This is a genomic window from Billgrantia sp. Q4P2 (genome assembly GCF_052806135.1).
The window spans coordinates 1-110001 of record NZ_JBRBAI010000013.1; the positions used below are offsets into that span (position 1 = coordinate 1).

Annotated in this window: 91 protein-coding genes and 1 riboswitch; of the genes, 62 read left to right on the top strand and 29 right to left on the bottom strand. The window is 65.0% G+C overall.

The features are described 5' to 3' along the window. Nucleotides 1-121: 121 nt before the first annotated feature. The gene (locus ACUY1T_RS18785) at nt 122-580 is read right to left on the bottom strand and encodes a YaiI/YqxD family protein (protein WP_446025079.1); all 459 of its coding nucleotides are present in this window, start codon (nt 578-580) and stop codon (nt 122-124) included. 441 nt (nt 581-1021) lie between these two features. On the opposite strand from ACUY1T_RS18785, the gene ACUY1T_RS18790 reads away from it, so the two are divergent. The 15 genes from ACUY1T_RS18790 to uxuA all read left to right on the top strand — a co-directional run bounded on the left by ACUY1T_RS18790 (nt 1022) and on the right by uxuA (nt 20293). Continuing rightward, nucleotides 1022-2746, top strand: coding sequence for a DEAD/DEAH box helicase (locus tag ACUY1T_RS18790; RefSeq protein ID WP_446025080.1), 1725 nt, complete (start codon nt 1022-1024; stop codon nt 2744-2746). A 771-nt stretch (nt 2747-3517) separates the two neighbouring features. Further along, nucleotides 3518-5551: a putative bifunctional diguanylate cyclase/phosphodiesterase gene (locus tag ACUY1T_RS18795; protein ID WP_446025081.1), complete on the top strand. Its 2034-nt coding sequence runs from the start codon at nt 3518-3520 to the stop codon at nt 5549-5551. A gap of 128 nt (nt 5552-5679) precedes the next feature. Continuing rightward, nucleotides 5680-6930: an ABC transporter substrate-binding protein gene (locus tag ACUY1T_RS18800; protein ID WP_446025082.1), complete on the top strand. Its 1251-nt coding sequence runs from the start codon at nt 5680-5682 to the stop codon at nt 6928-6930. A gap of 304 nt (nt 6931-7234) precedes the next feature. Continuing rightward, entirely contained in the window at nt 7235-7975 is a 741-nt protein-coding gene (locus tag ACUY1T_RS18805; protein ID WP_446025083.1) for a GntR family transcriptional regulator, read from the top strand. 59 nt (nt 7976-8034) lie between these two features. Next, complete coding sequence (locus tag ACUY1T_RS18810) at nt 8035-8994, top strand: C4-dicarboxylate TRAP transporter substrate-binding protein (RefSeq protein WP_446025084.1); 960 nt, start codon at nt 8035-8037, stop codon at nt 8992-8994. A gap of 96 nt (nt 8995-9090) precedes the next feature. Then, nucleotides 9091-9582 (top strand): TRAP transporter small permease, encoded by a 492-nt coding sequence (locus ACUY1T_RS18815; RefSeq protein ID WP_446025085.1) that lies wholly within the window; start codon nt 9091-9093, stop codon nt 9580-9582. After that, entirely contained in the window at nt 9579-10868 is a 1290-nt protein-coding gene (locus tag ACUY1T_RS18820) for a TRAP transporter large permease (protein ID WP_446025086.1), read from the top strand. The genes ACUY1T_RS18815 and ACUY1T_RS18820 overlap by 4 nt, the downstream gene beginning before the upstream one ends. Before the next feature lie 25 nt (nt 10869-10893). Further along, nucleotides 10894-12315 carry a glucuronate isomerase gene (gene uxaC / locus ACUY1T_RS18825; RefSeq protein WP_446025087.1) on the top strand — a complete coding sequence of 474 codons (1422 nt, stop codon included), beginning with the start codon at nt 10894-10896 and terminating at the stop codon, nt 12313-12315. A 34-nt stretch (nt 12316-12349) separates the two neighbouring features. Beyond that, the gene (manD, locus tag ACUY1T_RS18830; RefSeq protein ID WP_446025088.1) at nt 12350-13561 is read left to right on the top strand and encodes a D-mannonate dehydratase ManD; all 1212 of its coding nucleotides are present in this window, start codon (nt 12350-12352) and stop codon (nt 13559-13561) included. A gap of 13 nt (nt 13562-13574) precedes the next feature. Further along, the gene (locus ACUY1T_RS18835) at nt 13575-14606 is read left to right on the top strand and encodes a Zn-dependent oxidoreductase (RefSeq protein WP_446025089.1); all 1032 of its coding nucleotides are present in this window, start codon (nt 13575-13577) and stop codon (nt 14604-14606) included. Between the two features lie 84 nt (nt 14607-14690). Further along, nucleotides 14691-15659: a TRAP transporter substrate-binding protein gene (locus ACUY1T_RS18840; protein ID WP_446025090.1), complete on the top strand. Its 969-nt coding sequence runs from the start codon at nt 14691-14693 to the stop codon at nt 15657-15659. 66 nt (nt 15660-15725) lie between these two features. Then, on the top strand, nt 15726-16334 hold the full coding sequence (locus tag ACUY1T_RS18845) for a TRAP transporter small permease (RefSeq protein WP_446025091.1): 609 nt from the start codon (nt 15726-15728) through the stop codon (nt 16332-16334). Beyond that, entirely contained in the window at nt 16325-17608 is a 1284-nt protein-coding gene (locus ACUY1T_RS18850) for a TRAP transporter large permease (protein WP_446025092.1), read from the top strand. Before ACUY1T_RS18845 ends, ACUY1T_RS18850 begins: the two co-directional genes overlap by 10 nt. After that, a complete protein-coding gene (locus ACUY1T_RS18855; protein ID WP_446025093.1) occupies nt 17605-19098 on the top strand; it encodes a mannitol dehydrogenase family protein in 1494 nt (497 codons plus the stop codon). Before ACUY1T_RS18850 ends, ACUY1T_RS18855 begins: the two co-directional genes overlap by 4 nt. A gap of 16 nt (nt 19099-19114) precedes the next feature. Then, complete coding sequence (gene uxuA, locus ACUY1T_RS18860; protein ID WP_446025094.1) at nt 19115-20293, top strand: mannonate dehydratase; 1179 nt, start codon at nt 19115-19117, stop codon at nt 20291-20293. Nucleotides 20294-20361: 68 nt separating this feature from the next. On the opposite strand, the gene ACUY1T_RS18865 is transcribed toward uxuA, so the two are convergent. Further along, the gene (locus tag ACUY1T_RS18865) at nt 20362-21939 is read right to left on the bottom strand and encodes an aldehyde dehydrogenase (NADP(+)) (RefSeq protein WP_446025095.1); all 1578 of its coding nucleotides are present in this window, start codon (nt 21937-21939) and stop codon (nt 20362-20364) included. Nucleotides 21940-21965: 26 nt separating this feature from the next. After that, complete coding sequence (araD1, locus tag ACUY1T_RS18870; RefSeq protein WP_446025096.1) at nt 21966-22952, bottom strand: AraD1 family protein; 987 nt, start codon at nt 22950-22952, stop codon at nt 21966-21968. Nucleotides 22953-23127: 175 nt separating this feature from the next. On the opposite strand from araD1, the gene ACUY1T_RS18875 reads away from it, so the two are divergent. Next, nucleotides 23128-24054, top strand: a complete 927-nt coding sequence (locus ACUY1T_RS18875) for a Gfo/Idh/MocA family protein (protein WP_446025097.1) — start codon at nt 23128-23130, stop codon at nt 24052-24054. Between the two features lie 37 nt (nt 24055-24091). Here ACUY1T_RS18875 and ACUY1T_RS18880 read toward each other — a convergent pair whose 3' ends face one another. Beyond that, nucleotides 24092-25048 (bottom strand): LysR substrate-binding domain-containing protein, encoded by a 957-nt coding sequence (locus ACUY1T_RS18880; RefSeq protein ID WP_446025098.1) that lies wholly within the window; start codon nt 25046-25048, stop codon nt 24092-24094. Nucleotides 25049-25205: 157 nt separating this feature from the next. On the opposite strand from ACUY1T_RS18880, the gene ACUY1T_RS18885 reads away from it, so the two are divergent. From ACUY1T_RS18885 to ACUY1T_RS18905, 5 genes are read left to right on the top strand one after another with little or no spacing between them, the layout of a single operon-like run. Then, entirely contained in the window at nt 25206-26198 is a 993-nt protein-coding gene (locus ACUY1T_RS18885; protein WP_446025099.1) for an arabinose ABC transporter substrate-binding protein, read from the top strand. A 31-nt stretch (nt 26199-26229) separates the two neighbouring features. Beyond that, a complete protein-coding gene (gene araG / locus ACUY1T_RS18890) occupies nt 26230-27723 on the top strand; it encodes an L-arabinose ABC transporter ATP-binding protein AraG (protein ID WP_446025100.1) in 1494 nt (497 codons plus the stop codon). Between the two features lie 46 nt (nt 27724-27769). Further along, complete coding sequence (gene araH, locus ACUY1T_RS18895) at nt 27770-28780, top strand: L-arabinose ABC transporter permease AraH (protein ID WP_446025101.1); 1011 nt, start codon at nt 27770-27772, stop codon at nt 28778-28780. A 24-nt stretch (nt 28781-28804) separates the two neighbouring features. Continuing rightward, nucleotides 28805-30550 carry an IlvD/Edd family dehydratase gene (locus tag ACUY1T_RS18900; protein WP_446025102.1) on the top strand — a complete coding sequence of 582 codons (1746 nt, stop codon included), beginning with the start codon at nt 28805-28807 and terminating at the stop codon, nt 30548-30550. Nucleotides 30551-30588: 38 nt separating this feature from the next. After that, nucleotides 30589-31464 (top strand): SMP-30/gluconolactonase/LRE family protein, encoded by an 876-nt coding sequence (locus ACUY1T_RS18905; RefSeq protein WP_446025103.1) that lies wholly within the window; start codon nt 30589-30591, stop codon nt 31462-31464. Here ACUY1T_RS18905 and ACUY1T_RS18910 read toward each other — a convergent pair. From ACUY1T_RS18910 to ACUY1T_RS18920, 3 genes are all read right to left on the bottom strand, one after another. Further along, complete coding sequence (locus ACUY1T_RS18910) at nt 31454-32233, bottom strand: FadR/GntR family transcriptional regulator (protein ID WP_446025104.1); 780 nt, start codon at nt 32231-32233, stop codon at nt 31454-31456. The two genes, ACUY1T_RS18905 and ACUY1T_RS18910, sit on opposite strands and share 11 nt — an antisense overlap. Before the next feature lie 392 nt (nt 32234-32625). Continuing rightward, the gene (locus ACUY1T_RS18915; protein WP_446025105.1) at nt 32626-33777 is read right to left on the bottom strand and encodes a fumarylacetoacetate hydrolase family protein; all 1152 of its coding nucleotides are present in this window, start codon (nt 33775-33777) and stop codon (nt 32626-32628) included. Nucleotides 33778-34008: 231 nt separating this feature from the next. After that, nucleotides 34009-35208, bottom strand: coding sequence for an ROK family protein (locus ACUY1T_RS18920; RefSeq protein WP_446025106.1), 1200 nt, complete (start codon nt 35206-35208; stop codon nt 34009-34011). A 320-nt stretch (nt 35209-35528) separates the two neighbouring features. Between ACUY1T_RS18920 and ACUY1T_RS18925 the strand changes: the two genes are divergently transcribed. The 9 genes from ACUY1T_RS18925 to ACUY1T_RS18965 all read left to right on the top strand — a co-directional run bounded on the left by ACUY1T_RS18925 (nt 35529) and on the right by ACUY1T_RS18965 (nt 45842). Further along, a complete protein-coding gene (locus ACUY1T_RS18925) occupies nt 35529-36299 on the top strand; it encodes an SDR family NAD(P)-dependent oxidoreductase (RefSeq protein WP_446025107.1) in 771 nt (256 codons plus the stop codon). Next, the gene (locus ACUY1T_RS18930; RefSeq protein ID WP_446025108.1) at nt 36296-37828 is read left to right on the top strand and encodes a sugar ABC transporter ATP-binding protein; all 1533 of its coding nucleotides are present in this window, start codon (nt 36296-36298) and stop codon (nt 37826-37828) included. Before ACUY1T_RS18925 ends, ACUY1T_RS18930 begins: the two co-directional genes overlap by 4 nt. Beyond that, entirely contained in the window at nt 37821-38822 is a 1002-nt protein-coding gene (locus ACUY1T_RS18935; protein WP_446025109.1) for an ABC transporter permease, read from the top strand. The genes ACUY1T_RS18930 and ACUY1T_RS18935 overlap by 8 nt, the downstream gene beginning before the upstream one ends. Before the next feature lie 51 nt (nt 38823-38873). Beyond that, a complete protein-coding gene (locus tag ACUY1T_RS18940) occupies nt 38874-39824 on the top strand; it encodes an ABC transporter substrate-binding protein (protein ID WP_446025110.1) in 951 nt (316 codons plus the stop codon). A 63-nt stretch (nt 39825-39887) separates the two neighbouring features. After that, complete coding sequence (locus ACUY1T_RS18945; protein WP_446025111.1) at nt 39888-40943, top strand: sugar phosphate isomerase/epimerase family protein; 1056 nt, start codon at nt 39888-39890, stop codon at nt 40941-40943. A 13-nt stretch (nt 40944-40956) separates the two neighbouring features. Then, a complete protein-coding gene (locus ACUY1T_RS18950; RefSeq protein ID WP_446025112.1) occupies nt 40957-42120 on the top strand; it encodes a Gfo/Idh/MocA family protein in 1164 nt (387 codons plus the stop codon). Between the two features lie 12 nt (nt 42121-42132). Further along, nucleotides 42133-43026: an aldose 1-epimerase gene (locus tag ACUY1T_RS18955; protein WP_446025113.1), complete on the top strand. Its 894-nt coding sequence runs from the start codon at nt 42133-42135 to the stop codon at nt 43024-43026. Between the two features lie 85 nt (nt 43027-43111). Continuing rightward, on the top strand, nt 43112-44911 hold the full coding sequence (locus ACUY1T_RS18960; protein WP_446025114.1) for an IlvD/Edd family dehydratase: 1800 nt from the start codon (nt 43112-43114) through the stop codon (nt 44909-44911). A gap of 34 nt (nt 44912-44945) precedes the next feature. Then, on the top strand, nt 44946-45842 hold the full coding sequence (locus ACUY1T_RS18965; RefSeq protein WP_446025115.1) for an SMP-30/gluconolactonase/LRE family protein: 897 nt from the start codon (nt 44946-44948) through the stop codon (nt 45840-45842). Here the strand turns inward: ACUY1T_RS18965 and argE are convergent. After that, on the bottom strand, nt 45839-46993 hold the full coding sequence (gene argE / locus ACUY1T_RS18970) for an acetylornithine deacetylase (protein ID WP_446025116.1): 1155 nt from the start codon (nt 46991-46993) through the stop codon (nt 45839-45841). The genes ACUY1T_RS18965 and argE overlap by 4 nt on opposite strands. 220 nt (nt 46994-47213) lie before the next feature. On the opposite strand from argE, the gene katG reads away from it, so the two are divergent. After that, a complete protein-coding gene (katG, locus tag ACUY1T_RS18975) occupies nt 47214-49436 on the top strand; it encodes a catalase/peroxidase HPI (RefSeq protein ID WP_446025117.1) in 2223 nt (740 codons plus the stop codon). 231 nt (nt 49437-49667) lie between these two features. Here the strand turns inward: katG and ACUY1T_RS18980 are convergent, their stop codons facing one another. Further along, a complete protein-coding gene (locus tag ACUY1T_RS18980) occupies nt 49668-50546 on the bottom strand; it encodes an alpha/beta fold hydrolase (RefSeq protein WP_446025118.1) in 879 nt (292 codons plus the stop codon). Between the two features lie 136 nt (nt 50547-50682). Next, a complete protein-coding gene (locus ACUY1T_RS18985; RefSeq protein WP_446025119.1) occupies nt 50683-51051 on the bottom strand; it encodes a YciI family protein in 369 nt (122 codons plus the stop codon). A gap of 398 nt (nt 51052-51449) precedes the next feature. Here ACUY1T_RS18985 and ACUY1T_RS18990 point away from each other — a divergent pair, with 398 nt between their 5' ends. The 3 genes from ACUY1T_RS18990 to ACUY1T_RS19000 are packed head-to-tail and all read left to right on the top strand — an operon-like array spanning nt 51450 to nt 53632. Further along, on the top strand, nt 51450-52046 hold the full coding sequence (locus ACUY1T_RS18990; RefSeq protein WP_446025120.1) for a TetR/AcrR family transcriptional regulator: 597 nt from the start codon (nt 51450-51452) through the stop codon (nt 52044-52046). Between the two features lie 27 nt (nt 52047-52073). Then, nucleotides 52074-53282: an Acg family FMN-binding oxidoreductase gene (locus tag ACUY1T_RS18995; protein ID WP_446025121.1), complete on the top strand. Its 1209-nt coding sequence runs from the start codon at nt 52074-52076 to the stop codon at nt 53280-53282. Further along, nucleotides 53279-53632, top strand: coding sequence for a hypothetical protein (locus tag ACUY1T_RS19000; RefSeq protein WP_446025122.1), 354 nt, complete (start codon nt 53279-53281; stop codon nt 53630-53632). Before ACUY1T_RS18995 ends, ACUY1T_RS19000 begins: the two co-directional genes overlap by 4 nt. Nucleotides 53633-53669: 37 nt before the next feature. On the opposite strand, the gene ACUY1T_RS19005 is transcribed toward ACUY1T_RS19000, so the two are convergent. Together ACUY1T_RS19005 and ACUY1T_RS19010 are read right to left on the bottom strand one after the other, a co-directional pair. Further along, nucleotides 53670-56972 (bottom strand): AAA family ATPase, encoded by a 3303-nt coding sequence (locus ACUY1T_RS19005; protein WP_446025123.1) that lies wholly within the window; start codon nt 56970-56972, stop codon nt 53670-53672. Then, a complete protein-coding gene (locus tag ACUY1T_RS19010; protein WP_446025124.1) occupies nt 56969-58261 on the bottom strand; it encodes an exonuclease SbcCD subunit D in 1293 nt (430 codons plus the stop codon). Before ACUY1T_RS19010 ends, ACUY1T_RS19005 begins: the two co-directional genes overlap by 4 nt. 81 nt (nt 58262-58342) lie before the next feature. On the opposite strand from ACUY1T_RS19010, the gene nfi reads away from it, so the two are divergent. Next, nucleotides 58343-59044, top strand: coding sequence for a deoxyribonuclease V (gene nfi, locus ACUY1T_RS19015; RefSeq protein ID WP_446025125.1), 702 nt, complete (start codon nt 58343-58345; stop codon nt 59042-59044). Nucleotides 59045-59104: 60 nt separating this feature from the next. Next, nucleotides 59105-59668, top strand: a complete 564-nt coding sequence (locus ACUY1T_RS19020) for a DUF1415 domain-containing protein (RefSeq protein WP_446025126.1) — start codon at nt 59105-59107, stop codon at nt 59666-59668. On the opposite strand, the gene ACUY1T_RS19025 is transcribed toward ACUY1T_RS19020, so the two are convergent. Then, entirely contained in the window at nt 59665-60555 is an 891-nt protein-coding gene (locus tag ACUY1T_RS19025) for an aldo/keto reductase (protein WP_446025127.1), read from the bottom strand. The genes ACUY1T_RS19020 and ACUY1T_RS19025 overlap by 4 nt on opposite strands. Nucleotides 60556-60722: 167 nt before the next feature. On the opposite strand from ACUY1T_RS19025, the gene ACUY1T_RS19030 reads away from it, so the two are divergent. Next, nucleotides 60723-61154 (top strand): OsmC family protein, encoded by a 432-nt coding sequence (locus ACUY1T_RS19030; RefSeq protein WP_446025128.1) that lies wholly within the window; start codon nt 60723-60725, stop codon nt 61152-61154. 45 nt (nt 61155-61199) lie between these two features. Here ACUY1T_RS19030 and ACUY1T_RS19035 read toward each other — a convergent pair whose 3' ends face one another. Both ACUY1T_RS19035 and ACUY1T_RS19040 read right to left on the bottom strand, forming a co-directional pair. Next, nucleotides 61200-61877: a gamma-glutamyl-gamma-aminobutyrate hydrolase family protein gene (locus tag ACUY1T_RS19035; RefSeq protein WP_446025129.1), complete on the bottom strand. Its 678-nt coding sequence runs from the start codon at nt 61875-61877 to the stop codon at nt 61200-61202. Further along, on the bottom strand, nt 61874-62893 hold the full coding sequence (locus ACUY1T_RS19040; RefSeq protein ID WP_446025130.1) for an amidoligase family protein: 1020 nt from the start codon (nt 62891-62893) through the stop codon (nt 61874-61876). The genes ACUY1T_RS19035 and ACUY1T_RS19040 overlap by 4 nt, the downstream gene beginning before the upstream one ends. Nucleotides 62894-63020: 127 nt before the next feature. On the opposite strand from ACUY1T_RS19040, the gene ACUY1T_RS19045 reads away from it, so the two are divergent. From ACUY1T_RS19045 to ACUY1T_RS19070, 6 genes are all read left to right on the top strand, one after another. Further along, the gene (locus tag ACUY1T_RS19045) at nt 63021-65375 is read left to right on the top strand and encodes a mechanosensitive ion channel family protein (RefSeq protein ID WP_446025131.1); all 2355 of its coding nucleotides are present in this window, start codon (nt 63021-63023) and stop codon (nt 65373-65375) included. A 284-nt stretch (nt 65376-65659) separates the two neighbouring features. Further along, on the top strand, nt 65660-66439 hold the full coding sequence (locus ACUY1T_RS19050; RefSeq protein WP_446025132.1) for a ThuA domain-containing protein: 780 nt from the start codon (nt 65660-65662) through the stop codon (nt 66437-66439). Then, nucleotides 66436-67485, top strand: a complete 1050-nt coding sequence (locus ACUY1T_RS19055) for a Gfo/Idh/MocA family protein (protein WP_446025133.1) — start codon at nt 66436-66438, stop codon at nt 67483-67485. Before ACUY1T_RS19050 ends, ACUY1T_RS19055 begins: the two co-directional genes overlap by 4 nt. A gap of 202 nt (nt 67486-67687) precedes the next feature. After that, nucleotides 67688-68665 carry a LacI family DNA-binding transcriptional regulator gene (locus ACUY1T_RS19060; protein ID WP_446025134.1) on the top strand — a complete coding sequence of 326 codons (978 nt, stop codon included), beginning with the start codon at nt 67688-67690 and terminating at the stop codon, nt 68663-68665. Between the two features lie 142 nt (nt 68666-68807). Then, nucleotides 68808-70322 (top strand): hypothetical protein, encoded by a 1515-nt coding sequence (locus ACUY1T_RS19065; protein WP_446025135.1) that lies wholly within the window; start codon nt 68808-68810, stop codon nt 70320-70322. 156 nt (nt 70323-70478) lie between these two features. Beyond that, entirely contained in the window at nt 70479-71174 is a 696-nt protein-coding gene (locus ACUY1T_RS19070) for a CBS domain-containing protein (RefSeq protein ID WP_446025136.1), read from the top strand. Nucleotides 71175-71250: 76 nt separating this feature from the next. Here ACUY1T_RS19070 and ACUY1T_RS19075 read toward each other — a convergent pair whose 3' ends face one another. Then, a complete protein-coding gene (locus ACUY1T_RS19075) occupies nt 71251-72375 on the bottom strand; it encodes an aminotransferase class V-fold PLP-dependent enzyme (protein WP_446025137.1) in 1125 nt (374 codons plus the stop codon). Between the two features lie 208 nt (nt 72376-72583). Beyond that, the gene (locus ACUY1T_RS19080) at nt 72584-73186 is read right to left on the bottom strand and encodes a class I SAM-dependent methyltransferase (protein WP_446025138.1); all 603 of its coding nucleotides are present in this window, start codon (nt 73184-73186) and stop codon (nt 72584-72586) included. A 287-nt stretch (nt 73187-73473) separates the two neighbouring features. On the opposite strand from ACUY1T_RS19080, the gene ACUY1T_RS19085 reads away from it, so the two are divergent. The 5 genes from ACUY1T_RS19085 to thiO all read left to right on the top strand — a co-directional run bounded on the left by ACUY1T_RS19085 (nt 73474) and on the right by thiO (nt 79159). Next, the gene (locus ACUY1T_RS19085; protein ID WP_446025139.1) at nt 73474-74595 is read left to right on the top strand and encodes an ABC transporter ATP-binding protein; all 1122 of its coding nucleotides are present in this window, start codon (nt 73474-73476) and stop codon (nt 74593-74595) included. Nucleotides 74596-74666: 71 nt separating this feature from the next. Beyond that, nucleotides 74667-75728 carry an ABC transporter substrate-binding protein gene (locus tag ACUY1T_RS19090; protein ID WP_446025140.1) on the top strand — a complete coding sequence of 354 codons (1062 nt, stop codon included), beginning with the start codon at nt 74667-74669 and terminating at the stop codon, nt 75726-75728. Between the two features lie 96 nt (nt 75729-75824). Next, nucleotides 75825-77090 carry an ABC transporter permease gene (locus tag ACUY1T_RS19095; RefSeq protein ID WP_446025141.1) on the top strand — a complete coding sequence of 422 codons (1266 nt, stop codon included), beginning with the start codon at nt 75825-75827 and terminating at the stop codon, nt 77088-77090. A gap of 3 nt (nt 77091-77093) precedes the next feature. Then, a complete protein-coding gene (locus ACUY1T_RS19100; protein WP_446025142.1) occupies nt 77094-77918 on the top strand; it encodes an ABC transporter permease in 825 nt (274 codons plus the stop codon). Nucleotides 77919-78019: 101 nt separating this feature from the next. Next, nucleotides 78020-79159 carry a glycine oxidase ThiO gene (gene thiO, locus ACUY1T_RS19105; RefSeq protein WP_446025143.1) on the top strand — a complete coding sequence of 380 codons (1140 nt, stop codon included), beginning with the start codon at nt 78020-78022 and terminating at the stop codon, nt 79157-79159. Between the two features lie 14 nt (nt 79160-79173). On the opposite strand, the gene pta is transcribed toward thiO, so the two are convergent. Continuing rightward, nucleotides 79174-81348, bottom strand: a complete 2175-nt coding sequence (gene pta / locus ACUY1T_RS19110) for a phosphate acetyltransferase (RefSeq protein ID WP_446025144.1) — start codon at nt 81346-81348, stop codon at nt 79174-79176. Further along, nucleotides 81345-82526 (bottom strand): acetate/propionate family kinase, encoded by a 1182-nt coding sequence (locus ACUY1T_RS19115; RefSeq protein ID WP_446025145.1) that lies wholly within the window; start codon nt 82524-82526, stop codon nt 81345-81347. Before ACUY1T_RS19115 ends, pta begins: the two co-directional genes overlap by 4 nt. Nucleotides 82527-82686: 160 nt before the next feature. Here ACUY1T_RS19115 and ACUY1T_RS19120 point away from each other — a divergent pair, with 160 nt between their 5' ends. Next, on the top strand, nt 82687-83616 hold the full coding sequence (locus tag ACUY1T_RS19120; RefSeq protein ID WP_446025146.1) for an EamA family transporter: 930 nt from the start codon (nt 82687-82689) through the stop codon (nt 83614-83616). Between the two features lie 109 nt (nt 83617-83725). Then, nucleotides 83726-84229: a porin family protein gene (locus ACUY1T_RS19125; protein WP_446025147.1), complete on the top strand. Its 504-nt coding sequence runs from the start codon at nt 83726-83728 to the stop codon at nt 84227-84229. A gap of 73 nt (nt 84230-84302) precedes the next feature. Here ACUY1T_RS19125 and ACUY1T_RS19130 read toward each other — a convergent pair whose 3' ends face one another. The 7 genes from ACUY1T_RS19130 to ACUY1T_RS19160 all read right to left on the bottom strand — a co-directional run bounded on the left by ACUY1T_RS19130 (nt 84303) and on the right by ACUY1T_RS19160 (nt 93771). Beyond that, entirely contained in the window at nt 84303-85553 is a 1251-nt protein-coding gene (locus ACUY1T_RS19130) for a hypothetical protein (protein WP_446025148.1), read from the bottom strand. Nucleotides 85554-85683: 130 nt separating this feature from the next. Continuing rightward, nucleotides 85684-87573, bottom strand: coding sequence for a phosphomethylpyrimidine synthase ThiC (gene thiC, locus ACUY1T_RS19135; RefSeq protein WP_446025149.1), 1890 nt, complete (start codon nt 87571-87573; stop codon nt 85684-85686). A 41-nt stretch (nt 87574-87614) separates the two neighbouring features. Beyond that, nucleotides 87615-88283, bottom strand: a complete 669-nt coding sequence (gene tenA / locus ACUY1T_RS19140) for a thiaminase II (RefSeq protein WP_446025150.1) — start codon at nt 88281-88283, stop codon at nt 87615-87617. Nucleotides 88284-88368: 85 nt separating this feature from the next. Next, nucleotides 88369-88501: riboswitch (TPP riboswitch) on the bottom strand. A 75-nt stretch (nt 88502-88576) separates the two neighbouring features. Next, nucleotides 88577-91939, bottom strand: coding sequence for a hypothetical protein (locus ACUY1T_RS19145; protein WP_446025151.1), 3363 nt, complete (start codon nt 91937-91939; stop codon nt 88577-88579). Nucleotides 91940-92002: 63 nt separating this feature from the next. After that, complete coding sequence (locus ACUY1T_RS19150; RefSeq protein ID WP_446025152.1) at nt 92003-92932, bottom strand: lysophospholipid acyltransferase family protein; 930 nt, start codon at nt 92930-92932, stop codon at nt 92003-92005. 4 nt (nt 92933-92936) lie between these two features. Then, a complete protein-coding gene (locus tag ACUY1T_RS19155) occupies nt 92937-93311 on the bottom strand; it encodes a DUF4870 family protein (protein WP_446025153.1) in 375 nt (124 codons plus the stop codon). A gap of 70 nt (nt 93312-93381) precedes the next feature. After that, nucleotides 93382-93771: a VOC family protein gene (locus ACUY1T_RS19160; RefSeq protein WP_446025154.1), complete on the bottom strand. Its 390-nt coding sequence runs from the start codon at nt 93769-93771 to the stop codon at nt 93382-93384. Between the two features lie 67 nt (nt 93772-93838). Between ACUY1T_RS19160 and ACUY1T_RS19165 the strand changes: the two genes are divergently transcribed. From ACUY1T_RS19165 to ACUY1T_RS19190, 6 genes are all read left to right on the top strand, one after another. Further along, on the top strand, nt 93839-94474 hold the full coding sequence (locus ACUY1T_RS19165; RefSeq protein ID WP_446025155.1) for a class I SAM-dependent methyltransferase: 636 nt from the start codon (nt 93839-93841) through the stop codon (nt 94472-94474). A gap of 248 nt (nt 94475-94722) precedes the next feature. Continuing rightward, entirely contained in the window at nt 94723-96150 is a 1428-nt protein-coding gene (locus tag ACUY1T_RS19170) for an MFS transporter (protein ID WP_446025156.1), read from the top strand. A gap of 193 nt (nt 96151-96343) precedes the next feature. Further along, nucleotides 96344-98125, top strand: coding sequence for an acyl-CoA dehydrogenase (locus ACUY1T_RS19175; RefSeq protein WP_446025157.1), 1782 nt, complete (start codon nt 96344-96346; stop codon nt 98123-98125). Nucleotides 98126-98209: 84 nt separating this feature from the next. After that, nucleotides 98210-99841, top strand: coding sequence for an acyl-CoA synthetase (locus tag ACUY1T_RS19180; RefSeq protein ID WP_446025158.1), 1632 nt, complete (start codon nt 98210-98212; stop codon nt 99839-99841). Nucleotides 99842-99855: 14 nt separating this feature from the next. Next, the gene (locus tag ACUY1T_RS19185; protein WP_446025159.1) at nt 99856-100704 is read left to right on the top strand and encodes a 3-hydroxybutyryl-CoA dehydrogenase; all 849 of its coding nucleotides are present in this window, start codon (nt 99856-99858) and stop codon (nt 100702-100704) included. 102 nt (nt 100705-100806) lie between these two features. Then, entirely contained in the window at nt 100807-101586 is a 780-nt protein-coding gene (locus tag ACUY1T_RS19190) for an enoyl-CoA hydratase-related protein (protein ID WP_446025160.1), read from the top strand. Between the two features lie 65 nt (nt 101587-101651). Here ACUY1T_RS19190 and ACUY1T_RS19195 read toward each other — a convergent pair whose 3' ends face one another. The 3 genes from ACUY1T_RS19195 to ACUY1T_RS19205 all read right to left on the bottom strand — a co-directional run bounded on the left by ACUY1T_RS19195 (nt 101652) and on the right by ACUY1T_RS19205 (nt 103879). Then, nucleotides 101652-102296, bottom strand: coding sequence for a hypothetical protein (locus tag ACUY1T_RS19195; RefSeq protein ID WP_446025161.1), 645 nt, complete (start codon nt 102294-102296; stop codon nt 101652-101654). Nucleotides 102297-102436: 140 nt separating this feature from the next. Then, nucleotides 102437-103381 (bottom strand): DMT family transporter, encoded by a 945-nt coding sequence (locus ACUY1T_RS19200; protein ID WP_446025162.1) that lies wholly within the window; start codon nt 103379-103381, stop codon nt 102437-102439. Nucleotides 103382-103498: 117 nt separating this feature from the next. Next, nucleotides 103499-103879 carry a Rieske 2Fe-2S domain-containing protein gene (locus ACUY1T_RS19205; protein ID WP_446025163.1) on the bottom strand — a complete coding sequence of 127 codons (381 nt, stop codon included), beginning with the start codon at nt 103877-103879 and terminating at the stop codon, nt 103499-103501. 129 nt (nt 103880-104008) lie between these two features. On the opposite strand from ACUY1T_RS19205, the gene ACUY1T_RS19210 reads away from it, so the two are divergent. The 6 genes from ACUY1T_RS19210 to ACUY1T_RS19235 all read left to right on the top strand — a co-directional run. Beyond that, on the top strand, nt 104009-104848 hold the full coding sequence (locus ACUY1T_RS19210) for an MOSC domain-containing protein (RefSeq protein WP_446025164.1): 840 nt from the start codon (nt 104009-104011) through the stop codon (nt 104846-104848). A gap of 357 nt (nt 104849-105205) precedes the next feature. Next, the gene (locus ACUY1T_RS19215; protein WP_446025165.1) at nt 105206-105559 is read left to right on the top strand and encodes a DUF488 domain-containing protein; all 354 of its coding nucleotides are present in this window, start codon (nt 105206-105208) and stop codon (nt 105557-105559) included. Nucleotides 105560-105655: 96 nt separating this feature from the next. Further along, nucleotides 105656-107158, top strand: coding sequence for a Trk system potassium transporter TrkI (trkI, locus tag ACUY1T_RS19220; RefSeq protein WP_446025166.1), 1503 nt, complete (start codon nt 105656-105658; stop codon nt 107156-107158). Between the two features lie 12 nt (nt 107159-107170). Further along, entirely contained in the window at nt 107171-109165 is a 1995-nt protein-coding gene (locus tag ACUY1T_RS19225) for an ATP-binding protein (protein ID WP_446025167.1), read from the top strand. After that, a complete protein-coding gene (locus ACUY1T_RS19230; RefSeq protein ID WP_446025168.1) occupies nt 109155-109868 on the top strand; it encodes a response regulator in 714 nt (237 codons plus the stop codon). Before ACUY1T_RS19225 ends, ACUY1T_RS19230 begins: the two co-directional genes overlap by 11 nt. Before the next feature lie 22 nt (nt 109869-109890). Then, on the top strand, nt 109891-110001 hold a 111-nt coding region (locus tag ACUY1T_RS19235; RefSeq protein WP_446023544.1), incomplete at its 3' end, for an NAD-binding protein.

A 110001-nucleotide genomic window follows, 5' to 3' on the forward strand; every position in this document is an offset into this window, starting at 1 on the left:
CCGAAGCCCGAAGCCCGAAGCCCGAAGCCCGAAGCCCGAAGCCCGAAGCCCGAAGCCCGAAGCCCGAAGCCCGAAGCCCGAAGCCCGAAGCCCGAAGCCCGAAGCCCGAAGCCCGAAAGCTTCACGGCTTCCTGGCGTTCTTCGCCAACCACCTGTCCAGCGCGTTGGCGAACTCGCGCCTGTCACTGTCGTTGTAGCCCGTGGGGCCGCCGGTGTGCTCGCCGCTCGAGCGCAACGTTTCCATGAAATCCCGCATCTGTACCCGGGCGCGGATATTGTTCTTGTCGAGAATCTCGCCGCGGGTGGTCATCACCGCCGCGCCCTTGTCGATGGCTTCCATGGCCAGCGGCAGATCGGAGCTGATCAGCAGATCACCCGTTTCGATGCGCGCCACGATCTCGTTGTCGGCGGCATCGAAACCATGGCTCACCGACAGCGACTTGACCCACTTCGAGGGCGGCAGGGGAATCGAATGGTTGGCGACGAACCAGGCCGGCGTGGTGGTGCGCTCGGCGGCGCGAACGATGATCTCGCGCGCGACCTTGGGGCAGGCGTCGGCGTCGACCCAGAGCGTGGGCATTCGGGCAGGCTCCTCGCGGAAGAATTCACGATTGTTATGATCGTGGCGTTGAAAGTACTGGTCATGAAACCAGTGTCGATGATAGCATGCGCGCTCCTCGCATGTGTTGACCCCGCCATCATGACGATTCGCTCCGTATGCCCCGCATACGAGAGGCAATCACCGAGACTGACAGCAAACGCTGCAATGTCCGAGATGTGAAGATGGAGCGCTACAGGATGCCGCCAACCGGGCGACATCGGCGCAAAAAGGTCGCCACAGCGGTTCCCGCCTGATGGTGCGAACCGGATGCCAGGTGCGACCGGCGTCCCACGATAACGTGATCCGCTCTGTCCAGGCCGCGTAGGCCAGCGACGACAGGGCCACCGACCTGCCATGTGCTGTGTCGGGGATGCCTCAATGTGATTTGCCGGCGAGTGCCGGCCTACCAAGGTGTGATTGATGACCTCGACTTCTGTCGCCTCGCCGAGCTTCGGCGATCTTGCTCTGCTGCCTGCCGTTCTCGCCGCTGTCGAAACACTGGGTTACGAAACTCCATCTCCGATTCAGACACAGACCATTCCGGCGCTGCTGGAAGGGCGCGACATGCTGGGCCAGGCACAGACCGGTACCGGCAAGACCGCAGCCTTCGCGCTGCCTCTGCTTTCGCGGCTCGAGCTGACTCGCCGTGAGCCCCAGGTGCTGGTGCTGGCGCCGACCCGTGAGCTGGCCCAGCAGGTGGCCGTCTCCTTCAGTAAGTACGGCCAGAACCTGCAGGGTCTGGAAGTGGCCACGCTTTGCGGCGGCCAGGAATATCGCGAACAGCTGGGCGCGCTGAAGCGCGGTGCCCAGGTGGTGGTGGGCACGCCGGGCCGGGTGATCGACCACCTGGATCGCGGCAGCCTCAAGCTCGACGGTCTCTCCGCACTGGTGCTGGACGAAGCCGACGAGATGCTGCGCATGGGCTTCATCGACGACGTCAAGCGCGTCGTCGCCGATACCCCGAAGGAAGCCCAGCGGGTGTTCTTCTCTGCGACGCTGCCGACCGAGATCGAGCGCATCGTCAACCGCTACCTGGTCGATCCGGTCAAGGTCGCCATCGAGTCGCGTACCACCACCGGCGAGAACATCGAGCAGCGCCTGGTGCGCGTCGATGGCGGGGCCAAGCTGGAGGCGCTGTCGCGCATCCTCGAGGTCGAGCCGGTGGACGCCGCGATCGTCTTCGTGCGCACCCGGGCCGCCTGCACCACCCTGATGGAGCAGCTCTCCGCGCGTGGCGTGAACGTGGCCAGCCTCTCGGGCGACCTGGACCAGAGCCTGCGCGAGCGCACCATCCAGCGCCTCAAGCGCGGCAAGGTCGACGTGCTGATCGCCACCGATGTGGCCGCCCGTGGCCTCGACGTGCCGCGCATCACCCACGTCTTCAACTACGACCTGCCCCAGGACGCCGAGGCCTACACCCACCGTATCGGCCGTACCGGCCGGGCCGGGCGTACCGGTATCTCGATCACCTTCGTCGGCTTCCGCGAAGGTCGCAAGGTGGGTTGGATCGAGCAGGCTACCGGCCAGAAGCTCAGCGAGATGGAAGTTCCTGACGAAGCCGCCATTCGCGCCCATCGTGACGAGGTGTTCCATCAGCGCATCATCGGCTCCCTGACCGCCGGTGCCGAGGAGCAGCGCGCGCTGGTCGAGCGCCTGGTGGCGGAAGGTCACGACCCGATCGAGCTGGCCTGTGCCTTTGCCGCCCTGGCCCGCGCCGACGAGGCGCCCATCGGCCGTCTGCAGGCGCCGCGCAAGGAGCGTGTCGAGCGCGGCGGTGAGCGTGCACCGCGTGACGGCAAGCCGCCGCGTCGTGATCGTGACAGCCGTGGCCCGAGTGAGGGCATGACCCGCTATCGCGTCGCCGTCGGTCACAAGGACGGCGTCAAGCCGGGCCAACTGGTCGGCGCGCTGGCCAACGAGGGTGGCATCGAAGGTTCGCGGATCGGACGTATCGACATCCGCAACGCCTTCTCGGTGGTGGAGCTGCCGAGCTCACTGCCGCCGAGCATCCTGGCCAAGATGGCCCGCGCCCGCGTCGCCGGCCGCCCGCTGGAGATCAGCGAGGATGGCGGTGCGCCCGAGCGTGCCCCGCGTCGTCGCCGTGAGGATGGCGAGGCTCCGGTGCGTCGCCGCACCAGCGCCTAAGCGCTCCGTTTGCCGCTAGCGGCGAACGCGGAAGAACAAGCCCAGGCCGGGAAACCGGCCTGGGCTTTTTGGGTATCCAGAACGCTTGGTTGGTTATTGATAGAAGGCCTCTGCTTGCATCCTCTTCGGATTTCCTGGTTGAGGGGTACATTATTCACAATGTGCTTTTCGGTTATCTGCGATAGCTCAAGTCGGGTTTATCGGTGGCGGCAAGCCATATTTTTATTTCTGGCCAACTCCCGATTAAAGCGGATGGTACGACTCTCGAAGACCGCTCTTTTGAAGATCAGCATCCTGCCCGCCAAAGAGGGACAGGTTTACGGCTAAATCCATATGAGGAGAAGCTTAACTGTTTTCACTGAATGGCATGGCATGGTCTTATCTAAGGTCGCTGAAGAGCCTTAAGTCACTTTAGGGAGCTTGGTGCTTGGCCTCAGGCCCTCTTATCCTCAAAGCGCAACCTCTAGCCAAAAACTGACTCATTGATTGCGTTTGTGCTCACATCGTGTTGAAAGCGCTATTGCCTGCGATACAATGAGCCGGGTAGCCGTTTTAAGGTTGCTGGACGTGCTGGTGTTGATTGCTCGGAGAGCCTTCAAGCACCGGGGGAGAACTATCGAAGCCCTGCGGGCTCAGGAAAAATAATCAAACACTTACTCCGAAGAGCAGCGCAGCATGCCTGAGATATCGATACTTTCACCAAGGCTAGGTTCTTCCATCGAAAGATACATCCGGTCTATTGGCCGGTACTATATTGGCGCCACAATAATCATGACGCTGCTCATAGGAGCAACATATTTAACGGTCAAGATGGCACTCGACCGTCATGCCATACAACAGGAAATCAGTTTTCTTACCAGTCGTCAGTTCATCCGCTTTCAGCAACTTGCCAATCAGACACGCGCGGTCATGAGCGCATCCGCCGATCCCAACCTGCCTGAGTATATCGTCCAGCCGATGCTTGACGATGTGCGTAGAGCCATTGCCGATATCAGAGACATAATCAGTCGGCTGGAAACCATGCACAGACGCCTCGACATGAACCTCCTGGAGAGGGTAACCCCCCAGAGCGCCGTGGATGAAGGCCTCTACCTCGAGCTCAATCGACGGCTCGAGGTTTTTCTCTCGCGTGCCGAAAGAGTGGTCAATGCCAGCCACGAAGACCGGCGACGGCGATACACCTTCTGGGGACCGGTCGACTTCGCTGCCTCGGCCGATAGCATACTCATGCGCCACTTCAACGATCTCATCCAACAAGCACACGACCGCAGTGACACCAGCATCGGCAGCGCAATATCGATCAGCACCGTCCTTCTTCTCATGCTCGCCGTAATTTCAATTCTGGCAAGTATTTTCCTCTTCTATCCGCTGCTGATGAAGTTGCGTAGCGAACACCATAGAAAAATGGACTTCGAGAAAAAACTCACTTGTCTTGCCCAAACGGATGCACTCACTGCGCTCAAGAATCGCTCGTTTTTCAATTCAGCAATCAACGAGCTATTCCAGCGCTTCAAAAGGCATGGTGCCGGCTTTTCTATGCTGTTAGTCGACCTGGATCACTTCAAATCGATCAACGATAACTTTGGCCACCCAGCCGGCGATGCCACGCTTCTCCATGTCGCACGCACTTTCCAGAATGTCTTCCGGCCCGACGACATCATTGCCCGTATCGGCGGCGATGAATTCGCCGTTCTGCTGCCCGAAGTCGACGATGAAATCCGTCTCAATGCCATAGCCGATCGCATCGTCAAGGAGATAGCGGCGGACTTCCTGTTCGAGGGCACCACACTGCGCATATCGGCCAGCATCGGCGGTGCCACCGTTCCCACACATGCAACGGATGAAGCCGGTCTCGTCCGTGTCGCCGACCTTGCACTGTATGCCGCCAAGAGCGGACGGAACAATGCAGTCGTTTTCGACGAAGCGACACTCGCCGCACGACTGGAACAGAATGAGATGGCCGCGGCTCTCGCTGGTGCAGCCGAGCGCGACGAGTTCATCGTGTACTATCAGCCAAAGGTTTGCCTTAGGACGGGAGGTCACCTGGGATTCGAGGCGCTCGTCCGATGGAATCACCCCGAGCTCGGCCTGCTCGCACCGGGCGTTTTTCTGCCATTGATGAATGCCCCGCACCTCATCGGCGACATGACCCGCGCCGTCGTATGGGGGGTATGCCGCGATCTCCAGGCATGGAAAGCGACAGGACTCTTGCCCGGCCCCATTGCCGTCAATCTACCAGAGGCACTTCTGATCAACGAGAGCGGGTTTGAAATACTCGCTTCGGCTATCCGCCAATATGACCTCGATTGGCACGACCTGACCATCGAAGTGACCGAGGACGTTTTCCTCAATCGGTATGCCGAGCGCATACATGCATCGATGACGCGTTTCCGTGAACGTGGTGTATCCATCGCTCTCGATGATTTCGGAACCGGTTTTGCCTCACTCTTGCATCTCCGCGACTTCCCCTTCGACGAGTTGAAAATCGATCGCGGTTTCGTAGCCGATATTGGGCTGGACCATCGATCCGAGCAGATCATCCAGGCGATGATCGACCTGTCACGAAATTTAGGCAAGCGCTGCGTGGCCGAAGGAATCGAAACCGAAGCGCAACACGAGTTCCTTCTTAACGTGGGCTGCGGAATCGGTCAGGGATACCTGTTCGCCAAGCCGATGCCGGGTAGCGAAGTCAAAGAGCGCTTATTCAAGCAATCCGGTATCGCCCAATCTCGGCATAGTACTGAAACATTCGATTCCTCGGTGCGTATGGTGGGCGCCGATGCAACGACATCAGCTCCGCGCTGAAGGCATCGACAGCGGAGGTGATAAATGGATAACGAGATCGTTTGATGACTGTTCGCTGCCCTGACGGGATAAACCAGCGGCAGTAATGGGAACTGGGTTTCGGTGAGGAATGAGGAAAAACTGTGCCGATGAAACAGTCAATGAGAGCTAACTTTTTCGCAGTTGTCATGATGGCTGCGTGTTCGCAAACGCCAGCCATTGCCGTCGAGGGCAATACAGTCGACGTCGTACATTTCTGGATATCGAAGAGCGAATCCGCGGCACTCGACATTTACAGGCAAGCCTGGACCGGCGCTGGAAACCGCTGGGTGGATCTTCCGGCGGCAGAGAAGGTGGCGGTACAAAGGATTGTCAGTGAACGCATTGCCAATGGTTACCCGCCGGCCGTGATGCAGTGGAACGCGAACGAGGGCTCCCGTGAATTACCGGACATGGGGGTCGTGCAGGATATCGATACTGTGGCACGGGAGGATCACTGGAGCGATGTGCTCCCCGGTTTCGTGCTCGATCGGATAACCTACCAGGATCAGGTGTATTTCGCGCCATCGAATATTCACGCTGAAAACTGGCTCTGGACCAGCCAGCAGATATTCGATGAGCTGGGGTTGGAAACGCCGGAGACATGGGACGACATATTCATCGCCGCCGACCGGATCGAAGCGGCAGGATATCTGCCCATTGCTATGGGCTCCGGCCCATGGGAAGTTTCGCTGCTCTTCAATGACATCATGTACTACATGATGGGAAACGCGGGATATTCACGGCTCATCGACGCGGATGCGGAAGCCGTGCTCGATCCACGCATGCTGGATGCGCTCGATATGCTTCGGCGACTATCCCGTTATGTCGAACTGCCTGCGGTCCGTGCGGACAAGACCTGGGCGGACGCCACTGCCATGGTCGGGCGCGGCGAGGCCGGCATGCAATTCATGGGCGATTGGGCAAAGGGCGAACTCATCTCACTCGGTTATGCCGCCGACCGGGACTTCGGTTGCAATCTTGCGCCCGGTACTTCAATCGCCTATTTCACGGTAATCGATGCCTTTGCCTTCCCATTGACCGCCCGCGAAGGCGAGACCAAGGCGCAACAGGCATTCGCCCGCATGGTGCTCGACCCCGACAATCAGGTCGCATTCAGCCGCATCAAGGGCTCGCTGCCGATACGCACCGACATCGACCCTGCCGGACTCGATCGTTGCGGCCAGTTGGGGCTACATGTGCTCATGAACGACGAACACCGGGTCAGCGCGCAATCGATGGCCATGCCCTCGCAAATGTCGGAAGGCTGGATAGGAGTCCTGGCTGATTTCTTCAACGACGAATCCATCTCCAGCCAGACCGCTCAGCAGCGGCTGTATCAGGTGATCAATCAGGGGTGAACAGCCCCAGACTCCCCCACGTTCTACTCGGTGACGATCGATCAGCGGTAATGCGATACGAACGAAATGCCTGGCATGACGCCAGGCGTTTTGCCGAGTAGCGAAAACGTTACACGATTTCAGAGCAAAACCGGTCCCGTCCCTCGTTCTTGCCTTGGTAGAGCAGGCCGATGACACGCCTGATAAGCGTCTGCGCCGAAGGTGCTCTACCTGTTTGTCATCTCTGCTTGCCAATTGCCATACTACCATACTAGTCTGGTCAGAGCGGCAACGATTAGTTCAACAAGAATCGGAGACGGTGCCCATGACAACTCCCCTGCAGGCCATGTGGCAGGAAGCGCGTGACGACGGCTCGGTTCGCGAGCGGCTTTACCGTGTGCTGCGCCAGTCGATCATCCGCATGGTGCTGGCACCGGGGCAGGCGCTCTCGGAAAAGGAGCTGGCCGATGCCTTTTCCGTAAGTCGCCAGCCGGTGCGCGAGGCCTTCATTCGGCTGTCGGAGGCGGGATTGGTCGAGGTGCGCCCGCAGCGTGGCACCTACGTGGTGAGGATCTCGCAGCAGGCCGTGCTCGAAGCCCGTTTCGTGCGTGAGGCGATCGAAGTGGCGGTGGCTCGCGAGGCCGCCACCCTGGGCGTCGCCGAACAGACCCTGGATGAGCTGCGTGAACTGCTCGAGCGCCAGCGGCGCTGCATCGAGCCCAACGATTACGACCGTTTCTTCCAGCTCGACGAGGATTTCCATCGTGCACTGTCGCTGGGGGTGGGGCACACCGCGGCCTGGCGTGTCACCGAGGAGGTCAAGGCGCAGCTCGACCGGGTGCGCTACCTGAGCGTTCCCGACAGCACCCCGATCGGCAAGCTGGTCGACCAGCACTCGATGATCGTCGAGACCATTGCCCGTCGAGACCCGGAGGCGGCGGCCAAGGCCATGAGCATTCACCAGCGCGAGATCCTGCATTCGCTGCCGGAGCTCATGCGCCGCTTCCCCGAGATGTTCGACGGTTCCTTCAACCCGGCCGCAGCCGGAAATCCAGCAAGCAATTAGCCAAGCAAGAACGCCAGGTAACTCGACGCAATAACCACAACAGACGTCAGGAGGCTCACATGAGAACCACCGCACTCGCAGCGGCCATTGCGCTGGCCGCCACCGCCAACCTGGCCCATGCGGCCTACCAGTTGAATCTCTCCTCGGCGCTCAGCGCCCAGGATCCCATCGTGCTGGCCATGGAAGAGGCCAGCCAGACGATCGCGGAGCGCTCCGATGGCGAGCTCACCGTTCGCGTCTTCCCCAACAGCCAGCTCGGCTCCGACGAGGACGTGGTCGAGCAGATCCGCAGCGGGGCCAACGTCGCAGTGCTGATCGACGCCGGTCGCTTGTCCGAATATCAGCCGGAGCTGGGTATCCTCAGTGCGCCCTATCTGGTCGAGGACCACTCCGACTACGACCGCATCACCTCGTCGGAACTCTATCAGGGGTGGGTCGATAGCCTGGCCGAGAGCAGCGGCTTGCGTCTGCTCAACTACAACTGGTTCCAGGGCTCGCGCCACATGCTGACGAAGAAGCTGGTGGAGACGCCCGACGACCTGCGTGGGGTACGCGTGCGTACCATCAACTCGCCGGTATGGCTGCGCACCATCGAATCGATGGGCGCCACGCCCACGCCGCTGCCCTGGTCGGAGGTCTACTCCGCGCTGCAACTGGGCGCGATCGACGGCGCCGAGGCGCAGCTCACCGCCGCCGAAGGCCAGAATCTGCACGAAGTGATTACCCATATTGCCCTGACCGGGCATATCCACCTGATGACCGGCCTGGCCACGTCCGAACAGTGGTACCAGTCGCTGCCGGAAGAGCTGCGCACCATTCTCGATGAAGAGCTACGCAACGCCGGTGAGGCGGCCAGCCAGGCTACCGTCGACGCCCAGGATGCCGTGCGTGAACGCATGGAGGCGGAAGGCGTGACCTTTACCGAGGTGGATGTCGAGCTGTTCCGCGAGCGCGTGTCCGGCGTCTACGAAGAACTCGGCTACGACCAGTACCGCGACCAACTGACCGCGGGAGAGTGAACCAGCCAGCCCCTGCTGCACGTACGGCAGGGGCGTGGGCCGCCGAGGCCGGCGTTCGCAAGCGCGCCGGATGCAACTGGTTCGAGGATGACTCTTATGTGGTACTGGTACGACCGACTCGAGGCGTGGCTTGCCGTTGCGCTGCTGGGCGCCACTTCCCTGACCCTGCTGGTGAGTTCGACGGCACGTGCCATCGGCCAGCCCTTCGCCGGCGGCGCCGAACTGGCCCAGTTGCTGTTCATCTGGACCGCCGTACTGGGCGCCGACATCACCTTGCGCCACGGTGGGCAGGTGCGCATCGATGCCCTGGCGGTACGTTTGCCGTTTTCATTGCAGCGGCTGGTTACGGGCTTTTGTCTGGTGCTGATGCTGGGCTTCCTGGCCCTGCTGGTGTGGCATGGCTTCCCGTTGGCCCTGTCCAACTGGCAGCGCCCGATGGGCGTGGCCGGCCTGAGCTACGGCTATATCACCTTGGCACTGCCGGTGGGCGCCGCCCTGATGATCGTCTCGCTGCTGCGTCGCATCGTGGCCAGGGGCATCGTGGCGAGCCTGGCGCCGGATGATGACGTCGCGGAGGGAGCCTCATGACCGCCGCGCTGCTGCTGGGCCTGGGACTGGTGCTGATGGCCATCGGCATGCCCGTGGCCTTTGCCATCGGTATCGCCGGCTTCACCTACTTCTTCCTGCCCGAGACCTTCCTGCCGACCAACATCGGGGCGCAGCGCATCGTCTCGGCAACACAGTCGTTTCCGCTGCTGGCAGTGCCGCTGTTCATCTTCATCGGCCACCTGATGAACGCCAGCGGCATCACCCCCCGGCTGATACGCCTTTCCACGTTGCTGGCTGGCTGGATGAGCGGCGGGCTGGCCCAGGCCAGCATCGTGCTCAGCACGCTGATGGGAGGCGTGTCGGGCTCGGCGGTGGCCGATGCCGCGATGCAGTCGCGAGTGCTGGGGCAGGGCATGATCAAGGGCGGCTACAGCCCCGGGTTCTCCGGTGCGGTACTCTCCATCGGCGGGCTGATCACCGCCACCATCCCGCCCAGCATCGGTTTGATTCTCTACGGCTACCTCGGCGAGGTGTCGATAGGGCGGCTGTTCATTGCCGGTGTGGTGCCCGGCTTTCTGCTGATGGTGGCGCTGATGGTGACCACCTACTTCGTCGCCAGGCGTCGCGGCTACACGCCGATGCGCGAAGGTCTGCCTACTGGCCGCGAAGTCCTCGAGGCCCTGCGTGGCAGTATCTGGGCGTTGCTGTTCCCGGTGTGGCTGCTGGTGGGCATTCGCTATGGCCTGTTCACACCCACCGAGGCGGGCGCCTTCGCGGTGGCCTATGCGTTGCTGGTGGGCTGCGTGATCCATCGCGAGATGGGGCTGCGCGAGATCCTCACGGCGATGCATGCCAGCGTGCGTGACATCGGCATGATCATGCTGATCATCATGTTCTCGGGAATCATCGGCTACGTGGTCTCCTTCGAGCGGGTGCCGCAGACCATCGCCGAGCTGACGCTGGGTGTGTTTTCCAGTCACGCCACGCTGCTGCTGACCCTGGCCGTGCTGCTGGTGCTGCTCGGCATGCTGCTCGAGGCTACCGTCGTGGTGATGCTGCTGACGCCGATCCTGGTGCCGGTGGTCAAGGCCGCCGGGGTCGACCCGGTGCACTTCGGCCTGCTGATGATGACGCTAGTGACCTTCGGCGGCATGACCCCACCGGTGGGCATCTCGATGTACACCGTATGCGGCATCCTGCGCTGCTCCTTCTTCGACTACAGCCGTGAGCTGCTGCCCTTCGCCCTGGCGGTATTCGTGGTGGTGCTGGGCATCATCTTCTTCCCCGATATCGTGCTGTTCCTGCCCAACCTGCTGATGGGTTGAGTGAACCGACAAAATGGAGGGTTCAATGGCCTTCACCGACAAGATCACCTTCATGGGGCCCGACTTCCTGCTCGAGAACGAGCCGGCACGCCGGCTCTACCACGAGCATGCCGCGGCCATGCCGATCTGCGACTACCACTCGCACCTGAGCCCGCAGGAAATCGCCAGCAACGTCCAGTTCGACAACCTCACCGAGCTGTGGCTCAAGGGCGACCATTACAAGTGGCGGGCGATGCGCATCGCCGGCATCGACGAGCGGCGCATCACCGGCGATGTGGGCGAACGCGAGCGCTTCCAGGCCTGGGCCGAAACGGTGCCGGACTGCCTCGGCAACCCGCTCTATCACTGGACCCATCTGGAGCTGCGCCATCCGCTGGGCATCGAGAACACGCTGCTCTCGCCCGCGACGGCGGAGGAGATATGGATGATGTCTCGCGAGCGGCTGGCCACGCCTGAGCTGAGTGCCCAGGGCATTCTCGAGCGCTTCAAGGTGCGTACCGTGTGTACCACCGACGATCCGGTCGATGGGCTGGAACTGCATCGGCGCCATGCCGAAAGCGGGGCGGCACCCGCCATGCTACCGACCTTCCGTGCCGACGCCGTGCTCAAGATCGAGCAGCCCGGCTTCGCCGACTATCTCGGCGAGCTGGAGGCAGCCAGCGGTGTCGCGATCCGAGGCTACGACGATTTGCTCGCGGCGCTGTATCAGCGCCTCGAGCATTTCGCTTCCCATGGCTGCTGCCTTTCCGACCACAGCCTGGAGAAGCCGGTGTTCGTTGCGCCGCCGAGCGTGGCCGAGCTCGACCGGCTGCTTGAGCGCCGCCGCCATGGCAAGACGCTCTCGGACGAGGAGAACGCCGCCTTCACCACCGCGGTGCTGCTGTGGCTGGGGCGTGAGTATGCTCGCCGCGGCTGGGTGATGCAGCTTCACCTCGGCGCGCTGCGCAGCCTGAGCCAGCGCGGCCTGGCCGAGATCGGCGCCAACAGCGGTTTCGATGCGATAGGCGACGTCACCTACGCCGAGCCGCTGGCGGCGATCCTCGATGCGCTCGACCGCGACCGGGCGCTGCCGCGCACCGTGGTCTACAACCTCAACCCGCGCGACAACGAGATGCTGGCGAGCCTGGTCGGTTCGTTTGCCAGCGACGGCATTCCCGGCAAGCTGCAGTTCGGCGCCGCCTGGTGGTTCAACGACCAGCGCGACGGCATCGAACGCCAGCTCGTCACGCAGATGAACTTCGGCTTGCTGCGGCACTTCGTCGGCATGCTCACCGACTCGCGAAGCCTGCTGTCGTTCTCCCGCCACGACTACTTCCGCCGCATCTTCTGCCAGATGCTCGGCGCGCAGATCCAGCGTGGCGAATTGCCGGGCGATCTCGACCGCATCGGCGAGCTGGTGCGGGCGGTGTGCTACGACAACGTGCAGCGCTACCTCTTCGAAAGATAGGGCTCCCCCTCCACCTCACTGCGACGGAAGCTTCATGAAAATCAGCGACGCCTATGTGATCGTCACCTCGCCGGGGCGCAACTTCGTCACCCTCAAGATCGTTACCGAGTCGGGCACCTACGGTATCGGCGACGCCACCCTCAACGGGCGCGAGATGGCGGTGGTGGCCTACCTCGAGGAGCACGTGCTGCCCGCCCTGATCGGGCGCGATGCCAGCCGTATCGAGGATATCTGGCACTACCTCTATCGCGGTGCCTACTGGCGCCGGGGGCCGGTGACCATGGCGGCGGTGTCGGCGGTGGACCTGGCGCTGTGGGATATCAAGGCCAAGGCGGCCGGCATGCCGCTCTACCAGCTGCTCGGCGGCAAGAGCCGCGAGCGGGTGATGACCTACGCCCACTGCACCGGCAGGGACATCGAGGGCTGTTTGGCCGAGGTCGAGAAGCACGTCAAGCTCGGCTACCGGGCGGTGCGGGTGCAGGCCGGGGTGCCCGGCATTCCCACCATCTACGGCGTGGCCAAGCACGAGGGCGAGCGCTACGAGCCGGCGGATGCCGAGCTGCCCGCCGAGCACGTGTGGAGCACCGAGAAGTATCTCAATCACGTGCCCAAGCTGTTCGCCGCGGTGCGCGAGCGCTTCGGCGACGAGCTTCACGTGCTGCACGACGTGCACCACCGCCTGACACCCATCGAGGCGGCGCGCCTGGGCAAGGCGGTGGAGCCTTACCACCTGTTCTGGCTCGAGGACTGCGTGCCGGCCGAGAACCAGGAGAGCTTTCGCCTGATTCGCCAGCACACCACCACGCCGCTGGCGGTGGGGGAGGTGTTCAACTCGATCCACGACTACCGCGAGCTGCTCGAGAACCAGTGGATCGACTACGTGCGCACGCCGCTCTCCCACGGCGGCGGCATCACCCACGTGCGGCGCATCGCCGACCTGGCCGCGCTCTATCACGTGCGCACCGGCTTCCATGGGCCGACGGACCTGTCGCCGGTGTGCCTGGGCGCGGCGATCCACTTCGACACCTGGGTGCCCAACTTCGGTATCCAGGAGCACATGCCCCACACGCCGGAGACCGACGCCGTCTTCCCCCACGACTACCGCTTCGAGGACGGCCATTTCCTCGTCGGCGAAGCGCCGGGGCATGGCGTCGATATCGACGAAGCCTTGGCCAGGCAATACCCCTACAAGCGCGCCAGCCTGCCGGTCAACCGGCTGGAGGACGGCACCCTGTGGCATTGGTGAGGAGAACGTATCGATGAAAGCCTTTCAGGTAAACGCGCCGCTGGACTACGCCGTTGTCGAGGCCGAGGTGCCCCGCGCCGCTGCCGGCGAGGTGCTGGTGAAAGTGGCCTTCGCCGGGATCTGCGGCTCGGACATGCACATCATCCATGGCGACAACGCCTTCGTGCGCTTCCCACGCATCACCGGTCATGAGTTCGCCGGCACGGTCGAGGCGCTCGGCGAGGGGGTCGAGGGCATCGAGGTCGGCGCCCGGGTGTGCATCGATCCGGTGGTCAGCTGCGGTAAGTGCTATCCGTGTCGTATCGGCCGCCCCAACGTGTGCAGCTCGCTGCAGGTGATCGGCGTGCACCGGAATGGCGGCTTCGAGGAGTGGGTCAACGTGCCGGCGGCCAATGTCCATCTGCTGCCCGAGGGGTTGGCGCTGGAAGCCGGTGCCTTGGTGGAGCCCTATTCCATCGCCGCCAACGTGCTGGAGCGGATGCAGCCGCTGCGCGGCGACCGCCTGCTGGTCTATGGCGCCGGCGTGATCGGCCTGACCATCCTGCAGATGGCCCGCGCCCTGGGCATCGAGGACATCACCGTCATCGACCTGATCGACGAGCGCCTGGCCACGGCCCGTGAACTCGGCGCCACGCGTACCTGGCACGGCAAGGACGATGTCGAGGCCGCAGCGAGCGAATTGACCGGCGGCGAGGGCATCCCGCTGATCGCCGATGCCGCCTGCGTACCGGCCTTGCTGCCGCAGATGCTGCGCATCGCCTCACCGGCGGGGCGTATCGGCCTGCTCGGCTTCAACCCCACGCCCAGCGACCTGGTGCAACTGGAGGTGATCAAGAAGGAGCTGACCCTGGTCGGCTCGCGGCTCAACAACCGCAAGTTTCCGGATGTGCTCGAGCGCATGGCATCGGGGCGTCTCGATCCGCTGGCGCTGGTCAGTCACCGCCTGCCTTTCGACGACATGCCCGGGGCCATCGACATGCTCGACCATCATCCCGAAAGGGCTCGCAAGGTGCTGATTGGCATCGGTGCCGACATCCGTGCCTGAGCCAGCTCGATGCGACAGCGGCATCGCCACAGCGATGCACATAACAGCAATAACCGCTTGAACAGCAAAACAAGGAGCTACGTCATGATCAAACGACTCATTACCGGCGCCGTCCTCGGGACGGCCCTGATTGCCAGCCAGACCGCGCTGGCCGCCGACGTCACGCTGAAATTCGGCCACCTGGCCAATGAGCAGAACATCTGGCACCAGGCCGCCGAGCGCTTCAAGGAACTCGTCGAGGAGAATTCGGACGGGCGCATCGAGGTGCAGATCTATCCCAACGAGCAGCTCGGCAACGAGATGGACGTGATCAACAGCATCCAGCTCGGCACCGCCGACATGACCATCACCGGGGAGAGCCTGCAGAACTGGGCGCCGAAGGCGGCGATGATGGCGGTGCCCTATGCGTTCCGCGATGCCGAGCACCTGCGCCAGGCGGTGGAGAGCGAGATCGGCGAGCAGATCGAGGCGCAGATCACCGAGCGCGCCAACCTGGTGCCGCTGGCCTGGTTCGAGCGTGGGCCGCGTGAGCTGACCTCCAACCGGCCGATCCGCCACCCCGACGACCTCGACGGCATTCGCCTGCGTGTGCCCAACGTGCCGCTGTTCGTCGACACCTGGGAGGCACTGGGCGCAAGGCCCACGCCGATGGCTTTCAGCGAGGTCTTCACCGCCCTGCAGCAGAACACCATCCAGGCCCAGGAGAACCCGCTCAGCCTGATCGAGAGCGCCAGCTTCAACGAGGTGCAGGACTACGTGAACCTGACCGGCCACGTGCGTAGCTGGATCTACGTGGTGATTGGCCGCAACCGGCTCGAGAGCATGCCCGAGGAGCTGCAGCAGATCGTGCGCGATGCGGCCCAGGAGATGCAGACCTATCAGGCCGAGTTGTTCGAGGAGGACCAGCAGCGCCTGGAGCAGGCCCTGCAGGAGCGCGGCATGGAGTTCGTCGAGGTCGATACCGAGGCCTTCGCCGAGAAGGCGCGGCCGGCCGTGGAAGCGGCTCTCGACGATGAACAGCGCGCGCTGTTCGACGCCATCCAGAATCTTTGATCCACCCGGGCGGGCCCGTGCCCGCCCATTCCCCATGGGTCCGGCGGACCCTAGCGAGGAACGTCTATGGATATTTCTCCGCAGCGTGGCGAGGGCGAACCCGACGGTCAGGAAGTAATGGCCAGCCTCGACGCCCTGTCCGCGGTGCCCAGGCTCCAGGGGCCGCTGGGCCGTGTCATCGGCTGGGTGGATACCCTGTTCGTACTACTCGCCAACCTGGCCCTGATAGGGATTGCCGCGACCGTACTGCTGCAGATCTCGGGCCGACTGTTCCTGCCGTTCACCCTGTCCTGGACCGAGGAGCTGTCACGCTACCTGTTCATCTACATGGTGGCACTGGCGGCCGGGGTGGCGATCCGCCGCCACCGGCACGTCAACGTCGAACTCTTTCATCACCTGCTGGGATTGCGCGCGCGCGGCGCCTACCAGGCGCTGATCTGTCTGCTGATCGGTGGCTTCGCCCTGATGGCGCTGCCCGCCGCCTGGCAATTCGCCCAGAACGGGGCCTGGCAGACCTCGCCCACCCTGAGGGTGCCCATGCTCTACATCTTCTTCTCCACCGTGCTGCTGTACGCCCTGGTGCTGTTCTACAGCGCCATCGGCCTCGTCGAAGGCCTGGCCGCAGCATGGCGGACGCCCGTCGACAGCGACCGGGAGGACGCGACATGGAAGTGATGGTGCTATTCGGCGTGTTCCTGGTGCTGCTGGTGCTGGGTCTGCCCATCGCCTTTGCGCTGGGCATCTCGTCGCTCGCCTACCTGCTTCTCGAAGGTATCTCGCTGACCATCGTGCCGCAGCGCATGTACTCCGGCATCGATACCTTCGTGCTGCTGTGCATTCCCGGCTTCGTGCTGGCCGGCAACCTGATGAACGTCGGCAACATTACCGAGCACATCGTGCGCTTCTCGAATGCCCTGGTCGGCCATATCCGCGGCGGCCTGGGCCTGGCCAATGTGGGTGGATCGATGATCTTCGGTGGCATCTCCGGCACCGCGGTGGCCGATGCGGCCAGTATTGGCTCGGTGATGATTCCCGGCATGGCACGCTCCGGCTACGACAAGCCGTTCGCCGCCGCCGTTACCGCCGCTTCATCGACCATCGGCCCGATCATCCCGCCCAGCGTGCCGATGATCATCGTCGGCTCGCTGGCAGGCGTCTCGGTGGGGCGCATGTTCCTGGCCGGGGCCGTGCCCGGCCTGCTGCTGGGCATGGCGATGATGATCACCGTCTACCTGTTGGCGGTGAAGCGCGGCTATCCCAAGGAGCGCCGCGCCACCCTGCGCGAGCTGCTGCGCGAAGGGCGCACCGCCTTCTGGGCGCTGCTGATGACCGCGATCATCCTCTACGGCATCATCGGCGGCTTCTTCACGCCCACCGAGGCCTCTATCGTCGCCAGCCTCTATGCGCTGGTGGTGGGCATGTACGTCTACAAGGGGCTGACCTGGCGCAAGCTGCCGGCGATCCTCACCGACACCGTGCTGACCTCGTCGGCGCTGCTGCTGCTGGTGGGCCTGGCCAACCTGTTCGGCTGGATCCTCACCAGCCAGCAGATCCCGCAGACGATCGCCGCACTGATCATGATGATCAGCGACAACCCCATCGTGGTGATCCTGATCCTCAACCTGATCCTGCTCTTCGTCGGCGCCTTCATGGAGACCATCGCGGCGCTGATCATCCTGTTTCCAGCGCTGCTGGGGGTGGCCACCGGGGTCGGCATGGACCCGGTGCACTTCGCGGTGATGGCGGTACTCAACCTGATGATCGGCCTGACCACGCCGCCGGTGGGAGTGTGCCTGTTCGTGGTCTCGGGCATCGGCAAGCTGCAGATGCTTACCGTGGCCCGCGCGATCCTGCCGTTCCTGGCGTGCAATATCGCGGTACTGCTGCTGGTGGCCTACGTACCGGCCATTTCGCTGTGGCTTCCCGACCTGTTGATGGGGGCAAGATGAAGGACGTGACACGCATATCCGCCGTCGCGCCGACCGGGCGCATCGGCATCGTCCACCTGGGGCTCGGTGCCTTCCATCGTGCCCACCAGGCGGTCTATCTGGAGCGCTATCGCCAGCGCAGCGGCGACGGCGCCTGGGGGGTGAGTAGCGCCAACCTGCGCGGCGGCGTGGCGCTGGTGGATGCGCTGCGCGACGCCGGCTACCACTACCATGTCGCCGAATATGCCGACCGCGACCATGTCACGCTACGCGAGATTGGCGTGATCGAGGAGGCGCTTTTCACGGGTCAGGACAAGCGTGCCGACCGCGACGGTGACGGCCAGTGGGGGCGCGATCTCGAGGCGTTGCTCATGCGCATGGCCTCGCCCGACACTCGCCTCGTCACCCTGACGGTGACCGAGAAGGGCTACTTTCTCAATCCCGCCGAGGGCAGCCTGCTGCGCGACGACCCGTTGGTCGCCCACGACATCGATCATCCGCAGGCGCCGCGCACGGCGCCGGGCATCCTGGTCGAGGCCCTGGCCCGACGGCGCAGGGCGGGAGTCCCGCCGTTCACGGTGCTGTGCTGCGACAACATGCCGAACAACGGCAAGCGCACACGAACGGCCGTGGTGCAGCTCGCTGCCTGTCGCGACGGTGAGCTGGCCGCCTGGATCGAGCGCGAGGTGGCCTTTCCCTGCAGCATGGTCGATCGCATCGTGCCGGCCATGACGGAGGTCGATTTCGCGCGCCTGGCCGAACTGGGCGTCGAGGATCCCAACGCGGTGGTGGGGGAGGCCTTCTCGCAGTGGGTGGTGGAGGACGACTTCCCTCTCGGCCGGCCCGCCTGGGAAGGTGAGGGCGTGGAGATGGTCGCCGACGTCGCGCCGTTCGAGACCATGAAGCTGCGCATGCTCAACGGCAGCCATTCGCTGCTCGCCTACCTGGGCGCGCTGGACGCCATCGAGACGGTGTTCGACGCGGTGAGCCGTGACGACCTGGTGGCACTGCTGCATCGCTACATGCTGAGTGAAGCGGCACCGACCCTGGCGATGCCAGCCGGTACCGACCTCGAAGGTTACGCCGAACAGCTGCTCTATCGCTTTGCCAACGACAGCCTGCGTCATCGCCTGCAGCAGATCGCCATGGACGGCTCGCAGAAGTTGCCCCAGCGCTGGCTGCATGGCGCCCTGGCGCGGCTCGAGGCCGGAGGCCAGGTACCCTGCACCGCACTCGGCGTGGCGGCGTGGATCCGCTACACCGGCGGGAGCGATCTGCACGGCAATGTCCATGCCGTCGACGATCCCATGGCGGGCACGTTTGCCCTGCTGCACGAAACCCACGCCGAGGATGTCGAGGCTCTGGTATTGGCCTTTCTCGAGTTCGATGCCGTGGTTCCGCCGGCATTGGCTGAGCACGCCGGCTTCGTTGCGTCGGTGGTGTCGGCCTATCGGCGCCTGACGACCCTTGGCCTCGATGCCGCGCTTGCGCAGCTCGACGTTCCCACCTGATACCGCGAGGACTTTCATGGAACATACCTGGCGTTGGTTCGGCCCCAGCGATCCGATCACCCTCGACGAGATTCGCCAGACCGGTGCCACCGGCATCGTGACGGCGCTTCACGAGATACCCAACGGCACGGCCTGGCCGGTGGAAGCCATTGCCGAGCGCAAGGCGACGATCGAGGCCGCGGGGCTCTCCTGGTCGGTGGTGGAGAGCGTGCCGGTGCACGAGGCGATCAAGCAGGGCACACCTGAGCGCGAGCGCTACATCGCCGCCTACCAGGAGACCCTGCGCAATCTGTCGGCCTGCGGTATCGACATCGTCTGCTACAACTTCATGCCGGTACTCGACTGGACCCGTACCGACCTCGCCTGGCGTTTGCCGGACGGCGGGCTGGCGCTGCGCTTCGACCAGATGGCCTTCGCCGCCTTCGACCTCTACCTGCTCAAGCGCCCCGGCGCCGAGGCCGAGTACACCGATGCCGAACAAGCCGACGCCAGGCGCTACCTCGACGGTCTCGATTCCGACGGGCGCGATTCGTTGATCGACACCATCATCGCCGGCCTGCCGGGGGCCGAGGAGCACTATACCCTGGCACGCTTCCAGGCGGCGCTGGACGCCTATGCCGACATCGACGCCGAGCGCCTGCGCGAGCATCTCGGCCATTTCCTGTGCGCCATCGTGCCGGTAGCCGAGGAAGCCGGTATACGGCTGGCCATTCATCCGGACGACCCGCCGCGTCCGCTGTTCGGCCTGCCGCGGGTGGTGTCCACCCCCGAGGACGCCCAGTGGCTGCTCGATGCGGCAGCCAGCGAAGCCAATGGCTTGACCCTGTGCACCGGCTCCTATGGCGTTCGTGACGATATCGACCTGGCCGCCATGGCGCGCCGTTTCGGCCCACGCATCTACTTCGCCCACCTGCGCTCCACTCGGCGCGAGGCCGCCGACCCGCGCACCTTCCACGAGGCGCATCACCTGGGTGGCGACGTCGACATGGTGGGGGTGATCTCCGCGCTGGTGGAGGAGGAGCGTCGTCGCGAACGCGAGGGCGGCCCGCGCTTGCCGCTGCGGCCGGACCACGGCCACCACATCCTCGACGACCAGCGTCGCGACACGCGTCCCGGCTATCCGCTCTACGGGCGCATGAAGGGGCTGGCCGAGCTGCGCGGCGTGGAGCTGGCGGTGCGGCGGTTGACGAGCTGAAGCCTCGCCCAAGCAAAAAAGGCGGCCCGCAGGCCGCCAAAGGTTCCAGAACATTTATGGGCTTGGCGCTACACCTCGCGCTTGCCGTCGACCAGCCGCGACACACTCCAGGGGTTGCCGTCACGCAGAGGCTCGGGCAGCAGGCCCTCGGGCAGGGCCTGGTAGCACACCGGGCGCAGGAAGCGGAAGATCGCCGCGCTGCCCACCGAGGTGGTACGGCTGTCGGAGGTGGCCGGGTAGGGCCCGCCGTGAACCATGGCGTGACACACCTCGACGCCGGTGGGCCAGCCGTTGGCCAGAATGCGACCCGCCTTGCGCTCGAGGATCGGCAGCAGTTGTTTCGCTGCGTCCAGGTCGCCGTCGTCCATCTGCAGGGTGGCGGTGAGCTGGCCTTCGAGCTGGCCGGCTACGCGCTTCACGTCCTCCAGGTCGGCGCACTCGATCACCAGCGAGGTGGCGCCGAACACCTCTTCCTGCAGCTCGGGATCAGAGAGAAACGCCTCGGCTGCGGTGACGTAGAGCCCCGCCTGGCAGGCATGGGCCGACTCGCCCACCTGGCCGCGGGCCGCTTCCCTGACCTTGCTGTTACTCGCCAGCCGGCCCACGCCCTGCTCGTAGGCGGCGTGGATGCCCGGGGTGAGCATGGTCTGGGCGCCACTCTGCTTCACCGCATCCGCCGCGGCCTCGATGAAGGCGGAAAGCGCGGGACCCTTCACCGCGATCACCAGGCCCGGGTTGGTGCAGAACTGCCCGGCGCCCATGTTGAGCGAGGCGACGAAGCCCTCGGCGAGCTGGGCACCGCGTGCCTTGAGGGCCTCGGGCAGCAGGAGCACCGGGTTGATCGAGCTCATCTCGGCGTAGACCGGGATCGGCTGCGGGCGTGACTGCGCGGTCTTCATCAGCGCCGTGCCGCCACCGCGGGAGCCGGTGAAGCCCACCGCCTGGATGCGCGGGTCACTGACCAGCGCCTGGCCGATCTCGCTGCCCGAGCCGAACAGCAGCGAGAACACCCCTTCGGGCAGGCCGCACTTCTCCACCGCCTGCTGTACCGCACGGCCGACCAGCTCCGAGGTACCGGGGTGGGCGGAGTGGCCCTTGACGATCACCGGGCAGCCGGCGGCCAGCGCCGAGGCGGTATCGCCGCCGGCCACCGAGAAGGCCAGCGGGAAGTTCGAGGCACCGAACACCGCGACGGGGCCGAGCGGAATGTGGCGCTGGCGCAGGTCGGCGCGGGGCAGCGGCTGACGCTCGGGCAGGGCCGGGTCGATACGCAGATCGAGAAATTCGCCGGCGCGCACCACGGAAGCGAACAGACGCAACTGGCCGCAGGTACGGCCGCGCTCGCCCTCGAGGCGCGCCCGGGGCAGGCCGGTCTCGGCCATGGCGCGCTCGATCAATGCGTCGCCGATGGCTTCGATCTCGGAGGCGACCGTCTCGAGAAACGCCGCACGCTGCTCCAGCGTGGTCTCGCGGTAAGTGCCGAACGCTGCCTCGGCCAGTTCACAGGCGCGTTCGACCTCAGCCTTGCTACCGCCGACATAAGTGGGTTCCAACGTCTCGCCGGTGGCGGGATTGACGCCATTGATGGGCGTGGAACTGCCGCTGACGGCCTCGCGGCCGATCAGCATCTTGCCTTCCAGGGTCATAAATAAACTCCTTGTCTGTTGCACCCCTAAAGCGATTTCACGTCGATAGGGACACTGTTCGCCTCAAAGCGTAGTGGATTGCGCAGGGGGCGACCGAACTCGGTCAGGCTGATCTCGAAGCGGTCGCCGTCGCGGGTCTGGACGCCGTCGGCGAAGCTCAGGGTGGCGGTGCCGAAGAAGTGCACGTGCACGTCGCCGGGACGACGAAAGCCCGAATACTTGAAGTGGTGATACTCCAGGTTGGCCAGGCTGTGGGCCATGTTGGCCTCGCCGGTGAGGAACGGTTTCTCCCAGACGGTCTCGCCGCCGCGCACGATGCGGCTGACGCCTTCCAGGTGGTCGGGCAGCTCACCCGCCCACAGTTCCGGGCCAACGCTGCAGGCGCGCAGCTTGGAGTGGGCCAGCCACAGGTAGTTGAAGCGTTCGGTCACATGGTCGGAGAATTCGTTGCCAATGGCGTAGCCGACCCGCCAGGGCCGGCTGTCGTCGCCGATCACATAGAGCCCGGCCAGCTCCGGCTCCTCGCCGGCATCCGCGGCAAAGGCGGGCACCGGGATCTCGGTTTCCGGGGCGACCATGCAGTCGCCGTCGCCCTTGTAGAACCACTCCGGCTGGGCGCCGGTCTCGCCGGGGGCGGGCTTGCCGCCCTCCACGCCGAGCTTGAACATGCGCATGGAATCGGTGAGTTCCGCTTCACTCATCTGTGTTTTCGCATGCATGGCCGAGCGCGTGTCGGCACTGCCCAGGTGGGTGAGGCCGGTGCCGGTCACCAGGCAGTGCGCCGGGTCGGGGTGGGTCAGTGGCGGCAGCAGGCGTTTCTCGTCGATCAGTTGCTGGTAGTCGAGGCGGGTCTCTGTCTGCGCTGCCTCGACGGCGTCGGCCAGCGACTGACCCGTGGCGATGGCGCGTCGGGCAAGCGTGTAGGTGTCGGCATCGAGCAGGCGGACCTCACGGTCACTCTCGACCCGGGCTGCACGGACCTGGCCTTGGTGTTCGCATTGAATCAAGCGCATGCATAGTTCTCCTGGATAAATTCCCCCGACGACCAGACGGCGGCCATGACAGCTGGTGGATGAATTGCACGGGGTGTATGTTCAACATATTGTTTGTCATGTTCAATTTGTACTTTCGTATAAAACTCTCTCAAGCTGTCCGCAGCGACTGGCGCTCGAAAAGGAAGGAAACGTGATGTTTGCCATCAACATAGGATTGGTCGGGGTGGGCAAGATCGTCCGCGACCAGCACCTGCCGGCCCTGGCCGAAAGCCACGATTTCCACTTGGTGGCAACGGCAGACCCTCACACGGGCCATGCGGCGGTGCCCGGATACGCCGCCCTGGGCGAGATGCTAGAGGCGCACCCCGAACTGGAAGCGGTGGCCATCTGTACGCCGACACATCTGCGCTACTCCCAGGCGCGCATCGCGCTGGAGCAGGGCAGGAGCGTGCTGCTGGAGAAGCCGCCCGGGGCGACCCTGAGCGAGGTGGCGGATCTGGTCGAATTGGCCGAGCGGCAGGGCTGCACGCTGTTCGCCGCCTGGCATTCACGCTTCGCCCCGGGCGTGTCGGAGGCTCGCGACTGGTTGAGGGAGCGGCGCATAAAGCGGGTCGAGATCGACTGGCGGGAGGACGTGCGGGTGTGGCACCCCGGGCAGGCGTGGATTTGGGAGCCGGCCGGCATGGGGGTGTTCGACCCCGGGATCAACGCGCTGTCGATCGCCACCGAGATTCTGCCTCGCGCCTTCTTCTTGCGCGATGCGCGGCTGTGGGTGCCGAGCAACTGCCAGGCGCCCATCGCTGCGGCGCTGACCTTCAGCGATACCGAGGGCACGCCGATCGTGGCCGACTTCGATTTTCGCCAGCCGAGCCCGCCGATCTGGAGCATTCACGTCGAGACCGATGCGGGGCGCCTCAGCCTACTGCAGGGCGGCCGCCGGCTGGAGATCGACGGCCAGTGCCTGCTCGACGCCGAGGAGCGCGAGTACCCGGGCCTCTACGCCCGATTCGCCGAACTGATCCGACAGCGTCGCAGCGATGTGGACTTGGCCCCGCTGCGCCATGTGGCGGACGCCTGCCTCGCTGCCTGGAGAGAACCGACGGAGCCCTTTATCGAGTGAGGTAGGGGAGAAGCGCAGCCATTTGCGCGGTGTTTCCCTAGAGGAGTCCTTGCTGGCGCTGATGGGCTACCAGTTCCCGCAACATGCCCATCAGCGTCGCCGCCCCCGGGGAGGGGCGACGGCGGCGCAGGCTTACCAGGCCGAACGGCTGCACGCTGAGCCGTTGACTGAAAGGCAGGATGCGAAAGCGCGTCGGGGCGCACAGCAGCTCGGCCACCTGGCGCGTGGTGGCCGTGATCGTATCCGAGCGGTCGATCAGGGCCAGCGCCACCAGTATGTCGGTGGTGTCGACGACCTGCGCTGGCGGCTCGACACCGTGGTAGAGAAACAGCGCGTCGACCCGCTGGCGCATCAGCGCTCCCTGGGGCTGGAGCGCCCAGGGATAGGCAGCCATGGCCTCCAGCGTCAGCGGTTCTGCCCCCGAGAGCGGGTGTCCTTCGCGACACACGAAGCAGATCTCTTCCTCCCCGATCTCCTCGAACACGAACGGTTCGGACGAGAAGCCGGCCGGTATCCGCGTGATGGCGAAATCGAGTTCGCCTTCCAGCAGCCTCGGCACCAGTCGCTTGCTGACGTCGACCTCGACGCTGACCTTGAGCCTGGGGTGGCTTCGATGCACCCGCTCGATGGCGCTGGCCAGCAGCGTCACCGCAGGCGCCATCACCGTGCCGATGGCCACCTTGCCGGCATTGCCCTCGAACAGGGCATTGAGTTCCTCGCCGGTGTTGTGCAGTTCCGAAAGCATGGCCTGGGCATGCCGGACCATGACCTCCCCGTACCAGTTCGGGTCGAGCCCGCGTGGATGACGGTCGAACAGCTTGACGCCCAGCTGGGCTTCGACGTCGCTCAACAGCTTCGAGGCGGCCGGCTGGCTAATGCCCAGCCGTGCGGCCGCGCGATGCAGGTTGCGATGCTCGTCGAGGGCGCGAAAGAGCTGGAGATGGCGCAACTTTAGTCGTGCTTGCAGGAACCAGTCGTCGTTCAGGGTGCGCATGGCGCCTCTCTGCTTCGTCTGTCGATATGTTTTTGTATATTGATTTTTTGCCTAACGCATATTGGTTGGTTATGTCAGGGCTGTCTACTGTAGCGGCTGTATCCGCGACGACCGCGTCGCTGCGACAACAACAACCCTCCGCAGCAGGAGACGACACATGCCAATCACAACCACACTTTCCCGTTTGACGCTGGGTGGCGCCTTGACGTTGGCAGCGCTGGGCAGCGCCCAGGCGCAGGACGACGTCCGTATCGGCTTCATCGTCAAGAAGCCCGAGCAGGCCTGGTTCATCAACGAGCAGCAGGCCGCGACGCAGGTGGGGGAGGAGCTAGGCTTCCGCGTCGTCCGGCTGGGCGGCGAAGACGGCCAGGAGGTGCTCAGCGCCATCGACAACCTCTACTCACAAGGTGCCCAGGGCTTCGTCATCTGCCCGCCCGACGTTCGCCTGGGCTCGGCGATCATGAATCGTGCCAACCAGTACGGCATGAAGGTGGTCACGGTCGACGACCAGTTCGTGAACGGTAACGGTGAGCCGCTCGAGGGCGTGCCGCACCTGGGCATGTCGGGCTACAAGATCGGCCAGCAGGTCGGCGAGGCGATTGCCGCCGAAATGGAGGCGCGCGGCTGGGACCCGCAGGAGGTCGCGGCCCTGCGCATCACCAACAACGAGCTGCCCACCGCCAAGGAGCGCACCGACGGTGCCACCGACGCACTGGTGGAGTGGGGCTTCCCCGCCGAGAACGTCTTCGACGCGCCCCAGCAGAACACCGATACCAGCAGCGCCTTCTCGGCCGCCTCGCCGGTCATCTCCCAGCGCGGCGAGTTCGAGCATTGGATCATCTACGCCCTCAACGAGGAGAGCGTGCTGGGCGGCGTGCGTGCCACCGAGCAGTACGGCCTTGCCGCCGAGGACGTGATCGGCGTGGGCATCAACGGCTCGGGTGCAGCCTTCGCCGAGTTCTCGCGCAGCAATCCGACCGGTTTCCACGGCACCGTGGCGGTGAGTTCCACCATGCATGGCCAGCAAACCGCCGAGAACCTCTACCGCTGGATCACCGAGGGCGAGGAGCCGCCAGCCAATACCGAGACCACCGGCACCCTGATGACGCGCGACAACTGGCAGGACGTGCGCGCCGAACTCGGGCTGTGAAGGTGACGTATCGCGGTGACGGGAGAGCGACATGACCGAACCCTTTCTTCGATTCGACGGCATCAGCGTGGCCTTCCCCGGCGTGCGGGCGCTCGACAAGGTCAGCTTCGGTGTCCATGCCGGCCAGGTACACGCGCTGATGGGCGAGAACGGCGCCGGCAAGTCGACGCTGCTCAAGGTGCTCAGCGGGGTCAACCGCGTCAGCGAAGGGGCGCTGTGGATCGACGGCGAGCGCCATGTGTTCGCCAACGCCCGCGAGGCACTCGGCCAGGGCATCGCGATCATCTATCAGGAGCTGACACTGGCGCCCAACATGTCGGTGGCCGAGAACCTCCTGCTCGGCCAACTGCCGGCCCATCATGGCTTCATCGACCGGCGGCGGCTGCGCGAGCGAGCGATGCGCATGCTCGAGGAGCTCGGTGAGGGGAACATTCACCCTTCGACCAAGGTGCGCGACCTCTCCATCGGCCAGCAGCAGATGATCGAGATCGGCCGCGCGCTGCTGCGCGACGCCCGCATCATCGCCTTCGACGAGCCGACCAGCAGCCTGTCGGTGCAGGAGACGCGCCAGCTCGAGCGCATCGTCAAGCGCCTGCGCGACGAGGGCCGCGTGGTGCTCTACGTCACCCACCGCATGGAGGAAGTCTTCAAGATGTGCGATGCGGTCACCGTGTTCCGCGACGGCAAGCACATCCGCACCCACGAGAACCTCGATGCGCTGGATAACGACACCCTGGTCAGCGAGATGGTCGGCCGCGACATCGAGGACGTCTACGGCTACCGCGAGCGCGAGCAGGGCGAGGTGATGCTCGAGATCGACGCTATCGAGGGCAGGGGGCTCAAGGCACCGGTGAGCTTCGAGGTGAAGCGCGGCGAGGTATTCGGCCTGTTCGGGCTGGTGGGAGCGGGGCGCAGCGAGTTGATGCGTCTGGTGTGTGGCGCCGAGACCGCCAAGTCGGGCGAGGTGCGCTTCCAGGGTGTGGCACGGCGCTTCGCCAGCCCCGGTGAGGCCATTCGCCGGGGCATCGCCATGTGTCCCGAGGATCGCAAGTCGCAGGGCATCTTTCCCGTCGCCAGCGTGGCCGACAACCTCAACATCAGCTGCCGGCGCTTCTTCAAGCGCTGGGGGGTGCTGCGCGACCCGCGGCGCGAACGTGCCAATGCCGAGGACTACATCGGGCGGCTGAGCATCAAGACGCCGGGGCCGCGCACGCCCATCGGCAAGCTCTCCGGCGGCAACCAGCAGAAGGTGATCCTGGCGCGCTGGCTGGCCGAGAAGATCGATCTGTTCGTGATGGACGAGCCCACCCGCGGCATCGACGTGGGCGCGCGTCGCGACATCTACAACCTGCTCTTCGAGCTGACCGAGCAGGGCAAGAGCGTCGTCGTGATCTCCAGCGACCTGGCCGAGGTGAGCTCCATCTGCGATCGCATCGGCGTGATGCGCGACGGTGCGCTGGTCGACATCGTGCCGCGCCGGGAGGCCACCCAGCAGCGCCTGCTGGGACTGGCGCTGCCTGCTTGAGCTTACCGAAAAGACTTTACCGACAAGTGCAATCAGAGGATTTCACATGACAACCCACAAGCTCGCGGGGGGAGATGGCAGCACGGCTGCGGCGCCCCCGCGCCGGGGGCTGCCCAAGCCCCTGCGCACCCTGCTCGATACGTCCGGGCTGATCGCCATCTTCGTGATCCTGTTCGTCGCCCTGGCCGTGTTCATTCCCGGCTTCCTCACCGGGCGCAACATGGTCGGCCTGCTGCTCTCCATTACCCTGATCGGCACCATCGCCACCACCATGATGATGGTGCTGGCGCTGGGCGAGGTCGATCTGTCGGTGGCCTCCATCGTCGCCTTCGCCGGCGTCGTTGCCGCCGTGGTCACTTCCGCCTCGGGCAGCGTCTTGATCGGCGTACTCGGCGGCGTGCTCGCCGGGGGCGCAGTCGGCGCCTTCAACGGCTTCGTGGTGGCGAAGTTCGGCATCAATTCGTTGATCGCCACGCTCGCCGCCATGGAGTTCGTGCGCGGCCTGGCCTACATCACCTCCGGCGGCGATGCGGTGATGATCACCGTGCCCGAGTTCTTCGACCTGGGCAGCGCCTCCTTCCTCGGACTGACGCTGCCGGTGTGGACCATGATCGCCTGCTTCGTGATTTTCGGCGTGCTGCTCAACATGACCGCGTTTGGGCGCAACGTGCTGGCCACCGGCGGCAACGCCGAGGCGGCGGCGCTGGCCGGGGTCAACGTGCGCCGCCTCAAGATCATCGTCTTCGGGCTGCAGGGCGTGGTGGCCGGCATCGCCGGCGTGCTGCTCACCTCGCGCATGGGGCTGGGCGATCCCAACACCTCGATGGGCCTGGAGCTGGCTGTCATCTCTGCCTGCGTACTGGGCGGCGTGGCGCTCTCCGGCGGCGTGGCCACCATCACCGGCGTGCTGGTGGGCGTGCTGATCATGGGCTGCGTGCAGAACGCCATGGGCCTGCTCAACGTTCCCACCTTCTATCAGTACCTGGTACGCGGCGCGATCCTGCTGCTGGCGGTGATGTTCGACCGCTGGAAGCAGACCCGACGTCAGCGTGCATGATCCTTCGGTTTCAGGAGACCTCGTATGACCGACCGCAAGCGTCCCTTGCGCAGCGCCCAGTGGTTCGGCACCGCCGACAAGAACGGCTTCATGTACCGCAGCTGGATGAAGAACCAGGGCATTCCGGACCACGAGTTCGAGGGTAAGCCGATCATCGGCATCTGCAACACCTGGTCGGAGCTCACGCCCTGCAATGCGCATTTCCGCAAGCTGGCCGAGCACGTCAAGAAGGGCGTGCTGGAAGCGGGCGGCTATCCCGTGGAGTTTCCTGTCTTCTCCAACGGTGAGTCGTTGCTGCGGCCCACGGCGATGTTCACCCGCAACCTGGCGAGCATGGACGTGGAGGAGTCGATCCGCGGCAACCCGCTGGATGCGGTGGTGCTGCTGGTGGGCTGCGACAAGACCACGCCGGCGCTGCTGATGGGGGCGGCGAGCTGCGACATCCCCACCATCGTGGTGACCGGCGGGCCGATGCTCAACGGCAAGCACGAGGGCAAGGACATCGGGTCGGGCACCGTGGTCTGGCAACTGTCGGAGCAGGTCAAGGCCGGCAAGATATCGATCCACGAGTTCATGGCCGCCGAGGCCGGCATGTCGCGCTCGGCGGGCACCTGCAACACCATGGGCACGGCCTCGACCATGGCCTGCATGGCGGAATCCCTGGGCACCTCGCTACCGCACAACGCGGCGATCCCGGCGGTGGATTCGCGGCGCTACGTGCTGGCGCACCTCTCCGGCAATCGCATCGTCGAGATGGTCGAGGAGGATCTGCGCCTGTCGAAGATCCTGACCAAGCAGGCCTTCGAGAATGCCATTCGCACCAATGCCGCGATCGGCGGCTCGACCAACGCCGTGATCCATCTCAAGGCGATTGCCGGGCGCATCGGCGTCGAGCTCGACCTCGACGACTGGAGCCGCATCGGGCGCGGCACGCCGACCATCGTCGACCTGCAGCCCTCGGGGCGCTTCCTGATGGAGGAGTTCTACTATGCTGGCGGCCTGCCTGCGGTGCTGCGCCGGCTGGGCGAGGCCGAGCTCCTGCCGCACAAGGAAGCGCTGACGGTCAACGGCAGGACGCTGTGGGACAACGTCAAGGACGCGCCGCTCTACAACGGCGAGGTGATCCGCCCGCTGGACAACCCCCTGCGCGAAGATGGCGGCATGTGCGTGCTGCACGGCAACCTGGCGCCGCGCGGAGCGGTGCTCAAGCCTTCTGCGGCGAGCCCCGAGTTGATGACTCATCGCGGCCGGGCGGTGGTGTTCGAGGACTTCGACGACTACAAGGCGCGTATCAACGATCCCGCTCTCGAAGTCGATGCCAGCAGCGTGCTGGTGCTGAAGAACTGCGGGCCGCGCGGCTATCACGGTATGGCCGAGGTCGGCAACATGGGTCTGCCGGCGAAGCTGCTCGAACAGGGCGTGACCGACATGGTGCGCATCTCCGATGCGCGCATGAGCGGCACCGCCTACGGCACCGTGGTGCTGCACGTGGCGCCGGAGGCCGCCGCCGGCGGGCCGCTTGCCGCGGTGCGCGATGGCGACTGGATCGAGCTCGACTGCGGTGCCGGCACGCTGCACCTGGACATCGGCGATGCCGAGCTCGAGGCGCGCCTGGCCGAGAGTGATCCCACCGCCCAGTCGCGCCGGATCGCCAGCGACGGCGGCTATCGCCAGCTCTACATCGAGCGGGTGTTGCAGGCCGACGAGGGCTGCGACTTCGATTTCCTGCGAGGGTCGCGTGGCGCCGAAGTGCCGAGGCATTCGCATTGAGCCGGCTGGGAGGCGAGCGACGCATGGTGGACGGTTCGATGATCCAATGCGCTTGGCGGGGCAGGGCACGGCTGGGCGAAGGCCCGCTGTGGTGCCCCGAGCGAGGGCCGGCCGGCCAACTGCTGTTCGTCGATATTCTTGGGCGTACCCTGCATGTGCATGATTATGCCAGCGGCGGGACCTGCGGCTGGGAGCTCGACGAGCCGTGCTGCTGGCTGGCGCCGCGGGCCGACGGTGACGGCTTCATCGCCGGGCTCGCCTCGCGGCTGGTGCACCTGCGTCTCGACGAGAACGGGCCGCGTATCGTCGGCGAATGGGCCACGCCCGAGGAGCCGGTGGGCAATCGCTTCAACGACGCGACGGTGGATACCCGGGGGCGGCTCTGGTTCGGCTCCATGAGCGAGAATGAGAAGGAGAGCGGCGAGCCGGGCCGGGGTGCCCTTTACTGCCTCGACGGCGCGAATCTGCGCCGGGTCGACTCTGGCTACGGCGTCGCCAACGGTCCCGCCGTCAGCCCCGACGGCGGGACGCTCTACCACAGCGACACGGCGGCCGGCATCGTCTATGCCTTCGATCTTGCGACGGGCGGTGAGCTGAGCGGCAAGCGCGAGCACCTGCGCTTCCGCGGTACCCAGGGCTACCCGGATGGCATGACCTGCGACGCCGAGGGTGGCCTGTGGGTCGCCCACTGGGGCGGCGGGCGTGTCAGCCGTTTTTTGCCCGATGGTACATTGGACGAAACCCTGATACTGCCCGCTTCGCGGGTAACCTCCTGCACCTTCGGCGGACCCGGGCTGGAGCAGCTCTACATTACTACTGCGGCCGACGGTCGCGACCAGGAGGCGCTGGCAGGCAGCCTGTTCCGTGTGAAGCCTGGCGTTCGCGGCCTGAACTCGCCGGCCTTCAAGGCGTAGTGGTGGGCTCCACCTCGAGCCAACTGCCCAATGTCCCATCTCCCGGCTCGATGCCCAGTGCGTCGGCCGTGCCCTGCAGCACGTCACGGGCGGCGAGGAATGCCTCGCGTGGCTGGCGGGCGCGAATCGCCTCCATCACCCGGCGGTGGCGTTCGAAGCTGGCCACGGGGTCGGCGGTACTGTCGTTCGAGGTTTCCACCAGCAGGTGAATCGAGGGGCGCAGGATATGCGAGAGCTGCGCCCAGACGATGTTGTGGCTGGCCTTGAAGATGGCGACGTGGAAGGCGACGTCATGCTCGCTGTAGCGCTGCCGCTCCTCTGCGCTCACGGCATGCAGGTAGCGGCTCATGCCCTCCAGCGCCTCCTCGATGGCGACCAGGTCGAGGGCCTTGGCACGCCGTGCGGCCGTCATTGCCACATAGGGCTCGACGTCCAGGCGGAAGGCCAGGATCTCACGCTGGATGCGCGGGTTGGGCGAGGCATAGCGGGTCATCCACTCGGTCACCGAAGGATCGAGAATGTTCCACTCCTCGTAGTCGCGCACCTTGGAGCCGTGGCCCGAGATTCGCGCGATGATGCCGACGTCGACCAACTGGCGCAGGTCGCTCCTCACCGCCGAGCGGTTGATGGCGAACTGCTCGCAGAGATCGATCTCCTTGGGGACGAAGTCGCCGGGTTGGTAGCGCCCGGAAAAGATGGCTTCGGCGAGATACTCCACCACGCTGGGGCGGGCAGGCTTTGCGGGGCGCTTCGGCGGCTTGGCGGTCATGGCAGCTCATGGCGATGATTTGCCTCGCAAAGTGCCATATGTTCAACATATAGGCAATGCTGCCTAGGTCGCAGCGACAGGATGGAAATGCCGCCTTGTCGCTGCGTCGGCTCTTGTCGGACGAGGCCTAGGCTTCGTCTGAAAAGTCGGCGAGCGAAGGCCAGGGCTAGGCCCGTTCCCTACGGGCCAACGCACTTCCCACATCCTTGTGGGTCGCAAGGCAAAAATCAGCGACAAATCGGCAGGGAAGCCGATTTGGGCAGCTCCGCTGCTCGAAGAGCGAGCGACAGGGATGTCGCGAGTCCAAAGACGGAGTTTACGAGGTGTAAATGAGTACTTTGAGCTGATTTTTAACGCCGTATGGCCAAGCGCAGGCACTTTCCGGACGAAGCCTAGCGGCGATGGGCTCGCCACTGGCGTATACCGAAGGTCCAGGGTGGCAGCCTGTCGGAGCGGTCGACGCGATTGACCAAGGCACCCAGTGCCGGGGTGGCGATGGTGACGCTGTCGCCGATATGGTGGGTGAAGCCCTGGCCCTCGCCGTCGCGGTCCTGGATCGGCGAGAACATGGTGCCGAGGAATAGCATGAAGCCGTCCGGGTACTGGTGATGCGCACCGACGGTCTGGCGCACCAGGTCCAGCGGGTCGCGGCTGATCTCGCGCATGTCGCTCTCGCCTTCGAGCAGGAAGCCGTCGTCCTCGCCCTCGATGCGCAGTGTCACGTGGGCCTGGCGTACGCTGTTCAGCGTGAAGCTCTCGTCGAACAGCCGAATGAACGGACCGATGGCGCAGGAGGCATTGTTGTCCTTGGCCTTGCCCAGCAGCAGGGCGCTGCGGCCCTCGACGTCGCGCAGGTTGACGTCGTTGCCCAGCGTGGCGCCCTTGGGTTCGCCCTGGGCATCCACCGCCAGCACGATCTCCGGCTCGGGGTTGTTCCATTTCGAGGCCGGATGCAGGCCCACCCGAGCGCCGAAACCCACCGAGGAGAGCGGCTGCGCCTTGGTGAACACCTCGGCGTCGGGGCCGAGGCCCACCTCCATGTACTGCGACCAGGCGCCGCGGGCCTGCAGCGCCGTCTTGAGCGCCATGGCCTCGTCGGAACCCGGGGCAATGCGCGACAGGTCCTGGCCGATCACCTCGTTGAGTTCGGCACGCAGTTGGCTGGCCTTGGCCGCATCGCCGCCGGCCTGCTCCTCGATCACTCGCTCCAGCAGGCTCACGGCGAAGGTGACGCCGCAGGCCTTGATCGCCTGCACGTCGCAGGGCGCGAGCAGGTAGGGCGCTTGCTGCGGCTCGGCTAGGGAGTTCTGCAGCAGAGTGGCAACAGGGCCCAGCGACTCGCCTTCCACGCTACGCGCGAAGGCGGCGGCATCGTCGCGGTCGAGAAGATCGGCCATGCAGTCGCACTGGGCGGAGATGTCGATCACCTCCCCTCGGCGCACCACTACCAGGACGGGGCCGTCGTCACGCCATACGCGGCCCACCAGCAGGGCCTGCTCCACATCCTGGGGAAGATAAGCGGTGGTCTTGTTAGCGTCGTTCACGTCTCATGCCTCGCGTTTGCCATCGAGTGTTTGCCATCAACCAACCGTGGCACACCCCAGGGGTTGCCGTCACGCAGCGGCTCGGGCAGCAGATCCTGCGGCAGCGCCTGGCAGTACACCGGGCGCCTTTGCAGGACGCCCGGGGGTATCCTGAGTGACGCATCGGATAAGTTCAATCTCTTAACTTAGCTCTCTGGCCCGACACTGGTCGATCAGGCGTGGCTCCAATGTTCAGATCAGGTCGCTCGGCCCATGGATGGTACTGGCCAGCACCTGGGCCGCGGCGCCGCGGGCGGCGACGAAGGTGGAGTCATCGATCACCCGCAGCGGGACCTGCTGGGTCGTTCCCAACAGCCGGTTCTGATTGGCCTTGAAGTAGTCGAGGGCGGGAGAGAGCAACGCTTCGCCCAGCCGGGTCAGCGAGCCGCCCAGCACGATCTCGGAGGGGTTGTGGGTATGGTGAAGATTGAGCAGCAGAATGCCCAACGCCTCGCCGGCCCGGCGCAGCGTGACCTGTACGTCGGGGTCGTTCAGGCGGGGCAGCAGGGTTTCGATGAGGTCCTGCTCTTCGGCGATACCCAGTGCGGCGCGGATCGACCAGCCGCTGACCAGGGTTTCGGCACAGCCGCGGTTGCCGCAATGGCAGTAGAGACCGCCGGGCTGCAGCACGGTGTGGCCGATCTCGCCGGCCAACCCCTGGACGCCGCGGGCCACCAAGGGCAGGTGGCTACCCTCGACCATGCCGCTGCCGATCCCGGTACCCGCACTGACGTACATCAGCGACTCGGGAATGTTGCCGGTGCGGAAATAGAGTTCGCCGAAGGCCGCCGACTTGGCCTCGTTGTCCATCAGCCAGGTGCCTACCAGGTGCGGCAGGTGTGGACGCAGCAGGTCGAGAAAGCGAATGTCGCGCCAGCCCAGATTGGGCGCCAGGCGTAGTACGGACTTGCCCGGCGCGATAGGGCCTGGCAGGGCGACACCCAGCCCCAGGCAGTGGCGTTCCTTCACCGATGCGGTGCGCAGCAGCTCATCCAACTGCTGCGCAAGCAACTCGGCGGTGACCTCCGGCGTGGTCGGCACGAGATGCTCGTGGTGCGATTCGAGCAGCTGGCCGGAGAGAGTGCAGGCGACCAGGCGCAGGCCGTGTACGCCCACCTCGGCCCCGAGCAGCACATGGTTGTCGTCGCTGAGATGCAGGGCGCGCCCCGGGCGGCCGCCACTGCTCTTCTGCAGCTCGCCCTCGCGCAGCCAGCCCTGGTGCAGCAGCGACTGCACGCCGGCTCCGACGGTGGCCTTGGTCAGCTGTGCGTGGGTGGCAATATCGGCCCGGGTGAGCCCGGGAGTACGACGTACCAGTTCGAGGATGGCGCTGCGATTGAGGCGCTTGAGGAAGTGAAGGTCGCCCGCCTTGTGCTGGTAACTGGTGGTCATGTGAATGAGATCCTGCTGACGGCACACTAGGGGCACCGCGGAAAAGTGAAAGCCTGACGCGTTGGGTCGCGCACCGATGATGCCATTCGAGAGGAGGGCGCGTGGGTTTCTCCCGGGCACGGATGCCATCAGTTGGTTTCAAGAGTAAACGAATTGCTAGCCATCATCTACGCCACAGGATGTAGGAATGCGCTCCCTGATAGGGCGTAACTATCCCTTTGACAAGGAATAAACAAAGACTAGACCAACGTCGCATTGCTGCATTTTGCGGTGGTGTCCATCTTCCAATTAGTAAATAGAAAAAACTAAGTGGAGAGGCCATGAGCAACGACTCGGCGCGTTACCCCAGTCTCGAGCAGCGGGTGGTGTTCATTACCGGTGGCGGTAGCGGCATCGGTGCTGCGCTGACCCGGGCTTTCCACCTGCAGGGAGCCCGAGTCGTTTTCGTCGACATTGACGATGCCGCCAGCCAGGCGCTGGTAGAGGTGTTGCAGGCGGAGACAGGGCGGGCGCCGCGCTATCGCCGCTGCGACATTCGCGATATCGAGGCCCTGCAGGGGGTGATCGCCGAGGTCGGTCGTGAGCTGGGACCGATCCACACCCTGGTCAACAACGCCGCCAACGACGATCGCCATACCTGGCAGGAGGTCGACGTCGCCTACTGGGACGAGCGCATGTCACTCAACCTGCGGCCGATGTTCTTCGCCGCCCAGGCGGCGGCCCACCAGATGATCGAGGCCGGCGGCGGCGCGATTATCAACTTCGGCTCGATCAGTGTGCAGATGGCCATTCCCGAACTGTCGACCTACGTCACCGCCAAGGCCGCCGTTCATGGCCTGACACGCAGCCTGGCTCGCGACCTGGGGCGCTACAGTATCCGCGTCAATACCCTGGTACCCGGCTCGATCCTGACCGAGCGTCAGCTGCAGAAGTGGATAGGCCCCGAGGAGGAGGCGTCGATCCAGGCCCATCAATGCCTGAAGCTGCGGCTGAAACCCGAGCATGTGGCTTCTACCGTGCTGTTTCTGGCCGCCGATGACAGTGCCCAACTGACCGGTGCCGCCATCCCGGTCGACGGAGGGTGGGGATGATGGACCCTGAGCGCACGCCAATGCTCGAGGCGCGTGGCATCGATCGTTCCTTTGGCAGCAATCAGGTGTTGTTCGGTATCGGCCTGGCGCTGTACCCCGGCGAGGTGCATGCCCTGCTGGGCGAGAACGGTGCCGGTAAATCGACTCTGGTGAAGATACTCGCCGGCTATCTGTCGCCCAATGCGGGTGAGGTACGAGTCGACGGTCAGTGTCAGCGCTTCAGCGGAAGCGGTGAGGCAGAGGCGGAAGGGATCGTGATGATCCACCAGGAACTGGCGCTGGCCGAGCAGTTGAGCGTGGAGGAGAACATCTTTCTGGGGCGTGAGCTGCGCCGCGGCCCCTTCCTCGACCGCCGGGCCATGCGTGAGCGCTGCCGTGAGGCACTGGCCGAACTCGAGACCCGGGTCGATCCGTGCGCCAGGGTCAAGGATCTCAGCACCTCCGATCAGCAGATGGTGGAAATCGCCAAGGCGATCACGCGCGATGTACGCGTGCTGATCATGGACGAACCCACGGCGACCCTCACCGAGCATGAAGTCGAGGTGCTGTTCGCGCTGATCGAGCGCCTGCGCCAGCGCGGCGTGGCAATCCTCTACATCTCACACAAGCTGCGCGAGATCGAGCAAATCGCGGATCGGGTCACGGTGCTGCGCGACGGTCGGCTGATCGACAGCGGGCCGATGGCCGGGCGCAGCAAGGAAGCGCTGGCGCGGCTGATGGTGGGTCGCGAGATCAGCGACATGTATCCCGAGCGCACCGCACTGGCGAGCGACGCGGAGGTGGTACTGGAGGCGCGCGACATCGTGGTTCCCGGCGCCGTGCATGCAGCGAGCTTTACCCTGCGCCGCGGTGAAGTGCTGGGTTTCGGCGGGGTGGTCGGCGCCGGCCGCACGGCGCTTATCGAAGCGGTGCTGGGGCTGCGTGCCCGCAGCGGCGGCGAAGTGCTGCGCAATGGCCAACCGGTGATGCTGCGCCATCTGCGCGATGCAGTGCGTCATCGCATCGCCTATCTCACCGAAGACCGCAAGGGCAAGGGCCTGGTGCTCAACATGGGGCTGCGCCCTAACTACACTCTGCTCAATCTGCGTGCCTATTGTCGGCCGCTGATCGACCGGCGGCGTGAAGAACAAGCCTTTCAGGCTGCCGTTGCGCGCTTCGACATCCGTCTGCGGACTCAGGCGGCTACCGCTGCCGAACTCTCCGGCGGCAATCAGCAAAAACTGCTGTTGGCCAAGGTCATGTCCATCGACCCCGAGATCATCATCATCAACGAGCCGACCCGCGGCATCGACGTGGGCACCAAGCACCAGATCTACCACTTCGTGCGCGAACTCACCGACGCCGGCCGTGCGGTCATCCTGATTTCCTCGGAGATGACCGAACTCATCGGCCTCTCGCATCGGGTGGCGGTGATGTGCGCTGGGGTGCTGACGGGGGTGCTCGATGGCGAGCAGATCAACGAACAAGAAATCATGCAGTACGCATCCGGGATCAAGGGGGTAGGAGTCGATGAACAGCGTCGTGCCTGACAGCAAATCGCTTGTACGGAGCCGAGTCACCTTCGACCTCAAGACCTGGGGCCCCTTCATCGCTCTGCTGGCCCTGGCGGTGCTGGGGGTGTTGATCAACCCCGCCTTCCTGGGGCTGGATAACCTCTCCAACATGCTCACCCGCAGCGCCTTTATCGGCATCATTGCCATCGGCGCCACCTTCGTGATTACTGCCGGTGGGCTGGACCTGTCGGTGGGCTCGATGGCGGCCTTCATCGCCGGGGTGATGATTATTCTCATGAACAGCCTGGTCGAGCAGTTCGGGCCCGGCCTGACCACCGTGTCGTTGGGCATCGGTGCCGCGTTGCTGCTGGGTCTGTGCGCCGGTTTCATCAACGGCATGGTGACCACCAAGGGCAAGATCGAGGCCTTCATCGTCACTCTCGGCACCATGGGCATCTATCGCTCGCTGGTGACCTACCTTGCCGATGGCGGAACCCTGTCGCTGGACTGGGGGGTGCGCGACCTCTACCGGCCGGTCTACTACGGTCATCTGATGGGTATCCCGATTCCGGTGCTGGTGTTCCTGCTGGTGGCGGTGACCGGCTACATTCTGCTCAACCATACCCGCTTCGGCCGCTACTGCTTTGCCATCGGCTCCAACGAGAAGGTGGCCGAGTACAGCGCCATCCATGTCGATCGCATCAAGACCATGACCTACATGCTGCAGGGCGTATGCGTGGCGTTGGCGACCATCATCTATGTGCCGCGGCTGGGCTCTGCCTCGGGCGCTACCGGGGTGCTCTGGGAACTCGAGGCGATCGCTGCGGTGATCATCGGCGGCACCGTGCTCAAGGGGGGGCACGGCCGCATCTGGGGCACGGTCGTGGGGGCGATCATGCTGACCATGATCGGCAATATTCTCAATTTGACCGATGCCATCTCCAACTATCTCAACGGTACGGTGCAGGGGGGCATCATCATCGTCGCGGTGTACCTGCAGCGCGCATCGTGGAGGAAGTCGGCGCCATGAGGCGCTCTTGTAGCAGCACATAACAAGCACAAACCGCTAAGGAGCATCAGCATGCCAACCAAGAGGACCCTAGCAGCCTTCGCTGCCGCTGCAGTGTTGGGACTGCCCACTTTCGCCGTCGCTCAGGAGTTCACGATCGGCGTCTCCATCCCTGCCGCCACCCATGGCTGGACCGGTGGGGTCAACTTCCATGCTCAGCAGGCCAAGGAGCGCCTCGAGTCACTCTATCCCGAGATTTCCATCACCATCACCACGGCGAGCGATCCGGGCGGACAGGCCAACGATCTCGAGGATCTGGTCTCGCAGCGCAACATCGATGCGCTGGTGGTGCTGCCTTTCGAATCCGGCCCGCTGACCGACCCGGTACGGCGGGTCAAGGACGCTGGCGTATTCGTCACCGTCGTTGATCGCGGTCTCGAGCAGGAGGGCATCGAGGATCTCTACGTGGCCGGCAACAACCACGAGCTGGGGCGTGTCTCCGGTGAATACATTCGCGAGCAGCTCGACGGGCAGGGCGACATCGTAGTGCTGCGCGGAATCCCCACGGTGATCGACGATGAGCGTGTGCAGGGCTTCCAGGAGGCCATCGAGGGCTCCGAGATCAACATTCTCGATATGCAGCACGCCAACTGGAATCGCGATGATGGCTTCGAGGTGATGCAGGATTTCCTGGCACGTTTCAACAACATCGATGCGGTGTGGGCGCAGGACGACGATATCGCCCTCGGTGTGATCGAAGCGGTGCGCCAGGCCGGTCGCGAGGACGAGCTGTTCATCGTGGGTGGTGCGGGCATGAAGGACATCATCGCCCGGGTCATGGAAGGGGATCGGCTGGTCCCGGTCGATGTACTCTATCCACCGGCGATGATTGCCACCGCCATGGATCTCACCGTGCAGCACTTCGTCTCCAACGGCCCGGTGGTCGGCGCATACATTCTCGGCTCTCCGCTGATCACCCAGGAGAACGCTGAACAGTACTACTTCCCCGATTCACCGTTCTGATCGCTTCGGGCGGGCGCTCGACGCTCGCTCGATCTTTTTCCGACAATCATCGGAGAGCCGCTTATGCAAACCATCAAAGGGCCGGCGATCTTTCTTGCCCAATTCGCCGGAGACGACGCCCCCTTCGACAGCCTCGACAGCATCGCGGCCTGGGCAGCGGGACTGGGCTACGAAGGCGTGCAGATTCCCAGTTGGGATGCGCGCCTGATCGACCTGAAGCGTGCCGCCGAGAGCCAGACTTATTGCGACGAGATCAAGGGCACGCTGGCAGAGCACGGCCTGGCACTGACCGAACTCTCCACCCACCTTCAGGGCCAACTGGTTGCCGTACATCCGGCCTACGATGAGATGTTCGATGGCTTTGCCGTGCCAGAGGTCAGGGGCAACCCCCGGGCGCGCCAGGCCTGGGCGGTGGAGCAGCTGCATCTTGCCGCACGCGCCTCACGCAACCTGGGGTTGACCGACCACGGTACCTTTTCCGGCGCCCTGGCCTGGCCCTATGTCTACCCGTGGCCACAGCGCCCGGCTGGCCTGATCGATACCGCCTTCGACGAGCTGGCCAGGCGCTGGCGGCCCATCCTCGATGCGTTCGACGAGGCCGGGGTGAACCTCTGCTACGAGATTCATCCCGGTGAGGATCTGCATGACGGCATCACCTTCGAGATGTTCCTGGAGCGGGTGGGCCATCATCCGCGCTGCCACATTCTTTACGACCCCAGCCACCTGGTCCTGCAGCAGCTCGATTACCGCGGGTTCCTGGATGTCTATCGTGAACACATCCAGATGTTTCATGTAAAGGATGCCGAGTTCATTCCCAGCCCCATGCAGGGGGTCTACTCCGGCTACCAGAGCTGGGTCGAACGCGCGGGCCGCTTCCGTTCGCTGGGCGACGGTCAGGTGGACTTCAAGCATCTCTTTTCGTGGATGGCGGCTAACGACTACCACGGCTGGGCGGTGCTCGAGTGGGAGTGTTGCCTCAAGCATCCCGAGGCTGGCGCACGTGAAGGCGCGGCCTTCATTCGTGACCATATCATCGAAGTCACCGAGCGGGCCTTCGACGACTTTGCCGATGGCGGTGCCGACGAGGCGACCAACCGCCGCCTGCTGGGCCTCGACTGAAGGAAGAAACGACATGAGCCAACTTCACGAGACGTCCCGCCGGCTGCGCCTGGGCATGGTCGGCGGCGGCCAGGGGGCCTTCATCGGCGGCGTGCATCGCATCGCCGCCAGGCTCGACGACCACTATGAACTGGTAGCGGGCGCTTTTGCCTCCGATCCCGAGCGCAGCCGTGCGGCGGCTGCCGAGCTGCATGTGGCCGAAGAGCGCGCCTATCCCGACTACCGCACCATGGCCGAAGCCGAGCGCCTACGCCAGGACGGTATCGACGTGGTTGCCATCGTCACCCCCAATCACCTGCACTTCGACGTGGCGCGCACCTTTCTCGAAGCCGGCATCCATGTGATCTGCGACAAGCCGATGACCACCACCCTGGAGGATGCCCAGACGCTGGCCGCTCTGGTCGAGCGTAGCGGGCTGTTCTTTGGCCTGACCCACAACTACTCCGGCTACCCATTGGTGCGTCAGGCCCGCGACATGGTCGCCGCCGGTGAGCTGGGCGAACTCAGGGTGGTGCAGGTCGAATACCCCCAGGATTGGCTGTCCACCCGCCTGGAGGAGAGCGGCGTGAAACAGGCCGAGTGGCGCACCGACCCGCAGCGCAGCGGGCCGGCCGGCTGCCTGGGCGACATCGGCACCCATGCCTATCACCTGGCGCGCTTCGTCACCGGGCTCGAGCTCGAGTCGCTGGCGGCGGACCTGCACACCTTCGTCGAGGGGCGCGCGCTGGACGACAACGTGCACATGATGCTGCGCTTCAGGGGCGGTGCGCGGGGCATGCTGTGGTCGAGCCAGGTGGTGCCGGGCAACGAGAACGGCCTGCGGCTGCGGGTCTATGGCAGCCGTGGCGGCCTCGAGTGGTGCCAGGAGGAGCCCAATCGGCTGCTGCATTCCCCCCTGGGCGAGCCTTCGCGCATCCTGACGCGCAACGGCCCTGGCCTGGGCGAGGCGGCGCTGGCCGCGGCGCGCATACCGCCAGGGCATCCGGAGGGGTACCTCGAGGCCTTCGCCCAGCTCTACGGTGATTTTGCCGAGCGGATCCGTGCCCGCCAGGCCGGCCGTTCGGCAGACGCCCTGGCCCTGGGCACGCCGGGGGTTGGCGATGGTGTCGATGGCCTGCAGTTCATCACCCGGGCACTGGAATCTTCGCAGTCGGGTGGTACCTGGGTGACTTTCTGAGGGGGTGTGGCAATGAGCGTGCGGCTGAGCAATGACCGGCTCTCCCTGGAGGTCCTGCCTGAGCTGGGCGGCAGCGTGGTGCGCTTCGACGCCCTGATGCCGCACGGCCCCGAGCCGCTTTTCCGCCCCGGCCGGACGTCGTCCCGCGATCCCAACAGCATGGGGCTGTACCCTCTGGTACCCTGGTCGAACCGCATCGTCAACGGCGGTTTTCGCTGGCGAGGCCGCCATTATGCGTTGGCACCCAATCTGCCGGGCGAGCCGTTGCCGATTCACGGTGACGGTTGGCAGCAGTCCTGGGAGGTCATGCGCGCTTCGAAGAGCGAGCTTGTGCTCATGCTGCGCTCAGTGTGGCAGCCACCGTTCGACTACCGGGCGGAGCTGCGCTATCGCCTCCAGGGGAGCCACCTGGCGATCGAGCTGGAGGTGACCCACCTGGGTGAGAGCCCGGTGCCCTACGGGATCGGGCTGCATCCATGGCTTGTTCGCACTGCCGATATCACCATCGAAGCGCCCGCTCAGGGCGTCTGGGAGGTGAACCAAGCCCAACTCCCGACCCGCTGGCGGCCGCTTGAGGCCGGCGAGGAGTGGTCGTTCAGCGTCGCCAGCTCTTTACCGGCCGGGAGCGTGGACAATCTCTTTACGGGTTGGCAGGGATCGGCACGCATCGCCTGGCCGGCTCGCGGGTTGGGCCTTGACCTGGAGTGCATGCCAACCGTCGAGCGCTACCTGGTTTACTCACCTGGCGAGGAGGCGGATTTCTTCTGCTTCGAGCCGGTTTCCCATGACGTGAACGCCCATCACTTCGCCGATCCGCTGGCCCACGGGCTGGTCGAGCTGACGCCGGGACAGACGCTGACCCAGCACTGGCGCTTCTCATGTTTCAATACCTCGGCTAGGGGCTGACGACTCTCCGTGGGAAGTCTGGAGGGTTTCCCATAGCCGGTTCGGATGCGGAAACTATGAGGGAACCTTTACTCAGGGGAAGATCATGACCCAACGCAAGATCACGCCCGATCAGTTGCGCTCGCGCTGGTGGTTCGACAACCCCGACCACCCGGGCACCACGGCGCTGTGCATCGAGCGCTACATGAACTACGGCATCACCCTGGAGGAGCTCGCCAGCGGCAAGCCGATCATCGGCATCTGCCAGTCGGGCTCCGACCTGACGCCGTGCAACCGCCACCACATCGAGCTGGTGAAGCGGGTCAAGGACGGCATTCGTGCCGCCGGCGGGGTGCCGTTCGAGTTCCCCTTGCACCCGATCCACGAGAACGCGCGGCGGCCCACCGCCGCGCTCGACCGCAACCTGGCCTACCTGGGCCTGGTCGAGGTGCTGCACGGTTACCCGCTCGACGGTGTGGTGCTTACCACCGGTTGCGACAAGACCACCCCGGCGAGCCTGATGGCCGCCGCCACGGTCAACATTCCCGCCATCGTGCTCTCGGGCGGGCCGATGCTCAATGGCTGGCGCGGGCCGGACCGGGTCGGCTCCGGCACCATCATCTGGGAGCTGCGCAAGCGGCTGGCGGCGGGCGACATCGACTACGCCGAGTTCCTCGCCCGGGCCACCGATTCGGCGCCCTCGGTGGGGCACTGCAACACCATGGGCACCGCTTCGACCATGAACTCCATGGCCGAGGCGCTGGGCATGAGCCTGCCCGGCTCGGCGATGATCCCGGCGCCCTACAAGGAGCGTTCGATGGTGGCCTACGACACCGGCGCGCGAATCGTCGACATGGTGTGGGAGGACCTGCGGCCCAGCGACATCCTCACCCGCGAGGCGTTCGAGAACGCCATCGTGGTGTGTTCGGCGCTGGGCGGCTCCTCCAACGCGCCGATCCACATCAATGCCATCGCCCGCCACTCGGGCATCGAGCTGAGCAACGACGACTGGCAGGCGCTGGGGCACGCCGTCCCGCTGCTGGCCAACGTGATGCCTGCCGGGGCCTATCTCTCCGAGGAGTTTTACCGCGCCGGCGGCGTGCCGGCGGTGGTCTGCGAGCTGCTCGGCGCCGGCAAGCTCCACGGTGAAGTACTCACCGTCAACGGCCGCACGCTGGCCGACAACGTGGCGGGCTGCGAGACCCGCGACCCCGAGGTGATCCGCCGCTACGACAATCCGCTGGTCGAGCAGGCCGGCTTCCTCAACCTCAAGGGCAACCTGTTCGACTCGGCGCTGATGAAGACCAGCGTAATCTCCGCCGACTTCCGCGCGCGCTTTCTCTCCAACCCGGACGATCCCAACGCCTTCGAGGGCAAGGTGGTGGTGTTCGACGGCTCGGAAGACTACCACGCGCGCATCGACGACCCGGCGCTCGAGATCGACGAACACACCATCCTGGTGATGCGCGGGGCCGGCCCGGTGGGCCACCCCGGTGGTGCCGAGGTGGTCAACATGCAGCCGCCCGAGGCGCTGATCAAGCGCGGCATCGAGTCGCTGCCGTGCCTGGGCGACGGCCGCCAGTCGGGCACCTCCGGTTCACCGTCGATCCTCAATGCCTCGCCCGAGGCGGCCACCGGCGGTGGGTTGGCACTGCTCGAGGACGGCGACCGCCTGCGCGTCGACCTGAATCGCGGCGAGGTGCGCCTGCTGGTTGACGACGCCGAGATACAGGTGCGCCGTGAGCGTCTGCAGAGCCAGGGCGGCTATCGCTATCCTGCCCACCAGACGCCGTGGCAGGAGATCCAGCGGACCCTGGTGGAGCCGCTCGACCGTGGCATGACGCTGGCAGGCGCCGCCAAGTACCGCGACGTGGCACGCCGGAGCCCACCGCGGGACAATCATTGAGGCCAAGGAACGCCGGAAGATGAAAGGAGCAAGCATGCAAGAGAGCGGCATCGAAGTGGCGGTCGCGCTCGACATGAGCCTGGGCGAGAGCCCGGTGTGGTCGGTGGAGCGGCAGACGCTGTATTGGACCGATATCAACAATGGCCATGTCTACGCCTGGCGCCCGCAGCAGGGTGGGGCGCCGACACGCATCGAGCTGGACGAGAAGGTGGGCTGCGTGGCACTCGACGAAGCGGGGCTGGTGGTCGCTACCGCCTCGGGCATCCTGCGCCTGCCCGCGAGCGGCGAGCCCGAGTGGCTGGCGGCCAATCCTGAGTGGAAGAAAGAGCGGCAGGCGGGGCAGGGCAACCGCTTCAACGACGGCCGCTGCGACGCCGCCGGGCGGCTGTGGGCAGGCACCATCGATGCCGACGAATCGAACCCCAGCGCGGCGCTCTACTGCCTCGACCGGGGCGAGCTGACCCGGCGGCTGACGGGCATCGGCATCTCCAACGGCCTGGCCTTCAGCCCCGACCGGCGCTGGCTCTACCATACCGACTCGCTGACCCGATGCATCCTGCGCTACCCCTTCGACGTCGACAGCGGCACGCTGGGGGAGGGGGAGACCTGGGTCGACCTGGAAACGCTGGGCTTGCCCGGCGTACCTGACGGCGCGGCGGTGGACAGCGAAGGGTGCTACTGGAGCGCACTCTACGACGGCGGCCGCGTGGTGCGCTTCTCGCCCGAGGGCGAGCTGGTGGCGGAGCACCCGGTGCCGTGCCCGCACCCGACCATGGTGGCCTTCGGCGGGGCCGACCTGCGCACGCTCTACATCACTACCGCTACCCAGCACCTCGACGCCGGGGGCAAGGCGCGCTGGCCCCTGGCCGGTAGCTTGCTGCAGATGAAAACCGGCGTGACGGGGCTCGCCGAGCCCGGCTTTCGCGGTTAACGGCTGGCCAGTCGCCGCCCCAACGCCTGCATGAAGCGAGTGCCTTCCGCGAGCTGCTCGATCTCGATGTACTCGTCGGGCTGATGCGCCTGGCGAATGCTGCCGGGGCCGCAGATCACGGTGGGCAGCCCCACGCGCTGGAACTGCCCGGCCTCGGTGGCGTAGGCCACCGCGCCGCTGGGCTGCTCGCCGAGTAGCTCGCGGCACAGGCCGAGCACCTCGGCATTGTTGTCGTCGGCGAGCGCCGGCACGGTGACGTTGAGCGCCTCGGTGACGATGCTCGTCTCGGGCGCGCGGCGCTGCATCTCGGCCTCGAGTTCCGCGGCGTAGGCGTTCACCCGGGCGATCAGATCCTCGAAGCGGTCGCTGGGCAGGTGGCGGATCTCCCACTCGAAGGTGCACTCGCGGGCCATGATGTTGATGGCGGTGCCGCCGGCGATCTTGCCCACGTGCAGGCTGGAGTGGGCGACGTTGAAGGCCTCGTCGACGCGCCCTTCGGCGCGCAGTTCGGCCATCACGTCCTCGATCCTGGTCACTAGCCGCGCCGCCACGTGGATCGCCGAGACGCCCTGGTCGACCTGGCTCGAATGCGAGGCGCGGCCGGTCACGGTGGTACGCAGGTTGGTGGCGCCCTTATGCGCCACCACCGGCTGCATCATCGTCGGCTCGCCGACGATCACTGCCGCGGGGCGGGGATGGTCGGCCATCAGCCGCTCGATCATGCGCGGCGCGCCGATGCAGCCGACCTCCTCGTCGTAGGAAAGGGCCAGGTAGATCGGCTTGTCCAGGCCAGCCGCCAGCCATTCGGGCAGTTCGGCCAGGGCGCAGGCGATGAAACCCTTCATGTCGCAGGTGCCGCGGCCGTAGAGCCGGCCGTCGCCCTTGTCGACCAGCGTGAAGGGATCGGTCGACCACGGCTGGCCATCGACCGGCACCACGTCGGTGTGGCCCGAAAGCACCACGCCGCCTTCCACGTCCGGCCCGATGCGGGCCAGTAGGTTGGCCTTCTTGCCGTCGTCGCTTTCCACCCGCCAGTGCTTTACGCCGTGTTCGTCGAGGTAGCCCTCGACGAAGGCGATCAGGTCCAGGTTGGAATCGCGCGAAACGGTGGCAAAGCCCACCAGGCGCTCGAGCATCTCGGCGGCGGTCATGTTGCACTCCTGATTGTCATTATCTCTAGCCTAACACGCCTGCGTCGGCCTCAGGCTTGGCATGGGCGAAAGTCCGGCTCAATCGAATTTGGTGATGTCATTGTAATTAACTATTGCCGCGGTGTGGAAAATCAAGTCTCTCTCTTTCGGTTTCGCTGATATACCTATTTTCACGCGACAGCCACATTGCACGACAACACGTCACCGAAGGGAGAGCGTCATGGATCAGAACGTCGACAGCAGCGCAGGCAAATGCCCCGTCATGCATGGGTCACGCACCAAGCGCGGAGATACCGGAAACTCCAATCAGGACTGGTGGCCCAACCAGCTCAATCTGAACATGCTTCACCAGCATGCGCCGAAGTCCAACCCGTTGGGCGAGGCGTTCGACTACGCCGAGGCGTTCAAGTCCCTCGATCTTCCCGCCGTCAAGCAAGACCTCGAAGCGCTGATGACCGACTCCCAGGAGTGGTGGCCGGCGGATTATGGCCATTACGGACCGCTGTTCATCCGCATGGCCTGGCACAGCGCCGGCAGCTACCGGGTGGGCGACGGCCGTGGTGGCGCCGGTACCGGCACCCAGCGCTTCGCGCCGCTCAACAGCTGGCCCGACAACGGCAACCTGGACAAGGCGCGGCGCCTGCTGTGGCCGATCAAGCAGAAGTACGGCAACAAGCTCTCCTGGGCCGACCTGTACATCCTGGCGGGCAACGTCGCCTTGGAATCCATGGGCTTCAAGACCTTTGGCTTCGCTGGCGGGCGTGAGGACGTCTACCAGCCGGAAGAGGACATCTACTGGGGCGCCGAGGACAAGTGGCTGGCCGACAGCGGCCATGCCAAGAGCCGCTATTCCGGTGAACGCGAGCTGGAGAACCCGCTGGCCGCGGTGCAGATGGGCCTTATCTACGTCAACCCGGAAGGTCCGGACGGCAATCCCGATCCGCTGGCCTCGGCCAGGGACATTCGCGAAACCTTCGGCCGCATGGCAATGAACGACTACGAGACGGTGGCCCTGACCGCCGGCGGCCACACCTTCGGCAAGGCACACGGCGCCGGTGACCCGGTCAACGTTGGCCCCGAGCCGGAGGCTGCGCCCATGGAGGAGATGGGCTTTGGCTGGAAGAGCCGCCACAAGAGCGGCAAGGGCCGCGACACCATCACCAGTGGCCTCGAGGGCGCCTGGACCCCGACGCCGACCCAGTGGGACATGAGCTACTTCGACGTGTTGTTCGGCAATGAGTGGGAGCTCACCACCAGTCCGGCGGGAGCCAAGCAGTGGGTGCCGAAGAATCTCGCCGAGAAGCACATGGCACCGGATGCCGAAGACGCAACCAAGCGCGTCGGCATCATGATGTCCACTGGCGATATGGCCATGCGCGAGGACCCGGAATACCGCAGGATCTCCGAGCACTTCCACAACAATCCCGAAGAGTTCGCCGACGCCTTTGCCCGCGCCTGGTTCAAGCTGACCCACCGCGACATGGGGCCCAAGGCGCGCTATCTCGGCCCGGAAGTGCCGGCCGAAGAGCTGATCTGGCAGGATCCGGTGCCTGCCGTGGATCACGAGCTGGTCGACGCCCAGGACATCGCCAACCTCAAGAGCAAGATCCTCGGTTCAGGCCTCACCGTGGCCGAGCTGGTCTATACCGCCTGGTCGTCGGCGTCCACTTACCGTGGTTCCGACATGCGCGGTGGGGCAAACGGCGCCCGCATTCGCCTGGCACCCCAGAAGGAGTGGGAAGCCAACCAGCCCGAGCAGTTGGCCAAGGTGCTCAAGACGCTGGAGATCATCCAGGACGACTTCAACGCGATGCAGTCCAGCAAGCGGGTTTCGCTGGCCGACCTGATCGTGCTGGGCGGTGCCGCCGCCATCGAGAAGGCCGCCCGGGATGCCGGCCACGCCATTGAGGTGCCCTTTACACCAGGGCGCACCGATGCCAGCGAAGCTCAGACCGATGCTGACTCCTTCGAGTGGCTGCGCCCCGAGGCTGATGGCTTCCGTAACTACCGCCGCGCCCGCTTCACCGTCTCCGACGAGGAAATGCTGATCGACAAGGCCCAGCTGCTGGGACTCAGCGCGCCGGAGATGACCGTGCTGGTCGGCGGCCTGCGTGTGCTCGAGGCCAACTACGGCAACTCACGTCACGGCGTGTTCACCCATCGTCCCGGCACCCTGACCAACGACTTCTTCGTCAATCTGGTCGACATGGGTACGGTGTGGCAGCCGGCCTCGGCGGATGCCGACGTGTTCGAGGGTCGCGACCGCAAGAGCGGTGAAGTGAAGTGGACCGGCACCCGGGTCGACCTGGTGTTCGGCTCCAACTCCCAGCTGCGCGCCATCGCTGAGGTCTACGCCCAGGACGATGCCAAGGATAAGTTCGTTCAGGACTTCGTCGCCTCCTGGAACAAGGTGATGAACGCGGATCGCTTCGACCTGGCGTGATCCAGTCGAGAAGCAAGACGTGACAGCAGCGCCCCGGCAACGGGGCGCTTTTTTCGTATCGTAGTTGCTTGGCTGACTATCTTCGGTTCCTAAAATAAGCCGCCTGCTTATTTTAGTTTCGGCCGCAAAGTAAGATAAGGCGTGGATGCGCGTGGCTCTTTCCGGCTTGCGCGTATGGGTCAATGCCAGTCCACATCTCGCCAGCGAGAGAGCTGCTGCCACCCTCGGCTGTCATGGTGCCGTGCCGATTATCCGCTCCAGCTCCCGGTTGAACTCCGCAGGCTTGGCCATGTGCAGGAAATGGTCGGTGCCTTCCATGATCACGGCGTCGAACTCGGGCAGCAACTGCCGGTTGGCTTCGATATCGGTCGGCCACAGGTCGGCATTGACGGCGACTACCGGCACGGTCAGTTCTTGGAAGTGCTGCGCCGCTTCCCCATCGATGTGGCGTGTTCCCATGTCCTCGAAAGCACTGAGGGCAACTTCCGGTACAGCGGCTGCCATGTCCCGTATGACCCAATCGCGTAGCGTGGCATCGGTCTCTTCGACGAACATCGTAGCCGTGAAATGGTGCGCGGCATCGGTAAAATTTTCCTGCATTGGTGCCAGCATTTGCTCGAGATCGGACTGGGTCATTTGCGGTGCGACATGGTGGAAGGTATCGACGCCCACGATGCCGATGACGCGCTCCGGCATCAGGCGTGCCGCTTCCACGGCGACCGACCCACCCATGGAGTGCCCGATGAGGATGGCCTGTTCCACGTCCAGGTCCTCCAGCACCGCCTTCACGTCCTCGCCGAAGGCCGGCATGGTGAAGTCTTCGCGCTCCAGGCCGGAATGTCCGTGACCGGCGAGATCGATCGTTACCACCCGATGCTGCTGCGAGAAGTGCGGCACCTGTCCGCGCCAGTAGCGCCCGTCGCAGCTCCAGCCGTGGATGAACACGAGCGTGGGCTCGCCGTTGCCCTGCACCTCATAGGCAATCGGCACACCGTCTGCCGACTCGGTCATGCGCGGCCAGTTCACTTCGGCTGCCAATGCCTGACCCGCCAGCCCCAACAGCAGTGTCAGGCCCAGGTAACGCATGCCGTGCAACGCAAAAGCCTGCATGATGCCTCCCTTCAAAGACTCCTTGAATCATGCAGCATAGCCGAGGCAGATCGCCTATCGACGTCTTTCGGGCTGCTAGACACTCACCAACCACGCCCGGCTGGTGCCGTCGCCCAGCGGCTGGAGGGTAACCCGCTCAGTAGCGGCTTTCGGGTCTCAATTCCTCCTCGACGGGCCTCACCTCGATGGTGCCAAGTCGCGCTGACGGCCAGCCGGCAGCAATCTCCAGGGCTTCCTCTTCTGACGCGACCTCGATCAGGAAGAAGCCGCCTAGCTGCTCCTTGGTCTCGGCAAAGGGCCCATCGGTCATGATGAGTTCGTCATCACGAATTCTCAGAGTGTGAGCCTTGGTGGCGCTCTGCAAGGCGTTGGTCTGGACCAGCTTGCCTCGTCTCTGCAGGTCGGCCACATAATCCAGGGTTTCCTGTAGTAGCTCATGCCACTGGGCTTCCGTCATTTCGCTGAATATTCGCTCTTCCTCATAGGCGAGACAGAGGTACTTCATGGGGGACCCTCGCGTTTGGAATGCTTCCTGTAGACTCCTGTAGAAGATGGCGCACGGGATGGGCCGGCGCAATGGGCCGTATAAGGGCGACGAGACGTCAAAGGCTGACCAACCTTGCCCGACTCGTGCCGTTGCCCAGCGGTTCCGCCTGGATCTGGACTGGAATGCGCTCGTGCATCTCCTGTACGTGAGGGTACGCTGGAGGCTTCTCGACTCGACGACCTAACAGCGGCGTTCCATTACTAGCGCATCATCGATTATGACCCCCATGACGCGGAGGCAGTGTCTTCGAGACAATTTACTTGACGTGTCACTGAGTGGTGACATATAAAGTCACTGAATGGTGACTTGTGTCATGGCTCTACACGGAATAAAGGCAGATTGAAACAGGAGACACGATGGGGCGGGACAAAGAGCAGACCAGACAGCGGCTGATCGAGGCGGTCGGCATGGCGCTTTCCGAGGAGGGCTTCCAGGGGCTTGGGGTCAACGCCGTGGCGCGTATCGCGGGCGTCGACAAGGTATTGATTTATCGCTACTTCGGTGGCCTGCCCGAGCTGATGGAAGCGTATGGCAAGAGCCAGGCGTTCTGGCCCAGTCGCGAGGAGGTGTTGGGCCAGGAGGAAGAAGTCATCCGTGCGCTACCGAAGGAGGAGCGTATCGAGGCGGTACTTCTGGGATTGCTCGATGCACTTCGACAGAGACCGCAAACCATCGAGATATTGGCCTGGGAAACCGTCCAGCAAAGCCCACTGACGGCCATGCTGGCCGAACGGCGGGAAGCATGGAGCCGCGAGATTCTGAAGGATCTTTTCGCTGACGCCGAACCTGAGGACCGGTCGTTGCTGGCGCTGGCAAGCCTGCTGGTGGCCGGTTTCCAGTATCTCCTGATCCGGGCGCGGCGTGGAAAAGTGTATGGCGGTATCGCACTGGACACCGAAGTGGGGTGGGCCGAGGTGGGCGATGCCATTCGCAGGGCATGCCGTGCCGGATGAAGCCGGCCGGCAGGAGAGTGAGTGACGATGAACAGAAGGCAATTTCTGGGTGGGGCGGGAGCCATCACCCTGGTGTTGGCCGGAGGCGGTATCTGGCGTTCGACCGAGCAGGGCGTATTCCGACGCGCGAGGGGGGATGCCTACACGCCATGGTATGACTGGCGAGAGTCCGAAGGGACGCCTCTGGCGCTGGTCAAGGCCGGCATACTGGCCGCCAACCCTCATAACACCCAGCCTTGGGCGTTTCGCGTGACCGAGGACCGCATCGCTTTGTATGCGGACCGAAGCCGACACTTGGGCAGCTTTGATCCTTTCCGCCGTGAAATGTACTTGGGGCTGGGCTGTGTGCTGGAAAACATGATGCAAGCTGCTGGGCCGAACGGCTACGCGGCATCGCTCACCGTGGTTCCCGGTGAGCTGCAGCTAGCGCAGCCAAGCGACGGCATGGCGCTGGTGGCCGAGCTGAAGCTCGAGGCGGCGAAGATCACTCGGAATCCTCTCTTCGAGTTCATCGAGCGACGACACACACAGCGCGGGCCGTACCGCGACATCCGGCTCGAAGCAGCACAGCGCAGCGGCCTGCTGGCGCAAGCAGAAGATGAGCGGGTCGGCATTCACCTGTTTGAGGAACGAGAGGAGAGGGAGCGTTTCGGGTCTGTGGTGGTCCGGGCCACCCGCGCCATCATCGACGATCATGTCATGGTGGCCGACAGCGAGCGTTGGTTTCGCCACTCCCGGAGAGACATCGAAAAGTATCGCGATGGGCCGACGTTGGATGCTGCCGGGCTTTCCCCAGTGATGACGGCGCTGGCCAAGATACTGCCGCGTCCCGATGCCGAGACGAATCATCGCTATTGGCTCGATGCTACAGAGAAGGTGCAGGTACCCACGGCACCGGCCTTGGGCCTGATCCTCGTCGACGAACTTTACGACATCGAGCAGACACTGGCAGCGGGGCGTACCTGGCAGCGCATGCATCTTTGGGCCACGACGCAGGGGTTAGCCATGCAACCGCTGAACCAGCCGGTCGAACGGGTCGATCGGGAAGCCGAACTGGGCGGGGACCCTGCGGCCCGCAGGGACCTGGAAGCGCTGTTGCCGGGTGAGCGATGCCGTCCTACCTTCGCGTTTCGTGTGGGTGTTGCCGAATCCGCAGCCTGGCCAAGCCCTCGGCGCAACGTGGCCGATACCCTGCTGGAAGGGGGCGTTATCTCAAGCGGAGGGGGGAAAGCATGAAAACGATCACGCTCAAGGCAATGGCACTGTTCGGGGCATTGATGCTGCTCGTTCTTCTGACAGGAGTCATTGCCGACGTACGCAGCTTCGACGAGACGCGGGGCGGTTACGAACCCCCTTATATCGATTTCACTGGTGAGCCCATCGACTGGCGACGGCTCGACCGGGGGCCGCAAGGGTTCGTCAAGCGCGGTCATGTCATCGACGTGCTGGTGCATTGCAGTAACGGCATGATCAGCCTTTCCGTCTTCGGCTTCGAGTGGTCGTGGCGCCAAGTTTCGCCTCGTGCCCTGGCGGTGCATCAACCCCGCGAAGCGTGTCGCCAGGCAGGCTATACGACACGCTTCTAATCCGCACCGCTCTTGTCTCGTGGTCAGCTGGGTGAGCCTAGGCACTCACCAACCTTGCCCGACTCGTGCCGTTGCCCAGCGGTTCCACCTGGATCTGGACTGGAATGCGCTCGTGCATCTCCTGTACGTGGGAGATCACGCCGACGCGGCGGCCCAGCGCCTGCAGGCCGTCGAGTGCTTCCATGGCCAGTGCCAGCGACTGCGGGTCGAGGCTGCCGAAGCCTTCGTCGATGAACAGCGACTCGATGGTGAGTTCGCCCGAGGCCATGGAAGCGAGCCCGAGAGCCAGCGCCAGCGAGACGAGGAAGGTCTCGCCGCCGGAGAGCGAGTGCACCGAGCGGCGCTCGTCGCCCATGTCGTGGTCCACCACCAGCAGGCCGAGTTCGCTGCCGCCGCGGGCCAGCCGGTAGCGACGGCTGAGGCCGGTGAGGTGGGCGTTGGCGTGTTCCAGCAGTTGCTCCAAGTTGTAGGCCTGGGCGATGCGTCTAAAGACCTTGCCGTCGGCGGAGCCGATCAACTCGCTGATGCGCCCCCAGCGCACATGCTCGGTGCGGGCCGCCTCCAGTTCGGCCTGCCCCTCCTGCTGGCGCGTGCGGCGGCGGTCGTCGTCGCGCAGGGCGTGAACGGCCTCGTCGCGTGTCTGCTGAGCTGTCTCCAGCTTTGGCTCCAGAGCCTGCCGTTCGGCGACGAGGGCCTCCCGACGACTGACGATCTCCGCTTCGACCTCTTCGCCCAGTAACGCATCGTCTCTGTCATCATTGGCCAGCGCTTGCCCGCGGCGGTGTGCGAGCAAGGTTTGGCGCCGTTCGACGAGGCTCGCCTCGGTGCGTTGGCGGGCCTTGTCGGCATCGGCCAGTTCGCGTTCCTCACGCTCGGCTTCCGCCTCGGGCTGCGCCAGCAGTCGGGCCAGCGTGGCGTCATCCAATTGCGGATGGGCCTGGCGCCAGTCGGCCAGTTCCCGCTCCAGCGCGGCGCCTTCCTGGATGAGCTGCTCGATGCGCTCGGCCTCGTGACTTGCCTGTTGGGTGAGCCGCGCCTGTTCGCTCTCGGCAGCGTGGCAGCGCTCGATGGCCCGGTCGCGCTGTTGGCGGGCTGATTCCTGGTGTGCTTCCAATGCCTGCTGCCAGGCGTCGACGGAGGCATGCTCGCCGAGCAGTGCCTGGAGGGCAGCGGTCAGGTCGCTGCGCTGCTGGCGTAAGGGAGGCAGCCGTTCGGCCTGCTTGTTGAGCTCTTCTGCGAGCGTGGTCCGCCTGGCCTCGAGCTGGGCGAGCCCGAGTTCACCCTGGCGCAAGGCTTCCTCCAGCGGGGCCAACTCGGCCTCGGCGCGGGTCAGTGCCTGGAGCGTGCGTTCGCCCTGCTCGCGTTCGACGTCGCTCTCCCGGCGCTGGTACGCCAGCCAGGCGTCGCGCTCGGCGGTATCGATGACATTGAGTTCGGCGTGCAGCGGATGTTCGGCCAGGGCTTGCTGCGCCTGGGTCAGGCGCTTATCGACTTGCTGGAGTTCCTGGCGGCAGCGTGCCATCGCCGCCATGATGGCGCGGTACTCGCCCTCGAGTTCGTCGCGCTTCCGTTGGGCCTGCTCCCAGGCCTGCCTGGCCTCGGCCAGCTGTTGCTGCTCCTGCGCCTGTTGGGCGGCCAACTGGGCCGCTTCGGGCGTGACAGGGGGGTGTTGGCGAAAGGGATGCTCGAGCCCGCCACACACCGGGCAGGGCTCGCCTTGCTGGAGTGTCTCACGGAGGTGTATCACGCTCTCGCTGCGGGCGGCGCGGCTGCGTTCGATGAAGTCGTGCAGGCTGCGGTAGTGGCGTTCCTGCTCGTCGAGCCGCTCCCGGGCAGCCTTGCCCTGGGCAATCAACTGCGTCTGGCGCGCCTCATCGTCACCCAGTTGCTTGGCCAATTGCTGTTTGGCCTGTTCGGCGCGCTGGACCTCCTGCCACCGGCTTTCCAGCTCACCCAGGGCCAGGCTACGGCGTGCGGCCAGGCCATGGGCCTGCTGGGCCGCCTGGCGCGCAGCGTCGAGCCGTTCGTGGCTGCCCATTAGTTGGCGCAGGGTGGCTTGCCACTCGTCGCGCTTCCGTTTGTGCTCGAGCTGCCTGGCTTCGGCTTCCTTGCGCTGCTGGGCCAGTCGCTCGGCCTGCTGGGCGCAGTCGCGGTGCTGCGCCTCGAGTTCGGCCAGCTGCTTTTCCAGGGTGGCAAGCGCCTGGGCATGGTCCCGGGCCTGGCGCAGGGCGGGTTCGGCCTGCCCGCGGGCCTGGGTGGCGGCGTCCAACTGCTGCGCGGCCTGGCCCCGGGCCTGCTCGGCGGCCTGCTGGGTAGCCTTGGCCTGCTCGAGCGCCTTGAGGGTCTGGCGGTGGGCCTCCTCCAGCGCGGCGATCTCCTTGGGCAGCGCGGCCTGGCGCAACAGCCGGTGGCGCTGGGGAGCAAGCAGGCGGCGGCACTCACGGTCGGCTCGCGCGTTGGCTAACGCGTGCCAGTGTGTTTCGGCATCTTGCTGCTGCCGCATGCCCTCGAGGTAGGCCTGGTGCAGCCGCTCGTCGGTGGCGTGCCACTGCTGGCGTGCCTCCAGGCTTTGGCTTTGCTGGAGAAGACCGGCCAGTGCCTGCTCGGCGTGGCTGGCGGCCTGCTCCAGCTCGGCGCGGGCCTCGGGCTCGGCAGGGAGGTCGTCGGCGAGCCGGACCTGGAGCGCATCGACGCGCCTTTTCGCCTCGCTGGCGCGGCGATAGGCGGCCATGGAGATCTGCGAGTACTCGGCGGTGCCGGTCAGGCGCTCCAGCAGGTCGCTGCGTTCGTTGTCGTCGGCCTTGAGGAAGGCGGCGAACTCGCTCTGGGCCAGCAGCACGGCGCGGGTGAACTGGTCGAAGGTGAGGCCCAGGCGCTCCGGCAGCAGGCGATCGAATTCGCGCTTCTGGGCGGTGAGCAGGCGCTCGTCGTCCAGGTCGGTGAGCGACTGCTCCACGGCCTGCAAGCGTCCGCTGGCCTTCTCGCGGGCGCGGCGTACGGCCCAGCGCGCGCGGTAGCGGCGCCCGTCACGGCCGAGGAAATCGACTTCGGCGTAGCCGCTGGCGGTGCCCCGTCGCAGTAGGGTGCGCGGGTCGGCGGTGCTCACCGTCTCGCCCTCGACGTCGGGCAGCGGGGCATCGCGGCCGGGGGCCTGGCGCAGCCGTGGCGTGCTGCCGTAGAGCGCCAGGCACAGGGCGTCGAGCAGGGTGCTCTTGCCGGCGCCGGTGGGCCCGGTGATGGCGAACAGGCCGGCATCGCCGAGCGGCGGCGCGCTGAAGTCGAGTTCCAGCGGGCCGGGCAGGGAGGCCAGGTTGGCCAGGCGCAGGGCGAGGATCTTCATGGGCGGGTCTCCCCGGCAGCTTCCTCACCGTCAGCGTCGAGCACGTCCTGCAGCAGCCGGTCGAAGTCGGCCAGCACGTCGGCGTCGGGGGCTTCGCCCCAGCGGCCCTCCCAGGTGCGCTCGAACAGCTTGCGTGGCCCCAGCTGTTCCAGGTCGACCCGCTCCGCCGAGTTCTCACCCTCGAGTTGGGGCAGGCGACGCTCCAGGCGCAGCAGGCGCAGCGCCTTGTCCTCCAGTACCGCTTCCACCTGGGCGCGCAGGTCGGGTACCGGGGCGGTGAGCGAAATGCGTACTTCCAGCCAGGGCCAGCGCTCGCGCGGAAGGGCAGGGTCGTGGGCCAGCGCCTCGAGTTTGGCGAGCACCGTATCGAACTCACCAGGGCCGATGCGATGCATGGCCACCGGGCGCGGCACGGGAATCGCCTCCACGGCGGAGAGAGTTTCTCCTTCCAGCACCGCTTCCACGACCTGGTGGGGGTAGGCCACTTCGCTGAAATCCAGCGGCAGCGGGCTGCCGCTATAGCGAATGCGTGCCTCGCCGACCTGTTGGGCGCGGTGCAGGTGGCCCAGCGCCACGTAGGCGATGTCGGCAGGGAAGAGCCCGGCGGAGATCGACTCCTCGCCGCCTATCACGATGGGTCGCTCGCTGGCCTCGGAAACGGCAGCACCGTGCAGATGGGCGTGGCTCATGGCCACCAGCGCCTGGTCGGGCTGTCGCCTGCGGCGGGCGGCGTCGATCAGCTGTTCATGTACGTGGGAGATGCCGGCCACATAGTCATTGCGGGGAGCGGCGTTGCCTGGTTCGCCTTCGTCGTCATTGGCGCGAGCCGGGCCGTGGCCGGTCACTTCGGCGGGGCGCAGGAAGGGCAGCGCCAGACACCAGGCGCGGGTCTCGCCGGAAGCGTCGCTGAGCGGCACCAGCAGGCGTTCGGCATCCAGGCTGCCGTCGTCGAGCCAGCTCACCTGGCCCAGCGCATGGGTGCGCAGGCGGCGCATCAGCGGGGCAGGCAGCTCGATGCGGTTGCCGCTGTCGTGGTTGCCGGCAATCAGCACGATATCCAGCATCGGCAATCGCTCGTGGGCGGTGACGATGAAGTCGTAGAGCAGTTCCTGGGCGCGCAGCGAGGGATTGACCACGTCGAAGACGTCGCCGGCGACAAGCAACGCATCGGCCTCGCGGGCGACGAGGGTGTCGAGCAGCCAGTCGAGGAAGGCGCGATGCTCGGCATGGCGCTCCTGGCCGTGGAAGGTCTGGCCCAGGTGCCAGTCGGCGGTGTGGATGAGCTTCATCGTGTCCCTTGCGGCGGTGGTGTCCGTCTACCCTGAGGCGATAGTCTACGCGAGACCCAAGGACGAAACAGGAGGCCAGGAATGCCCGACGCCAACTTGCACGACTGGAATCTGAGCCCCGAGGAGGCCATTGCGCTGCAAAAACGCATGGCCGGGCACATCGAGCGCCAAGACCGGCTGGCGCCGGTGCGCCATATCGCCGGCGTCGATATCGGCTTCGAGCAGGGTGGCGAGATCACCCGGGCGGCAGCGGTGGTGCTGGCCTGGCCCGGTGACCCGTTCGTCGGGTTGGAGATCGTGGAGCAGGTGGTGCACCGCGAACCGACCCGCATGCCCTATATTCCCGGGTTGCTCTCCTTCCGTGAGATTCCCGCGGCGCTGGCGGCCTTCAGCCAGCTCACAACGCGCCCCGAGCTGGTGATGGTCGATGGCCAGGGCATCGCCCATCCGCGGCGCCTGGGGGTGGCCTCGCACCTGGGGCTGTGGCTCGACCTACCGACCATCGGTGTGGCCAAGTCGCGCTTGTGCGGGGTGCACGACGAGGTGCCGGAGGCGCGCGGCGAGTGGACGCCGCTGCGCCATCGCGGCGAGACGATCGGGGCAGTGTTACGTACCCGGGTCGGCGTCAAGCCGGTGTTCGTTTCGCTTGGCCACCGTATTTCACTCGAAACGTCGCTCGACTGGGTGGTGAAGTGCCTGGGACGTACCAAACTTCCCGAGCCCACACGGCTGGCTGATCGCCTGGCCTCCCGGCGCGGGCCGATGCCGAGGCCGGCGGACTGAGCCCCGCCATGCGCCATGGCTCGGGTATACTGCCTGGCCCCTTTGCCGACGAGGCCCATCATGACCGAGACACTGACGCCCGCCTGCGCTGCCACCCGTGCCTGGGTCGAGGACTTCGTCGTTGCCCACAACGTCTGCCCCTTCGCCCGCCGTGAGCTGGTCAGTGACACCATCCGATTCGTCGAGGTGGCGGCAAGTGAGTGGGAACCCGCGCTCGCAGCGCTGGTCGAGGAATGCCGCCGGCTCGATGAAACGCCCGAGATCGAGACGACTCTGGTAGTGGTGCGCCCGGGCCTGGAGGAGTTCGACGACTACCTCGATTTCCTCGCCGTGGCCGAGGCGCTGCTGGTCGAGCAGGGCTACGAGGGGATTTATCAATTGGCCAGCTTTCACCCCGACTACTGCTTCGAAGGCGCCGCAGCGGAGGACCCCGCCAACTTCACCAACCGCTCGCCCTGGCCGATGCTGCACCTGCTGCGCGAGGCGGGGCTGGAACACGCCCTGGTGAATTATCCCGACCCCGAGGCGATTCCCGAGCGCAATATCGAACGGATGCGCCAGCTCGGCGCCGAGACCCTGGCCGACGAGCTGGCGAACCTGCGCGCTTCCGTCGACAAACGCTAGACGATATCGAGCGGTACTTTCTTTCTCGGTGCAGGAAACGCCTCGTCGAGCCGGGCCAAGGCATCGTCGTCGAGTTCGACCGCGAGCGCGCCGGCATTCTGCTCGACGTGCTCCAGTCGTACCGCCTTGGGAATGGCGATGGTGTCGCAACGGCCATTGACGGGGCGAATCGCCCAGGCCAGCAGCAGCTGGGCGGGCGTGATGCCGAGCCCGCCGGCTACCTCGCGCACCACGGGATGGCCGAACAGGTCTTGGCGCAGCTGGCCGGCCTGGGCCAGTGGGCAGTAGGCCATCAGCGGCATGCCGAGGCGCTGCATCAGTGGGCGCAGGGAGTGCTCGATGCCCCGTGAGCCCAGGTGGTAGAGGACCTGGTTCACGGCACAGGCGTCGCCACCGGACAGGGTCGTCAACGCCTCGAGTTCGTTCACGTCGAAGTTGGAGACACCGAAGCGGCGGATCTTGCCCTGCTCGCGTAACCTCTCGAAGGCCTCCAGGGTTTCCTCCAGCGGGATGTCGCCCGGCCAGTGGAGAAGGTAGAGGTCGAGATGATCGGTGCCGAGCCGCTTGAGGCTGCGCTCGCAGGCGGCAAGGGCGCTGTCGCGCCCGGCGTTCCACGGGTAGACCTTGGATACCAGGAAGGCCTGGTCGCGGCGACCGGTCAGTGCTTCACCGACCACCTCCTCGGCGCCGCCATCGGCATACATCTCGGCGGTGTCGATCAGCCTCAGGCCCAGTTCCAGACCGCGCTGCAGGGCCCGTACTTCGTCGCGTCGGGGAGCCAGGTTCTCGCCCATGTACCAGGTGCCCTGGCCGATGGCCGGCAGTGTGATGGCAGCTTCGTGTGCCGTCGCGGGGAACGTGACCCGGGGAGTGCTAGGGTATGACATGGCGATGAGACGCTCTTGGCAGGAAGGTATTGGAAAGCATTTCCATATAATTTCTTGAAGAGATGGCAAAGACAAGCCTGTACGCTATGGTGAGGGATGGTGGAGGCAAGCTCCGCCATTTGCCATTCCCTATTGACCAGTTCTCATATCGCAAGGAGTCGACCCACATGAGCATCAAGAAAACCGGTAGCGCTGTCTGGGAGGGTAGCCTGAAAGAAGGCAAGGGTCAGGTCTCGACCGAGAGCGGCGTCCTGAAAGAGGCGCCCTACAGCTTCGGCAAGCGCTTCGAAGGCGAGTCTGGCTCCAACCCTGAGGAACTCATTGGCGCGGCGCACGCCAGCTGCTACTCCATGGCGCTGTCGATGATCATGGGCGAGGCCGGGCTGACCCCCGAGCGGATTTCTACCGAGGCGGCCGTCACCCTCGAGCAGGATGCCGGTGGCTTCAGCATCACCAAGATTCATCTCACCACCCGGGTGCGTAGCCCCGGCGCCGACGATGCCGCCTTCCAGGAGGCTGCCGGCAAGGCCAAGGAGGGCTGCCCGGTCTCCAAGCTGTTAAAGGCCGAGATCACGCTGGATGCCTCGCTGGAGAGCTGAGCGGGTCTATGCGATTCAACTGGCGGCCACCTTCGGGTGGCCGCGCTAGTTTGTCGACATGGTACGCCGTGCCGCATCGACCAGCGCTCGGATCAGCCGCTGCTGGGGGCGGTTGAAGACCAGCCACTCGGGGTGCCATTGCACGCCGATCAGGAACTCGTGGTCGCGCGATTCGATGCCCTGGACCAGGCCGTCGCGATCGCGGGCGACGATCGCGATGCCACGCCCCGCCTCTTGTACGGCCTGGTGATGCAGGCTGTTGATGCGACACCAGCTCACCTTGAGGATACGGTGCAACTGGGTATCGGCCACGATATCGACCGTCTTGCGCGGCAGCACGGTACGCCGTCGCTTGAGGCCCTCGTGAGTCGTATAAATGTCGGGGTCGAGCGTGCCGCCCAGGTGGACATTGAGCATCTGGGCGCCGCGACAGATGCCCAATACTGGTTTGCCCTGGGGGATGAAGCGTTCCATCAGCTCGAGTTCGAGTTCGTCGCGCTGGGGGTCCAGACGCACGTCGAACTGCACCTCGCCACCGTAGAGGTGGGCCTGGATGTCGTCGCCACCGCCGATGATCAGCCCGTCGAGCGCTGGGGGCAGGGGACGGGAAGGGGAGAGGCGAAGCGGCCGGCCACCGTGTCGCCACACGGCGAACCAATCGAACCACCAGGCGATACGGCTCTTGTAATCCGACGTGGTGATGCCGATGAGCGGGCGCGTCATGAGGGAGAACGGACCTCCTTGATCCAGTTCCGCAGCCTACCGACCATGCGAGTCACGAGCGACTGCGTGTGAAGACTGACGTAGCGGCTGGCTCGTCCGTTGAGTTCCTTGCGGTCGGCGGCGAGGCGTTCCACCGCCACCCAGCGGTTCCACTCCACCACCGCGCCCCAGCCGCGCTGTGACAGCTGGGCGTTGGGCAAGCGGTAGTGGAACGTGGGACGTGGCTTGACCAGGTTGTGGCGAAACAGCTCGTCCGGGTAATCGGGGCACAGGTGGGCAAACAGCGGGTAGAGGTCAAGTTCCCGGTTGCGCGTGGGGTTGAAGCTGATGTAGTCGGCGATCAGCGTATGCAGGTCCGGGGCATAATCCGGGTCGAGCACCTTGAGAGCATAGTGCTTGGGGAAGGGGTTGGCGTGCGGCAACACCTCACGCGTAATGTCGATGTCGATTTCCTTGCGCAGCCAGGCCGCCATGAGCAGGAAGGCTCGGAAGTGCCGAAGAATGAATTCGGGCTCCAGGCTGGCGACTTCGGGATTGAGATGCAGGCCGAAGCCATACAGCAGGCTGGCATCGGTGCCCTTGGCGCCATGCGCATGAAGGGCACCGAACAGCAGGTCGAGTTCGTCCAGCTCGTTCCACGGTACCGGCGGACAGACGATCTCTGTCGGTACCAGGCCCGTGACCACGTCGCCGATGAGTTCACGGGTCTTGTTGTGAAAATCCAGGCGCATCTGGTGGCGCTGACGTTCCCATTCGGTGTCGTGTCGCGGCAACGCTTCCAGTAGCCTGGTATCGGGGTGGGCGTACTGGGTATCGAGTTCGATGACGAAATCACCCCAGCGTGTGGCCTCGACTCGCAACCGATGGGGGCTGATCAACTTCAGTTCGCCACCGAACAAGTCGCGTACCAGTTCGCCGGTCTGGTGGGGAGGGAGACCGGCAAATTCGATCTCGACGCCAACCCGTCGGGTCCTACCCTGGACATTCAGAGGCTCGGGTGGTGATTGCGGCAGCATGAAGGCATCCTGTGCGACTCGAGAGTCTGAACGCCAGCCTAGCACAGTGCGGCGGTAAGTCGGCAGGGAGCGATCCCTGGTCAGCCGTTGTCCCAGGCGCATGGCAAACGGAACAAGGGAGTGAACGATGCCAGGAGCTTTTTTCCCACGCGATGAAACTGGGCACGGGAGAGTGGCGATTCGCATTGGGCTGATGCTGCTCATGCTGGTGCCGCTGATGTGGGCTGGCACGTCGCACGCCCAGCTGTCGCTCGGTGGGCTGGGCCAGGAGGAGGCGTCTCAGGAGGAGACCCACGACGCCGAGTCGTTCCAGCAGTCACTCAACGAAGTGATCACCACGCTGGAGGACGACGAGCGCCGTGGCGCCCTGCTCGACGAGCTGCGCGATATCCGTCAGGCCCATGGCGAAAGCGCTCCCGCCGATGACTCCATCCAGCGCCAGGGGTTGCTTGGCGCCCTGGCCGAGACGCTCAGCGAGCTTGGCGACCAGGCCGAGGCCGGCGAGTCGCCGATCGACGACTGGCAGCGTCAGCTGGAGCACGGCTGGGCGGAGTTCAGCGACCTGGTGGTGGATACCGGTACCAGTGAGATCGTACGCTTTGCCATCCAGAGCGCCGTGCTGCTGGGCATCTGGGCCGGGCTGCTGATCCTCCTGATTGCCTTGGGCAGGCTGCTGTTCATGCGCCGGCAATTGCCCCTCGATTTGCCGCGCGAACCGCGCGGCTGGCTGCTGGCGCTGCATTTCCTGCGGCGCATGCTGCCCTGGGCGCTCGCTTTCGTCACGATCATGGGGCTGGTCCAGATATTGCCGCCGAGCCCCGGCCGTTCTCTGGCGTTGATCATTGCCTACCTGGCGCTTTGCGGCCGGACCCTATCGGTCGTCGTGGAATGCGTGGTGTCGGTGTTCACCCGCGGGCATCGTTTCCCCGCGGTATTGATGCTGCAGCAGCAGGGGCTGCGCATGCTGTTCGTGATCGGTGCACTGATTGCGCTTGGCGATGCGCTCAATGCCGCACGGCTCTCCCTGATCGTGGGGGAAGAGCTGGCGGCGCTGGGCTCGGTGCTGGCCAACGTGCTGGCGGCATTGCTCAGCATCCGCTTCATCTTGAAGTTCAAGCGTCCGATCAAGCATCTGATCCGTAATCGCTCCTGGCGCGTGCGCCGCGAAGGCGGCACCGGCATCGAACTGGCGCGTATCGTCGGTGAACTCTGGCATGTGCCGGCGCTACTGATCGTCGTGGTCTCGCTGCTGGCGATCTTCGTTACCGTGGGCGATGTGGGGGCCGCGCTGGCACGTTCGATCATCTCCGCGGCACTGCTGGTGTTGACGCTGGTGGTTACCGGCCTGATCCAGCGCCACAGCGAGCGGCGCAACAAGCGCCGCCGAATCAGCGAGTATCGTCGCCGCCTCGAACGCTTCGGCTATGCGCTCTCTCACGTGGTGGCCTGGATCGTCTTCGCCGAGCTGTCGCTGCAGGTATGGGGCGGCTCGCTGTTCGGCCTGGGGCGTGAGGGCGTGGCCGGCGTGCGTATCGGCCAGGCACTGCTGGCACTGGGCTTCACGGTGCTGCTGGCCTGGCTGGCGTGGATCTTTGCCGATACCGCCATCCAGCGTGCGCTGATCTCTTCCGCCCGCTCGCGGGGCCGGCGGGTCAACCAGGCGCGGGCCCAGACCATCACGCCGATGATCCGCAACGTGATCTTCGCCACCATCGTGATCATCGCCGCCATCGTCGGTCTGGCCAACCTGGGGGTCAACGTCACGCCGCTGCTGGCCGGTGCCGGCGTCATCGGTCTGGCCGTGGGCTTCGGCGCCCAGACCCTGGTGCAGGACCTGATCACCGGCATCTTCATCATCGTCGAGGACTCGCTGGCGGTAGACGACTTCGTCCAGATCAACGGCCATATGGGTACCGTCGAAGGGCTGACCCTGCGCACGGTGCGCTTGCGCGATCTGGACGGCATCCTGCACATCATCACCTTCAGCGCCATTCAGTCGATTCACAACATGTCGCGGCACTTCGGGATTGCGCTGATGCGTATCCGCATTCCGCATACCATGAAGATCGACGATGCCATCACGTTGATGCAGGAGACCGCCCAGGAGCTGCGCCAGGATCCGATGATGCGCCACCACATCTGGTCGCCGCTGGAAATGCAGGGCATCGATCGTTTCGACGAGGGTGCCGCCGTGCTGCGCATGCGTTTTCGCACCGCACCGGTCATGCAGTGGGATGTGGCCCGTGCCTTCAACCTGCTGCTCAAGCAGCGCATGGAACAGCAGGGCATCGACCTCGGCATGCCGCGCCTGAGTGTGAGTATGGAGGGCCAACCGGGCGATGCCATGAAAGACGAGGCGCCCGGTACCGATGGCGGAGCCACGACACTGCGCGATGCCAAGGGGCGTGCGCCTGGCGAAGCCGGTATCGCCGATCCCGAAGGGGCGACCAACCCTCAGCGTGCTTCGCCGGACTCGTCGTGAGCAGGCCGTGCCTTCTTCCGGCCATGGCGGCCTGGAGCGTAGGCCGTTTGATGCTCTTGCAGGCAATCTCATAGCGGCCTGCCTCCTGTAGCCCGCCGCTCCTCGGCGCCTCCCGCAATCCATCTCTTGCAAAAATAATGTCGCCTGACACCTGTTCGGGTTAGACCATGGTCTCGGTGAGTAAACGTTTACCCTATCAAAGTAAACGTTTACATTGCTGCCGTTACGCTGCGATTCGCGATACCGACAATGCCTGCCACGTCAGGCTCACCAGGAGGAGCAAGATGACCATCAAGGCCACGGTCTGGGGCGAGAACGTCCACGAGCGTACCAATGCGGTGGTAGCGCGGCTCTACCCCGACGGCATGCACACCTGCATCGCCGCCGGACTCAACGAGGATTTCGAGATCGAGGCGCGCTCGGTTACCCTGCAGGATCCGGAGCATGGCCTCACCGAGGAGGTGCTGGAGGATACCGATGTGCTGCTGTGGTGGGGGCATGCGGCCCACGGCGAGGTGAGCGACGCCATCGTCGACCGGGTCCAGGCCCGGGTGCTGCAGGGCATGGGGCTGTTGGTGCTGCATTCGGCCCACTACTCGAAGATCTTCAAGCGGCTGATGGGCACCACCTGCTCGCTGAAGTGGCGCGAGGCGGGCGAGCGCGAGCGGCTTTGGGTAGTCAATCCGGGCCATCCCATCGTGCAGGGCGTAGGTGACTACATCGAGCTGCCCCATACCGAAATGTACGGCGAGCCCTTTGCCGTACCCAACCCGGACGAGGTGATCTTCATCAGCGCCTTCGAAGGGGGCGAGGTGTTCCGCTCGGGGCTCACTTACAGGCGTGGCAACGGCAAGATCTTCTACTTCCGCCCTGGGCACGAGACCTACCCGATCTATCACGACGCCAAGGTGCGTCGGGTGCTCAAAAACGCCGTGAAGTGGGCGCGCCTAGAGGGCTCGCGATGGATCGACGCTTGCCCCAACGTACCGCCCGAGCAGGCTCCCGACCCGGTGGTAGTAAAAGGCGAGGGGCTGCACAAGCCCGGTGAGGAGGGATTCAAATGATTCGTCTGGGGATCATCGGAGCCGGCAGCATGGCCGGCGAGCATGCCACGCAGTTCCAAGCCCTTGAGGGGGTCGAGCTAGTGGCCGTATGCGACGTGGATGGCGGCCGGGCGCAGGCCTTCGCCGCACGCCATGCCATTCCCGCTGCCTATACCGATCTCGAGACAATGCTGGCCCGGGAGGAGATCGATGCGGTGAGCAACGTCACCCCGGACGCCGCTCATAAGGCAACTTCGTTGGCGGCCATCGCCGCCGGCAAGCACATTCTCTGCGAGAAGCCCCTGGCCACCAGCGCCGCCGATGCCGAGGCGATGGCGGCGGCGGCTCGCGAGGCAGGGGTGATCAACATGGTCAACTTGAGCTATCGCAATGCGCCAGCCATCCACCAAGCCCGGGAATTGATCGCCTCGGGCGCCCTGGGGCGGATTCGCCACGTGGATGCCAGCTATCGCCAGAGCTGGCTGGTCAGCCACGCCTGGGGGCGCTGGGACCAGGATAGCCAGTGGCTGTGGCGGCTCTCCGAAAGGCATGGCAGCAAGGGGGTTCTGGGCGATGTGGGGATTCATATCCTCGACTTTGCCAGCTTCCCAGTGGGCGACATCACGGCGGTGAACTGCCGGCTCAAGTGCTACGACAAGGCTCCGGACAGCCGCATCGGCGACTATGTGCTCGACGCCAACGATACCGCCCTGATGCGCGTCGAGTTCGCCTGCGGGGCGCTGGGTAGTCTCCATGCCACGCGCTGGGCCACCGGTCATCACAACTCCCTGAGCCTGGGCGTACACGGCGACCGTGGCGCCCTTCGGGTCGACCTGGACGCGGCCAAGGATCGGCTGCACGTGTGCTTGGGTGAGGATGTCCATCCGGCCTGCTGGCGCGAGGTAGTCGCCCCCGAAACCCCCAGCCTCTACCGTCGCTTCATCGACGGCATCGCCAAGGGTCATAACGATCAGCCCGACTTCGCCCGCGGAGCGGCTCTGCAGCGGGTGCTGGATGCCTGCTTCGTCTCCGACGCCGAGGATCGCAGCTTGGCCCTGGCTGGCTGAGCCACCCGCTACTGCAAGAGAGGAGGAAACCGGCCGCGCCATCGCTCAGAACCTGGATGGAGGCTTGGCTGAACCGGCTCGGTCGGCGCGGCTGGCGAGGCGCACCTGCCTCGCGCCGCTGGCGGATTTTTGACACAATCATCGGCCTTCAAGGGCAGGCGACGGCACATTGCGGTCGCTGCACCAAGCACAGGGCGGGCAGATGAGCAGAGATTCGTCGCGGTCGACGACCATCCGGGAAATTGCGCGGCAGGCGGGGGTTTCCATCGCTTCGGTGAGCCGAGCCCTCAACGGCAAGCCGGGACTGAGCGAGGAGTCGCGCGAGCGTATCCTGGCGATCAGCCGGGAAATGGCGTACCGGCCCAGCGCCGCCGCCCGCCAGTTGATCAGCGGCAAGGCGGCGGTGGTGGGCATCTCGCTGGGGCGCCAGGATGTCGAGCTGCATCCTTATTACATCCTGCTTTATCAGCATCTCACCCTGGCCCTCCATGAACAGGGCATGGTGCCGATCTTCTTTTCTCACGACCAGACGACGTCGTTGCCCGAACGGGCCGGCGCCGCCATCCTGCTAGGCGAGTTTCCCGGCGATCAGCGGGCCGAACGGCTGGCCGAGTCGGGCGTGCCCTACGTACGCATCGGCGAGCCCGGCGAGGGATTCTCGGTGGCGCCAGACGATCGCCACGGCTTTGTCCAGGTGACTCGCTACCTCATCGAGAGCGGACGGCGGCGGATCGCCTTCGTCGGCGGCGAGCTGGAGCAGCCCTGCTATCCCCCGCGTCTGGCGGGCTATTGCCAGGCACTGTCCGAGGCTGGCCTGACAGAGCAGCTCTTCAGCCTGCCTCATGACGTCACCTCGGCTTCGCTGACCGCCTATCGATTCTTCGCCCCCAAGCTGGCGAGCTGGGACGCCCCCCCCTTCGACGCCCTGGTGTGTGCCACCGACGAGATCGCCCTGGGCTGCCTGGCGGCCCTGAAGGACCATGGCCTCGCCGTGCCCGAACAGGTGGCCGTGACCGGCTTCGACGACCTGCCGTTGCTGGCGGCCCGCCTGACCACCCTGCGCCAGGACATCGCCGCCATCGCCACCATGAGCGTGATGCTGCTGGGCGATGCGCTGGCCGGCAAGCCGCCGCGCCACGTCTCCATGCCGGTGGAGCTGATCCGGCGCGAGACGGGCTAGCGCCATCTGAACGAGGGGTGGCTTGCCGCCTTGGGTGAGTGCCTCGTGCCGCTGGTTCGAGATGGAAAGCGGGCCGGCATTCCTCGTACTATGAAAAACATCCGGCCTGACAAGGGCCTCTGGTACAAGGAGCTGCGCCGACGTGATCACCGTCGAACGCAAGGATAGCTTCCATCTCAAGGTTTCCCGCGTGCTGCAGGAGGAAACCTCGCATCGGTTGGATCTCTTCTTGTTCGTACCGGGGGAGCTTGGCCTCAACGAGCATGTCATCTCCGAGGACGCCTTCTACTACAGTGCGATCCATGTCAAACGGACCTACTACAGCGACAAGCACCACCTGCCGCTGGTGCTCAGCCGCCTGGCCAGCCGTGGCCGACTCAGCACCGAGCAGTATCGCCTGAGCCTGAGTCTTTATGCCTACCAGTACGTGGTGGCACTCGAGCGGGCGACCCAGACGCTGCTGGATACCGCAAGACGCGTGCAGCAGGCCGAGAGCCATGCCGAAACGAACGAGCGAGTCGAGACGCAAGGCGGCGAGCCGAATAATGAAGCTGGCGCCGACAGCGCGGCACAGGAGCGTATCGTGGCGGCCGGCCTGCAGGAACGCCTCGAGGAGCTGTGTGAGCTGGCCCAGGGAATCCTGCGTCGCCTGCGTCGCAACCAGCCAAGCGAGGAAAGCCTGCACAAGTACTACGCCAATATCGACAACTATCTGTCGTGGTTCACCGAGCAGCGCCTGTTGGCGCTGGTGGCCTACCTGCCGCGAGGCCGCGACTACCGCACCATCCGCGAGCGGCTGCTGGAGATCTGCCTGGCCGAAAGCGAGCATCGCGAGCAGGCTGAGTACAACGCCAGCCGCGTGGTTCGCGACCCAACGCGCATGTCCAACAAGATGCGCCTGCTGCGGCGGCTGATCGAATACCCGGTCACCCTCAAGCAGCAGACCCAGGAGCTGGGCGGCGCGGAACAGAAGGCGGTCAAGGGGCTTGCCACCGGCGTGGTGATGATCTTCGTCTCGCTGGGGCTGCTCCAGGCCCGCGATACCGTGGGTAACGTCACCGCGCTATTCGTGCTGGCCATGGCGGTGTTGTATGCCATGCGCGAGGTGTTCAAGGACGATTTGCGCAACACCCTGTGGCGCTGGCTGCGCAAGGGGCGGCCCAAGTGGCGGCGTCAGTATTTCGATGCCACCAGCAACAAGCCGGTGGGTAGGCAACTCGAGTGGTTCGACTACAAGCGCTTCGGCAAGCTCGACGAGCAGATCAAGCGGGTGCGCCAGCGCAACGTGGCCCAGCGCGAGGAGGTGGTGTTGCACTATCGCTCCAGTTCGCGCATGTCGCCCACGCGCTTTCTCAGCGGCTACGAGAAGACCCGCGAGACCCTCTCGCTAGATCTGTCTCAGCTGACCCGGCTCATGGACAAGGGCAGCCATCGTGTCTATCGGCTGAAGGAGGGACAGGTTTCGCGGGAGTCGGTCGAGAAGCGGCATCTGCTCAATCTGGTGGTTCGCGAGGAGGTCGCCAATGCCGAGCCGATCCTGCAGCGCTGGAAGATCGTCATGAGCCGGTCCCGGATCGTCGATGTGGTCAAGGTGCACCAGGAGGGCGGAAAGCTCGAGGAACGGGAGGAAGGGCAGGCAGAACCGCCCGTCGTATAACGTGATGTGGCTTCGATGTTGTTTCAGGTCAAGTCGCCCACAGGTTCGATTTGCTAGTGTCAAGGGAAGCGGAGAATTGTGACGCCCGCCAAGTCGAACTAGATTTCAAGTAAGTCGGCCGGAACCCTTGACCGTTCTCTTTTCGGAGATGCCGCTATGCAAGCTGTCGATGTCATGACGCCCAAAGTGATTACCGTATCGCCCGACGCCGACGTTCGGGAGATCGCACGCCTCTTGCTCGAGAACAACATCAGTGCCGTGCCCGTAGTGGATGACAGCGGGAAAGTACTGGGCATCGTCAGCGAGGGCGACCTGATGCGCCGGATCGAGAACGGTACCGAGCAGCGCAAGTCCTGGTGGCTGAAATCGATCTTCTCCGGTGCCAACAACGCCAGCGAGTACGTCAAGACCCATGCCCGCAAGGCCCACGAGATCATGACGCGCAATCCCATCACCATCACCGAGGATGAGCCGCTGCACCACGTAGCCAAGCTGCTGGAGAAGCGCCACATCAAGCGGGTACCGGTCGTGCGTGACGGCAAGCTGGTGGGCATCGTCAGCCGTGCCAACCTGCTGCGGGGCTTCTCGGCCACTACGCCCGATATAGCGACGCCGGTAACCGCCGACGACCGCGAGATCCGTGATGCCATCCTCAAGGAGGTGGATGAGAACACCGGGGTCTGGGTCGACCGCATCAACGTCATCGTGACCGAGGGCGCGGTGCAGGTCTGGGGGCTGGTCGAGAGCCAGGAGGAAAAGATGGCCGTTCAGGTCGCCGCCGAGAATACGCCCGGGGTCAAATCCGTGGAGAACAACCTCGGCATGGTGCCGCGCGGCGTCGGCCATTTCTGAGATGCGGTGCCCGAGAACGGTGGCGGGGTGGCTCCATGGCCGCCCCGCCTGTGTCTGGTGCCGATAGGCGGGGGATTCAACCGATCTGCTTGAGTCCCGCTTCCAGGTTGGCCAGGCTGCGCTCGAGATCGTGCAGCTTGTCGAGGCCGAACAGGCCGATTCGGAAGGCCTGGTAGTCGTCGCCTTCGTCGCACATCAGCGGCACGCCGCCGGCAACCTGAATACCGGCGGCGGCGAATTTGCCTACGATGGCAGGGTCGCTGGTGTAGCAGACCACCACTCCGGGCGCCTCGAAACCGGGCGCCGCCACGCTGCGGTAGCCGTAGCGGGCCAACAGCTCACGCACGCCATGCCCTAGCGCCCACTGCTCCTCGCATACGCGCTCGAAGCCGTACTCGGCGGTCTCGTTCATGATGTCGCGCAGCCTGGCCAGGCCATCGGTGGGCAGGGTGGCGTAATAGGCATGGCCGCCGTTCTCGTAGGTCTCCATGATCCACAGCCACTTGCGCAGGTCGCAGGCGAAGCTGGTGCTGACGGTCTCTTCGATACGCTCGCGTGCCCGCTCGGAGAGCATCACCATGCCGCAGCAGGGCAGGCCGCTCCAGCCCTTTTGCGGGGCGCTGACCAGCACGTCGACGCCGATCTCTGCCATGTCCACCCATAGCGTGCCCGAGGCGATGCAATCGAGCACGAACAGGCCACCGACTTCGCGCACCGCTGCCGCCATCCGTTTCAGGTAGTCGTCGGGCAGCAGCAGGCCGGCCGAGGTCTCGACATGGGGAGCGAACACTACGGCCGGACGCTCCTCGAGGATGGTGCGCTCGACCTCTTCGATGGGTGCAGGGGCGAAGGGGGAGTGCTTGTCCTGTGGCTCCAGGCGGCACGCCTTGAGCACTGAGGTCGAAGTGGCGATGGCCCCCATCTCGAGAATTTGCGACCAGCGATAGCTGAACTGGCCGTTGCGCACCACCAGGCAGTGCTGGTTGGTGGCAAATTGGCGGGCCACGGCCTCCATGCCGAAGGTGCCGCTGCCGGGCACGATCGCGGTGCTATGGGCGCGGTAGACCCTCTTGAGAGTGGCCGAAACGTCGCGCATTACCCCTTGGAAGCGCTGGGACATGTGATTGAGCGAGCGGTCGGTATAGACCACCGAGTACTCGAGCAGGCCCTCGGGGTCGACGTCGGGCAGCAGGCCGGGCATTGGATTCTCCCTTGCGATGCGTAACGAATGAATCTTGGACCGATGAGGATAGGCCGATTCGCGGTAACGAACCAGCGCGGAGGCCACGTTCCGATGGGCAGCGGTCCTCGCGACCGCATGAGCAGGCTGCCGATGGGAGGTGGACAAGAGCGCCGCGCACCGCAGGCCTGCTGCGCCTGCGGTAACATCCAGCCTACTGATGGCCAGCCTACTTATGGCAGAAGTAGACCCTGGCCGGTGGAATGTTGATCGGTTCGAAGGCGCTCTCCACCCGGGTGAAGGTCTGGCGCAGGTCGGAGGAGACCTTGGGCGAGAACTGGTAGATCAGCATCGCGCCTTCTGGCCCCAGCGCCTCGTGGCTGCCCTTGAGAATTCGCTCGCGGATCTCGGCAGGCATGGTGCTGAATGGAAGGCCTGCCACCACGTAATCGGCAGCGGCAAAGCCCAGTCGTTCCAGTTCGGCCTCGATCGTCTCGGCCGAGCCCGCTATCACCTTCAAGCGCGGGTCGGACATCGAGCGATTGAGGAATTCGACGAAATCGTCGTTCGTCTCTATGACGATCAGCGTTGCCTCAGGGTGCAGGCGGCTGAGGATCTCTCGGGTGATGGTGCCCACTCCAGGCCCGTATTCGACGATGACCCGGGCCCTCTCCCAATCGACCGGTTCCAGCAGGCGGCGTACCAGGAAGGACGAACTGGGAATGATCGAGCCCAGCATGCGGGGGTGTTTGAAGAAGTTGCGAGCAAACAGCGACAGTTGAGCCCGTCGCTCGGGGCCTGCCACGACCGAGGGTCGCTCTTGAACCGCCATGGGCATTCCTCCTTCAGTTTTCGCTGAACATGCCTCCACTCTAGGCTAGCCAGCTCCAGCGTGAAAGACTGGGGTGCGCCGTGGCGGTGCGCGGTTTTACTCGGCCAGGGGCTGCCGGCCCGGGGCGGATGGCCTGCAGGTGCTTGCGTTGAATTACTGCTAAAGAAGGGTGTGGAATATACTTGACGTCAGGCGGGGCGATGTTTAGCTTGGAAATATTGAAATTTTGGGCGAACGTCGTAAATTATTGACGCCGCCCGCACCCTTCTCCGTGCTCGGGTGAAACGATGCCTCATAACAAGATCAGTGAATCGAATGCCCACCAGTCACCGGCGTTGATTACCTTCGAAGGAGTACAAAAGACTTACGACGGCGAGATTTTGGTCGTCAAGGACCTCAACCTGACGATTCGCCAGGGCGAGTTCGTGACCCTGCTCGGCCCGTCCGGCTCCGGCAAGACCACCTGCCTGATGATGCTCGCCGGCTTCGAAGTGCCCACCAGCGGCGACATCCTGCTGCGTGACCAGCGGCTCAACAGCGTGCCGCCTCATAAGCGCAACTTCGGCATGGTGTTTCAGAACTATGCCCTGTTTCCCCACATGACGGTAGAGGAAAACATCCGCTACCCACTCAAGACGCGCAAGACGCCGGCCGCCGAAGCCGACCGCAAGGTCGCCCGTATCCTCGACATGATCCAGCTGCGTGACTTCGCCAAGCGGCGTCCCACACAGCTCTCCGGCGGGCAGCAGCAGCGCGTGGCGCTGGCACGCTCCTTGGTCTTCGAACCGCAGCTGGTGCTGATGGACGAACCGCTGGGGGCGCTGGACAAGCAGCTGCGCGAGCAGATGCAGCTGGAGATCAAGCACCTGCACGAGCAGCTCGGGCTCACCGTGGTCTTCGTCACCCACGACCAGAGTGAGGCGCTGACCATGTCGGATCGGGTGGCGGTGTTCAACGACGGCGTCATCCAGCAGATCGATTCGCCGAGCAACCTCTACGAGCATCCTGCCAATGCCTTCGTCGCCCAGTTCATCGGTGAGAACAATACGCTGCCAGGCCGCATCGAGTCGGTGGCCGGGAATCACTGCCGGGCTCGCTTCGGCGACGGATTCATCACGGGAGCGTTGATCGGCCCCAGCCTGGCCGTGGGGGACGCCACCCGGCTGTCGATCCGCCCCGAGCGGGTCAAGCTCAACGGCTCCGCCCAGGGGCTGCCCAATCGCCTCCAGGCTCGCGTCTGTGAATTCATCTACCTGGGGGATCATCTGCGGGTGCGCTGCGAGCTGGCAGGCAATAATGAGTTCATGGCGCGCGTTCCCGTGGACGACTTCGAAAGCAGCCTGCGACCAGGCGACCTCGTGGAGCTTGGCTGGCGGGACGAGGACGTGCGCGCCCTCAATGCCTCCTGAATACGCAGGAAGACGTGTCACATCGACCGCAACACATCAATAACAAGGCCATTCTGGCCGGGAGATAGAAAATGACTCATAGCCGCTTTTCGCTGTCCCGTCTTGGCCGTGGCGTTGCCATCGGCAGCCTGGCCACCTTCGGCCTGGCGGTTTCCGCCGGCGCCCAGGCGTTGACCGTGATCTCCTTCGGTGGCGCTTCCGGCGACGCCATGCAGAAGGCCTATTACGGCCCGTTCGTCGAACAGACGGGGACTAACCTGACGCCGGGCGATTACAACGGCGAGCTGTCGCGCATTCGCGCCATGGTGGAAACCGGCAACGTCAGCTGGGATCTGGTGGAGATGGAGTCCCCCGAGTTGGTGCGCGGCTGCTTCGAGGGGCTGTTCGAGCCCATCGACTGGCAACGCCTGGGCCTGGGCGGTGAGCTGATCGATGCGGCCTTCGACGAGTGTGGTGTGGGCACCTTCGTCTGGTCCACGGTACTGGCCTACGACGCCGATGCACTGGACGCCGCCCCCACTTCCTGGGCCGACTTCTGGGACGTGGAGCAATTCCCCGGTACCCGTGGGCTACGTCGCGGTGCCAAGTACACCCTGGAGTTTGCGCTGATGGCCGACGGTGTCGCTGCCGACGAGGTGTACGATGTGCTGCGGACACCGGAAGGCGTCGATCGCGCCTTCACCAAGCTCGACGAACTCAAGGACCACATTCAATGGTGGGAAGCCGGCGCCCAGCCGCCCCAGTGGCTGGTGGCGGGCGACGTGGTCATGACTTCGGCCTATAACGGACGCATTGCCGCCGCCCAGGAGGAGGGCAGCAACCTCGACATCGTCTGGAACGAGAGCATCTACGATCTCGACTACTGGGCCATCGTTGCCGGCAGCGAGCATGTCGACGAAGCCTACGACTTCATCGAGTTCGCCAGCCAGCCCGAGAACCAGGCGGTCTACTCCAGCGAAATTCCCTATGGTCCGGTGCATCCGGCTGCCATCGAGCAGTTGGACGAAGCCCAGGCACGGCGCATGCCGACCCATGCGGAGAACATGGCCGGGGCGCTGGCCATCGATACCGGCTTCTGGGTCGACCATGGCGAAGAGCTGGAGCAGCGTTTCAGCTCCTGGGCGGCACGCTGATAGACGATATGGCAGCGGCCTGCGGGCCGCTGCCAAGGGCGTTTACGTCGGGCCTGCGGTGGCGGGGTCCGTCATGCTGGATCCATGGGGAAGGTGATGTCCGCGAATCTGACGGCAAGCGTATCGACGGCAAGGCCTGCCGGTAGTCTCAAGGCGCAGTTGCGCCGAGCCGAGCGGCTGCGCAAGCTCAAGGCCATCGGCCTGGTGGCTCCCCTGGCGCTGTTCCTGATCGTCGTGTTCGTCGTTCCCATCGGCAGCATGCTGTGGCGTAGCGTCGACAATACCGAGCTGGACTCGGTGATGCCGCTCACTGCGGAAGGACTCAGGCGCTGGGACGGTACCGGGCTGCCGGAAGATGCCACCCTGGCGGCGTTCGCCGCCGAGCTGCGCGACTCACGCCAGGGCGGCGGGCTGGGGCGCATCGGGCGGCGCCTCAACTATGAGGACACCCGCTATCGCAGCCTGCTGATGTCGACCCTGCGGGAGCTGCCAGGGGCCGAGGAGGTCGGCGCCGATACCGGCTGGTCCAGCGTGCTGACCGAGATCGACCCCGCCTGGGGCGAAACCGACACCTGGCTAGGTATCCAGCGCACCGCACCTACTACGACCGATCGTTACCTGCTGGCATCGCTGGACCTGGAACGCGGTACCGATGGTGGACTCCAGCGTATCGACGCCCAGGAGCGCATCTTCCTGGCAGTGTTCCAGCGCACGATGGTCATTGCCGGCGGGGTAACCCTGATTTGCCTGGCGCTGGGTTTCCCGCTGGCCTACCTGCTGGCCACGCTGCCGGCCAAGACCAGTAATCTGCTGATGATTCTGGTGCTGCTGCCGTTCTGGACCTCGCTGCTGGTGCGCACCGCTTCCTGGATCATCCTGCTGCAGTCCAACGGGCTGGTTAACCAGAGCCTGATCTTCACCGGGCTGATCGACTCCCCGCTGCAGCTGGTGTTCAATCGGATCGGGGTGTTCTTCGCCATGGTGCACATCCTGCTGCCCTTCATGGTGCTGCCGTTGTACAGCGTGATGAAGGGCATCTCGCCGAGCTATCAGCGCGCCGCGGTATCGCTCGGCGCCCATCCCTTCGCCGCCTTCTGGCAGGTCTACGCGCCGCAGACCGTTTCCGGGGTGGCGGCAGGGACCATCCTGGTCTTCATCATGGCGCTGGGTTACTACATCACCCCGGCACTGGTGGGCGGTCCTGCCGACCAGATGGTCAGCTACTACGTGGCCTACTACACCAATACCACCAACAACTGGGGCATGGCGGCAGCGCTGGGTAGCCTCCTGCTGGTGATCACGCTACTGCTCTATCTGGTTTATCACCGCCTGGTGAACCGCAAGCAGCTGATCAGGAGTTGAGTCATGGCGTTACCTCCCTATGCCTCGCCGGTGGAGAAAGTGTGGTTCTGGGTGTTTCGCATCTTCTGCGGCCTGGTACTGCTGTTCCTGATTGCACCGGTACTGGTCATCGTGCCGCTGTCGTTCAGCAGTGGCTCCTTCCTGACCTACCCGCTGCCGGGCTTCTCGCTGCGCTGGTATGAAGCCATCTTCACCTCGTCGGCGTGGATGGCGGCGCTGAAGAACAGCCTGATCGTGGCGCCGCTGGCCACGTTGCTGGCAATGACCTTTGGCACCCTGGCGGCGGTGGGCCTCAACCGCGCCGAGTTTCCCGGCAAGGGATTGATCGTGGCACTGCTCATCTCACCGATGGTGGTGCCGCTGGTGATCGTCGCGGTGGGCATGTACTTCTTCTTCGCCCAGGTGGGCCTGCTCAATTCCTATACCGGGCTGGTGCTGGCCCATACGGTGCTGGGCGTGCCCTTCGTCGTGATCACCGTCAATGCCACCCTGCAGGGCTTCGACTTCAACCAGATGCGCGCCGGAGCGAGCCTGGGCGCGAACCCGATGCGTGTGTTCTTCACCGTGGTACTACCGCAGATCGTGCCTGGCGTGGTGTCGGGCGGGCTGTTCGCCTTCGCCACCTCGTTCGATGAGGTGGTGGTGGCGCTGTTCATCGCCAGCCCCACCGAGCGTACGCTGCCGATCCAGATGTTCTCGGGCATTCGCGAGAACATCAGCCCCGCGATTGCCGCCATGGCCACCATCCTGATCCTGATCTCGACGCTGCTTTTGGTTACCATGGAGCTGTTGCGTCGGCGCAGCGAGAGATTGAAGGGCAACGCCTGATCGTTCTCCCTGCGATATTGGTGTAGCTGCGCCCCGTCCTGGCGGGGCGCAGGCGTGTTTGACGCCTTGACGTCCGCCACTGCGGGCATGAGGAGCACTGAGTGAACGACTTCCTGATCGTCGGTGGCGGGGTCATCGGCATGCTGAGTGCCTGCCAACTGGCCGAAGCCGGCCATGGCGTTACCCTGGTGGAGCGTGGCCACTGCGGCCGGGAGGCGTCCTGGGCCGGCGGTGGCATCGTTTCACCGCTTTACCCCTGGCGCTACAGCGAGCCGGTATCGCGGCTTGCCTACGGCGCCACGCATCGCTATGCCGAACTCGCCGAAAGGCTGCTCGACACCACCGGTATCGACATCGAGTACCGCCAGCGTGGGCTGCTCTACCTGCGCGTGGACGATGCCGAGCAGGCCTTCGACTGGGCGCAGCGCCAGGGCTGGCCGCTGGAGCGTGTCGACGCTGCCACCCTCTATGCCAAGGAGCCTTGGCTGTGTGGAGAGCTGGATGAGGGGCTGTGGATGCCGACCCTGGGCAGCGTGCGCAACCCGCGATTGTGCCGGGCGCTACGTGCCAGGCTGGATGCGTTGTCCAACGTGACCCTGATGGAGCATGCCGCGGTCGAGCGGCTCGTGGTCGAACGGGGACGCGCCCGTGGCGTGGAGACCGCGCAAGGGCGCATCGATGCCGGCCGGGTGATCCTCTGCGGCGGGGCCTGGAGCGGGGCGCTGCTCGCCGAGCACGATGTGGCGCTGCCGGTGCGGCCGGTGAAAGGGCAGATGATGTTATTCGTCACGCCACCGATGCCTGGCGGTCGCCAGCTGCTCGAGCGGGTAGTGCTGGCCGATGGCCGCTACCTGATCCCACGGGCCGACGGGCGCGTGTTGGTCGGCTCCACGCTGGAGCAGACCGACTTCGACAAGTGCACCACCGAGGAGGCACGCGAGTCGCTTTGGCACAGCGCCGTGGCCATGCTGCCGGCCCTGGCGGAGTGCGAGATCGAGCACCACTGGGCTGGGCTGCGGCCGTATGCCCCGGATGGCATACCCTTCATCGGCGCGGTGCCCGGCATCGAGGGGCTCTACGTCAACGCCGGGCACTACCGCAACGGCCTGGTACTGGCGCCGGCAGCAACCCGGCTGCTGGTCGACCTGCTGCTGGAACGCGAAACGGCCATCGATCCCGCCCCCTATCGACCCGAGCGTTTGGCCAGGGCGGATCGGATTGGGCAGGCAGTCTGGCACTGACCATCCCTGTCAGCCTACCCGCGCTGGGCGGCCTGGATGGCCGTCAACGCAATGGTATAGACGATGTCGTCGACCAGGGCGCCGCGGGATAGGTCGTTGACCGGCTTGTTGAGGCCCTGCAGCATCGGTCCCACGCTGACTACCCGGGCGCTGCGCTGCACCGCCTTGTAGGTGGTATTGCCGGTGTTGAGATCAGGGAAGACGAAGACCGTGGCACGGCCCGCCACCGGCGAGTCGGGCGCCTTCTGCCGACCGACGCTCTCGATGGCGGCGGCGTCGTACTGCAGCGGGCCGTCGATCAGCAGGTCCGGGGCCAGCTCGCGGGCCAGCCGCGTGGCCTGGCGTACCTTGTCGACGTCGGCGCCGCTGCCGGACTCACCGGTGGAGTAGCTGATCATTGCTACCCTGGGTTCGATGCCGAAGGCCTGGGCGGAGCGTGCGCTCTGGATGGCAATCTCGGCCAGCGCCTCGGCGTCGGGGTCGGGATTCACGGCGCAGTCGCCGTAGACTACCACCTGCTCGGGCAGCAGCATGAAGAAGATCGACGATACCTGGCGGTAGCCGGGAGCGGTCTTGATCAGCTGGAAAGCGGGGCGCACGGTGTTGGCGGTGGTGTGAACGGCGCCGGAGACCAGGCCGTCGACCTCGTCGAGCTGCAGCATCATGGTGCCCAGCACCACGTTGTCCTGCAACTGATCCTCCGCCGTCAGCTCGTTCACCTTGCCGCGCCGACGCTCGATCATGGGCGCCACGTAGCGGCTGCGAATATGCTCGGGGTCGACGATCTCGAGCCCCTCCGGCAGCTCGATACCGCGGTTGCGGGCGACTTCCTCCACCTCCTCGCGGCGGGCCAGCAGCACGCAGTTGGCGATGCCGCGACGCTGGCAGATGGCGGCGGCCTCCACCGTACGCGGCTCGCTGCCCTCCGGCAGCACGATGCGTCGGTTGGCGCGCTGGGCCAGCTTGACCAGCTGGTGGCGAAACGCCGAGGGCGACAGACGGCGGGTGAAGCCACGGCTGAGGTGATCCTTGAGCCACTGCAGGTCCAGGTGGCCGGCGACGAAGCGGGTTACCTGCTCGGCGCGCTCCAGGTCGTCCATGGGGATGTCGTTGCCCATCCTGCCCAGGTTCTTGGCCGTGGTGAAGCTGTCGGTATCCACTGCCAGCACCGGCATGCCGGTCTTCAGGGCCGGCCGGCACATCTCGATCATGTTGTCGTTGGGCATGTAGCCGTTGGTCAGCAGCACACCGGCCATGGGCACGCCGTTCATGGTGGCCAGTGCCGAGGCCAGCACGATGTCGTCGCGATCGCCCGAAGTGACGATAAGGCTGCCGGGGCGAAAGACGTGCAGCGCGTTGGCGGCGCTGCGGGCGCACAGGCTGGTGGAAAGCACGCGGCGGTTGGCGGCGTCGCCCTCGTTGAGGAAGCGCGCGTCGAGCGCTCGCGCCACGTCGATCACCCGTGGCGCGATCAAGGACGGGTTGTAGGGCACCACGCCGATCAGGTGGAAGCGGTCGGTGGCAAGCGCGGGGGAGTGGCGTCGCAACTCGGCGAGGAACTGGTCGTCGAGAACCACGCTGGAGGTGCCGGGGGCCAGTGCTGGCTCTGCGGTGCCGGAAAGATTGTGCATACGCATCAGGATGCAGCCCAGGGTACGCGCAGAGTCCGCGCCACCGAAGGCGCGGGCGTGCATGTCCAACTGCTCGGCCAGCGCTGCAGGGGCGGCGGCATCGCCGCTGCCGACCAGGATGATGCGCGCATTGAGCGCATGGGCCAGCTGAGCATTGAGCTGGGTGGCGTAGGTGCCGTGGGCAGTGGGCACCACGCCCTCCACCACGACCAGGTCAGGCATCGAGCCGTCATCGCTGCCCACCGCATGGTCATAGAGTTCGATGACCTGCTCCATCAGCACGTCGAGGCGATCCTGGCGTAGCAGGCGTTCCATATCGGATTGGGAAATGGGCGCCGGTGGGCGCAGCCCGAGCGTGCTGCTGACCAACGCCGTGGAACGGTCGGGGCCGGGGCCGTTCAGCTCATCCTGGCGGAATGGCTTGAGAAATCCGCTCTTGAGGCCAATGGTATCGAATGCCTGCATCAGGCCGAGGCTGGCCGAGGTCAGGCCGACCCCGACGCCGGTGGGTACCATCAGCAGAACCTGAGTCTGGGGTCGTGTGTCGCGGGGTGTCATGCGGCGGTCTCTTCTTTCACGCGTTGACGGGTCTCATTGGCGATCTGGCCCTCTTCATCGGTGGGAATGACCCATAGTTGGCGTCCGCCGGCATCGATGCGGCCCTCGCGTCCACGAATGGTCTCGCTGTTGACGGCGCGGTTGAGCTGCAGGCCGAAGTGCGGCAACAGGGCGATCACCCGCTCGCGTACTTCGGCGGAGTTTTCGCCGATGCCCCCGGTGAAGACCAGGCCGTCGAGGCGGGGCAGGGCGCAGGAGAGTGCCGCCAGCGACTTGGCGATGCGATAGCAGAACACCTCGATGGCCAGCGTCGCCCCGGGATGTCCCTGCGACTCGGCCGCTTCCAGCTCGCGCATGTCGTTGGTCAACCCCGATAGCCCCAGCAGGCCGCTATTGCGGTTGAGCACTTCGTCGATGCGCTTGAGCGACCAGCCCAACTGGCGTGCCAGATGCGCGTGCAGGCCCGGGTCGACGTCGCCGCTGCGCGTGCCCATCGCGACCCCTTCCAGCGGCGTCAGCCCCATGCTGGTATCCAGGCTTTGGCCCTTCCACACGGCACAGGTGGAGCAACCATTACCGAGATGGGCGGTGAGCCAGCCGCCGCCTTCGAGCCCGCTCAACGCGTCGGCGCGCTGGCTGACGTAAGCGTGGCTGGTGCCATGGAAGCCGTAGCGGCGAATGGCGTGGTCGCGGTAGAGCGCCTCCGGCAGTGCATAGCGGTAGGCTCGCGGCGGCAGGGTCTGATGGAAGGCGGTATCGAACACCGCCACCTGGGGCAGGTCGGGGAACAGGCGCCGGGTGGCGGCCACCCCCTCCAGATTGGCGGGGTTGTGAAGCGGTGCCAGGGCCGTGGTCTGCTCGATGGCGGCAACCACGTCGTCGTCGATCAGGGCGGCTCGCGTGAAGCGTTCGCCACCGTGGACGATGCGATGGCCTACCGCTAGCGGGAGGCGCCCTTCCAGGCGGTGGAGAATGGCCTCCAGCGCCAAGGCATGGTCGGCGCCGGGCAACGGTTGCTCGAAAGGCTCGCCGTGGCTGTCGCTGTCCTTGAGCCGGGCGTCGCTTCCGCCCAGGCGTTCGGCCAGCCCCGCCAGTCGCGGCCGGGCGGGGTCCTCGGGCACCAGGGCATACTTGATCGATGAGGAGCCGCAGTTGATCACCAGTACCGACGTATCCATCTCATCTCCAGGTGGAAGCTGTAGGGCCAGCATAGACGTAATACTTTAGTCTATCAGTCGGGCGTTTCTTCTGACCTGTTCCAGGTCAAGCGAACACTTTATTAGCCGTCTATCGAAAATGCTGGCATGCTGACGGCTCTTCATGCCGCTGGAAACTGCCATGTCGACCAACACTGCGGCGCTTGGTAGCGCATCGCTATTGCCGCGCCACTTTGCCGTATTGCTGCTTGCCTCCGTTGCCACGCTGTTCGCCGGTAACCATGTCGCGGCCCGACTGGCCTTCGACGAGGGTACCGGACTGCTGCTTGCCGTGCTGGTGCGCTCCGCCGTCGCGCTCAGCGTGCTGGCAGTGCTGTTTCTCCTGCAGCGCAAGCGCTTCAGCTTTCCGGCCGGCGCGGGCCGCTGGCAGCTGCTGGCGGGACTGATGGTCGCGATCCAGAGTCTTTGCCTCTATTCGGCAGTGGCGCGCATCCCGGTGGTGGTCGCGCTGCTGTTGATGAATACCTTTCCCATCCAACTGGCGCTGCTGACCTGGGTACTGGGTGGCCCACGACCGACGCTGCGCGCCGCACTGATCATGGCCGTGATCCTGGTCGGGCTGGTGGTGGTACTGGACGTTCCCGCCTGGCTGGCTACCCCCGAGGCTCTTGGTCCGGACTGGCTGCCCGGCGTGGCCTTCGGATTGGGGGCGGCAGCGGCGTTTTCCTGTGCATTGTGGATCACCGAGCACCACCTGAGCGGTGTGGGCAGTACCCTGCGCAGCTTATTGACCATGCTCACGGTGCTCGTCGTGATGGTCGCTGCCGGTGCGCTGCAACTGGTGCCGGGTGGCATGGCGCTGCCGGCGAGCCCGACGGGATGGGGGGCGCTGGCGGCGTTGGCGCTGCTCTACAGCGTTGCCTTCTCGGTACTGTTCATCAGCGTGCCGCGGCTGGAGATGGCGCGCAATGCGCCGGTCATGAACGTCGAGCCGGTGGCCTCGCTGCTGCTTGGGTACCTGGTGCTGGGGCAGATGCTCTCGGGAATGCAACTGATCGGTGGGGCGATCGTACTGGGTGGCATCGTCGTGCTCAGCCTGTCGCCACGCTGAACCTGTCCCGCCGAACTTGCCGCACGTAGATTCGTCTTGCAGACATTCGAACTCTGTACCAGACTTGGAGTCGGTGAATGGAAACACTGTTTCTTAATGGAGGTGCGATATGAAACTGCTAGCCGTTTCTACTGCTGCGCTGATGGCCACCGTTTTCGCTGCCTCGGCCCAGGCCCAGCAGTACCAGATGCCGATGTACCCCCAGGCCTATGTCGGCGCCGACGCCATGTTCTGGGAGCTCGACCCCGATCGAGGCTCCTCGGCCGACTCCGTGGGCCTGCGTCTCAACGGGGGGATGAAGTTCAACGACTATCTCGCCGCCGAGGCCCACCTGGGCACAGGAGGCTCTGATGGCGCAACCGAGCTCGATTACCTGGTGGGCGCCTACGCCAAGGGGATGCTGCCGGTCTCGCAGGAGTTCCGCCTGTATGGCCTGGCGGGCTTCACTGAGGTGGATTTCGACATCGACAGTGAAAACGGTTTCTCCTACGGTGGTGGTGCCGAATTCGACGTGGCGCCCAACCTGGCGATTGGTGCCGACTACATGCGCTACCTGGACAAGTCGGACTATACCTTCGATGCGGCAAGCGTCGGGGTTCGCTACCGCTTCTGAGGCGAACCTGTCGCATGCATCTCACCGCGCCCCCATGGCAGTCGCCATGGGGGCGCTTTCGTTGCTGGACCAATCAGCCTCCTGGCCACTTGCCATGCTCCTTCCAGCTCGCCAGCAGGGCGGGGAGGTGCTTGAGATCCCCGTTCGCGACGACCTGGACCTGCAAGCCTTGCAAGCGCTGCAACTCGGTGAGCCGTTGACGGGACTTGTCGAATTCACCGCAGGCCAGCAGTACCCGAGTGGCGGTGAGTCCCGCGGAATGATTGAGCATGCCGTGTAGCCGCTTCAGGCCTTGTTCGAGACTGGCCTCGGCCCCTGGACGCGCGATCAGGCATTCGAGGAACAGCAGTTGGTTGCGTTCCACCGCCAGGCAGTCCGATACCACGGGCTCACCGTTGTGCTGGCCGCTGAGGTCGAGGATGTGAGCCTCGCTGCAGACTCGCGATAGCCCGGCCTCCATGGCGCTGAGCCAGACGTACTCCGTCAGCCAGCCACCACCCAGATAGTGAGCGTTTTCCAGAGAGGGGATGACGAGTTCCCGAGGGGTGCCGCTTTCCCAATCAAGCAGGCCGGCCTCGCTCAGGGCACTCAATGCATCGGTGGTAGGAAATCGAGGTGTGACGTGCAGCTGCTGGCGCTCGACGCCGGGTCGTAGCCGGGGTGGCGCGTGTGGATCAGGGGCGGCCAGCACTCCTCCTTCGCCGTGCACCATGTCGTGCAATTCACCGAGCAGGATGGCTAGACGGTCGGCATGATGGGCGAGATAGCGGGTCAGGAACTTGCGCTGTGCGCAAGCCAGGCGCCAGTCGCCCTTGTCGGAGAGAGCCCGGACTCGCTTGCGACCATTGGCCTGCAGGAAGCGATCGACGTCCAGCACCGGTTCGATGGCCATGACCTCGGGAGTGGGATCCGGACCATCGCACGCCAAACGGTAGAGAGCCCCGGCCTGAATATCCACGTACAGCCAATCGGCGGAGCAGCGCCGCATGGCCTGCTGGAACAGCAGGGCGGTAAACGTACTGCAGCCGCCTGCATCCAGGGTAACCGCGAGGGAGGGCGTATCGAACTGCTGGCGATACAACGTCTCGGCCAACTCGGCGGCATACTGCGCGCAGCGCTGGGGTTCGTCGGCAGGAAGACGGGGGTGTGTCTCGATCTCGGTGCCCGGGGGCAGCTCGTGGCGCAGCAGGATTGCCAGACGCTCGGCCGCCTGTGGCGATGACTGGCATGGAATCAACACGATCCGCTGGGGGCGAAGCTGCAAAATCGGTATCAGGCTTACCTCGGGGCGCTCGGTTACCAGCGCGACGTGCAGGTGTGGCATGGGCTTGCTCCCTCCGCACTTGGTCCTTACCGTTCTCTACAGGCTACATCCGAGCGTTCCTTGGTGTCGCCTGCGGCGACAAAAAAACACGCCGACCCTCGGGGCCGGCGTGTCGCTGCAGCGTCGTGGCTCAGACTTCCTTGTAGAGCTCCGCACCCGCCTGGCGGAATTTCTCCGCCTGCTCCTCCATGCCCTTCATGACGGCTTCCTGATCGCCGTCCAGCCCATGTTCGGCGGCATAGTCGCGCACCTCCTGGCTGATCTTCATGGAGCAGAACTTGGGGCCGCACATGGAGCAGAAGTGAGCCACCTTGGCCGAGTCCTTGGGCAGCGTCTCGTCGTGGTACTCCCGCGCGGTATCCGGGTCCAGGCCGAGGTTGAACTGGTCCTCCCAGCGGAACTCGAAGCGCGCCTTGGAGAGGGCGTTGTCGCGGCGCTGGGCGGCCGGGTGCCCCTTGGCGAGGTCGGCGGCGTGGGCGGCGATCTTGTAGGTGATGATGCCGGTCTTGACGTCGTCCTTGTTGGGCAGGCCCAGGTGCTCCTTGGGCGTCACGTAGCAGAGCATGGCGCAGCCGAACCAGCCGATCATGGCGGCGCCGATGCCGGAGGTGATGTGGTCGTAGCCCGGGGCGATGTCGGTGACCAGCGGGCCGAGGGTGTAGAAGGGCGCTTCGTCGCAGTACTCGAGCTGCTTGTCCATGTTCTCCTTCACGAGATGCATGGGCACGTGGCCGGGACCCTCGATCATCACCTGCACGTCGTGCTTCCAGGCGATATGGGTCAGCTCGCCCAGGGTCTTGAGCTCGGCCATTTGCGCCTCGTCGTTGGCGTCGGCCACCGAGCCGGGGCGCAGGCCGTCACCCAGGGAGAACGCCACGTCGTACTGCTTGCAGATCTCGCAGATCTCCTCGAAGTGGGTGTAGAGGAAGCTCTCCTGGTGGTGATAGAGGCACCACTTGGCCATGATCGAGCCGCCGCGGGAGACGATGCCGGTGACGCGCTTGGCGGTCAGCGGCACGTAGCGCAGCAGCACGCCGGCGTGGATGGTGAAGTAGTCCACGCCCTGCTCGGCCTGCTCGATCAGGGTGTCGCGGAACACCTCCCAGGTGAGGTTCTCGGCCACGCCGTTGACCTTCTCCAGGGCCTGGTAGATCGGTACCGTGCCGATCGGTACCGGCGAGTTGCGAATGATCCATTCGCGGGTCTCATGAATGTTCTGACCGGTGGAGAGATCCATGATGGTATCCGCGCCCCAGCGGATGCCCCAGGTCATCTTATCGACTTCTTCCTCGATGGAGGAGGTCACCGCCGAGTTGCCCAGGTTGCCGTTGATCTTCACCAGGAAGTTGCGGCCGATGATCATCGGCTCCGACTCGGGGTGGTTGATGTTGCAGGGAATGATCGCGCGGCCGGCGGCCACCTCGGCACGCACGAACTCCGGCGTGATCTCCTCGGGCAGCCGCGCGCCGAAGCCCTGGCCTGGGTGCTGGTGGCCCAGGATGCGTTCGACCTCTTCAGTCCCAAGCGCCTGGCGCCGCTGGTTCTCGCGAATGGCGATGAATTCCATTTCCGGCGTGATGATGCCCTGGCGGGCGTAGTGCAGCTGGGTGACGTTCTTCCCCGCCTTGGCACGGCGTGGCGTACGCGTCAGGTCGAAGCGCAGCTGGGCCAGCGTCGGGTCGTTGGCGCGACGCTGGCCGTATTCGCTGGTGGGGCCGGCAAGAAATTCGGTGTCGTCGCGCTCCTCGATCCAGGCACGGCGCAGTTCGGACAGGCCGCGACGCAGGTCGATCCCGGCCTGCGGGTCGGTATAGGGGCCGGAGGTGTCGTAGACCAGCAGCGGTGGGTTCTCCTCATCGGCACCGGAGGTCCGGGTCGGCGACAGCGAGATCTCGCGGAAGGGCACGCGGATGTCGGGACGCGAGCCTTCGACATAGACCTTGCGCGAGCCCGGCAGCGGCTGGATGGCGGCCTCGTCGACCTTGGCGGTTTCAGCGAGAAAATGGGCGGTCTTGCTCATGGGTGGGGATCCTTGGTGCGTTTGTTGTCGTTGCGGGTAGGTCAGAGGCTGCGGTCCAGCCCCATCTGCCAGAAATCGATTTCGAGCCGGGTGGCGTCACGGAACACCTCGGCCAGTTCGGCAAAGCGTGTCGGGGTGACATCGGCCAGGCGCGCGTCGAGCCATTCGAGTTCGGCACGCATGGCGGCCTGGAACTCCTCGCCCTCGTACATGGCGATCCAGGCGTCATAGGGGTTGGCCTCGCCGCGCAGTGTGAAGGACTGCTCGTTCAACCAGTTGGCGATCTCGCCGTAGCCCACCAGGCAGGGGGCCAGCGCCACGTGGAGGTCGAGCAGGTCGCCGCGGTTGCCGGTGTCGAGCACGTAGCGCGTATAGGCCATCGTCGCCCGCGCCTCCGGCAGTCGGGCGAGCTCCTCCTCGTCGATGCCCCATTCGCGGCAGTAGCCCACGTGCAGGCCGAGCTCCACGTCGACGATCGCCTTGAGCCCTTCATGGGCCTGGCGCAGGTCGGCCAGAGTGCGGCTCTTGTAGGCGGCCAGCGCGTAGGCACGGGCGAAGTGAATCAGGAACAGGTAGTCCTGCTGCAGGTAGTGGCGAAAGGCGCCTTCGTCCAGAGTGCCGGTACCCAGGCCGCGGACGAAGTCGTGCTCGATGTAGGCGCGCCAGTCGTCGTGGCAGGTGTCAGTCAGATCGGTGAAGCGATAGCCCATCTTGCCTCCGGTATCGAATCGGATCCGGAGCGTGGGCGGGAGGAAGGAAGGGGTGGCTGGGATAAGGCGGCGAATGCTTGCCGCGAAGGGGCCACCGCTTGATCCCTACGCCGGTACGAGCCGGATCAGGTTCTACGGGCCCCGCCGTGACGACTGCTGATTCAAGCAATGTCGTATGGCGATCTCAGCCGGTTCCACCGGCACCCCGTCAAGCGTCAGGGCCAGTCTAGCAGGTCAGCGGTCTCTTTCCAGTCATACCTCTTTGCCCAGACACACTTGTGCCTGGTGATGGCTCATTCCACCTGGATGTCCAACTGATCGAACCAGGCCCAGCTCTCGGGCAGGGCCAGCTCGCTTGCCGGTTGGCCACTGGCGTACCACTCTCGGGCGTTGCGCAGCTGCCAGCGGCGGCGATCGCCATCCATCTCGATGCCCAGGCGCAGCGGCCCATAGCGGGCGAAGGCGCGCCCCGTCAGGTGCGAATCGCGCATGGCCAGATTGGCCAGCAGCTCCAGGCGGTCCCCCGCCTGTACGGTGAGGTTTTCCAGCCGCATGGTGCCGTCATGCATCATTACCCGCGCCTCACCGTGCACTTCGCCCAGGGTGAGCCGCTCGCGCAGCCAGCGGCGCTCGCGGGCGGCATCGACGAGCAGGTTGACCAGCAGGCCGCTGTCGCGCATGGCCAGTTCCAACCGGGCGTCGAGTTCGAGCGGCGTCTCCCAGCGGATGCGCCCCTCGCGCAGTGCGAGCCGTGCCCACCAGCCATCGCTGAGGCTGCCGCTTTCATTCTCCAGGCGCACGTCGGTCAGGCTGAGCTGCGAGCCGGAGACGTCGAAGCCGAGGGTTTCCAGGTCGCCATCGGTGAGCAGGGCTTCCAGGTGCAGGGTGCCTTCGAGGGTCTGCTCATGGAAGGCGAGGTGGGCATTCGGTGCATGCAACTCCAACTGACCGCTGGCGTGCATATCCTCGAGCTGCAGGTGAGTGGCCATCCGCGCCTGCCCGGAGAGCAGCGAGATGCCCCCGCCCTGCGGCAGGTAGCCGTTCAAGGCGGCGAGATTCGGTACCGCTACATGGGGCATGTCGATACGCGTATTCAGCTCGCGCAGCCCTTCGGGCAGGTCGAAGTGGCGGGCCCGGCTGCGTATCTCCAGCATCTGACCCTCGATCAGTGCCCCGTCTTCCGCCTGGCGGCGCAGGCCGAAGCGGGGCAAGGTGAGGCGCAGCTCCGCGCCGGGATCGGTGACTTCCACCCTGAGAGATCCGTCGCCGAAGGCCTCGTAGTGCAGGAAGCGTGCGGCGAGCCTGTCGGAGTGCACGCGAAGCTGGCTGCCGGACGTGGCTTCGCCGCCGGCGAAGTGAAAATCGGCGCTCAGCCGCCCTCCGCCCTGTATCGCCAGGCCGTGCTCATCGGGCAGAAAGGCATTGAGAAAGCCGAGCCGGTCGAGCAGGCCGTCCAGCCGCAGCGTGCCGGAAAGGGGGAGGCGCGGCGTCTCGCTACCGGGCCAGTCAAAGCCGCCCTGAAACCTTGCCTGGCGGGCGATCAGCAGGGTGCGTAGGGATTCGCCATCGTTCGCCGAGGCGGTCACTGCCACCCGGCTGCCGGAAAGGTCGAGGCGCTGGCGGGCGGGATGAAGATCGCGCAGCTCGAGGGTCAGGTCCAGCTCGCCGTGAAACGCTTCATCCAGCAGGCGCCCATCGATGGCATCTCCCGTGAGGGTGATGCGACCCCGGCCACGCTCCTCTTCGAGCGCAAGGTACCCGTCACTGCTGGCCTGGCCACTCTGGAGCCGCAACGGTGCCGCTTCCGGCAGGTAGGCGTTCAACACGTTCACGTTGGGAATGCGGGCGCCATGCCACTCCACTTGGGCCGTTGGTGTAGGCGTACCATTCGGCCGAGCCTGCGCTGTGGCGGTGAGCGAGAGGTTATCGGCCTGAAACAGCCGGCGGCCATCGGCCAGGCGAGTGAGGTCCACAGCATCGAAGACGAGTTCGACACTCGCCTCGGGGTAGGGTTCGTCGTGGCTTAGGGCAAGGTGTGCCCGACCATTGCCGCGGGCGTGAAAGCCGAGAAAGCGGGCGCCTAGCGCTTCCGAATGCACCTCCACCTGGCTGCCCTCGAGCGGCTGACCATCGCGAATGTTCAGTTCCCCGGCGAGCCGACCGCCGCCTTCCAGAGCGAGGCCGCGTCCGTCGAACAGCTCGGCGAGGAAGGGGTCGAGCATGCCGAGATTGGCGATACGGCCGTGCAGTACCAGCTCGGTTGACCACGGCGCCCCGCCACCGAACAGGGTGTCGTCGTCCAGCTCGCGCCAGGCCAGCGGCGAGTGGAAGCGGGCCGTGGACAGTTCCAGGGAGGTGGTGAGCGGTCGTGTCTCGCCCGGGGCGGCGGCTTCGAGGTCGAAGCGAGTGCCGGAAATGTCCATCGTGCCGTGTATCACGTCGAGTTCGGCAATGGGCAGGTGCAAGCCAAGCCGCCCGGTCAGCGGCTGCTCACCAAGGCGCAAGGCGATGCTTTCGCCGCTCAGATCGAAACCGCCGGAGAGGCGCCCGGCGTCATAGACAAGCCCACCTTGCAGCCGGGCCGAGCCGCTTTCCAGCGTCAGCGGCACGGGGGGCGGCAGGTAGCGGTCGAAGGCGGCAATGTCGTAAGCCTCGGCGTTCTGCCAGCGCAGCTCGGCCCGCTGTAGTTCGTCCGGCGGGGTGTGCAGGTGCAGGGCGGCAGTGGTTAGCGCGAGCCGGAAGTCCTTGCCGACGAGCAGCGGCCGAGGCGAGGCATCGGGCATGGCCTCGAACATCTCGATGTCGTCGAGTTCCAGGGCCAAACGGGCATTCTGGGCGACGTCTACCTCCACCGCACCGGCGCCGTTGATTTGGTAGAGCGCCCCTTCCTCCAGCCAATGGCGCTCGTCGAGCCGTACGCTGAGGTGAGGGGAGTCCAGGCGCAGGCGGCTGCCCGGCTGCACCTCGCCGCCTTCGAGGAGAATCTCGCCCTGCAAATCGCCATGGCCGCCGATCTCGAGCCAGTTCAGTGCGGCGAGGTAGGGATTGAAGACGTCATAGGCGTCGCTGCGCCCGGCCAGGGCGAGGGTACCGGAGACGAAGCGCATCGCTTCCGCGCCGGGGTGCTCGGCCAGGGTCAGTGGCGCGAAGCTCAGGTCGGCGTCCAGCCCCACGCCTTCCACCAGCGACGTGTCGCCGTGCAACACCGTGCCACGATCCAACTGTAGCGACGCGCTTTCGATACCCAGTTCGCCTGCGTGCCAGTGAAAGCCGGCCAGGTGCAGGCTGCCGCCGCCTTGCAGGCGGTACTCATCGAGGCTGACCTGCCGGATGTCCTCTGCCTTCAAGTCGCGAATCCGTACCTCACGGTCGAGCAGCGGCACGAGGGCAAAGCTTAGCGTGGCGCGCTCTGCCACCAGCGTGTAGCGGCGTTCGGCGGCAGTGCCGGCAAGGCGCGGTTGCGTAAGCTGGAGGTGGCCGGGGAAGAGCGTCCAGGCGCGCTCCCACTCCAGCGTGAATCGCGGCGTACGGTCGAGCTGGCTGCGTGCCCAATTGCTGGCGAGCAGGGAGTTGGCAGTAACGAGATAGAGCGCATAGAGCAGCACCAGGGACAGCGCGAGCCATGCCAGTACCTTGAGCGGTGCGGGCCGGGTCATGAACGGCGTTTCCGTCCTTGGGGCATGCAATCTCCTTATGGCAAGCGACGGCGGCAGTACCGCTCAGTAGAGCCGGAAATCCCCGTGGTTCGGCACGCCCTGCTGTTCCTCGATCACCTTGCGGTAGCGCTTGTACTCCCACTGGTACTGGGCCGGATCCAGGGCGATGGCATCCTCCACGCAGGCGTTCACACCGGTAGCCGATTGCGCTTCGTCAGGAGAGTAGACCCGCTCGTCGGCGGCCAGGAAGTGGATGGCGAAGCCGCGGCCGGGAAGACGTCGCGCCACGCCGGTGACGACCCGGGCGTCGGTGCGCGCCACCAGCTTGGGCAGCAGGGTCGCGGTATAGGCCAGGCGATGGTAGAAGGGGGCGAATACGCCACTGCCCCAGTCGGGCTCCTGGTCGGGCAGGATGCCCACCGCCTCGCTGCGCTTGAGCGCCTTGAGCAGGGCCGCGACGCCGCGTGGGTTGGTCGGCACCAGGCTCGCGCCCATGCGCTCGCGGCCCTGGCGGATCACCGGATCGAGTTCGGCGATCTTGGGCGGCTCGTACATGGCGGTGAAGGGAAAGTGGCTGGAGAGCCAGAAGTTGAGCACTTCCCAGTTGCCGAAGTGCGGGGCCAGCACGATGACGCCGCGCCCCTCGGCACGAGCTTCGTCGAGCAACTCACGGCCGTGGATCTCGAGAATCGAATCTTCGACCCGCTGCGGCTCGGCCATCCAGGCGAAGCCCAGCTCTAGCATGGTGGCGGTGGAGTGGGTCAGGCTCTGCCGGGCCAGTCGACGGCGCTCGCTCGTACCCTGCTCGGGATAGACCTCGGTCAGGTTGATCTCGGTAACCTCGCGCTCGCGTCGGCTGAAGCGATGCACCAGGGGGCCGGCGATACGGGCCAGCCGCCAGAGCATGGCGGGACGGCGACCGGCCAGGGTGCGCCACAGCGTGGCGATGGCACGGCCCTGCAGGGTGGCGGTGGATGATGGCGTCTCGCTCATGGGCTCAGATCAGCCAGGCGTCCACGTTGTCGGGAGCACGGTGCTCCTGCAGGTGCTTGATGCCCTTCACGCAGCGAAACACCAGCCAGACGATCACCACCAGCCAGGTCACGAAGCCGATCAGTACCAGCATCAACAGGCCGGAAATGGCGAAGTAGAGCACCGCGAGCCAGAACGTGCGGATCTGATAACGGTAGTGCTCATCGAACCAGTGCGGCCCCTGGCCACGATAGACATAGGCAATCACCACGCCGACCAGCATGGTCAGGCCACCGGTGACGATGCCCGCCAGGAGCAGGGCATAGACGACGATGGGCAGGGTAATGTCGGGCTTGCCGCCCGGCTCGATGACGTGATGGCTGTCGGGGCTCTCGTTCATGATGCATCCAGTGGCTCATGGTTTACGTCAATGATACCGGCCGTGGGCGACATTGCCAGGGAGGCAACTATTAGAGTGCTTCCTTTAGCGGTCGGCTGATTTCCAGCAGGTTGCCATCGGGATCGCGCAGGTAGAGGGACTCGATGAGACTGTTGGCGCCCTGACGGGTAACCGGGCCGAGCTCCACCTCCACATCGAGTGCCTCCAGATGCCGCTGGACTTCATCCAGCGGTAGCAGGCTGCGCAGGCACAGGTCGAGGCTGCCCGGTGTAGGGGTAGCGGCGCGCGGCTCGATGTCGGTGGCCGTCCAGTGCAGGCGCAGGGCAAGGTCGCCGAGCATCAGGTCGACCCGCTCGCGATCCCGATAGCGCACCTCGAGCCCGAGTACACGAGAGTAGAAGTCCACGGCGCGGGAAATGTCGGTCACGGTGATGACCAGGTGGTCCAGACCTGACAGCATTGCCGGCCTCCTCGTTATGATGTGTTTTCAGTAAGCTCTGGTTCGCCAGGCCCAAAAGGATACGACGATGACGACCTGCCCGCTATGTGCATCCCCGCATTCGCGACATTTTCATCGCGACGCGCAACGTGACTACTACCGTTGCGAGAACTGCCGGTTGGCGTTCGTCCCGCCGGAGCAGCGTCTTGCCCCAGAGCAGGAGAAGGCGGTCTATGACCAGCACCAGAATCGCCCCGATGACCCCGGCTACCGGCGCTTCCTGGCGCGGCTGTTCGAGCCGCTGAAGAGCCGGCTGGCACCCGGCGCCCGCGGACTCGACTTCGGTGCCGGCCCCGGCCCGACGCTGTCGGTGATGTTCGAGGAGGCCGGCCACCCCATGGCGATCTACGATCCGTTCTACGCGCCGGACCCCGCCGTGCTCGAACGCCGCTACGACTTCATCACCGCCACCGAGGTGGTGGAGCACCTCTTCGCGCCTGGGGACGAGTTCGAGCGTCTCGTGTCCCTGCTGCCTGGGGACGGCTGGCTTGGGCTGATGACCAAGCGCCTGACCAGTGAAGAGGCCTTCACTCGCTGGCACTATATCCTCGATCCGACCCACGTGTGCTTCTTCAGCGAGGCGAGTTTCGAATGGCTGGCCGGGCGATTCGGCATGCACGTCGAGTTTCCCGCTGCCGATGTGGCGCTGTTGCAGAAACGCTGAGGCTGCCAGAGGTGAAGCGTGTCAGTGTCTATTGCTATTTTTCATAGTGATGGTAGTGCTTCGTTCTGACTTATGGCGGGTGCCGGGAATAAGCGTTTGACACTATCGCCATGGGGCGTATGATTCGCGCGCCCTGGGCGAGCGTTTGCCCGTTCAAGTGCCGTGCTGGGCCCACGGGGGCAGCGTTCCACGGCGTTTTCTGCCATCTTGTTCTTCTTTTGTTCAAACTGCTGTCGAGAGGCGCGCTCATGTCGCGGCAACTGCTGGCCATGGCCCTGGCACCCCTGCTGGGGCTCTTCATCCTGGGTATCGGCAATGGCTTCCTGGCGACCCTGATCACCCTGCGCTTGGACGCGGCCGGCGAGTCGCCGGTGGTGATCGGCTGGGTCTCCTCGGCCTATTTCATCGGCCTGGCGCTGGGGGCGATGTTCAACGACCGGCTGCTGCTGCGTATCGGTCACATCCGCGCCTATGGCAGCTTTGCCTCGCTGGTGGCGGTCACGGTACTGCTGCAGGCGCTGTTCTTCGACCCCTGGGCCTGGTTCGGGCTGCGTCTGATCGGCGGCTGGGCCACCGTGGGGGTCTACCTGGTCATCGAGAGCTGGCTGCTCACGTCGGGCGACCAGAAGGTGCGCGGGCGGCTGCTGGCGCTCTACATGATCTCGCTGTATGCCGCCGGGGTACTCGGTCAGCTGCTGCTCGGCGTTACCGATGCCATGGGCGAGACCGCGCCGTTCATGGTGATCGGCATGCTGGCGTCGCTGTCGGTGCTGCCGATGGCGATGATCCCCCGGGTCTCGCCGCTGATCGAGTATGCCGAGCCACTTTCGCCGATGCGGCTGATCACCATGACACCCACCGGGGTAATGGGCAGTTTCGGCTCGGGCCTGGCGGTGGCTGCCGTCTATACCCTGCTGCCGCTGTACCTGCAGCGCATCGGTCTCACGGTGGGGCAGGTGGGGCAGATGATGGCAGTGGTCGTGCTCGGTGCCATGCTGTTGCAGTACCCCTTGGGGCGCTGGTCCGACCGCCACGACCGCCAGATCGTGCTGATCATGATCGGTGCCTTCTGCGCCTTGATCTCGGCTGCCATGCTGTTGCTGCCGCTGACGATCTGGGTGCTGGCGGCGCTGCTGTTCCTGCTGGGCGGTGGGGTCTTTGCACTCTATCCGGTGGCGGTGAGCCATGCCGCCGACCGCGCGCCGGCCGGTGCGCTGGTGCGCATGAGCCAGGGCCTGCTGCTGATCAACGCCATTGGCTCGACGGTGAGTCCGCCGCTGATCTCTCCGGTAATGGGCTGGGTAGGAGATGCCGGTCTGTTCTGGGCCTTCGGAGCCTTGGGCCTGTTCCTGGTGGGTTTCTTTACCTGGCGGCGCAGCGTGCGCCCGGCGCCGGTGCCGGTGGCTCCCTTTGCGCCTTCGACGCCGATGTCGTCGGCGGGCGCCGAGCTCACCGTTACCGAGGAGCTGGTACAAGGGGCTATCGGGCACGAGCACATGGAGGATCTCTCCAACGTGGTGCCCGAGGTGGAAGTGGCCGAGCCCGTGGTCGGCCCGCCGCCACCGGACGAGCCGCATATCGTTTTCTACCATGGTGAAGACGACTGGCCGCAGGAGGAGGAGGAGGAGGAGCGAGAGCGTGTGGAGGAATCGTCCGTCGACGATAGCCGCCGCTGATGCCTGTCTTCTAGCGGAAGGCCTGTTCCTTGGCTGATGGATCAGCAAAGCGCCCGATGTTTCTCGCATCGGGCGCTTTGCGTTGTGCATAAGCAGCGTGAAGGGATGGCTAGGCAGGTGCGACCTAGGGATAATGGTTAACGAAAAATAGTGAATATACTATCGCTGTTATCATTTTCCCTGAGGTAGTGCCATGTTCCCCTACGCCGCCCCCGTTCGTGACTTCCGCTTCGTGCTCGAGGAATTGCTCGAGTATCGTTCGCTCGATTTGCCAGTCTTCGAGGAAGCCAGCCCCGACCTGGTCGAGGCGGTGTTGGAGGAAGCCGCCAAGCTGGCGGGTGAGGTGTGGGCGCCGCTCAATGCCAGCGGCGACCGTCAGGGCTGCGTGCGCCGGGAGGACGGCGGGGTGACCTTGCCGGATGGCTTCGCCGAAGCCTACCAGGCTTACGTGGAAGGCGGCTGGAACGGCATCGGCGTGTCCCAGGCGCTGGGCGGGCAGGGCCTGCCCGAGGTGGTGGCGAGCAGCGTGCAGGAGATGCTACACGGCGCCAACATGGCGCTGGGGCTGTGCCCGATGCTCACCGCCGGGGCCATCGAGGCGCTGGCCCACCACGGCAGCGACGCGCTCAAGCAGACCTACCTGCCCAAGCTGGTCGAGGGCAGCTGGACCGGCACCATGAACCTCACCGAGCCCCAGGCCGGCTCCGATCTCTCCAAGGTGCGTACTCGGGCCGTTCCCGAGGAGGATCATTACCGCCTGTTCGGCCAGAAGATCTTCATCACCTGGGGCGAGCACGATGCCAGCGAGAACATCATTCACCTGGTGCTGGCGCGCAAGCCCGACGCCCCCGAGGGCAACAAGGGCATCTCGCTGTTCCTGGTGCCGAAGTATCTGGTCAACGAGGACGGCAGCCTGGGCGAGCGCAACGACGTCACCTGCGCCTCCATCGAGCACAAGCTGGGCATTCACGGTTCCCCCACCTGCACCCTGAGCTTCGGCGAGGGCGACGGCGCCATCGGTTATCTGGTGGGCGAAGAGGGGCGCGGCCTCAACCACATGTTCACCATGATGAACGAGGCACGCCACAAGGTCGGCGTTCAAGGCATCGGTGTGGCCGAGCGTGCCAGCCAGCACGCCTTCGCCTACGCCCTGGACCGCGTGCAGGGCAAGGCGCGGGGCACTGAAGCCACCATCAGCGAGCATCTCGACGTGCGTCGCATGCTGCTCTCGATGCGTGCCCGCACCGATGCCCTGCGGGCGCTGGCACTCTACTGTGCCGCCCAGCTCGACGTGGCCCGCCATGCGGCCGATGGCGCCGAGCGCGAAGCCGCCCAGGCGCGGGTCGACGTGCTGATTCCGGTGGTCAAGGCGTTCTCCACCGACCAGGCCGTAGACATCGCTTCCATGGGCGTGCAGGTGCACGGCGGCATGGGCTATATCGAAGAGACCGGAGCGGCCCAACTGCTGCGCGACGCCCGTATCGCGCCTATCTACGAGGGCACCAACGGCATCCAGGCCCTCGACCTGGCGGGGCGCAAGCTCTCCCGCGACGGTGGGGCGGCGCTGGCCGGGCTGATCGATGAGGTCGAAGCCACGGCCAGCGAACTGCGCGAGAGCGTCGAACTTGCCGCCCTTGGCGAGAGCCTGGCCGCCGGTACCGCCGACTTGCGGGCTGCCATGGCCATCGTGTTGGAACAGGGCCGTGATCCCGAGCGGGGTATGGATGCCATCCAGGCCTATGCCACGCCCTTCCTCAGCCTGGCCGGCCATGTACTGTGCGCCTGGCAGATGGGGCGGGCGGCGCTCAAGGCCAGCGCGGCGCGAGCCGGCGGCAGTGACGAGCCGTTCTACCGGGCCAAGCTGGCCGCCGCCGACTATGCCCTACGCCAGTGGCTACCCATCGGCCGCGCCAACCGCAGCGTGATCGAAGCCGGCATGAAGAGTCTGGCCGATTTCGACGTCTCGGCTACCTGAGCGTTGGCAGCGGCCGGCCGACTCACCGGCCGCTGCATGCGGGAATTGCACCACACAATAACGACATTCCACTCGGAGCCCACCATGAACGACAGCATCTTCGAACAGGACCTGCCCAAGACGCCGGCCAACCATGTGGCACTATCCCCGCTGACCTTCATCGAGCGTAGCGCCTCCATCTACCCCGACTACCCGGCGGTGATCCATGGCGACATTCGCCGCAGCTGGAGCGAGACCTGGGCGCGTTGTCGCCGGCTCGCCTCGGCGCTGGAAAAGCGGGGCATCAAGCACGGCGAGACGGTGGCCGTCATGTTGCCCAACGTTCCGGCCATGTTCGAGGCCCACTTCGGCGTGCCACTGGCAGGCTGCGTGCTCAATACGCTGAACATCCGCCTCGATGCCGAGGCCATCGCCTACATGCTCGAGCACGGCGAGGCCCAGGCGATCCTGGTCGATCCGGAGTTCGTCGGGGTGATCGAGGAGGCCATCTCCCAGCTGGCCATCAAGCCGCTGGTAATCGACGTGAACGATGCCCTGTTCGAGGGCGAGGCGCGTCATATCGGCGAGCTGGAGTACGAGGCGCTGCTGGCCGAGGGCGACCCCGACTACGCCTACCGCCTGCCCGAGGACGAGTGGCAGGCGATCTCGCTCAACTACACCTCCGGCACCACCGGCAAGCCCAAGGGCGTGGTCTACCATCACCGCGGCGCCTACCTCAATGCGGTGAGCAACATCCTCGAGTGGGCCATGCCGCACCACCCGGTCTATCTCTGGACCCTGCCGATGTTCCACTGCAACGGCTGGTGCTTCCCCTGGACCATCGCCGCCAATGCCGGTACCAGCGTGTGCCTGCGCAGGGTCGACCCGAAGAAGATCATGGACCTGATCGTCGACGAGAAGGTGACCCACTTCAGCGGTGCGCCGATCGTGCTCAACGGCCTGGTCAATCTGCCAGCCGAAGACAAGCGTGAATTCGACCATCCGGTGAAGGTCACCACCGCCGGCGCCGCGCCGCCCGCCTCGGTGATCGCCGGGGTCGAGAAGCTGGGCATCGAAGTCACTCACGTCTATGGCCTCACCGAGGTATATGGGCCGGTGACCGTATGTGCCTGGCGCGAGGCCTGGGACGAGCTGCCGTTGGAGCAGCGGGCGAAGATCAAGGCACGCCAGGGCGTGCGCTACCACATGCTGGAAGCCCTCTGCGTGGCCGACCCCAACACCCTGGAACCGGTACCCAAGGACGGCGAGACCATCGGCGAGATCCTGATGCGCGGCAACAATGTGATGAAAGGCTACCTGAAGAACGAGGCCGCCACCGAACAGGCGCTGGAGGGCGGCTGGTACCACACCGGCGACCTCGCCGTGTGGCACCCGGACGGCTACATCGAGATCAAGGACCGCTCCAAGGACATCATCATCTCCGGTGGCGAGAACATCTCCACCATCGAGGTCGAGGACGCCATCTACTCTCACCCCGCGGTGGAAGAGGCCGCAGTGGTGGCCAAGCCCGACGAGAAGTGGGGCGAGACGCCCTGTGCCTTCGTCAAGCTCAAGGTGGGCTTTGGGGAGGTCACCGAGGCCGACATCATCGAGCACTGCCGCAACCACCTGGCGCGCTTCAAGGTGCCGAAGACGGTGATCTTCACCGAGCTGCCCAAGACCTCCACCGGCAAGATCCAGAAATTCGTCCTGCGCGAAGAAGCGCGCAAGCACTGAACGGGAGAGACACGATGAGCCAACAAACAATCGGCGTGGTCGGCGCCGGCACCATGGGGCAGGGCATCGCCCAGGTACTGGTCACCAGCGGTTTCCCCGTGCAGCTCTACGACGTAGCCGACGAGCAGCTCGGCCGTGCCCAGTCCGCCATCGACAAGGGGCTGGGTAAACTGGTGGCCAAGGAGAAACTCTCCGAGGCCGACAAGGCGTCGGCCATGGAGCGGCTTGCAGTGACCACGGCACTGGACGCCCTGCGTGGCTGTACCGTGATCATCGAGGCGGCGCCGGAACAGCCGGCGCTGAAGGAAAAGCTGTTCCGCGACCTGAGCCGCTTGAGCCATGACGCCATCCTGGCGTCCAACACCTCGTCGCTGTCGCTGACCCGGCTTGCTGCCGTGTGCGAGCGCCCCGAGCGCGTGGTGGGCATGCATTTCTTCAACCCGGTGCCGGTGTTGAAGCTGGTCGAGGTGATCCGCGCCGAGCAGACCAGTGACGCCACCGTGGCACGCATCGAGACGCTGGCCAAGGAGCTGGGCAAGACCCCGGTAGCCATTGCCGACTCGCCCGGGTTCGCCGTCAACCGCCTGCTGGTGCCGATGATCAACGAGGCCGCCTTTCTGCTGCAGGAAGGCGCCGCCAGCGCTGAGGACATCGACCAGTCGATGCAGCTCGGCGCTGCCCATCCCATGGGGCCGCTGGCGCTGGCCGACCTGATCGGCCTGGACGTTTGCCTGGCAATCATGGAAGTGCTGCAGGAAGGCTTCGGCGACCCGAAGTATCGCCCCTGCCCGCTGCTCAGGCGCATGGTGGCGGCTGGCTACCTGGGCAGGAAGTCGGGGCGCGGCTTCCACGTCTACCAGTAAGCGACGCTTCAATACGGCGCTCGACAAAAGAAAGGATTGCCGACCAACCAAGCGTTCGCTAGGGTTGGTCGGTATCGTCCCGACAACAAGCAAGGAGCCCACATGAGCGAGAAGCTGATCGACGTAGTGGACAACGCCGGCGTCGTGCGCCTGACCATCAATCGCCCCAAGGCGTTGAACGCCCTCAACAGTGCCGTGCTCACCGAGCTGGAAGCCGTGCTCAGCGAGCTCGAACAGCGCAGCGACCTGCGCGCCGTGCTGATCACCGGAGCGGGAGAGAAATCCTTCGTCGCCGGTGCCGACATCACCGAGATGCGCGAGAAAACGCCGGAGGAGGCGCGCGCCTTCGCCAGCCAGGCCCTGCGTACCATCAAGCGGTTGGAAACGCTCCCGGTGCCGGTGGTCGCCCTGGTGAACGGGTTTTGTCTTGGCGGCGGCTGCGAACTGGCGCTGGCCTGCGACTGGGCCGTAGCCAGTGACAATGCCATCTTCGGCCAGCCCGAGGTACTGCTGGGCGTGATCCCCGGCTTCGGCGGCACCCAGCGCCTGCCGCGTCGAGTAGGTCCGGCCATGGCGCTCGACCTGGTCACCACCGGGCGCAAGATCGATGCCCAGGAGGCGCTGCGCATCGGCCTGGTCAACCGCGTGATGCCCCAGGCCGAGCTCGAGGCCTATGCCGACGAACTGACCAAGCAACTCTCCGGCAATGGCCCACAGGCGGTGCGCGGTGCCAAGCAGGCGGTCCACGATGGTATGGACCAGGACCTGGACAGCGCTCTGGCCCTGGAAACGGCCTTGTTCGCCTGTTGTTTCGCCGGTGAGGAGCAGAGCGAAGGCATGAGTGCCTTCGTCGAAAAGCGCAAGCCGAATTTTTCGCGGTAACTGCACCATGGGAAAGGCCTGGGCAGATTGCCCAGGCCTCGGAATTGCCGCTGAGGCTGTGACGGCTAAGAACCCTCCTCTTCGAGTGCGAAGAGCGTGCAGCTCACCCACGGGTTGAAGGGTTCGAGGTGAATCGTGCCGTTGTCTCGGAACCAGACGTGTTGGTCGTAGTGCGGTTCGAAACCATGCGCCTCGTCGGCTTCCGTCTCGGGATCATCAGCCATGTAATTCCAAGTGCGACCGGCGAAAGTCGGCGGCTCGGTATTACCAGCCTTCTCCCAAGCCTTGTAGAACACCAGGTTCTCGACTCCCACCAACACCATGGAGCCATCCGCCTGGGGTTCGTAAAGCAATACGGAAGGGGTGTGGAAGTCGGTATGGATACCGTTGCCATCGACTCTAGGTTCGCTAGACGTCAGGCCCAGCAGATCGGGACGTAGATAATGGATACCCATGCTGCCCAACTCGGCTGGCATCCCTTCCATCTCGGCACTGACGCAGTGGCCTGAGGGATCAGGCACGTAGCCTTCCGCCAGCGCCACCTCGATATCCTCGAAACGCTGGGTGGCGGCTCGAATCGATTCGACCAGGGCCGTCAATTCTTCGCCCTGTACCTCGTCCTGCGAATTCGCCAGGGTCAGACCCGTCGGCACCAAGCTGCCCAGCAACAGTCCCACTACTGTCAATCCACTTCGTCTTATAGTTTTCATGTTGTGCATCCCCTCAGATAGTTGGGCTGCCGGGTCTAGGTGTCATGTCAAGGATTGGCATGGCCCAAGGGGATCGTCGTGAAGCTGGAACGCCGACCTGCGTTGCCCGGCATTCTCTTGAGAATAGCAAGCAGCATGTTTCAACCCCGCTCGATTTTCTCACCTGAGTCAGGATGGGGGGCGCCATGCTGTGGACTACTGGTGCAGGCCATGCTTCGCCGCCGCCAACGGACCATGCCGGTGGCAATGGCGGTTCCCGCCAGGGTGATGGCCATGCCTGCCAGCACTTGCAGGCTGAGCCGCTCGCCGAGAAGCAGATAGCCCCACAGCAGGGCGCTGACCGGCACCAGGAAGGTCACCGTGGAGGTGGCGGTGGCGCCGGCACTCGAGATCAGGCCGAAGTAGAGCAGAAAGGCGAGGGTGGTGCTGAAGGCGGCGAGCCCCAGGCCATTGGCCCAGGCCAGGCCGCTAATCGGCTCGGTGGGCCACAGCCACAAACCGGGAATCAGCAGTATCAGCGCCGACATGGCGGTGCTGCCGGCGGCCAGCACGCGCACCGGCAGGTGCGAGAGGTAAGTCTTGGAGTAGTTGGTCGCCACGCCGTAGCAGAAGGTGGCGCCAACGGCGGCGAGAATGAACCAACCATCGCCGCCCAGGGCGAAGTCCAGCCGGTTGGCCGAGAGCACGTAAACGCCGAAGAAGGCCAACGCCAGGCCCAGGTACTGCTGGCGCTGTACCGGTGTGGTAAAGAACAGCGCGCCGAGCAGGGCGGTGAAGATGGGCGTGGTGGCGTTGATCAGCGAGGTGAAACCCGCCTCGAGGCGCACCGTGGCCAGCGCCAGCAGGCTGAAAGGCAGCACATGGTTGACCAGCCCCAGCAGCAGCAGGCCGCCCTTGTTTTCCCACACCAGCTTGAGATAGCGCAGGCTGAACAGCAGGGGCAAGAGCAGCAGTGAGCCGATGCCCATGCGCACCAGGATCAGTGGCACCGGGCCGAATTCCGGCACTGCCACGCGCATGAAGATGAACGACATGCCCCATAGCGTCGAGAGCAGGATCAGGCGTAGGGAATCGGCCGGTGACATGGGCGTCCTTGAGCAGCAGCAATGGCAGAAAATGAGAGTAGTCTATGCTGCCAGTCAATGGAAAGGCCTCCATACATCAATAATTATGATGCCAATCATCAAACGAGAAAGGGCCTTTCAATCCGCTGTACCGATGATGACCCAGCCCTCCTCGTCGACGCTCACCGGCACCGGGTCGAGCGCGCAGCCAAGGCCCAGGCCGCCGAGCCCTTCCCCGCTTCGCGTCGAGAAGGTCGCGTCATGGTTACTGCAGCGAAGCTGTTCGCCATCACGACTGAGGATCCGCGAACCGCGCTGGTCGAGGGGAAGATACTGGTGAGGGCAGGCGTTGACGTAGCCGAGCAGTGTATCGTCGAGGAGAATCAACAGCAGCGGGAAGCTGCCTTTCTCCCCCGTCAGGGTCAGGCTGTGGGTATCGCCGGGCGTGAGTTCCTCGAGCCTGACGAGGCGCGTTCCAAGCGCGGGTGCGCTACGATACTGCTGCCATGCCTGAGCCATGCCGAAAAGTCCTCCTGCTGAAAGCGGGCTGCCATTGTCGCCAATGATGGCTCGCCTGTCAGCGCTGGGTAGCGCTCGGGCTTTGCAGAACCAGTCTGGACAACGGGGCGCAATACAAAGGAGCAGAGCGTGAGAGTTACGGAACTCAATCTCTACCCGGTCAAGTCGCTACGCGGAATTTCCCTCGAGCAAGCGACCCTGGGTGTGCGTGGCCTGGCCTACGACCGCAACTGGATGGTGGTCGACCAGGTAGGCCGCTTCGTTACCCAGCGGCAGATGCCGGGCATGGCGCGGGTAACGGTTCGGCTCGAGGACGACTGGCTGGTGCTGGAACATCCCGAGGCGCAGCCGCTGGCCATCGAGCTGGCGCGGCGCGACCAGCCGCGGCTGACCGCCTACGTATGGGACGATGCCTGCCAGGCACTGGACGAGGGAGAAGAGGCTGCCAACTGGCTGACGCAGGTGCTGGGCGACTTGCGCGGCAGTAGGCTGCGCCTGGTGCGCTTCGACGACGGTCACCGGCGTCCCGTGGAGTCCCGCTACCTTCAGGGCGAAGAGGCCCATACCGCCTTCGCCGACGGCTACCCCTTCCTGATCGCCTCCACGGCTTCTCTCGATGCCCTCAATGGCACTCTTCAAGAGAAGGGGCTGGTGCCCCTGCCCATGAACCGCTTTCGGCCCAATATCGTTCTCGAAGGGGCTTCCGCCTTCGCCGAAGATGGCTGGAGCGAGGTGTTGGCGCAGGATGGTCATTACCGCTTCGGGCTGCGCAAGCCGTGCCAGCGCTGCAAGATCACCACCATCGATCAGTCCAGCGGGACCATCGATGTGCCCGGCGAGCCGCTACAGACCCTGATCCAGATGAAGACCCAGCCGCTGCGGCCCGGGGCGTACTTCGGCCAGAACGCTACGCTTCTCAGTGGAGAAGGGGTGACAATCGCGGTAGGCGATACGCTTCATGCGGGCTGAAGACGCTTGAGGTCTACTTCGTAAATGGGCCGAGGGCCGAGAACAAGCGGAACAAAAAAGAAGCCCGCTGAGAAGCGGGCGTTAAGCAAGGGACTCACGACTGCTGTGCAAGAACCGGCGTGAGTAGATTCAAGATAGCGCTATTCCAGCATTGAAAATGTCATCCATTCTCCCTCTGTCTTGTAAGAGATTGACGACAACGAACGTAAGCCGCAGCGTAGCGGTCGCTTTGAAAGGTCACTATCAACCAGGCCTGACGACCACGCACCCGCTGAAATGCTATCGCGGCTAGCTGTCACGACTTGCTGCGCTACGCTTCCAAGTATCGTTTTCGATGGCAACAGGGAGAGTGCCGAGATGAGTATTGCCCTCAAACGCGCTTACGACCCGCCTTCGCCTCAGGATGGCTATCGCGTTCTCGTCGATCGTCTTTGGCCCCGGGGTGTATCCAAGGGTGACGCCAAGGTCGATGCCTGGCCCAAGGAGGTTGCTCCGAGCGACGGGCTGCGCAAGGCGTTCCATGATGGCAGGCTCGGCTGGGGCGAGTTCCGCCGTCGCTACCTGGCGGAACTCAAGACCCAGCGTGATGTTCTGCGTGAGCTGGCGGAGCGCGCACAGAAGGGCAGCGTGACGCTGATATTCAGCGCCAAGGATGAGCAACGCAATAACGCCGTGGTGCTCAGGCAGTATCTGGAGATGTTGCAGCGTTAGACGAATCGTACCGAGGCCGGGTAATTTTTACGGCTTTTTTAGGTTGGGCTGTGCTTTCATGCCTGCACGATGGGTAGCGGGGCAAGGGCACCTCCTATGCGTATCGCCAGGCAAGGTACGAATGAACTTGGCTTGCGTCTCAGATACTACTGGCGCAGCTGGACTCCGGTTCTCAAGGTAATATCCGTCCTGTGGACGGTGCTAGCTGTCTTCATGGCCATTCCCTGGATCGTCCTGGTCATCGAGCATGACCCCGATGCACGTGCCTTCGGTCTGTCGATGCTCATCGTCCTGGCGGCCGTCGGGCTGGTGTGGCTGTCCACGCTGCGCACCCCGATCGAGCTCAAGCCCTGGCAAATGTTCGTGCTGACCACCTTGAGTTGGGTCAGCGTCAGTGGCTTTGCCAGCCTGCCGCTGGTACTGGGTGCGCCGCAGCTCACGTTCACCAATGCCGTGTTCGAGTCCGTTTCGGCCATCACTACCACCGGATCCACCGTGCTCGTGGGCATCGAGACTCTCTCGGATGGGTTGAAGCTGTGGCGGGGCATCATGCAGTGGCTGGGGGGTATCGGCATCATCGTCATGGGCATCGCCATCCTGCCCTTCCTCAAGGTAGGGGGCATGCGCCTGTTCCATACCGAGTCGTCCGACTGGTCGGACAAGGTCATGCCGCGCACGGGAGGCATCGCCAAGGCGACCCTGGGCATCTACTGTGGCTTCACGCTGGTCGCCATGCTGGCCTATTGGGCGGGGGGGATGGCACCGCTGGATGCCGTCGTGCATGCCATGACTTCCCTGGCCACTGGGGGCTTCGCCAATTCCGACGCTTCGTTCGGCGCCTACGCCGAGCAGCCCCACCTGCTGTGGATGGGATCCCTGTTCATGCTGGCGGGAGCGTTGCCCTTCGTGCTCTACATTCGCGTGCTGCGGGGGGCGCAAATGGCGTTATGGCGCGACCAGCAGGTACAGGGGCTATTGCTCCTGCTGGCGGTGGTCATCCTAGGGCTCTCTTTGTGGCGGATCTGGCTCGGCACGCCGCCGTTCGAGGCGCTGACTAATGTCACCTTCAATGTCATTTCGGTGGTGACCACCACCGGCTATGCCTCCGATGACTACAGTGCCTGGGGGCCGCTGGCCTACGTGGCATTCTTCTACCTGACCTTCGTCGGGGGCTGCAGCGGTTCCACCAGTGGCGGCATGAAGATCTTCCGTTTTCAGGTGGCGACTATCCTGCTGCGTAACCAGTTGCGTTTCCTGATTCATTCCCATGGAGTCTTCGCTTCGCGCTACAACGGCCAGCCGCTCACCGACGATGTCACCCGTGGCGTGGTGGCGTTCTCGTTCTTTTTTTTCCTCACCGTTGCCGGCCTGGCGCTGGGGCTGGCATTGATGGGGCTGGACATGACCACGGCGCTCTCGGGAGCGGCTACCGCAGTGGCCAACGTGGGTCCTGGGCTTGGCGATACCATCGGGCCGGCCGGCAACTTCGCACCGCTGCCGGATGCCGCCAAATGGCTGCTGTGCGTCGGCATGCTGCTGGGAAGGCTCGAGATCCTCACGGTGTTGGTGCTGCTGACGCCGATGTTCTGGCGCAAGTAGGCAGGGTGAACGATGACGGATCAGCCAGCACGACAGGATGAGACACGGCTCGACTCGATGAATCCGTCACGGGTGCAACTGCTGGTGGCCTTGGGCGGGCGCAGCGGAGAGGACACCGCTCTGGTGCGGGCGGCGCATCGCCATGCACAACGTGAAGGCGTGCACTGGCGAGCCGTGCATGTGGACAATGGCCGTGCCGGTCCCAAGCAGCGGTTGGCGCTGGACCAGGTCCTGGCGCTGGTAAATCGGCTGGGCGGTGAGGTGCGCGTCCTGCAGGGGGCGGGGCGAGCAAGGGAACTGCATGAATATGCCACGGAGCAGGGAATCGCTACTCTGATGGTAGGACGCACACGCCCTTCGGGCTGGCGCTTCTGGCGTCGTCCACTGGCGGAGCGGCTGCTGCACCACGGCGGGGCCTATGACCTGGTGGTGGTCGCTGAGGCTCGGCAGCGGCCTCGCTTTCGCCCCGCCCGGCAGCGTTATTCGCCGGGATGGCGCGAAGGCGGGGTCGCAGCGGGCAGTGTTCTTGTCGCTGTAGCCGTGGCCTGGGCGCTCGATTCTTGGCTGGAGCTGGCCAATCTGTCGCTGGTCTTTCTTGCTGCGGTGCTGGCCAGTGCCACCCTGGCGGGCACCCGGGCCGCGATGGTTACAGCCGCGCTGGGATTTCTCGCCTTCAATTTCTTCTTCACCCGGCCACGCTTTTCCCTGGCGATGGTCGAGCGCGAGCAACTGTTGACTGTCATCTTCTTCCTGCTGGTGGCGGTGGTGGTCGGCCAGCTCGCAGGCAGTGGCCGGCAGCGCCTGATGGCGCTACGCAGCAGTCGCGAGCAAACCCACCGGCTGCTCACTTTTTCCCGTGCCCTGTCAGTTGCCACCGACCGGGAGCAAGTGCGAGACATCGGCGTCACTACCCTGGAGCGCTGGCTGGGCGTGCCGGTGGTATTCCTCGACGAGGACGGAGAAGAAGGCGGGTTGGCAGTGCGCAGTGCAGTGCCGGCGAATGCCCGACTTGGTGCGATCGAGGAAGCCGCTGCGGCATGGAGCTGGCAGCAGCGCAAGCCGAGCGGTGCCGGAACGGCAACCCAGACCTCGCTGCGCTGGCGCTTCATTCCCTTGGTGGAGCAGGAGCGTCTGCTGGGTATCGTCGGGCTGGAACTCGCCGTGCGCGACCGTCCGCTTGGCCCCGACCAGGAGACGCTGGTCATCACCCTGACGCGTCAGCTCGGCATGGCGCTGGAGCGCACGCGGCTGGTGGCCGAGCTTGGCGCCTCGCGACTTTCGGAAGAGAACGAGCGGCTGCGCTCGGCGCTGCTGTCGTCGGTATCACACGATTTGCGCACGCCACTCGCCTCGATCATCGGTTCGGCCAGTTCGTTGAGAGAACTCGAGCCGCAGCTCAGCCGTGCCGACCGACGCGAGCTGCTCGACGGTATCCTGGTCGAGAGTGAGCGTCTCAACCGCTATATCCAGAACCTGCTCGACATGACCCGGCTGGGTCATGGCAGTCTCAAGCTCGAGCGCGACTGGGTCTCGTTCGACGATCTGGTTACCGCAGCGTTGCGGCGGCTGGGCGCCTCGCTGGAAGCGGTGCGAGTCGAGCGCGAGGGAGCCGATGGACTGCCGCTGCTCTACGTTCATCCGGCTTTGATCGAACAGGCGTTGGTCAACGTCATCGACAATGCCGTGCGTTTTTCACCGACGAATGGCCGAGTGGGGATTCACGCTCGGCTCGACGAGGCTCGTGAATGGCTGGAGATCCGCATCGTGGACGAAGGCCCAGGCATCCCCCCGGAGCAGCGCGAGGCGGTGTTCGACATGTTCTTCACCGGGGGGGAGGGCGATCGTGGGCGTCACGGCAGCGGGCTGGGGCTGGCCATCTGCCGTGGCATGCTGGGTGCCCACGGCGGCAGCGTCGGAGCTTTGCCCGGTCCCGCCGGGCAGGGCACGACCATCGTCATGCGCCTGCCGCTGACAATCTCCGAGGAGCCTGGCAATGATGACGACTGAGCGCCCCCGAATACTCGTCATCGACGACGAGCCGCAGATTCGGCGTTTTCTACGCATCAGCCTGGTGTCGCAGGATTTCGTCGTGAGTGAGGCGGCCACGGGCAGGGAAGGGCTGGCTCTCGTCGCTTCCCAGGCCCCGGATCTGGTGCTGCTGGATCTCGGACTGCCGGACATGGACGGTCAGCGCGTGCTCGACGAACTGCGCCAGATGAGCCAGGTACCGGTGATCGTAGTCTCGGTGCGCGAGCAGGAGGCGGAGAAAGTTCGCGCGCTGGACTCGGGCGCCAACGACTACGTCACCAAGCCGTTCGGCATACAGGAACTGCTGGCACGGATTCGCGCACTGCTGCGACAGAAGGGTTCGGCGGAAGCCGGCTCGAGTGCGCTACATCTGCGGCGGGTGGGCCTCGAGATCGATCTCACGGCACGAAGCGTGATGCTGAGAGGCAGCGCCGTACATCTCACGCCCAAGGAGTACGCGGTGCTCGATCAGCTGGCACGCGATGCTGGCCGGGTGGTGACCCAGACTCAACTGCTGCGCCACGTGTGGGGCCCCTCCCATACTCACGACACCCATTACCTGCGCATCGTCATCAGTAAGCTGCGCCAAAAGCTGGGCGACGATCCCCACTCCCCCCAGTTGCTGCAGACCGAGGCCGGCATTGGTTACCGCTTGCTGGTCGACCCGGTCGAGAAGGAGTGATTATGTCGCAAGGAGCCAAAGCATGAAGATCATCATCCTGGGCGCCGGCCAGGTCGGCGGTACGCTGGCCGAGCACCTCGCGCGCGAGGAGAATGACATCACGGTGGTGGACACCGACGGCGAACGGCTGCGC

Coding starts and splice junctions, on each gene's coding strand:
- ACUY1T_RS18785 (WP_446025079.1), bottom strand. CDS start 580: ATGCCCACGCTCTGGGTCGACGCCGACGCCTGCCCCAAGGTCGCGCGC.
- ACUY1T_RS18790 (WP_446025080.1), top strand. CDS start 1,022: ATGACCTCGACTTCTGTCGCCTCGCCGAGCTTCGGCGATCTTGCTCTG.
- ACUY1T_RS18795 (WP_446025081.1), top strand. CDS start 3,518: ATGACGCTGCTCATAGGAGCAACATATTTAACGGTCAAGATGGCACTC.
- ACUY1T_RS18800 (WP_446025082.1), top strand. CDS start 5,680: ATGAAACAGTCAATGAGAGCTAACTTTTTCGCAGTTGTCATGATGGCT.
- ACUY1T_RS18805 (WP_446025083.1), top strand. CDS start 7,235: ATGACAACTCCCCTGCAGGCCATGTGGCAGGAAGCGCGTGACGACGGC.
- ACUY1T_RS18810 (WP_446025084.1), top strand. CDS start 8,035: ATGAGAACCACCGCACTCGCAGCGGCCATTGCGCTGGCCGCCACCGCC.
- ACUY1T_RS18815 (WP_446025085.1), top strand. CDS start 9,091: ATGTGGTACTGGTACGACCGACTCGAGGCGTGGCTTGCCGTTGCGCTG.
- ACUY1T_RS18820 (WP_446025086.1), top strand. CDS start 9,579: ATGACCGCCGCGCTGCTGCTGGGCCTGGGACTGGTGCTGATGGCCATC.
- uxaC (WP_446025087.1), top strand. CDS start 10,894: ATGGCCTTCACCGACAAGATCACCTTCATGGGGCCCGACTTCCTGCTC.
- manD (WP_446025088.1), top strand. CDS start 12,350: ATGAAAATCAGCGACGCCTATGTGATCGTCACCTCGCCGGGGCGCAAC.
- ACUY1T_RS18835 (WP_446025089.1), top strand. CDS start 13,575: ATGAAAGCCTTTCAGGTAAACGCGCCGCTGGACTACGCCGTTGTCGAG.
- ACUY1T_RS18840 (WP_446025090.1), top strand. CDS start 14,691: ATGATCAAACGACTCATTACCGGCGCCGTCCTCGGGACGGCCCTGATT.
- ACUY1T_RS18845 (WP_446025091.1), top strand. CDS start 15,726: ATGGATATTTCTCCGCAGCGTGGCGAGGGCGAACCCGACGGTCAGGAA.
- ACUY1T_RS18850 (WP_446025092.1), top strand. CDS start 16,325: ATGGAAGTGATGGTGCTATTCGGCGTGTTCCTGGTGCTGCTGGTGCTG.
- ACUY1T_RS18855 (WP_446025093.1), top strand. CDS start 17,605: ATGAAGGACGTGACACGCATATCCGCCGTCGCGCCGACCGGGCGCATC.
- uxuA (WP_446025094.1), top strand. CDS start 19,115: ATGGAACATACCTGGCGTTGGTTCGGCCCCAGCGATCCGATCACCCTC.
- ACUY1T_RS18865 (WP_446025095.1), bottom strand. CDS start 21,939: ATGACCCTGGAAGGCAAGATGCTGATCGGCCGCGAGGCCGTCAGCGGC.
- araD1 (WP_446025096.1), bottom strand. CDS start 22,952: ATGCGCTTGATTCAATGCGAACACCAAGGCCAGGTCCGTGCAGCCCGG.
- ACUY1T_RS18875 (WP_446025097.1), top strand. CDS start 23,128: ATGTTTGCCATCAACATAGGATTGGTCGGGGTGGGCAAGATCGTCCGC.
- ACUY1T_RS18880 (WP_446025098.1), bottom strand. CDS start 25,048: ATGCGCACCCTGAACGACGACTGGTTCCTGCAAGCACGACTAAAGTTG.
- ACUY1T_RS18885 (WP_446025099.1), top strand. CDS start 25,206: ATGCCAATCACAACCACACTTTCCCGTTTGACGCTGGGTGGCGCCTTG.
- araG (WP_446025100.1), top strand. CDS start 26,230: ATGACCGAACCCTTTCTTCGATTCGACGGCATCAGCGTGGCCTTCCCC.
- araH (WP_446025101.1), top strand. CDS start 27,770: ATGACAACCCACAAGCTCGCGGGGGGAGATGGCAGCACGGCTGCGGCG.
- ACUY1T_RS18900 (WP_446025102.1), top strand. CDS start 28,805: ATGACCGACCGCAAGCGTCCCTTGCGCAGCGCCCAGTGGTTCGGCACC.
- ACUY1T_RS18905 (WP_446025103.1), top strand. CDS start 30,589: ATGATCCAATGCGCTTGGCGGGGCAGGGCACGGCTGGGCGAAGGCCCG.
- ACUY1T_RS18910 (WP_446025104.1), bottom strand. CDS start 32,233: ATGACCGCCAAGCCGCCGAAGCGCCCCGCAAAGCCTGCCCGCCCCAGC.
- ACUY1T_RS18920 (WP_446025106.1), bottom strand. CDS start 35,208: ATGACCACCAGTTACCAGCACAAGGCGGGCGACCTTCACTTCCTCAAG.
- ACUY1T_RS18925 (WP_446025107.1), top strand. CDS start 35,529: ATGAGCAACGACTCGGCGCGTTACCCCAGTCTCGAGCAGCGGGTGGTG.
- ACUY1T_RS18930 (WP_446025108.1), top strand. CDS start 36,296: ATGATGGACCCTGAGCGCACGCCAATGCTCGAGGCGCGTGGCATCGAT.
- ACUY1T_RS18940 (WP_446025110.1), top strand. CDS start 38,874: ATGCCAACCAAGAGGACCCTAGCAGCCTTCGCTGCCGCTGCAGTGTTG.
- ACUY1T_RS18945 (WP_446025111.1), top strand. CDS start 39,888: ATGCAAACCATCAAAGGGCCGGCGATCTTTCTTGCCCAATTCGCCGGA.
- ACUY1T_RS18950 (WP_446025112.1), top strand. CDS start 40,957: ATGAGCCAACTTCACGAGACGTCCCGCCGGCTGCGCCTGGGCATGGTC.
- ACUY1T_RS18955 (WP_446025113.1), top strand. CDS start 42,133: ATGAGCGTGCGGCTGAGCAATGACCGGCTCTCCCTGGAGGTCCTGCCT.
- ACUY1T_RS18960 (WP_446025114.1), top strand. CDS start 43,112: ATGACCCAACGCAAGATCACGCCCGATCAGTTGCGCTCGCGCTGGTGG.
- ACUY1T_RS18965 (WP_446025115.1), top strand. CDS start 44,946: ATGCAAGAGAGCGGCATCGAAGTGGCGGTCGCGCTCGACATGAGCCTG.
- argE (WP_446025116.1), bottom strand. CDS start 46,993: ATGACCGCCGCCGAGATGCTCGAGCGCCTGGTGGGCTTTGCCACCGTT.
- katG (WP_446025117.1), top strand. CDS start 47,214: ATGGATCAGAACGTCGACAGCAGCGCAGGCAAATGCCCCGTCATGCAT.
- ACUY1T_RS18980 (WP_446025118.1), bottom strand. CDS start 50,546: ATGCAGGCTTTTGCGTTGCACGGCATGCGTTACCTGGGCCTGACACTG.
- ACUY1T_RS18985 (WP_446025119.1), bottom strand. CDS start 51,051: ATGAAGTACCTCTGTCTCGCCTATGAGGAAGAGCGAATATTCAGCGAA.
- ACUY1T_RS18990 (WP_446025120.1), top strand. CDS start 51,450: ATGGGGCGGGACAAAGAGCAGACCAGACAGCGGCTGATCGAGGCGGTC.
- ACUY1T_RS18995 (WP_446025121.1), top strand. CDS start 52,074: ATGAACAGAAGGCAATTTCTGGGTGGGGCGGGAGCCATCACCCTGGTG.
- ACUY1T_RS19000 (WP_446025122.1), top strand. CDS start 53,279: ATGAAAACGATCACGCTCAAGGCAATGGCACTGTTCGGGGCATTGATG.
- ACUY1T_RS19005 (WP_446025123.1), bottom strand. CDS start 56,972: ATGAAGATCCTCGCCCTGCGCCTGGCCAACCTGGCCTCCCTGCCCGGC.
- ACUY1T_RS19010 (WP_446025124.1), bottom strand. CDS start 58,261: ATGAAGCTCATCCACACCGCCGACTGGCACCTGGGCCAGACCTTCCAC.
- nfi (WP_446025125.1), top strand. CDS start 58,343: ATGCCCGACGCCAACTTGCACGACTGGAATCTGAGCCCCGAGGAGGCC.
- ACUY1T_RS19020 (WP_446025126.1), top strand. CDS start 59,105: ATGACCGAGACACTGACGCCCGCCTGCGCTGCCACCCGTGCCTGGGTC.
- ACUY1T_RS19025 (WP_446025127.1), bottom strand. CDS start 60,555: ATGTCATACCCTAGCACTCCCCGGGTCACGTTCCCCGCGACGGCACAC.
- ACUY1T_RS19030 (WP_446025128.1), top strand. CDS start 60,723: ATGAGCATCAAGAAAACCGGTAGCGCTGTCTGGGAGGGTAGCCTGAAA.
- ACUY1T_RS19035 (WP_446025129.1), bottom strand. CDS start 61,877: ATGACGCGCCCGCTCATCGGCATCACCACGTCGGATTACAAGAGCCGT.
- ACUY1T_RS19040 (WP_446025130.1), bottom strand. CDS start 62,893: ATGCTGCCGCAATCACCACCCGAGCCTCTGAATGTCCAGGGTAGGACC.
- ACUY1T_RS19045 (WP_446025131.1), top strand. CDS start 63,021: ATGCCAGGAGCTTTTTTCCCACGCGATGAAACTGGGCACGGGAGAGTG.
- ACUY1T_RS19050 (WP_446025132.1), top strand. CDS start 65,660: ATGACCATCAAGGCCACGGTCTGGGGCGAGAACGTCCACGAGCGTACC.
- ACUY1T_RS19055 (WP_446025133.1), top strand. CDS start 66,436: ATGATTCGTCTGGGGATCATCGGAGCCGGCAGCATGGCCGGCGAGCAT.
- ACUY1T_RS19060 (WP_446025134.1), top strand. CDS start 67,688: ATGAGCAGAGATTCGTCGCGGTCGACGACCATCCGGGAAATTGCGCGG.
- ACUY1T_RS19070 (WP_446025136.1), top strand. CDS start 70,479: ATGCAAGCTGTCGATGTCATGACGCCCAAAGTGATTACCGTATCGCCC.
- ACUY1T_RS19075 (WP_446025137.1), bottom strand. CDS start 72,375: ATGCCCGGCCTGCTGCCCGACGTCGACCCCGAGGGCCTGCTCGAGTAC.
- ACUY1T_RS19080 (WP_446025138.1), bottom strand. CDS start 73,186: ATGGCGGTTCAAGAGCGACCCTCGGTCGTGGCAGGCCCCGAGCGACGG.
- ACUY1T_RS19085 (WP_446025139.1), top strand. CDS start 73,474: ATGCCTCATAACAAGATCAGTGAATCGAATGCCCACCAGTCACCGGCG.
- ACUY1T_RS19090 (WP_446025140.1), top strand. CDS start 74,667: ATGACTCATAGCCGCTTTTCGCTGTCCCGTCTTGGCCGTGGCGTTGCC.
- ACUY1T_RS19095 (WP_446025141.1), top strand. CDS start 75,825: ATGTCCGCGAATCTGACGGCAAGCGTATCGACGGCAAGGCCTGCCGGT.
- ACUY1T_RS19100 (WP_446025142.1), top strand. CDS start 77,094: ATGGCGTTACCTCCCTATGCCTCGCCGGTGGAGAAAGTGTGGTTCTGG.
- pta (WP_446025144.1), bottom strand. CDS start 81,348: ATGACACCCCGCGACACACGACCCCAGACTCAGGTTCTGCTGATGGTA.
- ACUY1T_RS19115 (WP_446025145.1), bottom strand. CDS start 82,526: ATGGATACGTCGGTACTGGTGATCAACTGCGGCTCCTCATCGATCAAG.
- ACUY1T_RS19120 (WP_446025146.1), top strand. CDS start 82,687: ATGTCGACCAACACTGCGGCGCTTGGTAGCGCATCGCTATTGCCGCGC.
- ACUY1T_RS19125 (WP_446025147.1), top strand. CDS start 83,726: ATGAAACTGCTAGCCGTTTCTACTGCTGCGCTGATGGCCACCGTTTTC.
- ACUY1T_RS19130 (WP_446025148.1), bottom strand. CDS start 85,553: ATGCCACACCTGCACGTCGCGCTGGTAACCGAGCGCCCCGAGGTAAGC.
- thiC (WP_446025149.1), bottom strand. CDS start 87,573: ATGAGCAAGACCGCCCATTTTCTCGCTGAAACCGCCAAGGTCGACGAG.
- tenA (WP_446025150.1), bottom strand. CDS start 88,283: ATGGGCTATCGCTTCACCGATCTGACTGACACCTGCCACGACGACTGG.
- ACUY1T_RS19145 (WP_446025151.1), bottom strand. CDS start 91,939: ATGACCCGGCCCGCACCGCTCAAGGTACTGGCATGGCTCGCGCTGTCC.
- ACUY1T_RS19150 (WP_446025152.1), bottom strand. CDS start 92,932: ATGAGCGAGACGCCATCATCCACCGCCACCCTGCAGGGCCGTGCCATC.
- ACUY1T_RS19155 (WP_446025153.1), bottom strand. CDS start 93,311: ATGAACGAGAGCCCCGACAGCCATCACGTCATCGAGCCGGGCGGCAAG.
- ACUY1T_RS19160 (WP_446025154.1), bottom strand. CDS start 93,771: ATGCTGTCAGGTCTGGACCACCTGGTCATCACCGTGACCGACATTTCC.
- ACUY1T_RS19165 (WP_446025155.1), top strand. CDS start 93,839: ATGACGACCTGCCCGCTATGTGCATCCCCGCATTCGCGACATTTTCAT.
- ACUY1T_RS19170 (WP_446025156.1), top strand. CDS start 94,723: ATGTCGCGGCAACTGCTGGCCATGGCCCTGGCACCCCTGCTGGGGCTC.
- ACUY1T_RS19175 (WP_446025157.1), top strand. CDS start 96,344: ATGTTCCCCTACGCCGCCCCCGTTCGTGACTTCCGCTTCGTGCTCGAG.
- ACUY1T_RS19180 (WP_446025158.1), top strand. CDS start 98,210: ATGAACGACAGCATCTTCGAACAGGACCTGCCCAAGACGCCGGCCAAC.
- ACUY1T_RS19185 (WP_446025159.1), top strand. CDS start 99,856: ATGAGCCAACAAACAATCGGCGTGGTCGGCGCCGGCACCATGGGGCAG.
- ACUY1T_RS19190 (WP_446025160.1), top strand. CDS start 100,807: ATGAGCGAGAAGCTGATCGACGTAGTGGACAACGCCGGCGTCGTGCGC.
- ACUY1T_RS19195 (WP_446025161.1), bottom strand. CDS start 102,296: ATGAAAACTATAAGACGAAGTGGATTGACAGTAGTGGGACTGTTGCTG.
- ACUY1T_RS19200 (WP_446025162.1), bottom strand. CDS start 103,381: ATGTCACCGGCCGATTCCCTACGCCTGATCCTGCTCTCGACGCTATGG.
- ACUY1T_RS19205 (WP_446025163.1), bottom strand. CDS start 103,879: ATGGCTCAGGCATGGCAGCAGTATCGTAGCGCACCCGCGCTTGGAACG.
- ACUY1T_RS19215 (WP_446025165.1), top strand. CDS start 105,206: ATGAGTATTGCCCTCAAACGCGCTTACGACCCGCCTTCGCCTCAGGAT.
- trkI (WP_446025166.1), top strand. CDS start 105,656: ATGCGTATCGCCAGGCAAGGTACGAATGAACTTGGCTTGCGTCTCAGA.
- ACUY1T_RS19225 (WP_446025167.1), top strand. CDS start 107,171: ATGACGGATCAGCCAGCACGACAGGATGAGACACGGCTCGACTCGATG.
- ACUY1T_RS19230 (WP_446025168.1), top strand. CDS start 109,155: ATGACGACTGAGCGCCCCCGAATACTCGTCATCGACGACGAGCCGCAG.